At 71.3% G+C, this 83,376-nt stretch carries 75 protein-coding genes (1 of these 75 cut by a window edge); 44 read left to right on the plus strand and 31 right to left on the minus strand.

Annotation, left to right across the window (positions count from 1 at the left end; genetic code table 11):
• The 3 genes from ACWEV3_RS21990 to ACWEV3_RS22000 all read right to left on the minus strand — a co-directional run.
• Nucleotides 1-1,763: the 5' portion of a sensor histidine kinase gene (locus ACWEV3_RS21990; protein WP_452615690.1), read on the minus strand. Its footprint begins 490 nt before the window's first position; the window shows 1,763 of its 2,253 coding nt (coding positions 1-1,763); it begins with the start codon at nucleotides 1,761-1,763; its stop codon lies beyond the left edge, outside the window.
• Between the two features lie 94 nt (nucleotides 1,764-1,857).
• On the minus strand, nucleotides 1,858-2,640 hold the full coding sequence (locus ACWEV3_RS21995; RefSeq protein WP_452615691.1) for an MHYT domain-containing protein: 783 nt from the start codon (nucleotides 2,638-2,640) through the stop codon (nucleotides 1,858-1,860).
• Between the two features lie 494 nt (nucleotides 2,641-3,134).
• Entirely contained in the window at nucleotides 3,135-6,248 is a 3,114-nt protein-coding gene (locus ACWEV3_RS22000; RefSeq protein ID WP_452615692.1) for an NACHT domain-containing protein, read from the minus strand.
• A 248-nt stretch (nucleotides 6,249-6,496) separates the two neighbouring features.
• Here ACWEV3_RS22000 and ACWEV3_RS22005 point away from each other — a divergent pair, with 248 nt between their 5' ends.
• On the plus strand, nucleotides 6,497-7,723 hold the full coding sequence (locus ACWEV3_RS22005; protein ID WP_452615693.1) for a phosphodiester glycosidase family protein: 1,227 nt from the start codon (nucleotides 6,497-6,499) through the stop codon (nucleotides 7,721-7,723).
• Between the two features lie 61 nt (nucleotides 7,724-7,784).
• Here the strand turns inward: ACWEV3_RS22005 and ACWEV3_RS22010 are convergent, their stop codons facing one another.
• Nucleotides 7,785-8,783 (minus strand): DUF418 domain-containing protein, encoded by a 999-nt coding sequence (locus ACWEV3_RS22010; RefSeq protein WP_452615694.1) that lies wholly within the window; start codon nucleotides 8,781-8,783, stop codon nucleotides 7,785-7,787.
• Between the two features lie 376 nt (nucleotides 8,784-9,159).
• Between ACWEV3_RS22010 and ACWEV3_RS22015 the strand changes: the two genes are divergently transcribed.
• Nucleotides 9,160-9,624, plus strand: a complete 465-nt coding sequence (locus ACWEV3_RS22015; RefSeq protein ID WP_452615695.1) for an NUDIX hydrolase — start codon at nucleotides 9,160-9,162, stop codon at nucleotides 9,622-9,624.
• A gap of 91 nt (nucleotides 9,625-9,715) precedes the next feature.
• On the plus strand, nucleotides 9,716-10,792 hold the full coding sequence (locus ACWEV3_RS22020; protein WP_452615696.1) for a MerR family transcriptional regulator: 1,077 nt from the start codon (nucleotides 9,716-9,718) through the stop codon (nucleotides 10,790-10,792).
• A gap of 56 nt (nucleotides 10,793-10,848) precedes the next feature.
• Here ACWEV3_RS22020 and ACWEV3_RS22025 read toward each other — a convergent pair whose 3' ends face one another.
• Complete coding sequence (locus ACWEV3_RS22025; protein WP_452615697.1) at nucleotides 10,849-11,601, minus strand: SDR family NAD(P)-dependent oxidoreductase; 753 nt, start codon at nucleotides 11,599-11,601, stop codon at nucleotides 10,849-10,851.
• 293 nt (nucleotides 11,602-11,894) lie between these two features.
• Here ACWEV3_RS22025 and ACWEV3_RS22030 point away from each other — a divergent pair, with 293 nt between their 5' ends.
• Both ACWEV3_RS22030 and ACWEV3_RS22035 read left to right on the plus strand, forming a co-directional pair.
• Entirely contained in the window at nucleotides 11,895-13,082 is a 1,188-nt protein-coding gene (locus tag ACWEV3_RS22030; protein ID WP_452615698.1) for a fumarylacetoacetate hydrolase family protein, read from the plus strand.
• A 69-nt stretch (nucleotides 13,083-13,151) separates the two neighbouring features.
• Nucleotides 13,152-14,054 (plus strand): phosphotransferase enzyme family protein, encoded by a 903-nt coding sequence (locus tag ACWEV3_RS22035; protein WP_452615699.1) that lies wholly within the window; start codon nucleotides 13,152-13,154, stop codon nucleotides 14,052-14,054.
• 9 nt (nucleotides 14,055-14,063) lie between these two features.
• Here the strand turns inward: ACWEV3_RS22035 and ACWEV3_RS22040 are convergent, their stop codons facing one another.
• The 4 genes from ACWEV3_RS22040 to ACWEV3_RS22055 all read right to left on the minus strand — a co-directional run bounded on the left by ACWEV3_RS22040 (nucleotide 14,064) and on the right by ACWEV3_RS22055 (nucleotide 18,994).
• Nucleotides 14,064-14,474, minus strand: coding sequence for a cupin domain-containing protein (locus ACWEV3_RS22040; protein ID WP_452615700.1), 411 nt, complete (start codon nucleotides 14,472-14,474; stop codon nucleotides 14,064-14,066).
• Nucleotides 14,475-14,801: 327 nt separating this feature from the next.
• The gene (locus ACWEV3_RS22045) at nucleotides 14,802-16,328 is read right to left on the minus strand and encodes an amidase family protein (protein ID WP_452615701.1); all 1,527 of its coding nucleotides are present in this window, start codon (nucleotides 16,326-16,328) and stop codon (nucleotides 14,802-14,804) included.
• Between the two features lie 66 nt (nucleotides 16,329-16,394).
• Nucleotides 16,395-17,687: a DUF3100 domain-containing protein gene (locus ACWEV3_RS22050; RefSeq protein WP_452615702.1), complete on the minus strand. Its 1,293-nt coding sequence runs from the start codon at nucleotides 17,685-17,687 to the stop codon at nucleotides 16,395-16,397.
• A gap of 56 nt (nucleotides 17,688-17,743) precedes the next feature.
• A complete protein-coding gene (locus tag ACWEV3_RS22055; protein ID WP_452615703.1) occupies nucleotides 17,744-18,994 on the minus strand; it encodes an amidohydrolase in 1,251 nt (416 codons plus the stop codon).
• Between the two features lie 65 nt (nucleotides 18,995-19,059).
• Here ACWEV3_RS22055 and ACWEV3_RS22060 point away from each other — a divergent pair, with 65 nt between their 5' ends.
• Complete coding sequence (locus tag ACWEV3_RS22060; protein WP_452615704.1) at nucleotides 19,060-20,079, plus strand: Lrp/AsnC family transcriptional regulator; 1,020 nt, start codon at nucleotides 19,060-19,062, stop codon at nucleotides 20,077-20,079.
• A 4-nt stretch (nucleotides 20,080-20,083) separates the two neighbouring features.
• Here the strand turns inward: ACWEV3_RS22060 and surE are convergent, their stop codons facing one another.
• Nucleotides 20,084-20,986 (minus strand): 5'/3'-nucleotidase SurE, encoded by a 903-nt coding sequence (surE, locus tag ACWEV3_RS22065; RefSeq protein ID WP_452615705.1) that lies wholly within the window; start codon nucleotides 20,984-20,986, stop codon nucleotides 20,084-20,086.
• Between the two features lie 99 nt (nucleotides 20,987-21,085).
• Here surE and ACWEV3_RS22070 point away from each other — a divergent pair, with 99 nt between their 5' ends.
• The gene (locus ACWEV3_RS22070) at nucleotides 21,086-21,955 is read left to right on the plus strand and encodes a LysR family transcriptional regulator (protein WP_452615706.1); all 870 of its coding nucleotides are present in this window, start codon (nucleotides 21,086-21,088) and stop codon (nucleotides 21,953-21,955) included.
• On the opposite strand, the gene ACWEV3_RS22075 is transcribed toward ACWEV3_RS22070, so the two are convergent.
• Nucleotides 21,856-22,305 carry a cupin domain-containing protein gene (locus ACWEV3_RS22075; RefSeq protein WP_452615707.1) on the minus strand — a complete coding sequence of 150 codons (450 nt, stop codon included), beginning with the start codon at nucleotides 22,303-22,305 and terminating at the stop codon, nucleotides 21,856-21,858. The genes ACWEV3_RS22070 and ACWEV3_RS22075 overlap by 100 nt on opposite strands.
• Before the next feature lie 30 nt (nucleotides 22,306-22,335).
• On the opposite strand from ACWEV3_RS22075, the gene ACWEV3_RS22080 reads away from it, so the two are divergent.
• The 4 genes from ACWEV3_RS22080 to ACWEV3_RS22095 all read left to right on the plus strand — a co-directional run bounded on the left by ACWEV3_RS22080 (nucleotide 22,336) and on the right by ACWEV3_RS22095 (nucleotide 25,392).
• Nucleotides 22,336-23,184 carry an SAM-dependent methyltransferase gene (locus tag ACWEV3_RS22080; RefSeq protein ID WP_452615708.1) on the plus strand — a complete coding sequence of 283 codons (849 nt, stop codon included), beginning with the start codon at nucleotides 22,336-22,338 and terminating at the stop codon, nucleotides 23,182-23,184.
• Between the two features lie 322 nt (nucleotides 23,185-23,506).
• Nucleotides 23,507-24,181 carry a helix-turn-helix domain-containing protein gene (locus tag ACWEV3_RS22085; protein WP_452615709.1) on the plus strand — a complete coding sequence of 225 codons (675 nt, stop codon included), beginning with the start codon at nucleotides 23,507-23,509 and terminating at the stop codon, nucleotides 24,179-24,181.
• Between the two features lie 2 nt (nucleotides 24,182-24,183).
• The gene (locus tag ACWEV3_RS22090; protein ID WP_452615710.1) at nucleotides 24,184-24,846 is read left to right on the plus strand and encodes an enoyl-CoA hydratase/isomerase family protein; all 663 of its coding nucleotides are present in this window, start codon (nucleotides 24,184-24,186) and stop codon (nucleotides 24,844-24,846) included.
• Nucleotides 24,847-24,867: 21 nt separating this feature from the next.
• On the plus strand, nucleotides 24,868-25,392 hold the full coding sequence (locus ACWEV3_RS22095; RefSeq protein WP_452615711.1) for an AAA family ATPase: 525 nt from the start codon (nucleotides 24,868-24,870) through the stop codon (nucleotides 25,390-25,392).
• Between the two features lie 11 nt (nucleotides 25,393-25,403).
• Here the strand turns inward: ACWEV3_RS22095 and abc-f are convergent, their stop codons facing one another.
• Nucleotides 25,404-27,047 (minus strand): ribosomal protection-like ABC-F family protein, encoded by a 1,644-nt coding sequence (gene abc-f / locus ACWEV3_RS22100; protein WP_452615712.1) that lies wholly within the window; start codon nucleotides 27,045-27,047, stop codon nucleotides 25,404-25,406.
• 235 nt (nucleotides 27,048-27,282) lie between these two features.
• Nucleotides 27,283-27,789, minus strand: coding sequence for a DUF2505 domain-containing protein (locus ACWEV3_RS22105; RefSeq protein ID WP_452615713.1), 507 nt, complete (start codon nucleotides 27,787-27,789; stop codon nucleotides 27,283-27,285).
• 225 nt (nucleotides 27,790-28,014) lie between these two features.
• On the opposite strand from ACWEV3_RS22105, the gene ACWEV3_RS22110 reads away from it, so the two are divergent.
• Both ACWEV3_RS22110 and ACWEV3_RS22115 read left to right on the plus strand, forming a co-directional pair.
• Nucleotides 28,015-29,205 (plus strand): RtcB family protein, encoded by a 1,191-nt coding sequence (locus ACWEV3_RS22110; protein WP_452615714.1) that lies wholly within the window; start codon nucleotides 28,015-28,017, stop codon nucleotides 29,203-29,205.
• A 119-nt stretch (nucleotides 29,206-29,324) separates the two neighbouring features.
• Nucleotides 29,325-30,629, plus strand: coding sequence for an MFS transporter (locus ACWEV3_RS22115; protein ID WP_452615715.1), 1,305 nt, complete (start codon nucleotides 29,325-29,327; stop codon nucleotides 30,627-30,629).
• 12 nt (nucleotides 30,630-30,641) lie between these two features.
• On the opposite strand, the gene ACWEV3_RS22120 is transcribed toward ACWEV3_RS22115, so the two are convergent.
• The gene (locus ACWEV3_RS22120) at nucleotides 30,642-31,517 is read right to left on the minus strand and encodes an alpha/beta fold hydrolase (RefSeq protein ID WP_452615716.1); all 876 of its coding nucleotides are present in this window, start codon (nucleotides 31,515-31,517) and stop codon (nucleotides 30,642-30,644) included.
• Nucleotides 31,514-32,191 (minus strand): TetR/AcrR family transcriptional regulator, encoded by a 678-nt coding sequence (locus ACWEV3_RS22125; RefSeq protein ID WP_452615717.1) that lies wholly within the window; start codon nucleotides 32,189-32,191, stop codon nucleotides 31,514-31,516. The genes ACWEV3_RS22120 and ACWEV3_RS22125 overlap by 4 nt, the downstream gene beginning before the upstream one ends.
• 110 nt (nucleotides 32,192-32,301) lie before the next feature.
• Between ACWEV3_RS22125 and ACWEV3_RS22130 the strand changes: the two genes are divergently transcribed.
• From ACWEV3_RS22130 to ACWEV3_RS22140, 3 genes are all read left to right on the plus strand, one after another.
• Nucleotides 32,302-32,886, plus strand: coding sequence for a GNAT family N-acetyltransferase (locus ACWEV3_RS22130; RefSeq protein WP_452615718.1), 585 nt, complete (start codon nucleotides 32,302-32,304; stop codon nucleotides 32,884-32,886).
• 578 nt (nucleotides 32,887-33,464) lie between these two features.
• On the plus strand, nucleotides 33,465-33,959 hold the full coding sequence (locus ACWEV3_RS22135; protein ID WP_452615719.1) for a hypothetical protein: 495 nt from the start codon (nucleotides 33,465-33,467) through the stop codon (nucleotides 33,957-33,959).
• Nucleotides 33,960-34,060: 101 nt separating this feature from the next.
• Nucleotides 34,061-34,657 carry a class F sortase gene (locus ACWEV3_RS22140; protein WP_452615720.1) on the plus strand — a complete coding sequence of 199 codons (597 nt, stop codon included), beginning with the start codon at nucleotides 34,061-34,063 and terminating at the stop codon, nucleotides 34,655-34,657.
• Between the two features lie 18 nt (nucleotides 34,658-34,675).
• Here ACWEV3_RS22140 and ACWEV3_RS22145 read toward each other — a convergent pair whose 3' ends face one another.
• Nucleotides 34,676-35,830, minus strand: coding sequence for a cytochrome P450 (locus ACWEV3_RS22145; protein ID WP_452615721.1), 1,155 nt, complete (start codon nucleotides 35,828-35,830; stop codon nucleotides 34,676-34,678).
• 90 nt (nucleotides 35,831-35,920) lie between these two features.
• Here ACWEV3_RS22145 and ACWEV3_RS22150 point away from each other — a divergent pair, with 90 nt between their 5' ends.
• The 3 genes from ACWEV3_RS22150 (at nucleotide 35,921) to ACWEV3_RS22160 (ending at nucleotide 37,678) form a co-directional block, all read left to right on the plus strand.
• Nucleotides 35,921-36,379, plus strand: a complete 459-nt coding sequence (locus tag ACWEV3_RS22150; protein WP_452615722.1) for a MarR family winged helix-turn-helix transcriptional regulator — start codon at nucleotides 35,921-35,923, stop codon at nucleotides 36,377-36,379.
• 86 nt (nucleotides 36,380-36,465) lie between these two features.
• Nucleotides 36,466-37,131, plus strand: coding sequence for a phosphoribosyltransferase (locus ACWEV3_RS22155; RefSeq protein WP_452615723.1), 666 nt, complete (start codon nucleotides 36,466-36,468; stop codon nucleotides 37,129-37,131).
• Complete coding sequence (locus tag ACWEV3_RS22160) at nucleotides 37,121-37,678, plus strand: hypothetical protein (protein ID WP_452615724.1); 558 nt, start codon at nucleotides 37,121-37,123, stop codon at nucleotides 37,676-37,678. Before ACWEV3_RS22155 ends, ACWEV3_RS22160 begins: the two co-directional genes overlap by 11 nt.
• 275 nt (nucleotides 37,679-37,953) lie before the next feature.
• Here ACWEV3_RS22160 and ACWEV3_RS22165 read toward each other — a convergent pair whose 3' ends face one another.
• On the minus strand, nucleotides 37,954-39,234 hold the full coding sequence (locus ACWEV3_RS22165; RefSeq protein ID WP_452615767.1) for an MFS transporter: 1,281 nt from the start codon (nucleotides 39,232-39,234) through the stop codon (nucleotides 37,954-37,956).
• A 224-nt stretch (nucleotides 39,235-39,458) separates the two neighbouring features.
• On the opposite strand from ACWEV3_RS22165, the gene ACWEV3_RS22170 reads away from it, so the two are divergent.
• Nucleotides 39,459-39,722 (plus strand): GlsB/YeaQ/YmgE family stress response membrane protein, encoded by a 264-nt coding sequence (locus tag ACWEV3_RS22170; protein ID WP_452615725.1) that lies wholly within the window; start codon nucleotides 39,459-39,461, stop codon nucleotides 39,720-39,722.
• 16 nt (nucleotides 39,723-39,738) lie between these two features.
• On the opposite strand, the gene ACWEV3_RS22175 is transcribed toward ACWEV3_RS22170, so the two are convergent.
• Nucleotides 39,739-40,143, minus strand: a complete 405-nt coding sequence (locus ACWEV3_RS22175; protein WP_132479793.1) for a DUF6292 family protein — start codon at nucleotides 40,141-40,143, stop codon at nucleotides 39,739-39,741.
• Nucleotides 40,144-40,394: 251 nt separating this feature from the next.
• On the opposite strand from ACWEV3_RS22175, the gene ACWEV3_RS22180 reads away from it, so the two are divergent.
• The gene (locus tag ACWEV3_RS22180; RefSeq protein ID WP_452615726.1) at nucleotides 40,395-43,145 is read left to right on the plus strand and encodes a sensor domain-containing protein; all 2,751 of its coding nucleotides are present in this window, start codon (nucleotides 40,395-40,397) and stop codon (nucleotides 43,143-43,145) included.
• A gap of 121 nt (nucleotides 43,146-43,266) precedes the next feature.
• A complete protein-coding gene (locus ACWEV3_RS22185; RefSeq protein WP_452615727.1) occupies nucleotides 43,267-44,589 on the plus strand; it encodes an MFS transporter in 1,323 nt (440 codons plus the stop codon).
• Nucleotides 44,590-44,592: 3 nt separating this feature from the next.
• On the opposite strand, the gene ACWEV3_RS22190 is transcribed toward ACWEV3_RS22185, so the two are convergent.
• Nucleotides 44,593-45,480, minus strand: a complete 888-nt coding sequence (locus tag ACWEV3_RS22190; RefSeq protein WP_452615728.1) for a LysR family transcriptional regulator — start codon at nucleotides 45,478-45,480, stop codon at nucleotides 44,593-44,595.
• 92 nt (nucleotides 45,481-45,572) lie between these two features.
• Between ACWEV3_RS22190 and ACWEV3_RS22195 the strand changes: the two genes are divergently transcribed.
• Genes ACWEV3_RS22195 through ACWEV3_RS22205 form a run of 3 tightly spaced genes read left to right on the plus strand, consistent with a single transcriptional unit; the run spans nucleotide 45,573 to nucleotide 47,837 of the window.
• Complete coding sequence (locus tag ACWEV3_RS22195; protein WP_452615729.1) at nucleotides 45,573-46,673, plus strand: aminotransferase class V-fold PLP-dependent enzyme; 1,101 nt, start codon at nucleotides 45,573-45,575, stop codon at nucleotides 46,671-46,673.
• A 19-nt stretch (nucleotides 46,674-46,692) separates the two neighbouring features.
• Entirely contained in the window at nucleotides 46,693-47,235 is a 543-nt protein-coding gene (locus ACWEV3_RS22200; protein WP_452615730.1) for a thiamine pyrophosphate-binding protein, read from the plus strand.
• On the plus strand, nucleotides 47,232-47,837 hold the full coding sequence (locus ACWEV3_RS22205) for a thiamine pyrophosphate-dependent enzyme (protein WP_452615731.1): 606 nt from the start codon (nucleotides 47,232-47,234) through the stop codon (nucleotides 47,835-47,837). Before ACWEV3_RS22200 ends, ACWEV3_RS22205 begins: the two co-directional genes overlap by 4 nt.
• On the opposite strand, the gene ACWEV3_RS22210 is transcribed toward ACWEV3_RS22205, so the two are convergent.
• Both ACWEV3_RS22210 and ACWEV3_RS22215 read right to left on the minus strand, forming a co-directional pair.
• Complete coding sequence (locus ACWEV3_RS22210) at nucleotides 47,819-48,586, minus strand: SDR family NAD(P)-dependent oxidoreductase (protein WP_452615732.1); 768 nt, start codon at nucleotides 48,584-48,586, stop codon at nucleotides 47,819-47,821. The genes ACWEV3_RS22205 and ACWEV3_RS22210 overlap by 19 nt on opposite strands.
• A 341-nt stretch (nucleotides 48,587-48,927) precedes the next feature.
• Nucleotides 48,928-49,341 (minus strand): FHA domain-containing protein, encoded by a 414-nt coding sequence (locus ACWEV3_RS22215; protein WP_452615733.1) that lies wholly within the window; start codon nucleotides 49,339-49,341, stop codon nucleotides 48,928-48,930.
• 377 nt (nucleotides 49,342-49,718) lie between these two features.
• Here ACWEV3_RS22215 and ACWEV3_RS22220 point away from each other — a divergent pair, with 377 nt between their 5' ends.
• Nucleotides 49,719-51,821, plus strand: coding sequence for a sensor domain-containing protein (locus tag ACWEV3_RS22220; RefSeq protein ID WP_452615734.1), 2,103 nt, complete (start codon nucleotides 49,719-49,721; stop codon nucleotides 51,819-51,821).
• Between the two features lie 27 nt (nucleotides 51,822-51,848).
• Here the strand turns inward: ACWEV3_RS22220 and ACWEV3_RS22225 are convergent, their stop codons facing one another.
• Nucleotides 51,849-52,385, minus strand: coding sequence for a TIGR03086 family metal-binding protein (locus ACWEV3_RS22225; RefSeq protein ID WP_452615735.1), 537 nt, complete (start codon nucleotides 52,383-52,385; stop codon nucleotides 51,849-51,851).
• Between the two features lie 150 nt (nucleotides 52,386-52,535).
• Between ACWEV3_RS22225 and ACWEV3_RS22230 the strand changes: the two genes are divergently transcribed.
• The 3 genes from ACWEV3_RS22230 to ACWEV3_RS22240 are packed head-to-tail and all read left to right on the plus strand — an operon-like array spanning nucleotide 52,536 to nucleotide 55,667.
• The gene (locus ACWEV3_RS22230) at nucleotides 52,536-53,180 is read left to right on the plus strand and encodes a TetR/AcrR family transcriptional regulator (RefSeq protein WP_452615736.1); all 645 of its coding nucleotides are present in this window, start codon (nucleotides 52,536-52,538) and stop codon (nucleotides 53,178-53,180) included.
• Nucleotides 53,173-54,078: an ATP-binding cassette domain-containing protein gene (locus ACWEV3_RS22235; protein ID WP_452615737.1), complete on the plus strand. Its 906-nt coding sequence runs from the start codon at nucleotides 53,173-53,175 to the stop codon at nucleotides 54,076-54,078. The genes ACWEV3_RS22230 and ACWEV3_RS22235 overlap by 8 nt, the downstream gene beginning before the upstream one ends.
• Complete coding sequence (locus ACWEV3_RS22240; RefSeq protein ID WP_452615738.1) at nucleotides 54,075-55,667, plus strand: ABC transporter permease; 1,593 nt, start codon at nucleotides 54,075-54,077, stop codon at nucleotides 55,665-55,667. Before ACWEV3_RS22235 ends, ACWEV3_RS22240 begins: the two co-directional genes overlap by 4 nt.
• 105 nt (nucleotides 55,668-55,772) lie before the next feature.
• Here ACWEV3_RS22240 and ACWEV3_RS22245 read toward each other — a convergent pair whose 3' ends face one another.
• Nucleotides 55,773-57,287, minus strand: a complete 1,515-nt coding sequence (locus ACWEV3_RS22245; RefSeq protein ID WP_452615739.1) for an acetyl-CoA hydrolase/transferase family protein — start codon at nucleotides 57,285-57,287, stop codon at nucleotides 55,773-55,775.
• Nucleotides 57,288-57,648: 361 nt separating this feature from the next.
• Entirely contained in the window at nucleotides 57,649-58,470 is an 822-nt protein-coding gene (locus ACWEV3_RS22250) for an IclR family transcriptional regulator domain-containing protein (RefSeq protein WP_452615740.1), read from the minus strand.
• A 357-nt stretch (nucleotides 58,471-58,827) separates the two neighbouring features.
• On the opposite strand from ACWEV3_RS22250, the gene ACWEV3_RS22255 reads away from it, so the two are divergent.
• Nucleotides 58,828-60,054 carry an MFS transporter gene (locus tag ACWEV3_RS22255; RefSeq protein WP_452615741.1) on the plus strand — a complete coding sequence of 409 codons (1,227 nt, stop codon included), beginning with the start codon at nucleotides 58,828-58,830 and terminating at the stop codon, nucleotides 60,052-60,054.
• 18 nt (nucleotides 60,055-60,072) lie between these two features.
• Here the strand turns inward: ACWEV3_RS22255 and ACWEV3_RS22260 are convergent, their stop codons facing one another.
• Entirely contained in the window at nucleotides 60,073-61,308 is a 1,236-nt protein-coding gene (locus ACWEV3_RS22260) for an FAD-dependent oxidoreductase (RefSeq protein ID WP_452615742.1), read from the minus strand.
• A 64-nt stretch (nucleotides 61,309-61,372) separates the two neighbouring features.
• Between ACWEV3_RS22260 and ACWEV3_RS22265 the strand changes: the two genes are divergently transcribed.
• The 10 genes from ACWEV3_RS22265 to ACWEV3_RS22310 all read left to right on the plus strand — a co-directional run bounded on the left by ACWEV3_RS22265 (nucleotide 61,373) and on the right by ACWEV3_RS22310 (nucleotide 72,924).
• Complete coding sequence (locus tag ACWEV3_RS22265; RefSeq protein ID WP_452615743.1) at nucleotides 61,373-61,966, plus strand: TetR/AcrR family transcriptional regulator; 594 nt, start codon at nucleotides 61,373-61,375, stop codon at nucleotides 61,964-61,966.
• Between the two features lie 93 nt (nucleotides 61,967-62,059).
• Nucleotides 62,060-62,470 carry a DUF7144 family membrane protein gene (locus ACWEV3_RS22270; RefSeq protein WP_452615744.1) on the plus strand — a complete coding sequence of 137 codons (411 nt, stop codon included), beginning with the start codon at nucleotides 62,060-62,062 and terminating at the stop codon, nucleotides 62,468-62,470.
• A gap of 136 nt (nucleotides 62,471-62,606) precedes the next feature.
• Nucleotides 62,607-63,626, plus strand: coding sequence for a LacI family DNA-binding transcriptional regulator (locus ACWEV3_RS22275; protein WP_452615745.1), 1,020 nt, complete (start codon nucleotides 62,607-62,609; stop codon nucleotides 63,624-63,626).
• A gap of 116 nt (nucleotides 63,627-63,742) precedes the next feature.
• Nucleotides 63,743-65,056: an ABC transporter substrate-binding protein gene (locus tag ACWEV3_RS22280; protein WP_452615746.1), complete on the plus strand. Its 1,314-nt coding sequence runs from the start codon at nucleotides 63,743-63,745 to the stop codon at nucleotides 65,054-65,056.
• On the plus strand, nucleotides 65,053-65,994 hold the full coding sequence (locus ACWEV3_RS22285; RefSeq protein ID WP_452615747.1) for a carbohydrate ABC transporter permease: 942 nt from the start codon (nucleotides 65,053-65,055) through the stop codon (nucleotides 65,992-65,994). Before ACWEV3_RS22280 ends, ACWEV3_RS22285 begins: the two co-directional genes overlap by 4 nt.
• The gene (locus ACWEV3_RS22290; protein ID WP_452615748.1) at nucleotides 65,987-66,826 is read left to right on the plus strand and encodes a carbohydrate ABC transporter permease; all 840 of its coding nucleotides are present in this window, start codon (nucleotides 65,987-65,989) and stop codon (nucleotides 66,824-66,826) included. Before ACWEV3_RS22285 ends, ACWEV3_RS22290 begins: the two co-directional genes overlap by 8 nt.
• A 34-nt stretch (nucleotides 66,827-66,860) precedes the next feature.
• Nucleotides 66,861-68,807 carry a cellulase family glycosylhydrolase gene (locus tag ACWEV3_RS22295; RefSeq protein ID WP_452615749.1) on the plus strand — a complete coding sequence of 649 codons (1,947 nt, stop codon included), beginning with the start codon at nucleotides 66,861-66,863 and terminating at the stop codon, nucleotides 68,805-68,807.
• A 238-nt stretch (nucleotides 68,808-69,045) separates the two neighbouring features.
• A complete protein-coding gene (locus ACWEV3_RS22300) occupies nucleotides 69,046-70,242 on the plus strand; it encodes an FAD-dependent monooxygenase (protein ID WP_452615750.1) in 1,197 nt (398 codons plus the stop codon).
• A gap of 798 nt (nucleotides 70,243-71,040) precedes the next feature.
• Complete coding sequence (locus ACWEV3_RS22305) at nucleotides 71,041-72,015, plus strand: sporulation protein (protein ID WP_452615751.1); 975 nt, start codon at nucleotides 71,041-71,043, stop codon at nucleotides 72,013-72,015.
• Between the two features lie 123 nt (nucleotides 72,016-72,138).
• Entirely contained in the window at nucleotides 72,139-72,924 is a 786-nt protein-coding gene (locus ACWEV3_RS22310; RefSeq protein WP_452615752.1) for an ion transporter, read from the plus strand.
• Between the two features lie 6 nt (nucleotides 72,925-72,930).
• On the opposite strand, the gene ACWEV3_RS22315 is transcribed toward ACWEV3_RS22310, so the two are convergent.
• Together ACWEV3_RS22315 and ACWEV3_RS22320 are read right to left on the minus strand one after the other, a co-directional pair.
• Nucleotides 72,931-73,314: an inorganic pyrophosphatase gene (locus tag ACWEV3_RS22315; protein ID WP_452615753.1), complete on the minus strand. Its 384-nt coding sequence runs from the start codon at nucleotides 73,312-73,314 to the stop codon at nucleotides 72,931-72,933.
• 4 nt (nucleotides 73,315-73,318) lie between these two features.
• A complete protein-coding gene (locus ACWEV3_RS22320; RefSeq protein ID WP_452615754.1) occupies nucleotides 73,319-74,590 on the minus strand; it encodes an Nramp family divalent metal transporter in 1,272 nt (423 codons plus the stop codon).
• A 266-nt stretch (nucleotides 74,591-74,856) separates the two neighbouring features.
• Between ACWEV3_RS22320 and ACWEV3_RS22325 the strand changes: the two genes are divergently transcribed.
• Nucleotides 74,857-75,747, plus strand: a complete 891-nt coding sequence (locus tag ACWEV3_RS22325) for an MIP/aquaporin family protein (protein WP_452615755.1) — start codon at nucleotides 74,857-74,859, stop codon at nucleotides 75,745-75,747.
• A 104-nt stretch (nucleotides 75,748-75,851) separates the two neighbouring features.
• Nucleotides 75,852-76,145 (plus strand): hypothetical protein, encoded by a 294-nt coding sequence (locus tag ACWEV3_RS22330; protein ID WP_452615756.1) that lies wholly within the window; start codon nucleotides 75,852-75,854, stop codon nucleotides 76,143-76,145.
• Between the two features lie 22 nt (nucleotides 76,146-76,167).
• Here the strand turns inward: ACWEV3_RS22330 and ACWEV3_RS22335 are convergent, their stop codons facing one another.
• Genes ACWEV3_RS22335 through ACWEV3_RS22345 form a run of 3 tightly spaced genes read right to left on the minus strand, consistent with a single transcriptional unit; the run spans nucleotide 76,168 to nucleotide 79,117 of the window.
• Nucleotides 76,168-77,619, minus strand: coding sequence for an aromatic amino acid lyase (locus ACWEV3_RS22335; RefSeq protein ID WP_452615757.1), 1,452 nt, complete (start codon nucleotides 77,617-77,619; stop codon nucleotides 76,168-76,170).
• 32 nt (nucleotides 77,620-77,651) lie between these two features.
• Nucleotides 77,652-78,224 (minus strand): cysteine dioxygenase, encoded by a 573-nt coding sequence (locus tag ACWEV3_RS22340; protein ID WP_452615758.1) that lies wholly within the window; start codon nucleotides 78,222-78,224, stop codon nucleotides 77,652-77,654.
• Nucleotides 78,221-79,117, minus strand: a complete 897-nt coding sequence (locus ACWEV3_RS22345; protein ID WP_452615759.1) for an amidohydrolase family protein — start codon at nucleotides 79,115-79,117, stop codon at nucleotides 78,221-78,223. The genes ACWEV3_RS22340 and ACWEV3_RS22345 overlap by 4 nt, the downstream gene beginning before the upstream one ends.
• A gap of 107 nt (nucleotides 79,118-79,224) precedes the next feature.
• Between ACWEV3_RS22345 and ACWEV3_RS22350 the strand changes: the two genes are divergently transcribed.
• Nucleotides 79,225-80,229, plus strand: coding sequence for a LacI family DNA-binding transcriptional regulator (locus ACWEV3_RS22350; protein WP_452615760.1), 1,005 nt, complete (start codon nucleotides 79,225-79,227; stop codon nucleotides 80,227-80,229).
• A gap of 45 nt (nucleotides 80,230-80,274) precedes the next feature.
• Here the strand turns inward: ACWEV3_RS22350 and ACWEV3_RS22355 are convergent, their stop codons facing one another.
• On the minus strand, nucleotides 80,275-80,622 hold the full coding sequence (locus ACWEV3_RS22355) for an MmcQ/YjbR family DNA-binding protein (RefSeq protein ID WP_452615761.1): 348 nt from the start codon (nucleotides 80,620-80,622) through the stop codon (nucleotides 80,275-80,277).
• A 108-nt stretch (nucleotides 80,623-80,730) separates the two neighbouring features.
• On the opposite strand from ACWEV3_RS22355, the gene ACWEV3_RS22360 reads away from it, so the two are divergent.
• Nucleotides 80,731-83,256 carry a helix-turn-helix transcriptional regulator gene (locus ACWEV3_RS22360; protein WP_452615762.1) on the plus strand — a complete coding sequence of 842 codons (2,526 nt, stop codon included), beginning with the start codon at nucleotides 80,731-80,733 and terminating at the stop codon, nucleotides 83,254-83,256.
• Nucleotides 83,257-83,376 lie beyond the last annotated feature (120 nt).

Raw genomic sequence — 83,376 nt, forward strand, 5'->3', positions numbered from 1 at the left:
AACAGCTCCAGCCGGTGGGCCTCGGCGATCAGCCGGTTGGCCTCCGCCAGCCGCTCCGGGCTCATGCCCAGGCCGCGGTCCTCGATCTCCACCACGAACCCGGTGCCCACCGGCTCGCCGTGCACCAGCACGGTGCTGTCGGGCGGCGAGAACGTCGTGGCGTTCTCCACGAGTTCGGCGAACAGGTGCGTGACGTCGGAGACCGACGAGCCGAGCACGGACAGCCCGGGCATCCGGCGGACCTCGACGCGCGCGTAGTCCTCGACCTCGGAGACCGCCGAGCGGACCAGGTCCATCAGCGGCACCGGCTGGCGCCAGGCCCGACCGGGTGCGGCACCGGACATGATGATCAGCCCCTCGGCGTGTCGACGCATCCGCGTCGCCAGGTGGTCGACCCGGAACAGATCTTCCAGCGCGGCCGGGTCTTCCGTCCGGCGTTCCATGCCGTCCAAGATGCCGAGCTGGCGGTGCACCAGGGCCTGGTTCCGCCGGGCGAGGTTGACGAACACCCCGGACACCCCCGTGAGCAGTTCGGCCCGTTCGGCCGCGGCCTGCAGCGCCGAGCGCTGCACCGCGTTGAGCGCGTCGCCGACCTGGCCGATCTCGCCTTCGCCGCCCGCGACCACCGGGACGTCGGCATCGATGTCGATCTTCTCCCCGGCCCGCAGCCTGCGCATCGCCTGCGGGAGCCGCCGGTTCGCCAGTTCCAGAGCCGAGTCGCGCAGGCCCACCAACTCGATCACCATGCCGCGACCGATCCGGACCGACACCGCGAGCGCGAGAAGCACGGCGACCAGGCCGAGGAGCACCGTCCACACCGCCTGCATCGTCACCGATCGGCTCGCCGCTTCCGCCTCGGCGGCGCCCTCAGCGCGAGCGTTGGCCTGGCTGGTGTCCACCGCCTGCGCCAGGGTCTGCACCGCGCCACGCCACTGGTCCGGGGCGAACGTGACGGCGCCCGTTTCGAGCATGTCCTTCTGCATCGCCCAGAGGGAACGGTAATCGTCGCCATCGACGAGTCGCCGGTACGCCTCCTGGCCGGCGGCCGGGAGTTCGGGCAGCAGGCCACCGGTCAGCACGTCCTGACCGCCGAGTGCGACGGCGAAGGCCCGGTGCTGCTCGGGCGTCATCCTCGCGCCCGCCGGCACCGAGGTCACGATCGCGTCCTGCCGGGCGATCGTCTCCGCGACGCGGCTGTGCTGGAGGACGACCCGTGCGGTCGCGGCCGCCTGCCCGTCCTGCACAGTGGTCAGCACTTCCTCCACCGCGAACGCGTGCTCGATCGCGGCGGAGTACTCGACGTAGGCACTGGTCCAGTCCGCCGGCCGGGCGTTCTGGAACCGGTCGAGGTCCTGGACGAGCACGTCGATGCGCTCGTTCACGTCGGTGGCGAGGCTCGCGATGTCGGCCCTGGCGACGGTCACGCCGTCGAGCAGCGCGGTGGTGGCCTGCGCGGTGCGCGCGCGCTCGGCGGCGAAGGCCTGCTCCGCCGCCGGTTGCGGCGCGGCCAGGTACCGCACGGCCGCTGCGCGCTCGCCCTGCAGGCTGCCGACCAGGTTCCGGACCGGGCCGGCCAGCTTGTCGTTGAGCTGCTCGACCTGGTGCAGCGTCCATGCGCTCTGCACCGCCGAGACCGTGGCCATCGACCACAGCGCCATGAGCGAAACGACTGGGACCGCGAGCAGCGCAACGGTCTTCGCGCGCACCGATTTCGGTTGCAGGCGCGGGAATCCAATGCCGGAATACCGGCGTCTTTCGGGCATGAACCATCCATCCCGGATTTTCGAGAAACGGCTGTTGCGGACGCGGCGGGCGACCGATCAATTCACGCGATATGCGCGGCGGGAATTCCGTTGATCAAATTCTTCCGGCGGCGGTCTCCGCGGGATTCTCCGACGCTCCCCCGGCGTCGTCCGAATCGGGCTTCCGCGACGCGTTCGGCGAAATCGCGACGAACGCCGAGGTGAGGAACAGGTACGACCCCAGCAGGACGGTGAGCGGGAAGATGAACTGCATCGGCGAGGCGCCCGCCACGGGCGCGGCCACGTCGTGCAGGTGGACGCTCACGGCGGCCATGCCCGTGTAGTGCATCGCGCTGACCGCCACGCCCATCACCAGCGAGGCGCCGAACGCGGCCAGCGGGCCGTGGATGTTCAGCGTCGCCCACAGCGCGGCGGTCGCGGCGGCCACGGCGATGAGCACGGACAACGCGACGATCTCGGGGGCGTAGCTGACCATGCCGGAAAGCCGCATCGCCGCCATCCCGACGTAGTGCATGGCGGCCACCCCGACACCGGCGATCAGGCCGCCGACGAGCACCGCCAGCACCTTGGAACGGCTGTAGCCGACCGCGAAGACGCCGATGCCGACCACCACGATGGCGACCACCAGGCTCAGCACCGTGAGCGGAACGTCGTAGCGGACGTCGGTGCCCGTGACGTGGAAGCCGAGCATCGCGATGAAGTGCATCGTCCAGATGCCGGTGCCGATCGCGACGGCACCGTTGATCAACCAATTGCGCCGCGCGCGGCCGGTCGTCGCGAGCGCGCGCACCATGCAGCGCAAGCCGAGCGCCGCGCCGACGCAAGCCATCACGTACGACAGGACCGGTGTCAGCCAGCCGAAACCGAACTCCGTCATCGAGCCTATCTGACCCATTATTCCCTAAAGCGTGTAGGCGGCACCTGTCAAGAAGCGACCCTCATTGCCCCGACTGGCCGGTCACGTCGAATGACCATACTCAGATCACGCGCCGATCACAACCACTCTCCACAATAGATTTTCGAGTGACGGACTATGCGCGGTGCGTGATTCCCGGCCACATATAACGCAGTTAACTCTCCCTTAAGTAACGCCCCACGCGCCGCGAGAACGTCCGAATAGGACGATCATCTTCGGTCCTGCCGGAACGGCGGGCCGCCGCGTCACTCCCCGCCACCGTCGCCGCCGCCGCTGCGGCCGCCGAGGAGAGCCCGCTTCCACCACGTGGAGCAGTACCCGGACGAGTGGGTGGTCGCGCACCTGAACATCCCGCTGCCGAGCAGGTTCAGCAGCGTAGACGCCCCACCGCCGTCGGGGTTGGCTCCGGGCTGCTATCCCCGCATTGTCCGGGTCGGATCTTCGGCAAGCGTCCCTCAATTGATCCAGTGCACGCGGACACCATCACCGAGCTCGCCGAGGCCAACGTGCCGATCTCGTCTGGACAATTCGACCTGCAGCGACCTCCCGGCGAGCGGGCGCAGGTCGACGGTTTGCCTGCTCGTGCCCAGCACGACCAGCCGTTCCAGGCTCGGCATCTCGGAAGCGGGTGCCAAGTTCGTCACGACGTCGCCAACGAGGGTCAGCTCGGCGACACCGGTCAGGTGGGCCGCGATTCCCTCCAGCGCATCCGGGGCCGTGTGGTGCCCCAGTCTCAGCCTCCCGAGTTTCGGAAGCTCTGGAAGTGCGGTCAAAGCGAACCCGCGCGGCCAGCCGTCGACGCTCAAGTACTCGAGTGCTCGGAGGTGCCCGAACGGTGAGAGGTCCGTTCCCGGGCCCAGGTCACCGAGCGAGAGGCTGACGAGCTCAGGAAGATTCTCCAGGAAACCCAAGTCTGCGTGCTCCTGGCGGTGCCAAAGGTACAGTTGGACAAGCTCCGGGAGTTGCCCCAGCGCAGCGAGGTTCGTGTAGCTGTCGGCGAAGAACAGCAGTACCGACCGCAACCCTTGATGTTCCAGCAACGGAGTCACATCGATGTCCCCGCGCAGCACGGTACGGATCAGCTCGATCCTTCTGATCCCGGCGAAGACCTCCAGCGTGTCCAGCGGTTCGTGGTTCGGCAGCCAGATGTCGGCGCACGTGAGGTTGCGAAGAGCAGGCAGGTGCGGGATGAACCTCCTGGAATCCACCCAGATCGAGCCGTTCACCAACGGCGCATCGGCCAGCACGTCGTGCGCGTAGCGCTCCGGGTCGAAGTACTGCCACGCCATCGCGAGTTCCCGCTGAATCTCAGGACGCGGATCGCTCGCATAGCAGGCCAATCGCGACATCGCCTCCGGCGTGGCCGTGAGCGCGACGGTGCGAACGGTCGACTCCGCCGCCGCAACGGACAGGTCCGTCAGGTCGGTGGGCAGGTAGTGCAGCACCCGGTGCCCGATCGAGGCCAGCGACGCCGTTTCCCGGAGACTCCTCGGCGGTACCAGGCGATCGCGGATCACCTGGTCGACCCGGTCGTGCACCGCGGCATCCACATCCGTCACGGTCTCCAGGCACGCCGCCGCCAGCAGCCGCAGCCGCCGGGCCCGGGAGGGCTCGGCGTCGGCGCGGTCCAGGATTCCGGTCAGCAGCTCGCCCACCTGGTTGCGGTGGGCGTGACCGCAGGCCATCACCACGGTCTCCCACCACGAATCCAGGTGCGCGTGGGCCACCAGCGCCTCGATCTGGCCGTCCTGGATCGCTTCGGCGGCCGCGAGGTACTCCTGGAACGTCCGGTGCACGAAATCGACCTGACCGGGCACCGGTTCGCGCACCACTCCGCTGCGTTCCAGCAGGTGCGCGACGATCGCGCCGGGGTCGGCCGTGGTGTTCGGCATCGACCGCACCTTGCGCTCGACGTGCTCGCGGGCCTTCGCCGTCGACAGCTGGCTGCGGTTGCCGAGGGTGAGCCGCCACGCCAGGTCGCGGAGCAGCACGGACTTCTCCGTCAGGCTCAGCAGTCCGGTGATCTCCCGCTCGGCGTCCCGCAGTTCCAGCAGCATGCTCAGGGCGGCTTGGTAGAGCTCCATCCGGTTCTGCGGCAGTTGCGACGTCCGCCCCAGGTTGAGCGCGCACAACATGGCGCACAACAACGGGTTCGCTGCCAGCGCGCGGAGGTGCTCCCGGCTGTCGAGCTGGTTCATCAAGCGACGTTGGGCCGCCGGAAGCGCATCGACCGGGCACGGCAGCGCGTCGGCGTCGCGGGCGGCGTCGTGCCAACGGCCGAGGAACGTCTTCACGTCGGTCGGCCCCATCTGCTCCAGCAGCACCGAGGAGAAGCCCTGCTCGGTCAGCCAGCGCTCGTCCGCCGCCGCCGGGCGCGACGTGACGACCACCTTCGTCTCGGGGAAGGCCGCGTCCAGGTCGCGCAGCCATTCCCGCACCTGGTTCCGCTTCGCGGGCCGGAGCTCGTCCACGCCGTCCACCAGCACCAAGGCCTCGCCGGACCGCAGACTCCGGTGGACCCAGCCAGGCGGCATCAGGCCGACCAGCCACTTGGCGGTCTCGTCCAGGAACTGCTCCGGCGCGGGCAGCGGCGAATCGGCGTAGCGCCGCAACCGGATCGGCAGCGGGACGCACCCGTTCCACTCCCGGAGCCGGCCGGTGAACCCGCCCTGCGCGGCGGTGACCGCGAGCCAGTCCAGCAGCGTCGTCTTGCCCGAACCGGCATCGCCGCGCACCAAGGTCCGGTTCGTGAGCGCGGATTCCACGCGCGTTCGAGTCCGGCGGTGGTCGTCCTGGGCGGCGAACCACTTGTCCGCTGTGGCGGCGCCGTTTCGCGAGTCGTCGTCCGGCTCGGACACGGTCAGGCTCAGGTAGGCGACGCTCAACGACAGCCTGGGCCGATGGCGCATGCTGAGCCCGAGCAGCTCCAGCCGGTCGAGCGCGTTCGCGATGTACCGCAGGTATTCCCCGCGGAACTCCTCGTCGTTCTCCGCGCCCTGCGGGGCGTGCAGGCTCGTCCTGGGCAATCGGGCGAGAATCTCGTCCAGTTGGGCGGTTTGCGCGGTCGCCCGCCCGAGAACCTCGGCGAGCGCGCGGGGCTGGAACGCGGGCAGCTGCCGGATCACCTGCACCAGGTAGCGGCAGGCCTGGTCGAGGGCGAGGTCGTGGAGCCTGGTGGCGAGCTCGGACAGCCCGGCGTGGTTGGGCACCTGCTGGCGGATGCGCCGCGCCAGCACCTCAGGGTCGGCGTCGGCGTCGAGGATCGCCTCGTCGGACAGATCCGCGTCGTCGATCGCGTCCACCACCGCATCGAGCGCCGCACGGACCTCGTTGTCCGGCAACGCCGAGAACTTCGTCTCCAGCAACGGTTCCAGCTGGTCGCCGACCTGGTGCCCGATGCCTTCGGCGAGGTGCTCCAACCGCTTGCGCTGCCGCACCGTCGACAGCTCGGCCGCGGCGAGTTCCGCCAGCGACGCGGTCCGCTCCTTCGACTTGCGGCGCTCCTCCAGCCACGACTTCACGGCCCGCTGGGCAACGGCTTGGCCGACCTTGCCCGCGACGGTCTCCATCCCGGTGATGACGTCCCCCTCTGAACCGAATGTCAACCGGCTGGAACAGGACCGCCGAGCCTACTCGACGTGCCTCCGGAAGAACCCGGATCCTCGGGAATCCGGCCGTTCCCCTGTTGTTCCTCCGCCCTCACCGGGAACGAGGAATTCGCCCGCGCCTCACTGGCAATTCATCGCCGGAGAATCTCCTGGCCGCTGTCACGGCGCTACGCTGCCGCCGGTTCGATCTTGCGGAGAGGCGGACGGCGATGACTTCTGCGGCATTCCCACGTCGGTTGGCTGCGCTCGGTGCCGCCGTCCTCCTCGGCGCACTGCTACCACCGGCCGCGCCCGCGTCGGCCGATCAGCCGCGCCTTGCCGAGGAGCGGATCGCGCCGGGCGTGACCTACCGGTCCTTCGAGCTCTCCACCGAGCACGGGCCGGTCGTCGGATACCTGCTGACCGCGGATCTGCGCGATCCCGGCGTCGAACTCGACCTGCTGCACCCGCCCGCGGTGGCCGCCCGGGACGAGATCGACGACATGACCAATGCGCAGCGGGCGGTCGCAGGCGTCAACGGCGACTTCTTCCACCTGAGCGAGACGCACGAGGGCGTCGCCGCGACGGGCTCCTCGGTCGGGCCCGCGATCGCCGACGGCGTGGACCTGAAAGCCGCCGTTCCCAACGGGCAGCGCTTCGGCCCGGGATTGCCCGCGGGAACCTCGACGAAGGACGTGTTCGGTCTGGGCGTCGACCGGCGCGCGCGAGTCTCCAGCGTGTCGTTGACCGGCGTGGTGCGCAGCGGCGGGACGACGGCCGACCTCGCGGGCCTGAACCAGTACGCGGTGCCAGTCGGCGGAATCGGGCTCTACACCTCGGCGTGGGGCGAGGTCTCCAGGGCGCGAGCGGTGTGCGGCACCGACACCGATCGCTCCGCGCCGTGCACCACCGACACCGAAGAAGTGGTCGTCCGCAACGGCGTTGTCAGCGCCGAGCACGACGAGCCGGGCGCCGGCGCCATTCCCGGTGACACCGTCGTCCTCGTCGGGCGCGAGGAAGGCGCCATCGAGCTGGAGAAGCTCAACCTCGGCGACCGGGTCGTGGCCGAGTCCCGGCTGGAGGCGACCGAGGCACCGCCGCTGGAGTTCGCCGTCGGCGGATTCCCGATCCTCCGCGCCGGAAAGCCGTTGCCCGGCCTGGAGACCGGGCCGTTGGCGCCGCGCACCGCCGCGGGCGCCAGCTCGGACGGGCGGATCGCGTACCTGTTGACCGTGGACGGGCGCTCCGCCGCCAGCACCGGGCTGAGCGTCCGCGAGCTGGCCGATCTGATCCGGTCCTTCGGGGCCGCCGATGCCGTCAACCTCGACGGCGGCGGCTCGTCGACCTTGGCGGCACGCGACCCCGGTCAGCCCCGGGCGGTGATCAAGAACGTTCCCTCCGACGGCGTTCCCCGCGCCGTGGCGAACGGGATCGGCGTCTTCTCCACCGCCCGCTGACGAACCCGCGTTCTAGGAACACCTCGGCTCGCACCAGGACCAGATCCGAGAGACGCCGGCTTCAGACGACCTGTCCGCGCAGCGGAACCCGGTTCCACCACGTCACGCAGCGCCAGACCCACTCCAGCGGCCCGAATGCGAATCTGCTCAGCCACCAGCGCGAGAACACCCACTGCACCACCAGGATCCCGGCGGCCAGCAGCAGCATCAGGTCGTACCGGATGGAGTCCTGCCCCAGGCCGATCACCGGCGCCACCGCCAAGGTCAGCAGGGTGGCGGTGATGAAGTTCGTCAGCGCCATCCGCCCCAGCGGCGCGAACGCCGCGGAAAGCACGCCACCGGCGCGAGTCCTGCACAACAGCAGGAAACCGGACGCATAGGCGAGCCCACCGAGCAGTCCCGCCGCCGCCCAGATCACGAAGAACGACGCCGAGCCCTTGCTGTTGACCTGCAACCAGAGGGCGAAACCGGCCAGCACCGCGGAGAGCCCGAAGGTGATCGCGAGCTGCCCCGCCCGGCGGTCGAGCGTGTCGATCACGCCGTACCGGACGGTGGCCGCGCCGAGCAGGAACAGGCCGGGGACCAGGCCCACTCCGCCGCTCAGCCCGAACAACCCCACCGCGAGCAGCCCGGCGCCGCCCCAGAGCGCGACCCACCGCGGCAGCACCGACGTCGGCAACAGCACGATCAGACCGACGATCGCGTAGATCAGCAGCGGCTCGCCCGGCAGCAGGAACTGGTGCCCGATCCCGATGACCAGCAGCGCCAGCAGCCTCCGCAGCAGCAGCACCCGGGGCCGGGCCGCTCGCCCGGTCGCGCGGTCCAGGAACAGCGCGAATCCCACGCCGAACAGGAACGCGAAGATCGGGTGGAACCGCTGCTGCACGAACATGTTCAGCGCCGAGCGGACCGGATCGGCCACCCCGATCGCAGGCCCCCAGCCCATGTGCACGATGTCCGGGATGTTGACGAACAGGATCCCGCACAGCGCGAACCCGCGCAGCGAGTCGAGATCACCGATGCGCCGCCGCACCGGTCGTGCCGCCACGGCAGTCGTCATCGACCCCACCCCCGCGATCCGCACGACGCGAGCCCGTCCGCGCGCCGAACCGCTTGCCGGCGCATCAGAACCACGGTCACCGGCCAGGGCTTCATCGCCCCGGCACCGGCCGCTGAGCTTGACACGAGTTCCTCCTGACATCGCAGCCAACCCGGCCCATCGCCGAGTCCGATCACGATCAGGATCGCCGCGACCACCCCCATCGCGGATCATCCGCAAGGCCGAGTCCGGCCCGCACCGGTCAGCCGATCGGCCACCAAGAACGAGCCATTCGGCCGGGAAGGCCGGAAAGCGCCTCCTCGCACCGATCCCGTCTGCTACCGGGGAGCCCCATATCGCCCACCGGCCCCGGAATCCTGGGGCTAGGGTCGGTTCCATGGTTGATCGGTTCCAGGTCGTTCCATCCGTCTACATCGCGCTCCGCAGGTCGGCCGCCCAGGAGGAGGTGCTGCTGCAGCTGCGCCGCAACACCGGGTACATGGACGGGCATTGGGCGATGGCCGCGGCGGGCCACGTCGAATCCGGTGAGTCCGTCATCGACGCCGCGCGCCGGGAAGCCGCCGAAGAACTCGGCATCGACATCTCCGCCGAAGACCTCGTGCCGCTGTCGGTCATGCACCGAACTCAGGGCGACCACCGGGCGATCAACGAACGGGTGGACTTCTTCTTCGAATGCCGCCGCTGGACCGGCCGGCCCAGGCGGGCCGAGCCCGAGAAGACCGCAGATCTGCAGTGGTTTCCGCTGGACACGCCGCCGAGTCCGGCCGTGCCCCACGAGCAGTACATCCTCCGGCACCTGCGCGCCGGCACCCTCCCCCAGGTCACGACCTTCGGCTTCTGACCGCCCGCCGCCGACGGGAGTTTGACCTTCACCCAGGGACAACCCGCAGGGTCGGGTCACCGGGCGAGGCGCCCGGGACGAGGAGGGAGCCATGTCCAGGCTGAGCATCGGTGAGTTCGCGCAGGCGACGGGGCTGACGCCGAAGGCGTTGCGGCTCTACGACGAGCTGGGGCTGCTGCCACCGGCGGACGTCGATCCGCGTTCGGGCTACCGCTCCTACGACCGGTCCCAGCTCGAACACGCCCAGCTGGTCGCGTGGTTGCGCGGGCTCGGCATGCCGCTGGCCCGGATCAGGGTGGTCTGCGACCTTCCCCCGCTCGCCGCGGCAGCGGAGGTCGGCTCGTACTGGCGCCAGGTCGAGGCCGACACCGCGGCCCGCGGGGAGTTGGCGGCCTTCCTCGTCGATCACCTGTCGAGGAGGGAAACCGAAATGGCCGATGTACCAGCGGAATGGCAACTGCGCTCTGCTGCTCGAGATGACCGGGGGTTCGTGCGGGAGGAGAATCAAGACGCGGTGTACGAGGGCAGGAACCTGTTCGCCGTCGCCGACGGATTCGGCGCGCAGGGCATGGACCGCGCGGCGAGCATCGCGGCGGTCGACGCGCTCCGGGCTCTCGACGCCGAGGCGCCCACGGGAAACCTGCTGAAGACTCTCGGCGCGGCCGCGAACGGCGCGCGGCAGGCCGTCCACGACTTCGCAGCCGACCCGGCGAACGAGCACGTCGGTACCACCCTGACCGCGATGCTGTGGTCGGGCGCCCAGTTCGCCTTGGCGCACGTCGGGGACACCAGGGCGTACCTCCTGCGCGACGGGGAGCTCACCCAGATCACCCACGACCACACCTTCGTGCAGTCGCTGGTCGACGAGGGAAAGCTGACCCCGGAGGAGGCGGCGACGCACCCGAACCGGGCAACGCTGCTCCGCGCCCTGCAACGCGGCGGGACCGTGGAACCGGACCTCCACCTGCGCGAAGCGCACAGCGGCGACCGCTATCTGCTCTGCTCCGACGGCCTCCACGCCGTAGTGCCCGAACAGCAGCTGCGCGACACCCTGGAGGCTGCCGGCGATCCCGGGGAAGCGGTCGATCGCTTCACCGAACTCATCCGCGACGCAGGCGCACCGGACAATTTCGCCTTCGTGGTCATCGACGCGCTCGCACGCGCGTAGCCGACCGACGGCCCGTCCTCGCCAACCGGTCGAGGACGGGCCGTCCGCAGGCGATATCACCAGACGGTGTAGCCGCCGTCGACGACGAGGTCCGCGCCGGTGCAGTAGCTGCTGGCGTCGGAAGCCAGGAAGACCACGGCGGGGGCGATCTCGCGGGGTTCGGCGACCCGCTTCATCGGCGTGTCGCCCACCCAGACCCGGCGCCACTCCTCGTTGCTCATCCCGCGCTTGGTCATCTCGGTGCCGACGTAACCGGGCGAGACGGAGTTGACCCGCACGCCGCGGTCGGCCCACTCCCCGGCCAGCGACTTCGTCAGGTGGATGACGCCCGCTTTCGCCGTGTTGTAAGCAGATTGCGGTTGCGGGTGGTTGGAGATGTGGCCGCTCATGCTGCCGGTGTTGACGATGCTCCCCGAGCCCTGCTGGAGCATCCGCCGGCCCGCCGCCCGGCAGCAGTAGAAGACGCCGTCGAGGTTCACCGACATCACCCGCCGCCAGTCCTCGTCCGCGAGGTCCTCGCTGGGGTGGTTGTGCACGATCCCGGCGTTGTTGACCGCGACGTCGAGCGATCCGGCCGTCGTCGCCACGTGCTCGAACGCCGCCTCCACGCTGGCCGGGTCGGTGACGTCCGCGGCAACGAACTCGACGCCGTGCCGCTCGGCGGTCGCGTTGCCGACCTCCGGGTTGATGTCGCAGATGAACACCCGCGCCCCGGCGTCGCGCAGCCCCAGCACGATCGCCTCACCGATGCCTTGCGCGCCGCCGGTGACGACCGCGTTCTTGCCGTTGAGTGCGAAGAGATCGCTCAAGTTCCCCTCCCGGGACGTGGCCGAGGCACGAAGCCTGATCATCCCGCCCGGCGGGAACCCCATCGAGTCCACATCGGACACCGATGTGCGCGGGCGCGTGCGCCGGGCCCGGAATCCGGTTGACTTCGTATGATGTTCGGACCATAGTTCGGCCATGCAGCCGCCGCAACCATCCGCAGCCGCGGCGCGCCGGAGTTCGCGCGATCACCTGGGCCACGAACGGATCCCGGCGGGAAGCGCTGATCGCAATCCGCTTCGGATCGCTCCGGCAAGCCCCGAGGAAGGCAGGCACCGTGAACCTCTCCACCCACGCCGATCACGTCCTGCCCGATGACGCGGACCGGGCGACGCTGGTCGCCCGCGTCTTCGACCCGGACTGCGGCGGCCCGTGCGTCGCCGCGGTGCGCGGCGCGTCGGTCGTCGACCTGACCGGTGTCGAGCCGACTGCCGCCGGGCTGCTCGAACGGGCCGACGCCGGGGAGGTCGTGCGGACGCACGAGGGCGGCCGGAACTGGCGGCTCGCCGACCTCCTCCAGGCCACGCTGTCCGGCGACCGCGCCCGGCCGCACTTCCTCGCGCCGGTCGACCTGCAGGTCATCAAGGCGGCGGGCGTGACCTTCGTGCGGAGCATGCTGGAGCGGGTGATCGAGGAGCGCGCCGAGGGCGACCTCCGCCGGGCCGAGGAGATCCGCGCGAAGCTCGGCGACGTCATCGAAGGCCGGATCTCCCAGGTGCGGCCGGGTTCCGCCGAGGCGCAGCGGATCAAGGAGGTGCTCGTCAAGGAGGGCCTCTGGTCGCAGTACCTGGAGGTCGGCATCGGCCCGGACCCGGAGATCTTCACCAAGGCCCCGGTGCTGTCCGCGGTCGGCACGGGCGCGGAGATCGGGGTGCTCGAACGCTCGACGTGGAACAACCCGGAGCCCGAACTGGTCCTCGCGGTCACCTCCCGCGGCGTCCCGGTGGCGGCGACGCTGGGCAACGACGTCAACCTCCGCGACTTCGAGGGGCGCAGCGCGCTGCTGCTCACCGAGGCCAAGGACAACAACGCGTCCTGCGCGATCGGCCCGTTCCTCCGCCTCTTCGACGACCAGTTCACCCTCGACGACGCGCAGGACCTGGAGATCGGCCTGGCCATCGCCGGGACCGACGGCTACCGGCTGGACGGCGTCAACCCGGTCCGTGAGATCAGCCGCGACGTGCAGGAGCTGATCGGGCACGCCCACGGCCGCCACCACCAGTACCCGGACGGGTTCGTGCTGTTCACCGGCACGATGTTCGCCCCCACCGAGGACCGCGACGTCCCAGGCCAGGGCTTCACCCACAAGCCCGGCGACGTCGTGCGCATCTCCTCCCCCGCGCTCGGTAGCCTGATCAACGTCGTGAACACCGCGGAGGACGCGGCCGACTGGACCTTCGGCATCCGCGCGCTGATGACCAATCTCGCCGCGCGCGGCCTCCTGCAGGGCACGCGACGTGACTGAAACCGCCCACCGACCGCATCGAACGGCGGCCGTTCGCGACCAGAGCGGCCGGTGAAGGAGCCGGATTCCGTGCCGTTCGCAGACATCTCGTTCACCGAAACCGCGCGGCAGGCGCTCGATGCCCGGTGGGGTCTGCGCTTCGCGGGCGATCCCGTCCGGCTGCACGGCGGCGAGGAGTCCGCCGCGTTCGCCGTCGGCGACCACGTCGTCCGGGTGGGGCCGGAGTGGCGCAGCACGGAGGAAGCCGAGTGGTGCTACGCCATCGCCTCGCACGCTTCGACCGAGGTGCCGGAGGCGGTCGCTCCGGTCGCCACGGGCGACGGGCGCGCGGTGGTCCGGGTCGACGGCCGCCCGATGTCGGTCTGGCCGCTGGTCCCGGGCGCGTGGCCGACCCGCGAAACGCCCGGCGTCCCGGCGCAGGCCGCCTCGCTGCTCGCGCGGCTGCACCGTTCCTTGGCCGGGATGCGGCCGCCGCCGCGGCCCGTCCCGTCCGGCCTGGAACCGGGCCTGGACGGGTCCGAACCGCCGGCGGTACCGGCTCTCGCGGACCCGGAGCTCGATTCGTGGCTCGCGGAATTCCACCGCACCCACCGGGAACGCCAGGCCGTGCACGGCGACTTCTACCCGGGCAACACGCTGAGCGACGGAGGCGCCCTCACGGCCGTGGTGGACTGGGACGAGGCGTGCGTGGTCCCGCCCGCGGTCGAGGTCGCCTACGCCGCCCTGGAATGGGCCGAGGAGAAGTCCGCGATCGACACCGCGGCGATGCGCTCGTTCGTGCAGGCTTACGCCGCAGCCGACGGGCCCGCCGGACTCCTCGACGAGGAAAGCCTGGCGCAGCTCATCCGGCACCGGCTGCGCCGCGAGGTGGTGTCCTTCCACGAGCAGCAGCGGCTCGGCGTCGTGCACGACGCGGAAGACCTCGCCTACCACGCACGCCGTCTCGAGATCTTCGCCGAACTCCGCCCGTGACGGCGCAAGTCACCGGGCCGCGGTCGTGGCGCGGCCGTAGTCGTCCTCCAGGCGGACGATGTCCGCCTGCCAGCCCGGCTCCGCCGTGGACGCCTCCAGCAGGACCGCGTCGGACACCGCGGTGACCCGGTGCACGACGCCGGACGGGATGCTCGCCGTCTGACCTGGGTCGAGCTCCATCCGGACCAGCGAATCGCGGTTCGGCCCCAGGTCGAGGAGCACGATGCCGGACTGCACGGCGATCGTCTCCTCCTTCTTCTCGTGGTACTGCAGCGAAATCGACTCGCCCGCCCGGATGTGCAGCACCTTGCCGACGTATCGGCCTGCCACCACGGCGAAGATCTCCTCGTAGCCCCAGGGCTTTTCGATCCGGACCACCGTTGCGAGGCTGGACAGCGCGAACTCTGCGACATCAGTCACGACGATCCATCCTTCCCGTGCGGAGTGCCCCCTCGGCGCGCGCACCGGGTAACGGCGCAGCGCGGGTGGACGGCCGGTGAAAGCACGTCCGCGGTCCTTCCGAGATGTGGCGCACAATCCCGCATCAGTTCCCCCAAGCACGCGGTGTTCGAGCCGAACACCGCGGACCTGCGCACCATAACGCCGGGGCCGCGCGGCCGCCCAGGGCGCGCAGCGCCCCGCTACCGGATCGGACGACAGGCGGCACGCGATTCCCATGAACAGCGCGGAAATCCGCCCACCGGTGCGCTGCCGGCGGAACGATTCATCCGGCACGTGGAAGCCGCGTCAGCCGATGGGGTCGGGCCCGACCGTCGGCAGGTAGCGCGGCGCCCGCCAGGCCTTCAGCTCGCGCTCGGCGGCGGCCGCCAGCGACAGCAGCTCGGCGTCCCGCCGGTCGCCCGCCATGAGGAGCAACCCGACCGGGAGCTCACCGACGGAACCCGCGGGTACCGAGACCGACGGGTAGCCCGCCACCGCGGCCGGCGTCGAGGACGGGATCACGTCGTTGTCGCCGCGCTCGCAGTCGGTCGTCCACGCCGGCGGGTTCGTCGGCGCGGCGATGGCGTCCAGGTCGTGCGCGGCCATGGTCTCGTCGATCGAGCGCCGGGAGAGGTCCGCCAGCTCGGCGCGCATCGCCTGGTACTGCGGATCGGTCGTCGGCGGCGCGGCGAGCGCCTGTTCGAAGAGCTCCTGGCCGGTGAAGCAGGTCTGCTCGGCCGGGGTGCGGCGGTTGAACTCGATCAGCTCGGCGAGGTCGCGGGGGCCGCGCCGGGTCGCGAGGTACGCGTCGATGTCGCGGTGGAACTCGCTCAGCAGCGCCGGGAACTCCAGCTCGCCCAGCCGGTCCTGGTAGGGCGGGGTCACCTCCACCACTGCGGCACCCGCCGCGGTGAGCCGCTGCGCCGCGGCGGTCATCACGGCATCGACGTCGGGCCCGAGCGACGGCAGCCGCCACAGGCCGACCCGCTTGCCGCGCAGGTCGCCCAGCGGCGAGAACGCGCTCTCCGCACCCTGCAGCACCGCGAAGGTCAGCGCCGTGTCGATGACGTTGCGCGCCATGGGGCCCGCGGTGTCCTGCTCCGCCGAGATCGGCACGACGCCGGACTGGCTGACGAGGCCGAGGCTCGGCTTGTGGCCGACCACCCCGTTCATCCCCGCCGGGCACACGATGGAGCCGTCGGTCTCCGTGCCGATGGCCACCTGCGCCAGCGACGCGGCGAGCGCGGCGGCGGAACCCGACGACGAACCGCACGGGTTGCGGTCCAGCACGAACGGGTTGCGGGTCTGCCCGCCCACCGCCGACCACCCGGAGGTGGGCTTCGCGGCGCGGAAGTTCGCCCACTCGGACAGGTTCGTCTTCCCGAGGATGACCGCGCCCGCGTCCCGCAACCGGGTCACCAGGACGGCGTCCGAGCCGGGCGGGCTCCCGGCCAGCGCCAGCGAGCCCGCCGTCGTCGGCAGATCGCGGGTGTTCACGTTGTCCTTGAGCAGCACGGGAATTCCGTCGAGCGGGCCGAGGACGGTGCCGCGGCGGTGCCGGGCATCGCTCGCGGCCGCCTGGGCCATCGCCGCCGGATCGGTGCGCAGCACCGCGTTGATCTTCGGATCGATGGTGCGGATCCGCCCCAGGTAGGCGGCGGTCAGCTCCGACGAGGTGAGCGATCCGCGCGACATCCTGGCCTGGAGCTCGGGAATCGTCACCGTGTCGAGGTCGACGCCCAGCGCCCCGTGCCCGGTCGCCCCGGGACTGCCCAGCATCAGCGAGCCTGCGGTCAGTGCCGCGATCAGCGCGATGGCGCCAGTCCTGCGCATGAGGTCATCAGACAACCAGGAGCGGATCACCGCAAGATCTCTTCGCCGCAGCCGCCGCTCGCCCGGTCAGCCGAGGAACACCTGCGCGATCAGCGCGGAGACGAGGAACGACGCGGCGAAGGACATCAGCCCCACCGGGACGATCCGCCACCCGATCCGCTTGAGCGCGGGCAGGTCCTTGCCGATGCTGAGGCCCGCGAAGACCAGGATCGGCGTCGCCATCGCGAGGAACTCGACCGGCTTCACCAGCGACATCACCGCGTCGGCGACCGGCGAGATCGGCGAGGTGAGCAGGATGGCCAGCGCGGAGGTCCCGGCGACGGCGGGCAGCTTGGTCAGCCGCTTGATCCCCAGCCCGGCGAAGACGACGGCCGCCACCAGCGCGAAGCCGAGCAGCGCGCGGGGCTCGACACCGCCCGCGTGGACGGCGTTGGAGACGAACATGGTCACCAGCGCGATGAGGATCGCCGGCAACGGCCGGACCCGGCCCGGGCTGCCGCTTTCGAGCTCCGCCGCCGAGAGGTCCGGGGCGGCCGCGGGCTCGATCTTGCGGCCGCGGGTGAGCAGCTCGTAGAAGCGGTCGGCCAGCGGGAGCGCGACGAACATGCCGATGTAGACGCCGGCGAGGCTGGTCACGAGGTTGCTCACGGTGGCCAGGGCGACGATCTGGTTCGCCAGCTCCGGGTACTGCGCGGCGATCGCGGCCGACGAGGCGGCCATCACCGAGCCGGACCCCACGCCGGTGCCCATCGCCAGCGCCAGCGGGCTGAGGATCCCGCTGCCGGCCAGCAGGCTCGCGAGCAGCGTCACGTACAGCGCGCCGACGACGCTGCCGAAGATGTACATGCCGAGCACGCCGCGGTATTCCTCGGAGTCGGGCCCGAACCGCTCGGACACCATCGCGAACGAGCCCTCGCGGTCGATGGAGAAGCACGCGCCCACCGCGGACCGCCCCATCCGCAGGAGCACGGCCAGCGGCAGCGACAACGCGACGGTGCCGAACAGGTGGCCGATCTCCTGGAACAGCAGCGCGAAGCTCGCCTGCTTCAGCACCGGCAGCTCGTGGCCGACCACGAACGCCAGCCGCACCCCGAGCAGCAGCACGCCCATCTCCACCACGTAGGTGGCGGCGCGCTGCATGCCGACGGGCACCGGACGGAACCGCTGGATGCTCACCACGGCCCCGAGCAGCAGGCCCCAGATGATCGGGAACAGGGTGATCGCGCCGGGCCCGATGGCGACCTTGTGGCTGCCGATGGCTTCGGCGGCCGCGGCCAGGACGAGCGCGAGCAGCGCGAACGAGGCCAGCCGCCCGCGCGAACCGCGGGTCGGACGCGGCAGCTTCCGCGCAACCGTCATGCCGGACATGGCTTCCTCCGTGGTCGCCAGGAGTGGTGGGAACTGGGGCGGGGCGGTCAGACCCGCGTCGCGGCCGTGCCGCGAGTGGCCTGCTCGGCCAGGAACTTCTGCCGCAGCACCGGATCGATCGCCACGTCGACCGCGGTCAGCGCCATCGCGACGGCTCCGTCGAAGACCGCGTCGTCGGCGGCGGGGGTGGCCGCCGCAGCGGCGAAGCCGTGCGTGTGCGGCGGGTGCTCGCAGCCGATGATCGCGATGCTCGGGTGGATGCTGGGCAGCACCTTGGAGACGTTGCCCATGTCCGTCGAACCGCCCCGGGTGCCGCGGGTGTCGCGGAGCTCCCGGCCCAGCGATTCGATGTGCGCGGCGAAGAGCTCCGACATCTCCGGCTCCTGCACCAGCTCGGCGTAGTCCGGTTCGGTCGGTTCGACGGCCATCGTCGTCCCGGTCGCCAGCGCCCCGGCCTCGAAGCACGCCAGCACCCGCTGCTTCAGCGCCGCCATCTCGTCGAAGGCGAACGCGCGCACCTCGCAGTCCACGACGGACCGTTCGGGGATGATGTTGGTGACCGCGCCGCCTTCGCGCACGAACAGGCCGATCCGGCACTCCGCGGTGATCTGCTGGCGCAGCAGCCCGATCGCCACCTGGGCCACGACGGCGGCGTCGGCGGCGTTGACGCCCAGGTGCGGAGCCGCCGCGGCGTGCGAGGCCCGGCCGCCGTAGGTCACCGCGAACCGGCTCACCGCCTGGCTGGAGAAGTGGCCGGGGTGGGTGTCGTACTGGGCCGGGTGCACCATCATCGCGACCGTGACGTCGTCGAAGACGCCCCGCTCCAGCAGTAGCACCTTGCCGCCGCCGTGCTCCTCGGCCGGGGTGCCGACCACCTTCACCCGGACGCCGAGCTCGTCGGCCACGGCGGCGAGCCCGATCGCCGCGCCGACCGCGGCGGAGGCGATGATGTTGTGCCCGCACGCGTGCCCGATGTCGGGCAGGGCGTCGTACTCGGCGCAGATGCCGACGGTGAACTCGCCCGAGCCGTATTCGGCCGTGAACGCGGTGGGCACGTCCCCCGGGCCGGGCTCGACGGTGAAGCCGGCCTCGCGGAGCACGTCGGTCACCTTGGTCGCCGACCGGTGCTCTTCGAACGACAGCTCCGGCTCGGCGTGCAGGTCGTGGCTGAGCCGGAGCAGCCGCTCCCGCCACGCCTCCTGCTCGGCCCGCACCAGCCCCCGGTAGGCCGTGATGTCGCCCTCGGTGTCCTGACCGCCCACTGCGCGCTCCTCGATGTCGGCCGCCAACCTGGACACGAAGGGTGAGCGATGAGACTCTTTCATTAGCCCAAACGCAGGAACGCAGCAGAATCACGGCCCAGATGCAGGATCAAGCCACATCCCTCGACGAACTGGACCTCCAACTCGTCAACGCCTTGCAGATCGCCCCCCGCGCCGCCTGGTCGCAGGTGGGCGCCGTGCTCGGGGTCGACCCGGTCACCGCCGCGCGCCGGTGGGCGAGGCTGGAGCGGTCCGGCCTGGCCTGGATCTCCGGTTACCCGCCGATCTCCCCCACTCAGGCCAACGCGTTCGTCGAGATCGAGTGCGATCCGGGCCGCGGGCTGACCGTGGCCCGGGAGCTGGCGACCGACCCGCAGGCGATGACGGTCGACGTCACCGCCGGCGGCCGCGACGTCCTGGTCACGGTCAACACGCCCAGCCCGGAGGTCCTGTCCGGCTACCTGCTGGACCGGATGACCCGCGTCGAGCACCTGCGGCAGGTGCGCAGCCACCTGGTGGTCCGGGCGTACACGGAGGCCAGCCGGTGGCGGCTGCGCGCCCTCGACCACGACCAGGTCGCGCGGATGCTCCGGGAGGCCGACGAGGCCGGCGACCGGGCCCCGGGGCCGCTGAGCGACGCGGACTGGACGATCGCCGTGGCCCTGGCCGCCGACGGGCGGACACCGGTCGGCACCCTCGCCGACGCGGCGGCGACGAGCACCAGCACGGTGCGCCGACGGCTCGCCCGGCTGATCGCCAACCAGCAGCTCCGGCTGCGCTGCGAGCTCGCGCGGAAGCTGTCCGGCTGGCCGGTCTACGCCTGGTTCTTCGCCCGGGTGTCGCCGGCGCACCTGGAGGAGACCGCCCGCGCGCTGGCCCGGATCCCGGAGGTTCGCGCCGTCACGTCGACCGCCGGCCCGTACAACCTGATCATCGCGGTGTGGCTGCGTTCCCTGATCGACGTGCAGGAGCTCGAGACGCACATGGCGCGCCGGCTGCCGCACCTGGACATCGTCGACCGCAGCATCGTCGTCCGGCCGGTGAAGCTCGTCGGCAGGCTCCTCGACGAGCACGGCTACGCGACGGGAACCGTGTCGCTGGACACCCGGAGCTGCCCGTGACGGCTCAGCGCAAGGTACCGAGCCGTTGGCGGATCGAGGAGCGGACTCCGTCGGAAGCCGTCCAGTCGCCGTCCAGCGGGGTGATCGAGACGTAGTCGGCCGCCAGCGCGTTGTTGTCCGAGTCGGCCACCGGGTCCCGGGACAGGTCCACCTCGGGTCGGATCACGTAGCAGTTCTCGCACAGGTCGGTGGGCTCGTACTTCGGCCGGACGAACGCGTTGCGACCGGTCTTGGTGATCCGCGTGCCCTTGACCTCGGGCGCCACCGGGTAGTTGATGTTGAGGCTCACGTGCTCGGGCAGCAGCCCCGCGCCGCCGGACGTGCCCTGCAACCGATCGAGCACGCGTGCGGTGTAGTCGGCCGCGGCGGCCACGTTCCCGAGCTGCGGCGGGTTCGCGGTGAGGTCGATCTCGACGCTGATCGCGATGGCCGGGATCGACATCTCACCGGCGGTGATCGTGGCGCCGACCGTGCCGGAGTGGTTCGCCACGGCACCGGAGTTCTGGCCCGGGTTGGCGCCGGAGACCACGACGTCCGGCGGTCCCGAGGTGAAGACGTGCTGCAGCCCGAACAGCACCGCGTCGCCGGGAGATCCGCACACCGACCAGACGTCGGGCGCCAGCTGCTCGGCGGTGATGGTGTTCTCCGGCCCCGGCTCCCCGGACGCGTAGTTCGAGGACAGCTGGGTGCCGCTGCCGGACTGGTCGTCGCACGGGGCCACCACCGTGACCCGGTGCCCGGCCGCGGTCAACGCCTGCTTCAACGCCGCCAGGGTGGGCGCCGCGTGCCCGTCGTCGTCGGTCAGCAGGATGTCGAGCGGTTCCTGCTCCGGCGCGGCGGACGCCGTGGTGGTCAAGAACGCGACGGCGACCGCCGAGGCGGCCGCCGACCTGAAGATCCGTCTCATGGATTCGCCCCTTCGCTGGGAAAACCGGCTCATCCATTGGATCGACCCAACCAAGCACTTGTCCAAGTCCGGTTGGGCTTGCTTACATGCTCTATCGGCATGAACCTGCAGCAGCTCCACTACCTCGCCGCCGTCGTCGAGCACGGCACGATGACGGCTGCCGCCCGCGCGCTGCACGTCTCGCAGCCGGCGCTCGGCCGCGCGGTGCGGGCGCTGGAGCGCGAGGTGGGCACCCCGCTGCTGGCTTCCGAAGGAAAACGCCTGTACCCGACGCCGGCGGGGCTCGCGGTCTCCGCACACGCGAGAGCGATCTTCGGCCACGTCGCGGACATCCTGTCGTTGGGCGACGAGCGCGAACTCGTGCTGGCCGCGACGCCCACGCTCGGCGCCGGCGCGGCGCCGCGGCTGCTCCGGGTGCTGGCCGAGCGGTGCCCGACTGCGACGGTGCTGCTGGAACGGCTCGACGGGCCGGCCGAGGTCGCCGCCGTCGTGCGCAACGGCCAGGCGACGGCCGGGATCGTCGAAGTCCCGTCACCGCACCAGTTCTCCACCGCCGACGGGCTCGCCACGCTGTCGCTGGGGCGTCGCGAGATCGTGCTGCTGTGTCCCGACGGGATTCCGGCGGCCTCTCCCCTGCCGCACCAGGATCTGGCCCGGCTGCCGCTGATCGTGCCCGCGAGCGGATACCGGCGCAGTCAGCTCGACGCCTGGTTCAGCTCGCTCGGCCTGCGCCCGCGCGTGGTGTGCCAGACCGACGAGCGCCTCGTCTGGGAGCAGATGGCCGGATCCGGCCTGGGGTGCGCGTTCACCGACCGGTGGCACGCCGAGCGCGCGCCGGTGCCCGGCACGCGCATCGTGCAGTTCACCCCTCAGCTGCACACGAACGTCGAGCTGTTGTACCGCAAGGACAATCCCAGCCGGACGCTCCACGCCCTGCTCGCGGGGCTCGCGCAGCCGATCATGTCGTAGCACTGCCGGCGGCGGCCGGACCAGTCGCGCGGCGCGGTGCTCGGTCGGGGTGGTGCCCAGTAGTCGCTGGTGATCACGGCCTGCGGCCGGGTGCCCGGGTCGTCGGCGACCAGATGCGGCGCCGGACCGCGGATGATCGCGATGTCGCCGGGATCGATCTGCACCGGCTCGCCCTCTGCCGGGACGATCCACACCCCGTGCTGCTCCCGCGGTAGCACGCAGCACCGAACCACGGTACGAACTGGTTCTGCTCCGTTCGACGCAATTCGTGGCGGATCGAGCGAAACGCGGTCCACGATCTCCACCGAAGCACCAGGTAGGTGGAGTCGATGTTGTACTGTCGGTGACACTTCTACCGCGACGAGGATGGACGGGGCGGAGTGACTGAACCCAGGGGGCCGCTGGAACGACTGCTCGACACCGGGCAGGAGCCGCCGGAACTCGTCGACGTCAACACCGAGGAAGTCTCGATCGCACGGGTCTACGACTACTGCCTCGGCGGCAAGGACAACTTCGCGGTGGACCGCGCGGCGTGCGAGGCCATGATGGAAGTGGTCCCGGAGACGCCGCTGCTGGCGCAGGCCAACCGCTGCTTCCTCCGCCAGGCCGTCAAGTATCTGGTGGGCGAGGCGGGCATCCGGCAGATCGTGGACATCGGGTCGGGCCTGCCCACCGCGGGCAACGTGCACGAGGTCGCGCAGGAGATCGCGCCCGAGACCCGCGTGCTCTACGTCGACAACGACCCGATCGTGCTCGCCCACGGACGGGCGCTGCTGGCGAACGAAACCACCACCACGGTGATCAACGCGGACCTGCGCCGCCCGGACGCGATCTTCGATCATCCCGAGGCGGCGCGGCTGATCGACGCCACCAAGCCGTTCGCGGTGCTGCTGGGCGGAATCCTCATGCACCTCGAGGACGAGGAAGACCCGGAGGGCGTCGCGGCCAGCATCCGCGACCGGCTGCCCAGCGGCGGCTACCTGCTGGTGTCGAACACCTGCGACACCGGTGAGCCGCGCGCCCAGGAGCTGGCCCGCGTGTTCGCCGAGAGCGGCATGGGAACCCGCTGCTTCCGCACCTGGGACGAGCAGATCCGCTACTTCGACGGGCTGGAACTGATCGAGCCGGGACTCGTGCCGAACAACCAGTGGCGTCCCGGCGACGACGTCCCCGACCCGCAGAACCCGGCGCACGCGATGCACATCGGCGGCCTCGCCCGCAAACCCTGATCACCCGGCGATGGCGCGATTTCCTCGAAGTTGAGCCGTCCCGGGACCGGCGGCGGTTTCGCGCGAAATCGGCGCCCTGCACCCGAGGCGGCCACGTCCCACGCGCGCCCGCGCACCCCTGAATTTCGGCACCGTTCGAGCGTCGTCGAGCCGTCGGCACGCGCATGCACCGCGCCACGCCGTCCTGAATCACCTGCGCGCCAAGGTATTCGTGCGCGTTCGGCGATGCCCGGACATCTCCTCCTCGAACCACGCTCAGGCTCGCCGAGTGGTGCGCGTCACCATCGCAGTTTCAGAGCACGCGCTCTGTTATGTTGGCGGCGTGCCTCGCCCACGCACGCATGACCTGGACCGGCTGCTCGACACCGCGGAACGGCTCATCGCCGAAGGCGGCCCCGAGCGGCTCACGATCCGGCGGCTCGCCACCGAATCCGGGGTGTCCAACGGCGCGATCTACCACGCCTTCGGCTCGCTCGCGACGCTGCGGGGCAGGCTGTGGCTGCGTGCCGCGACCGAATTCCTCGAACTGCAGAAGGAACTCGTCGACGAGGCGTTCGGGGAGCTGCCCGGCCTCGACGCGGCGGTGAACGCGGTCGCCGCCGCCGCCGACACCCCGGCGGTCTTCGCGAACCGGCGGCCGGCCGCCGCCAGGATGCTGATGACCGTGCGCCGGGACCAGCTGCTCGGCCCGGGACTGCCGACGGAACTCGCCGACGAGCTCATCGGCCTCGACCGGCGGCTGGTGTCGCTGATGCGCCGCCTCGCGCAAGCGCTCTGGGACCGGCGCGACGGCCCTGGCGTCGACGTGATCACCACCTGCGTGGTCGACCTGCCGACCGCGCTGTTCCGCCGGGAACTGACCGCCCCCACCGCGGACGGCACCACGCAGATCAGCGCCGACGCGCGCCGCCGCCTCGATGCGGCCGTCCGCGCGGTCCTCGCCTTCCCGCCGCCCGACCGGCGTGAAAGACCACGCACATCCTCCGGAAAGGACTGACCATGCCCGAGCTCCGCGAAGAGGACGACGTCTACGTCCTCGACCTCGGCGACGACGAGAACCGCTTCTCCCCGGAGTGGCTGAAGACGGTGCACTCGCTGCTGGACACCGTCGTCGACGCCCCGTCCCCCGGCGCTCTCGTGACCACCGGGCAGGGCAAGTTCTACTCGAACGGGCTCGACCTGGACTGGCTGCAGAACAACTACGACCAGCTCGACTCCTACCGCACGGAGATCCACGAGCTGCTGGCCCGCGTGCTGACCCTGCCGGTCCCCACCGTCGCCGCGATCAACGGCCACGCCTTCGGCGGCGGGGCGATGCTGGCCCTGGCGCACGACTTCCGGGTCATGCGCGCCGACCGCGGCTACTTCTGCTTCCCCGAGGCCGACATCAACATCCCGTTCACGCCCGGGATGGCCGCGCTCATCCAGGGCAAGATCACCCCGGCCGCGGCGGTCGCGTCGATGACGACCGGCCGGCGCTTCGGCGGCGATCAGGCCCGCGACCTCGGCCTGGTCGACGAGACCGCGCCCGAGGCCGACGTCGTCCGCACCGCCGCGGAGATCGTCCGCCCTCTTGCGGGCAAGGACCGGGCGACCCTGAGCGCCATCAAGTCCACGATGTTCGCCACCGCGGTCGCCGCCCTGCGCGCGCCCGCGCAGTAGCGGGAGGTCCCCGAGGAAGCCATGACCGGATTCGACGTCGTCTTCATCAACGGAACCGTCGGCGCGGGCAAGTCCACCCTCGCCGAGGCGATCGGCGAGCTGGAGGTGCGGGCGGGCCTGCCCCACGCGCTGATCGACCTCGACCACATCCGCCAGTGCTGGCCGAGCCCCGCCGACGACCCGTTCAACCACGCGCTCGAACTGCGGAACCTGCGCGACCTGGCCGCCAACTACCGGCGGGCCGGCGCGCGGCACCTGATCGTCGCGGGCGTGATCGAGCAGCGCTCGGCCGTCGCCCGCTACCAGGCGGCGCTGGGTTCGACGGCGATCCTGCTGGTCCGGCTCGTCGTCGAACCGGCCGTCGCCCGCGACCGCCTCCGGCGGCGGCACGCCGACGACGAGCCCGGCCTGCGCTGGCACCTGGATCGCACGGCCGAACTCGCCGGGATCATCGACGCGGCCGGGCTCGACGACGTCGTCCTCGACTCCTCGCACGAGCCGCCGGCGGTCCTCGCCGAGAAGGTCCGGACCGCCGCAGGCTGGTGATTCCCCAGCGGCTAAAGGGATTCGCCGTCAGGTGCCGCCGTCTCCAGCAGCCGGCCGCCGGCGAGCCGGAGCCAGCGATCCACGCCGATCTTCGCGAGGAACCGCTCGTCGTGGCTCACCACCACGAACGCGCCCTCATACGCCGTGAGCGCGCTCTCCAGCTGCCCGATGCTCAGCAGGTCGAGGTTGTTGGTCGGCTCGTCGAGCAGCAGCAGCTGGGGCGCCGGCTCGGCGAACAGGACGCAGGCCAGGGTGGCGCGCAGGCGCTCGCCGCCGGAGAGGACACCGACCGGCAGGTGGATGCGGGAGCCCCGGAACAGGAACCGGGCGAGCAGGTGCATCCGCTGCGCCTCGGGCATTCCCGGCGCGAACGCCGCCAGGTTCTCCAGCACCGTGCGGTCGAGTTCCAGCAGGTCCAGCCGCTGGGACAGGTAGGCGACGCGCCCGTCGGCCCGCTTCGCGCTCCCCCCAGATGGCGCCAGATCACCGTTGATCACGCGCAGCAGGCTGGACTTCCCGGCGCCGTTCGGCCCGGTCAGCGCGATCCGCTCGGGCCCCCGGATCGCGAGGTCGACGCCGTCGCCGGCGAACAGGGCCCGCTCGCCGCGGTGCACCTGCAGCCGCTCGCCGAGGAAGACCGTGCGCCCGGCCGGCAGGTTGGTCCCGGGCAGTTCCAGCGTGATCCGCTGCTCGTCGCGCAGTGACCGCTCGGCATCGTCGAGCCGCGCCTTGGCATCGCTGAGCCGCGCGGCGTGCGTGTCGTTCGCCTTGCCCGCCGATTCCTGAGCGCGCCGCTTCAACCCGCCGGCGACGATCTTCGGCAGCCCGGCGCTGTCGATGTTCCGGGCGGCGTTGCTGGCCCGGCGCTGCGCTCGTTCGCGCGCCTGCTGCATCTCCCGCTTCTCGCGCTTGACCTCCTGCTCGGCGCTGCGGATGTTCTTCTCCGCGACCTCGCGCTCGGCGCGCACCGCCTCCTCGTACGACGTGAAGTTCCCGCCGTGGAAGCGGACCTCTCCCCGCTCGAGCTCGGCGATGCGGTCCATCCGGTCGAGCAGCGCCCGGTCGTGGCTGACCAGCAGCAGGCAGCCGTTCCAGTCCTCGAGCACGTCGTAGAGCTTGCGGCGCGCGTCGCGGTCGAGGTTGTTGGTCGGTTCGTCGAGCAGCAGCACGTCGGGCCGCTTCAGCAGCTGCGCGGCGAGGCCGAGGGAGATGACCTGCCCGCCGCTGAGCGTGTGCAGGCGCCGGGTGAGCGAGACGTCCCCGAGGCCCAGCCGGTCCAGCTGGGCGCGGGTGCGCTCTTCGATGTCCCAGTCGTTGCCGATCGTGGTGAAGTGCTCCTCTCCGGCGTCCCCTGACTCGATCGCGGCCAGCGCGCGGAGCACCGGGGCGATCCCGAGGACCTCGGCCACGGTCGGATCGCCGAGCAGGGGCAGGGTCTGCGGCAGGTAGCCGAGCACGCCCTCGGCGGACGCGGTCCCGGCGCTGGGCCGGTACTCGCCGGCGATCAGCTTGAGCAGCGTGCTCTTCCCCGCGCCGTTGGGCGCGACCAGCCCGGTGCGCCCGCCCCCGACGGTGAACGACAGGTCCTGGAACACCGGGGTGTCGTCGGGCCAGGAGAAGGACAGGTTGGAGCAGATGATGAATGCATCGGACATGCGAGAACCCTCGTGGTGATGCGGGCACGCCTGGGCGCCCGGCAGCTGAGAACGGGACGACAAGATCGCCACGCGGCGGCTGCGCTCCCGCGCGCCCACCGGCGGCCGTTCACGTCCGGGCATCACCCGGAGATGTCGTCGTCACCAACCACGTCTGGTCTCCCTTGCTCCGATCGGAGTCACCGTAGCAAACGGCTTCCGGCCCGATCGAACGGTTTTCCGGCGAGCCGCTACCTCAGCCGTGCTCGGCCAGCCACCCGACCGTGAACTCGTGCTCGGACTCGAGCAGGCCGCGCACCTCGCCGGCGAAGAGGCCCTCCAACTTGCCGCCGAGCAGCGGAATGGCCACCTTCACCTCGCCCTCGACGACGAACTCGCAGGCCGGACCCGCGGGCAAGGCGCGCAAGCGCTGCACCGCCGTGATCGAGCGCGGCATCACCAGGGCTCCTGCCGTCACCTCGCCCGAGAAGCTCCCGTCGGCTTCGCGCCGCCACTCCTCGGCGCGGTCGATCGCGAGATCGCCGCCGACGACGGTGCGGGCGATCGCCGGAACCGCTTCGGCGCGCACGCCCTGCCGGATCCGGAACCGCGCACCGGTCTCGGTCGCCTCGTGCTCCAGCAGTTCGTTGTCGCCGCCGAGCACGCGCAGCCGCTCGCGGAGGTAGTCGGGGTCGATCAGCACGGCGAACACCCGAGCGGCGGGCCACTCGTAGGTGCTCCGGTACTCGATGCGGCGGGTCATGCGGGGAGGTTACTGCCGATTTCGCGTCGCCGCGGTGATGATCCGGTGTCGCGCGAGCGACCAGCGCGCGTCGGCTCCGGGACGGCGTGTCCTCAGAGGACGCTGCCGGCCGGCCTTCGGCCGTCCAACGTGATCGGTTCGCGGGAGTTCGGTTAATTCGGTGGCACTGCTGGGGAAAGCCCGCGATCATTGCCGGGTCCAGTCGACCGGGAGTCAGGAAGAAAGATGTACGCGGCAGTCGAAGGCGCAAGGGTACCGATCCGGATGTGGGCAGACCCGCAGTCCGTGGAAGACGCCGCCATGCGCCAGTTGCACAACGTCGCCAACCTGCCGTGGGTGCACGGCCTCGCCGTGATGCCGGACGTGCACTACGGCAAGGGCGCCACCGTCGGCAGCGTGATCGCCATGCGCAACGCCGTGTCCCCTGCCGCGGTCGGCGTCGACATCGGCTGCGGGATGAGCGCGGTGCGCACGTCCCTGACGGCCGCCGACCTGCCCGATGACCTCGGCGTCCTGCGGCGGCGGATCGAATCGGCCGTGCCGGTCGGCTTCGCCATGCACCGCACGCCGGTGAACCCGGCGCGCGTGCCGGGCGTCGGCGGGTGGCAGGAGTTCTGGTCCGCCTTCGGCGACCTGCACCCGGGCGTGCAGAGCCTCCAGGACCGGGCGCGGGCGCAGGTCGGCAGCCTCGGCGGCGGCAACCACTTCATCGAGGTCTGCCTCGAACAGGGCGGCCCGGACGCCGACCGGGTGTGGCTGATGCTGCACTCCGGTTCCCGCGGCATCGGCAACGAGCTGGCGAAGCGGCACATCGACATCGCCCGGCGCCTCCCGCACAACGCGGACCTGCCGGACCCGGACCTCGCGGTGTTCGTCGCGGGCACCCCGGAGATGCAGGCGTACCGCCGGGACCTGTTCTGGGCGCAGGACTACGCGGCGCGCAACCGGGCCACGATGCTGGCGCTGGTGCAGCTCGCGGTGGCGGACACGGTGCCGGGCACCAGGTTCGACACGCCGATCTCCTGCCACCACAACTACGTGGCGGAGGAGCGCTACGACGGCGTCGAGCTGCTGGTCACGCGCAAGGGCGCGATCCGGGCGGGCGCGGGTGATCTCGGCATCATCCCGGGCAGCATGGGCACCGGGTCCTACATCGTGCGCGGCCTCGGCAACCAGCGGTCGTTCGAGTCGGCCTCGCACGGCGCGGGCCGGCGCATGTCGCGGACCAAGGCCCGGAAGACCTTCACCGCCGCGGACCTGGAGGCGCAGACCGCGGGGGTGGAATGCCGCAAGGACGAGGGCGTGGTGGACGAGATCCCGGCCGCCTACAAGGACATCGAGTCGGTGGTCGCCGCGCAGACCGATCTGGTGGAGGTGGTCACCCACCTGAAGCAGGTCGTGTGCGTCAAGGGGTGAACGACCGGGGGCCTCGGCGCTGCCGAGGCCCCCGGCTTCCCCGAATCCGCTGGTGAACCCGGCGGTGACGCGGATTCCGCCGAGTGGCCCGGGTGGCGGCGGGCTGGTCTGATCGCGTGATGGACGTGGCTGCGGATCCGGGCGTTGCGACCCGGTGGGACTGGCGTTCGGTGCTCTGCTGGTCGTTGTGGGGCTGGGGCTCGGCGGCGTTCAACACCGTGATCCTCACGTTCGTGTTCACCGTGTACCTGACGGGCTCGGTCGCCGACGATCCGCAAGGCGGCTCGGCGGCGCTCGGCGTCACGCTCACGATCGCCGGGGCGTGCATCGCGCTGGTCGCGCCGGTGACCGGCCTGCGAAGCGACGCCGGCGGGCGCCGCAAGAGGTGGCTGGCGGTGCACACCGCGCTCGTGGTGGCCTGCACCGCAGCGTTGTTCTTCGTCCAGGACGACTCGGTGTACCTGCTGCTCGGCCTGGTCCTGGTCGCCGCGGGCAGCGTGTTCGTGGAGTTCGCTGGCGTGAACTACAACGCGCTGCTGCTCCAGGTCTCGACGCCCGCGACGATCGGCCGCGTCTCCGGATTCGGCTGGGCGATGGGCTATTTCGGCGGGCTGATCGCGCTCGCGGTGGTGTTGTTCGGCTTCGTGCAGCCCGAAGCCGGCCTGTTCGGCGTGACCTCGCAGGACGGGCTGAACATCCGTGCCGTGGCGCTGTTCGCGGCCGCGTGGTTCGCGCTGTTCGCGCTGCCGGTGCTCCTCGTCGTCCCGGAAGCACCCGCTCTCGCGGGTCGGACGCATCGGTCGTTCCTGGGCAGTTACCGGGTGCTCGGCCGGCGGATCGCGCGGATGTGGCGCAGCGACCGGCAGACGCTCGGTTTCCTGGTCGCCAGCGCGCTCTACCGGGACGGCCTGGCCGCGATCTTCACCTTCGGCGGCGTGATCGCCGCGGGCACCTTCGGCTTCGGCCCCGGCGAGGTGGTGGTCTTCGCCATCGCGGCGAACCTCCTCGCCGGGGCCAGCGCGTTCCTGGGCGGACGCGCGGACGACCGGTTTGGCCCGAAACCCGTCATCGTCACGGCGCTGTCCGGACTCGTCGTGGTGGGATCGGCGCTGGTGGTGCTGCCCGGCAAGCCCGCTTTCTGGGTGTGCGGGCTGCTGCTGGCGGCCTTCCTGGGACCGACCGAATCGGCCAGCCGGACCTTCCTCGCGCGCATCGCCACCCCCGGCCGCGAAGGCGAAGCGTTCGGCCTCTACGCCACCACCGGTCGGGCCGTGAGCTTCCTCGGACCGCTGGCGTTCAGCGGCTTCATCGCGATCTTCGGCACGCAACGCGCGGGCATGGCCGGGATCGTCCTCATCCTGGTGCTCGGGCTCCTGGCCGTGCTGCCGGTCCGGGCACCCGAAGCCACCGCCGAGCGGTCTTGACGCCGGGACCGCTCACGACTTGTCCGCGGCCAGGAATTCGGCGATGAGCCGGTGGAATTCGCCGGGCCGGTCCAGCGGGAGCAGGTGCCCGGCTCCGGATACGGCCGCCGCCCTCCCGCCCGGCGCCGCCGCGGCCGCCTGCCGGACCTCCCGATCGCCGACGAGCGCATCGTCCGATCCGCGCAACCACAAGCTCGGCACGGCCAGCCGCCCCAGCTCCGGCAGGAAGTCCAGTCGCATGCCGAAGGGCCCGTAGGCGAGGATCTGCCAGTCGTCGAGCGCCTTTTCGCGATGGCGGGCCTTGGCCTGCGCCTCGGCGCGGGCGAGTTCGACGATGCGGTCGAAATCCTCGGTGGCCGCACCGGCGGCGAGACCGCGCACCATCGACCGGCGGATCATGGTGGCGGAGTTGGCCAGGTACCGGCTCGACGCGCTCAGCAGGCCGGGCGTCCGCAGCGCCAGCCAGGTGGCGAGTTGCGCCGGGCGCCGGGCGCCGATCCCGCCGGGTGCTGAGAAGACCGCGCGGGCAACGCGTTCCGGGTGGTGCAGGCTGAATCCGAGCGAGATGCCGCCGCCCATGGAATGCCCGACCAGGGTGACCCGTTCGATGCCCAGGTGGTCGAGGAGCCGCTCCACGATGAGCTCGCACAAATCCTGGTCGACCGTCCGCTGCCACGGCCGGCTGCCGCCGTGCTTCGGCAGGTCGATCGCGTAGACGCGGTGCGTGCGGGCCAGCGCCGGGAGGACGCGATGCCAGAGCAGCTCGACGGTGTCGAGCATCGCCCCGTGCAGCAGCAGGACCGGTTCGCGGTCCTCGGCGCCCGCGGCGTACAGCCGCACCGGGCCGCCGGCGAGTTCGAGATCGGAGACGGTGGCGAAGCCGGTCATGGCCGTCCCTCCTGGCCGGTGCCGAGCTGCTCGGTCAGGCGGCCGAGGAGCAGCAGGTGGGCGTCGGTCGCGGCGGATTCGGGCGGGCGTTCCAGGCCCCGCTCGACGAAGGTGATCACCACGTCCACCGCCGCCGCGAGCTGATCCCGGGTCAGCGGCCCGAGCATGGAGTTCGCCGACAGCAGGCCGATGGTGAACGACGAGAGCGCGAGGGAAACCGCCTCGGGCCGGGCGTCGGTCGCCAGCGATCCGGCCTCGTGGAGGGCTTCGACGTAGTCGGTGATCCAGGCGAAGCGCTGCCGGTACCGATCGCCGCCGACCGCGCGGGCGTGGGAGCCGAGAACCGCCTCGTCGTCGAGGAACGCGGCGGTCATCAGCGCATCGTCGAGCAACGCCTCCAACCCGAACCGGTAGACGGTGCTCAGACCGACCGGCGCGGGCGCCGCGACGACGCGTTGGCGCACCCGCTCGACCAGGCGACGCATGCACCGGGTGAGCAGGGCGTCCATCAGCTCGTGCTTGCCGTCGAACTCGCGGTAGATCGCGCCCTTGCCGATCCCCGCTCGGCGAGCGATCCGCTCGACGCTCACGCCGTCGAAACCGTCGCGCAGCACCAGATCCTCGGCGGCGTCGAGGATCGCGCCCACTCGGTCGGGGATCAGCGGTCGCGGCACGGGACCACCTCCGGGCTCGTAGTGACCGAGATCAGATATGTGGTCACTATAGCCCGCCCGGCGCGGTTAACGATTTGCCTTCCGGCCCGCGAACGCGAAAGGGTTGCCGCGTGGCTATCCGGTTCCCGCTGATGAGCGCCCGCCTGCAGGTCCGCCCGTTCCGGACCGAAGATCACGCCGCGATCCACGAGGTCTACGGCGATCCCGAGGTGATGCGCTACGTCGCGTACGGGAACGCGGCCTCGGCGGCGGAGAGCGCGGCGATGGTGAACGACTACATCCAGCACCAACGCTCGCACGGCTACGCGTTCTGGGCCGTGATCGAGCGCTCGACGGGCGACCTCATCGGCGACGCCGGATTCGAGGCACACGGGGACGGCGCGGAGTTCGGCTACACGCTGGCGCGCCGGCGGTGGGGACACGGCCTCGCCACCGAGGTCGGCCACCTCTGCCTCGCCGCGGCGTTCGGCCAGCTCCACCTGCCGGAGCTGACTGCGGTCGTCGACCCGCGGAACCCGGCATCGGCGCGCGTGCTCGACAAGCTCGGATTCCGGTTCCACGGCGAATGCGTCGAATACGACAGGCCGCACCACCGGTACCTGATCATCGCCGATGACCGGCGGCGCCGCGCGGCGTCCGCGCAGCACTTTTCCGGCTTTTCGGGGCACTTTGGGGAACATCCTCGCGCGAATTGATCGAAAATTGATCGAAAATTGATCGCGAATATCCGACGTCAGCGCGATCACCCCAGATCAACAGCCTCGATCATTTTCTCAAAATCATTTTTCGACAACCTCGAATAATTGATCTCCAAAGCGTTCAGATCATATTTGCCGGACGATCTGGCTAAATGGACGATCGTCGCCTCACGACGCAATCCAGCGGTGACGATCTGTGACGATTCTCCCTGGTTTCGCGGCGTCGATCGACGACCAACGGGGTGATCGGGGTGCTACATCGGTGTCGATCTCACCTTGCGTGAAGAGTATTCCCAATTGGACATATCAACAGCACCACGATCGTATGATCATGCATTGCTGCCGCTGCCAACCCGAATGACCGTGCTTACCGTTACGAATAGTCGCCTTCAGATCTAGCGAGGCGATCGGGGAAAAGATCTCGGATGCGGGATTCTCGCTCGAATGATCAAAGGGAGGCTCGAGTGTCCTCAACGCTTGTTCGCCTTGGCGGGATCGCCGCCTTTGTGTTGGGCACGTCGATCGGCCTGACTCCTGTGGGGAACGCCGAAGGGAATTTGGCGAAGCCACCGCTGGTGTCCACGACCGATGACCAGTGCGAAAACTCGGAAGACTGCCTGCAGCCGCCGGAGTGCAAACCCGAGGACTGCCTGAAGCCGCCGCCTTGCTTCGAGAACTGCCCACCGGAGGAGGTCAAGCCGCCGGTCGAGCAACCTGCCCTGCCGCCTGCACCGCCTCCGGCGCCGCCGGCACCGCCGGCCCAGCAGCCGGCAGCACCGCCGCCGGCCCAGCAACCGGTCCAGCAACCGGCGCAGCAGTCGCCTGCGGCCAGGCCGACCTCGGTCAGGCCGCAGCCGACGGCCAAGCCCGCCGTTCCGATGAAGCCGCAGCAGCGACCGCAGGTCGAGCAGCGGCCGGTGGGCGCAGTGCCAGCGGGTGGCGGAGCCACGGCACATGACGAGTCCGGTGTCGCCGGCCCGCTGCTGGCAGCCAGCGGTGCGGCGGCCGTCGCCCTAGCGGCCGGTGGCGCTTACGCGCTCCGCCGCCGGAACGCCGAGTCCCGGCGCTGACTCGAATCGGAATGGTGGTGCGCGCTTCGAGGAGCGCGCACCACCATTCCCCGCGAAGGCCCGCGATCGGCGCGGGCACCGGAAACGGCGGAGGTGGGAGCATGCGGGCCCCGGTTCTGGCCATGTGGTGCATCTTGCTGGTCACTGCGGCCGGCTCGGCGTTCTTCGGCCCGGCGGACGCAGATTCCACGCCGCCGCCGATCGCGGCCGCCGGACCGGTCCCACCCGGACCGGTGACGGCGGCCCCGGGCGATCCCCACCCGACCGGGATCGCGATCCCGGCCATCCGGGTGGCGTCGACGCTCGTCCCGCTCGGCCTGAACGGGGACGGCACGGTGCAGGTTCCCCCGATCGAGAAGCCCGGGCAGGCGGGCTGGTACGACGGCGGGCCCGGCGCGGGCGAGATCGGCCCCTTCGTCGTGCTCGGCCACGTCGACTCCTACACCGAAGCCGGCGTGTTCTACCGGCTGCGCGACCTCCGCCCCGGTGACCAGATCCAGGTCGACCGCCGGGACGGGTCGCGGGTCACCTACGTCGTCGACCGCGCCGAACGGTTCGCCAAGGACCGGTTCCCGACCGAGGCCGTGTACGGCGACGTGGCTCGCCCCGAGATCCGGTTGATCACCTGCGGCGGGAACTTCGACGAGACGCGCCGCAGCTACGAGGACAACCTGGTCGTGTTCGGCCACCTCGTCTGACCGTCGGCCGGTTCGAGCTCACCAGGTCACGGGGACGTGTTGCGGGCCAGCGTCCAGGAAGACCGCCCGCCACGGCAGTTCGTCGGCCGGAGTGGCCAGCCGAAGATCGGGGAAGCGCGAGGTGAGCGCGGAAAACGCCGTCTGGAGTTCGATCCGCGCCAGCGCCGCGCCGAGGCAGTGGTGCGGCCCGTGCCCGAAGCTCAGGTGCGGATTCGGGTGCCGGGTGATGTCGAACCGCTCCGGATCGGGGAAACGGGCGGGGTCGCGGTTGGCCGATTCCAACGAGACCACCACCTGCTCGCCGGCTTCGATGTCCACGTCGCCGAGCCGCACGTCCGCGTGTGCGATGCGCGGCACAGCCTCGGCGTTCCGCCCGGTCTGGTACCGCAGGACTTCCTCGACGGCCGGCGCGACCAGTTCCCGGTCGTGGCCCAGGGCGGCGTACTGCCCGGTGGTGAGGAGCAACGCGGTGCCGATGCCGATCGCGTTGGCGGTGGTCGCGTATCCGGCGATCAGCAACGCGATGGCCATGGTCGCCAGTTCCGGCTCGCTGAGCCGGTCGCCATCATCTTCACGGGCCGCGATCAGCGCGCTGAGCAGATCCGCGCCCGGGTGCGTGCGTTTCACGGCGACCAGGCCCAGCACGTAGTCCTGGAGTTCCGCCCACGCTTCGGCGCCGTCCGGGGTGACCGGGTTCAGGGCGACCATCGCGTCCACGCGGTCGCGGAACGGATTCCGGTCCGCTTCGGCGATTCCGAGCATTTCGCCGATCACGGTGATCGGCAGCGGGACCGCCAGCGCCTCGACCAGGTCGACCGGCCCGCCGCGCAGGGAAATCCCGTCCAGCAGCGACGCGACGACTTCGCCGACCCGGGTTCGCAGCGTCTCCACGTAGCGAGCCGTGAACGCCTTCGACACCAGGCTTCGGAGGCGGCCGTGCCCCGGCGGGTCCTGGAACAGCGAATCGTTCGCGCCCGCTCCGCCCGGCGGTTCGAGCCCGAATCGCGGGTCGCCGAGCACGGTCCGCACATCGTCGTAGCGGGTTACCAGCCAGGCCGGACCGACCCCGGCCACGTCCACCCTGGCGACCGGTGACCGCTCCCGGAACTCGGCGTACTCGACGGGCGCCCCGAACGCGTTCGGGCGGGCGAGCGGATACCGATTCGCCGACATGTCGTCTCCTCTCGCGCGGCCGTGCCACGCCCCCGGCGCACGGCTGTACCGTCATCGGGACGGTATTACATAGTGAATAGGGTACACAATATGGCCAAAGAACCATCCGTGGAGCCACTCGCCGCGCTGGGCAGGTTGTGGGATGTGGCGCTGCTGCTGGCCGACGACGTCGAGCGCGGTCTCGCCGAGCGCGGCCTCACCAGGGCGCGCGCGAACCTGCTCTGGCAGCTCTACCAACGCGGATCGTCGACCCAGCGGGACATCAGCCGCGCGCTCGGGGTGACTCCGCGCAACGTCACCGCCCTGCTCGACGCCCTCGAGGACGGCGGCTACGTCACCCGCGGAGCGCATCCGACGGATCGGCGGGCGACGTTGGTCGACCTCACCGACGAAGGACGCACCGCGGTCGCGACGATGCACGCCCAGGCCGATCAGGCGGCTGCCGACCTGTTCGGCGACGTCGCCGCGGCGGACCTCGCGACTTTCCTCCGCCTGCTCGACCACGTCGGCCTCCGGCTTCGTTCCCAAGCCAGCACGACGGGCAGCTGAACCGAGCGCCGAGTGCCGATGGGCTCTATTCCGGCTCCTCACATCTGAGCCACGCTTGGGCACGGACTGGTGAGGGGTGCTCCACCGTGCCGTTCGAGAACCGCAGGGACGCCGGCCGCCGGCTGGCTCAGCAGTTGCTGCACCTCCGCGAGGCGGACGCCATCGTGCTCGGGTTGCCGCGCGGCGGCGTGCCAGTGGCCTACGAGGTGGCCCGGGCGCTGCGGGCACCGCTGGACGTGATCGTGGTCCGCAAGCTCGGCGTCCCCACCCACCCCGAGCTCGGCATGGGCGCCATCGGGGAAGGCGAAGTGCGCATCATCAACGACGAGGTGCTGTGGAAGACCGGCGTCAGCGCGAAGCAACTCGACGAGGTGGAACGGCGCGAGCGGGTCGAGCTCGACCGGCGCGCGAGGCTGTTCCGCGTCGACCGCAGGCGCGTGGACGTGGCCGGGCGGACGGCCATCGTGGTCGACGACGGGATCGCCACCGGTTCCACCGCGCACGCCGCCTGCCGCGTCGCGCGCGAGCAGGGCGCCGCCCGCGTGGTGCTGGCCGTGCCGGTGGCGCCGCCGCACGCCCTGGAACGGTTGGAAGAGGTGACCGACGAGCAGGTCTGCCTGGAGACACCGGGCTGGTTCATGGCGATCGGCCAGTGGTACCGGGACTTCACCCAGACCTCCGACGCCGAGGTCGTCGAGCTGCTCCACGACACCGACCGACCGCGTGACGAGGAGACCGCCGATGACGGATGAGCACCTCGCATGCTCGCGGCGCGAATTCCTGGCCCTGGCCGCCGCCATCGCGGTGCCGCTGCCAGGGTGCGCGCAGCAGGGGGAGCTGGGAGGGGTGCCGCCGTGGATGCTGACCCCGGACCCGAAGACGGACCCGGATCTGGAGCGCGACGTGCGGATCATCCACGATCTCCTGGTCCACCACCAGGAGATCGCACGGACGGTGGACCACTACTCCTACGGGGTCCGGGCCACGACCACCAGCGCCAACCGGGACGTCGCCGCGAACCTCCGCACCCACGTCGAGCGGATGCGGTGGCGGCTGGCGCGCGGCGACGCGATCCGCCAGCTCGACCCGCTGTTCGCGGAGCTCTTCGAGCACCACGCGCAGATCGACCTGCAGGTCGAGCCCCTTCCCGACGGCGTGCGAGTCCTGGAGACGTCGTCGGATCCGCGGGTGGTGATGCTCCTCCGGCAGCACGCGGTGGCGGCGGTGTCGGAATTCGTCGCCACCGGAATGGATCGCGCCCTGCGCCCCACTCCCCTGCCACCCGGCTACTCGGACTAGCGACACCTTCCGCAGCCCCTCGCTGGCAGTGCCACCTGGCCCCGGTGCCGCGAAGTGTCCTATTCGGATTTTCTCAACGTTGTTGCGGGCTCGGAGGAATCGTCTGCCAGGCACTCCGCCAGGAACCTCTTCAGGCCCGACCAAGGCATGTCGAGCACGCAGAGCCCGCCGAAGCAGAAACGCCGTGGCAGACCAGCACCGTCGGCGCGGGAGCGGGTATCGCCCCGCTGGTCGGCAACGCGCCTTCGAGCGTGGCGGTGCGCCACTTGGCGGCGCTATCGCTGCCGGGACGCGCCGGGAGGTGTGTCCGCTCGCGGCGGAGCAGTCTCCGGAATCCGTTGCTCATGGGGCGAATCGCTGTTCTGGCGCGGCAGCAGGAGCGGCGTGCCGAGGATGAGCACCCCGGCGATCGCGATGGCGACGCGGGGGCCGGTGACGGCGGCGAGCAGCCCCCAGAGGAACGTCAGCGCCGAAACGGTGGCGCCGCTGCCGATAGACCACGCCGCCAAGGTCCGGGCGACGCTGCCGGAATCGATGTTCTCGAGGCGGTACGTGGCGAAAACCGGGTTGAAGACGCCCATGCTCGTGATCAAGCCGAACTCGATCCCGATGACGAGCAGCAGGCCCGGCGGGCCGGGCGGCACGAACGCCAGGCCCACCGGCCAGCACACGGCCGCCGTGCCCGCGGCGAGCATGACCCGGTGCTGCCCGAACCTCGCGACCAGGGGCCTCGCCAGCCGCGACCCGACCAGGCCGCCGATGCACGGCACGCCGAAGGCCAGGCCGTACTGCCACGGCGCGTAGCCCAGGTCGCGGAGGAGCAGGACCGCGAGCAGCGGGACGGGCGCCATGATCAGCCCCTTCACCAGGCTGTTGTTGAAGAACAGCCGCAGCAGCACGGGATGCCGGAAGATGCAGCGCCAGCCCTCGACGACGTCGCCGGCGCGGAACCGCGATCCGCACCGCTCCGGCGGTCGCTCCCGCCCGCTGATCGCGCGGATCCCGAGCGCGGAGAGCAGGTAGCTGGCGGCGTTGAGCACGACGGTCGTCACGGGGCCGAGCGCGCCGATGGCGAACCCGCCCAGCGGCGGACCGATCGCGGTCGCCGTCCACGTCGTGGACTCGAACCTGCCGTTGGCCGCCAGCAGGTCGTCGGGCCGCACCAGTGCCTTGAGGCACGCGCCGCTCGCCGCGGTGAACAGGATGTTGGCGGCCGCCACGAGCACGGACACGACGACCAGCTGTGCGAAGGTCAGCACGTCGAACGCGTAGGCGGCCGGCACGGACATCAGCACCGCGAACCGGACCAGATCCATCGCGATCATGACCGGCCGCTTCCGGTGGAACTCCACCCACGGGCCGAGCGGCACCGCGAGGACCGCACCGACCGCCAGGCCCGCGGCGGCCAGCGCGGAAACCTGCGTCGTGCTGCTGTGCAGCACCAGGACGGCGATGAGCGGGAACGCGTCGAGCGCGAGCCAAGTGCCCGCCGTGCTGACCGCGTACGCCGCCCACAACCAGCCGAAATCCCGCCCCAACGATGCACCGCGCTGCAACACCGCCGCCTCCGAAAACCGCGTGCCGACCGCATAGATCAAACCGCTCGGCAGCGGCCGCGGTGCAACCGGTACCCCGGAGCGCCACGACGGGTGGTCGGGCGTCCTCATAGGACGATCTGGCGGAGCTCGGTGGCTCGACCCGGGCACGACCGGTGCATGCGATGCCCGCGCTCGGGGAACCCCTGTGGCGGACGGTCGACCGAGCTCAGGAGGACGCCGTCATGGGTATTCTCAGCTGGATCCTGTTCGGGCTGATCGCCGGGGCGATCGCCAAGTTCATCCTCCCCGGCCGCGATCCCGGCGGGATCATCGTGACCATCGTGATCGGCATCGTCGGCGGGTTGCTCGGCGGGTGGGTCGCGACCAGTGTGACCGGTGGTGCGGGAGTCACCGGTTTCAACCTGATGAGCTTCGTCTGGGCCATCATCGGTTCGGTGGTCCTGCTGCTGATCTACCGGCTGATCTTCCACCGCACGCGCGCCTGACCGCGCCCGGCCGAGGTCAGGCGGCGAACCGGGCGAGGCGGTCTTCGAGGTCGTCACCCGCATTGGGCAGGCGGAACGACGGGGGCTGGAGCATGCCGGGGTTGCGGCCGTCGACCGCCTCCTGCAGGAAGTCCCGCACCAGCCCCGGTTCGGGCAGGATGTCCTCGCCCATGAACTCGATGGCCGTGGTGTCCCCCCAGCCGTCGGTCTCCACCCGCAGGGCCCAGCCGCTGACCTCGTCCCAGGTCAGCAGGAGTGGGCAGTCCACGAGGGTGGGCACCTTGGAGTGCACGAGGATGATCGCCGTGGCCAACCCGCTCTCGAGGTCCACGTCGACCTCGTAGACGTCGTCGCCGAGGTCGCCCGCCACCGTGCGGACGTAGTTGATCAGTCCACCTGCCGCCGGACTCGTCATGTCCATGGTTTCCCCCTGAACCAGAACAGCGCTCCGCTGTTGTCCTGGGGTAACCGGGCCGCCGGCGCCGCAGACCGCCCGATGGCATGAATTCCACCCGCGTCGATCTAGCGACGCGATGCGCAGCGGTCCATTACGCCCGCCACGCCGATGGTTTGTGGTCCGCGGTTGCGGGAACTGCTAGGTCGGGTGCGGCCACGACGGGCGCAGCCCACGCCGCGCGCGCGGGTGGGCGGGGTCTCTTCTTTGGACGGATCATGGCGATCGATCCTGGGGGCGGGCCGAGCAGTGCGGGCCTTGGCGGCGAGTTGCTGGATCTCGCGCTGTCCGCACACGGCGCGATCGGCTGGCGGTTCGACTTCGCCGACCGCAAGATCACCTGGATGCCCGGCATGGACGTGCTCCTGGGCATGCCGGGCGCGACCGACGAGGCCGTCCGCGACCGGCTGACCGAGCTCATCGAGCCGTGGGCGGCGACGGCCGACCCGTCCGCCTGGCCGCAGGAAATCGACCGGGAACAACCGATCATCACCGCCCACGGCGAGACCCGACTGCTGCAATTGCGCGCCCGCGCGTACGGTGACCGGCGCACCGGCGGCCTCATCGGCCTGATCCGCGAGGTGACCGGCCTGCACCGGGACCGGCAGGCCCTGGAGGACCTCGCCGGCCGCTACTGGCTGCTCGCCGAGCTCAGCCCCGATGCGATCTGCGTGCACCAGGACGGGATCATCAAGTACGCCAACCCGGCGATGAGCAGCATCCTCGGCGCCGAATCCTGCGAGCGACTCCTCGGGCGGCGGGTCACGGACTTCGTGGCCCCGCAGTCGGTGGTCGAAATGCGCAAGCGGCTGAAGTTGCTGACGGCCGAGGGCATGGCGACACCCCGGTCGTACGCCGACCTGCAGCGCGAGGACGGCACCTCGGTCCCGGTGGAGATGGTGGCGGTGCACACCACCTGGGAGGGGCGGCCGGCGGTGCAGGTCATCGGGCGGGACATCACCGCGCAGAAGACCGCCGAAGCGGCACTGCGCTACCAGGCGGCGCTGGTGCAGCACGTCAACAACGCCATCATCGCGACCAGTCGCGAGGGCGTGGTCACCAGCTGGAACCCGGCCGCCGAAACCGTGTACGGCGTGCCCGCCGAGCAGGCGTTGGGGCGGCACGTCGAGACGCTCGTCGGCGCGCCGCTGCGGCCCGAGGCCCTGGTCGCCGAGGGCGGGGTCACCGAGGCCGTGCACCGGCACCGGGACGGCACCTCCCTGGTGGTCCGGATCTCGGCGTCGGAGATGGATTCCGGGTTCGTGCTGGTGTGCGCCGACGAAACCGCGCACCGGCAGGCCGAACAGGACTTCGCGACCGTCGTCGCGGCGCTGGACGAGGGCGTCGTCGTGGTGGGCTCGACGGGCACCATCGAGGCGGTGAACCCGGCCGCCGAGCGCATCGCCGGCTCGACGGCGGCCGAGATGATCGGCACCGCGCCCACGTCCTGGACGCTGTTCGACGAGGCCGGGACCCCGATGCGGCCGGACGAGCACCCCGCGGTGGTGACGCGGCGAACCGGCAAGCAGCAGAACTCGCGGGTGATCCGCTTCAACCGCGCCGACGGCCGCAACACGTGGTTGGCGGTCACCGCGCGGTCGCTGAACCCGCAGGACAGCCCGCCGCACAAGGTCGTCATCTCCTTCAGCGACATCACCGAGAGCCGGGCCGCCAGGGAGCGGCTGGAGTACGAGGCCACCCACGATCCGCTGACCGGCCTGGCCAACCGGACGCTGGTGCTGCGCCACCTCGGGGCCGCGCGGCTGCGAACGCTCCCGATGGCCGTGCTGTTCATCGACCTGGACAACTTCAAGCGGATCAACGATTCCCTCGGCCACGGCGTCGGCGACGAGGTGCTGCGGATCGCCGGGAACCGGTTGGTGCGCGCGACCCCCGGGGAGGCGCTGGTCGGCCGGCTCGGCGGCGACGAGTTCGTGATCCTGGTGCACGGCGAGGGCAGCCACGCCGTGCTCCGCAGGCTCAGCGAGCGGCTGCTCGCCGCCCTCACCGAGCCCATCCAGGTGCAGGGCAGGCAGCTGCACGTCAACGGCAGCATCGGCGTGGTGCTGGCCGCGCCGGAGGACACCCGGTCCGCCCAGGACCTCCTGCGCGACGCCGACGTCGCGATGTACAAGGCCAAGGCCCACGGCGGCGGGCGCTGCGCGTTCTTCGACGTCGACCTGCGAAAGCGCGTGCAGCGGCACATGGTCCTGGAGCAGGACCTGCGCCACGCCGTGCAGCGCGGGCAGCTCTGGGTGGCCTACCAACCGGTCGTGGACCTGCGAACCGAAGGCACGGTCGCGGTGGAGGGCCTGCTCCGGTGGTGGCATCCGCTGCACGGGGCGGTTTCGCCGGGCGAGTTCATCCCGCTGGCCGAGGAGAGCGATCTGATCAACCCCATCGGCGCGCACATGCTGCGCGAGGCGACCAGCCGGGTCGCCGCGGCGCGCGAGCGCCACGACCTCGATCTGCACCTCAACGCGAACCTTTCGCCGCGCCAGCTGGAAGATCCCCGGCTGCAGGACCACGTTCAGCAGGCGCTCGCGGAATCCGGGCTGCCATCCCACGCGCTGTGCCTGGAGATCACCGAGAACGCGATCATGCAGGACCCCGAAGCCGCGACGCGCGTCCTGACGGCGCTGCGCGAACTGGGCATCGGCCTGGCGATCGACGACTTCGGCACCGGCTACTCCTCGCTGGCGCAGCTGCGCCAGCTGCCGCTGGACATCGTCAAGATCGACCGGACGTTCATCACCGACCTCGGTTCCTCCGACGAGCTGGAGATCATCGTCGCGGGCATCGTCGCGATGGCCCACGCGATCGGCCTCGGCGTGGTGGCGGAAGGCATCGAGACGGCCGCCCAGCTCGCCATCATCCGAGACCTCGGCTGCGACCAGGGGCAGGGCTACTACCTCGGCAAGCCCGCCCCGATGGACTGGCTGTTCCCGCCGACGGCCGGTCGGCGGTGAGCACCGGCGGTCCGGGGTCGACCATCCGGATGCTTTTCGGCGCGGTTGTCGCGCGGACCGGGCGACCAGCGGGTTTCGACTGGCTGCGGCCGGGGCCTGCTGGTCGAATCGTGCCGTGGGCATGACCGCGAATACCCCGCCCGCACCTCATCGGGACGTGCGCGGGGTGATCAGCTGGGCGCTGTGGGACTGGGGTTCCGCAGCGTTCAACACCGTGATCTTGACGTTCGTGTTCACGGTGTACATGACCGAGGGCGTGGCCGCCGATCCGAAGAGCGGCTCGGAGTCCCTCGGCCTCGCACTCACGATCTCGGGCGTGTGCATCGCGCTGGTGGCGCCGGTGACCGGGCAGCGCAGCGACGCCGGCGGGCGCCGCAAGCTGTGGCTGGCGGTGCACACCGCGCTCGTGGTGGCCAGCACGGCCGGGCTGTTCTTCGTCCGGGACGATCCGGCTTACCTGCTGCTGGGCCTCGTGCTGATCTCGGTGGGCAGCGTGTTCTCCGAGTTCGCCACGGTGAACTACAACGCGATGCTGCTGCAGGTCTCGACGCCCGCGACGATCGGCCGCATCTCCGGTTTCGGTTGGGGCCTGGGCTATTTCGGCGGGCTGATCGCGCTGGTGATCGTGCTGATCGGCTTCGTGCAGCCCGACGTCGGCCTGTTCGGCGTGACCTCCCAGGACGGGCTGAACATCCGCGTCGTGGCGCTGTTCGCGGCCGCGTGGTTCGCGGTGTTCGCGTTGCCGCTGTTCTTCTTCGTGCCCGAGGCGGAGTCCTCCGGCGAGCCGCTGCGCCGCGCGATCTTCAGCAGCTACATCGTGCTCGGGAAGCGGCTGGCCCGGATGTGGCGCACCGAGCGGCGGACGCTGGGTTTCCTGGTGGCCAGCGCGCTCTACCGGGACGGCCTGGCCGCGATCTTCACCTTCGGCGGCGTGATCGCCGCGGGCACCTTCGGCTTCACCGCCACCGAGGTGGTGGTCTTCGCCATCACGGCGAACCTCGTCGCCGGGCTCGGCGCGTTCCTGGGCGGTCGCGCGGACGACCGGTTCGGCCCGAAGACCGTCATCATGGCGTCGCTGATCGGGCTGGTCGTGGTGGGCGGAGCGCTGGTCGCGGTGCCCGGCAAACCGGCCTTCTGGGTGGGCGGGCTGCTGCTGGCGATCTTCCTGGGGCCGACCCAGTCGGCCAGCCGGACCTTCCTCGCGCGCATCGCCACCCCCGGCCGGGAGGGCGAGGTGTTCGGCCTCTACGCCACCACCGGTCGGGCCGTGAGCTTCCTCGGACCGCTGGCGTTCAGCGGCTTCATCGCCTTCTTCGGCACCCAGCGCGCGGGCATGGGCGGCATCGTCGTGATCCTGCTGATCGGGCTGCTGTCGATGCTGCCCGTGGCGGCCCCCGACCGCTCCGGCAACTCCGACGACCTGGCGACCACCGACGCCCCGTGACCGTCAGGCCGTCCGGCGGGCCAACGCGGGCGCCTGCTGCTCCGCGAGCGCGAGGAAGGCTTGCAGCGCCGGGCTGTGCGCTTCCTGGCTCCGCGCGGCGAGTCCGAGTCGCCGGTGGCCGGTCGGTCGCACCGGGCGGGTCACGAGCGTTCCGGGCAGCGCCGGCACCGCCAGTTCCGGCATGAGCGTCGCGCCGAGCCCGCCCTCGACCATGGCCAGAGCCGTGGAACCTTCCTGCACGGCACCGGATTCCAGCGGTTCCAGCCCGTGTTCGCGGAACGTGCTCCGGACCAGCGTCGCGCAGCCCCCGGACGACAGGATCAACGGTTCCGGCACGAGTTCGGCCAGCGGGACGACGCGGTGCCGCGCGAGGCGGTGGGTCTCGGGGACGACCAGGACGAGCTCGTCCTCGGCCAGGGCGATGACGTCGTGGCCGTCCGCCGGCAGCACGACGAACGCCACGTCGACCTCGCCGTCGGCGAGCAGGTCCCTGATCTGCAGGTCGTTGCCTTCCCGCAGCGTGACCTCGACGTCGGGGTGCTCCCGCCGGTAGGCGGCGAGGAGCCCCGGCAGCAGGCGCGTCGACGCGCTGGTGAAGCTCCCGACGCGCAGGCGTCCCGCTCGCAGTCCGCGCATCGCGAGGACTTCGTCCTCGGCCACCCGCAGCCGCGCGAGGACCGCCCGCGCGTGTTCCGCAACCCGCGCCCCTGCGTCGGTCGCGCTCGCCCCGCCGCGTCCGCGGCGCACGAGCGCCACGCCGAGCTCGCGCTCCAGCCCGTTCACCGCGTGGCTCACCGCGCCCTGCGTGACGTGCAGGGTGGCGGCGGCCTTCGTGAACGAACCGGTGTCGAGCACCGCGACTAGGCATCTCAGCTGCTGCAGCTCCACCATCAACCGCCTTCATGGAAGGCATGAAAACCATTCCGTTGACTCATGCTCCCAGCTTCCCGATCCTCGGTACAACCCCTGATCGAGGAGGCACCGTGGATCTGGCGAGATTCCGAGAGCAGTTCGCCGTCCTGGACCGCATCGCGTGGCTGTCCACCCCGAGCTGCGCGCCCGCCGCCGAGCCGGTGCTGCGTGCGCTCCGCGCGGAGCTCGCGAACTGGGATCTCGGCGACTTCTCCTGGCCGCAGCGCGATCGGGCGGCTCAGCACAGCCGGCGCCAGGTCGCCGGGCTGCTCGGCCTCGATCCCGAGCACGTCGCGCTCGTCCAGTCGGTGGCGGAGGCGGTCGCGACGGTGGCCGCGGCGCTGCCGGCCAGCAGCAGGGTCGTCGTCGGCGCCGAGGAGTTCCGCAGCAACATCTTTCCCCTGCTCGCCGCGGAACAACGCGGCGTGCACGTGGAGCAGGTGCCGATGCCGGGCGGTTGCCTGCGCAGCGAATCGCTGGTGGCGGCGATAACCGAGGACACGACTCTGGTGGCGCTGAGCGACGTGCAGTCCGCGACCGGTTGGCGCACCGATCTGGCGGCCGTCTCGGCGCGGTGCCGGGAGGTGGGTGCGCAGTTGTTCGTCGACGCGACGCAAAGCGCCGGCGTGCTCACGCTGCCCGAAGGCGTGGATCCCGACTTCATCGCGATCCACGGCTACAAGTGGCTGTTGTGCCCGCGCGGCGCCGCATGGCTCTACGTGCGTCCCGACCGGCTTGCCGCGCTCGCGCCGCTGGCGCCCAATGTCAAGACTTCGCCCGAACCACAGGGCTACTACGGCGGTCCGCTGTCCTACGCGCCCGGCGCACGCAGGCTCGACATGTCGCCGTGCTGGCCTTCCTGGGCCGGCGCTGCCGCCGCGCTCGACCTGCTGCTGGCGCTCGACGCCGCCGCGCTCGAACGGCACTGCCTGGAACTGGCCGGGATGCTCCGGGACGGCGCCCAGGAGCGGGGATTCCGCTGCTCCCCCACTGAACGGCCGAGCCACATCGTGACCATCGCCGTCCCGGACGCCGACGCCGCGGCGCACCGGCTGGCGGCCCGCGATGTGCGTGCCACGGCGCGGGCCGGTGCCCTAAGGTTCGGCCTGCACGGCTTCAACACGGCCGACGACGTCTCGCGCACCCTGTCCGCCCTCGAATCCACCGCCTGACGCCCAACGGAGCTGATCCATGGCCGGATCCAATGCGTACACCGACGCCGCGGTCGCCGGCGTCCTCGACTGGGAACCCGAACTCCTCGTCCACGTCCCGTCCTCCCACGCGGCCCCGCTGATCCGCGCCTTCGAGCAGGCCGGCACGCCGTCGGTGCTGGCGAACCGCGAGGAGGAGGCCGTCGGCATCGCGGGCGGCGCAGCGCTGGCGGGCAAGCGAGCGCTCATCGTCATGCAGGACAACGGTTTCGGCAACGCCCTGACCGCGCTCACGACGTTCGCCAAGGCCTACCACGTCGGCCTGCCGATCCTGGCGAACACCCGCGGCGGGCTCGGCGAGTACAACGCGATGATCCACGAGTTCTCCGCCGCGGTCCCGGCGTTGCTGACCGCGGCGGGCATCCACCACACGCCGCTGGGCCCGCACGTCGCGCCGGAGGCCTGGCGGGTCACCACCCGGGACCTGTGCCGCACCGCGGCGATGACCCGCCGCCCCATGGTCGCGCTGCTGGACCTTCTGCACCCCGCCGTCGAACTGCGCCCCGAGGAGGCCACCCGATGATGGACCGCCTCACCGCCCTCGCGGTCGTCGACGACGTCGTCGGCGCCGACCCGCTGGTCGTCACCTGTGGTGCCACGGCGCGGGAACTCGCCCACCACCACGGCCGCGACAGCCACCTGTACCTGCTCGATTCGATGGGCCTGTCCGCGGCGGTCGGCCTGGGCATCGCCCTGGCGGGCGCTCACCGGGTGTGGGCGATCGAAGGCGACGGGTCGCTGCTCATGGGCCTGAACGCGCTCCCGACGCTCGGCGCCAACGCGCCCGCCACGTACACGCTGATCGTGCTCGACAACCACCAGCACGCGTCGGCGGACAAGATGCCGACGCAAGCCGAACACGTCCGGCTCGCGCATCTCACGGCCGCGGCGGGGCTGAAGACCGTGGAGGCGACGGACCCCGGCGGACTCCGCGAAGCGCTGCTGAACGCCCGGTCCGCCGACTGCCCGACAGCGGTGGTGGCGCGAATAGCGGGCGGAAACGCGCCGAACACCCCCTGGCTCCTCGACGACCCGGCAACGATCGCCACCCGATTCCGCCAGAACCTCCTTCTGCGGCAACATGATCCGGCCACCGACCGCGGTGGTCACGCGGAGGTCTTGTAGACGCTCCAGCCCCCGTCGACGACGAGGCTTGCTCCCGTTATGAAGGACGCCTCGTCGCTGAGGAGGAAGGCTATCGGCGCCGCGATCTCCTCGGGGTCTCCGATCCTTCCCGCCGCGGTCTGCTCCGCCGTCCGCTTGCGGTCCGCTTCCGGGACTTCGTCCCAGGCTCGGGTCAGGATCGGTCCCGGGAGGACGCTGTTGACCCTGATGCGCGGGCCGTACTCGACCGCCAGTTGCCGGGTCAGGCCCGTCAGCCCCGCTTTCGCCGCTGCGTAGGCGGGGCGGCCCGGCAGGCCGACCAGGGCGTGCACCGACGAGGTCAGCACCGCGGCTCCCGCCGTCTCGGCCAGGTCTTCCAGGCACGCCTTGAACCCGAGGAACGCTCCCGTGAGGCTGACCGCCAGCTGGTGGTCCCACGACTCGCGGGTGGTCGCGTCGGCGGGCGCCACCTGGACCGCGTAGGCGTTGCCGACCAGCGCCGAGACCGGCCCGAACGCTTCGCGCGCGGCGTGCACCGCCGCGGTCCAGTCGGCCTGGTCGGCGACGTCGCAGCGCTGGAACAGCGCCCGCCCGCCGGCCGAGTTGATGTCGGCGGCGACCGCGCTGCCGCCTTCGGCGTCCACGTCGGCGACCAGCACACCGGCGCCCTCGGCCGCGAGCCTGCGCGCGGTGGCCGCTCCGATGCCCGATGCCGCGCCGGTCACGACGGCCGTCCGGCCCGACAACCGGCCCGATGCCACAGCAGCCATGTTCCTCCGTCCCTCGGGATTCCGGTCCATGCTGCCGCCGGCTCGGCCGATCCACCAGGGCCCGCGGGCGGAAAACCGGGAGACCCAGGGGCCGAAGGGCGCGGAAGCGGTGTTCCAGGAGCACGCGTTCCAGCGGATGGACGCTGATCTGGTCGCCGCTCAAGTGCCGGAGTGTCCACTTTCGACTTCCGCCTTCGGCGAGGTGCCGCCGACCACCTGCGCCTCCCGTGTCAACGCAGCTGCGACATCGAGCGGCACTTCGCCGGGCACCTCGGCACCGGCATAGCACCACCACGTCCGCGGCGATCGTCCGATGTGGACGATCGCCGCGGAGCGGGGTGTCAGGCCGCGCGGAAGGTGAACCGGTAGGTGCCGATCCAGAGCTCGTCGCCGTCGGACAGCTCCGCCCGGTCGACCGGGTTGCGGTTGAGGTAGGTGCCGTTCAGCGAGCCCGAATCGGTGATCGCGTACCGGTCGCCGACGCGGTGGATCCGGGCGTGCCGGAGCGAGACCGTGGGCGCGTCGAGCGTGATGTCGCAATCCCGGCCGCGTCCCACGGTCACCGCGTCGGCGACCGGGATGACGGTGCCCGCGTGGGGACCGCGGCGGACCACCAGCGCCGCGCCCCCGCCTGCGGGGTCGGCTGCGACGCGTGGTGCGGGCGTGGCGGCCCCGGCCTGCGCCGGGATCGCGGGCGGCTCGTCGCCGAAGGTTCCGACGGGCATGGCGGCCGCACCGCATCGACTCTGGTTCATGGCGTCCTCCTGACGGATTCGAGTCGCCGTCGCGCACGCGGCGGCTGCCGGCGCAGGTCGTCGGGGGAACCCGCCAGGCCCGGCACCGTTGCGACCGGGCCCGTGCAATCCAAGTTACCGGCGGAACCAGGGCGCTCCTTGAGAATTGGCTGAGAGGACACCAGGAATTCACCCGTGTCGAGCAGCGCGGGATCCGGCCATTGGACTGGTCCACAATGGATCACGGTGGACCACGAATACGAAATCAGTTCAACGTTTCGGCCGGTGCGCCGATGCCGAAGTCCCAGCGCAGTGGCCTTGCACACGTTCTCCCGAGCGCGAGCCGACCGGGAGCTGTTGTTCGGTCCCCGCAATGGCTACGCTCTACCGCGGCAACCGTGCAAGTCCGGGTGCATTCGGGGGCGATAATTCTGCAGACGAAGAACGGGCTGACCCATTCGGAACAACTCGGGTTCCCGCAAGCGCAAGAGGTCGGACTCGACCTGCTGGCCACCGCCATCAACGAGTACGCGATCTACATGCTCGACGCGAACGGGACCGTGACGAGCTGGAACCCGGGCGCCGAACGCATGAAGGGCTACCGCAGCGACGAAATCGTGGGGCGGCACTACGCCGTGTTCTACCCGCCCGAGGCCGCGGCCGAACGCCGGCCGGAGCGGGAGCTCGAACACGCCGCGCGCACCGGCTACCACCAGACCGAGGGGTGGCGCGTCCGCAAGGACGGCACCCGCTTCTGGGCCCACGTCGTCACCGCCGCGCTGCGGTCCTCCGACGGCAGCCTGCGCGGCTTCGCCAAGGTCACCAGGGACGACACCGAGTCCCGCACCCGGCTGGAGCGCTCCAGCGAGCGATTCACCAACCTGATGGGCCTGACCCCGGTGGGCATCGCCCTGTTCGACGAGTCGCACCGGCTGGCCCGGGCCAACGACGCGCTGTGCGACCTGCTCGGCTCGGAGATCTCCGAGCTGCACGGCACGCGGGCCGACGACCTGCGGCACCCCCAGGACCGGTCGGGCCCGCTCGTCATGATCTCGGATGCGCCGACCCACCGTGTGCTCAAGCGGCCTGACGGCCGGCCGGTGCACTGCGACCTCCGCTGCGCCGCCGCCGTGCAGGACGACGGGCGGCTGTTCTGGCTGGTGGCGTTCCAGGACATCACCGAACGGCACCAGCGGGCCGAGGAGCTCCGCTACCAGGCCACCCACGACTCGCTGACCGGGCTGTTCAACCGCCGCGCGGTCAAGGAGCTCCTCGACGAACTGGTGAGCGGGCCCGGCGCCGAGCGGGTCGGCGTGCTGTTCTGCGACATCGACAACTTCAAGCGGGTGAACGACTCCCTGGGCCACGACGCCGGGGACGAGCTGGTCGCGACCCTGGCCCGCAGGCTGCGCAACGGCATGCCGCCGGGATGCGTCCCGGCCCGGCTCTCCGGTGACGAGTTCGTGGTGGTCTGCCGCGACGTCGACGCCGTGGGCGGCCTGGAGGCGCTGGGCGCGATGGTGTCCGGCCTGCTCCGCACCGTGGTACGTCTGCAGGGCCAGCCGGTTCAGGTGTCGGCCGCGGTCGGCTGCGCGATGACCGACGGCACCACGACCTGCGGCGACGACCTGCTCCGCTTCGCCGACGCGGCCATGTACCGGGCGAAGCGGCGCGGGCCGGGGCGGGTGGCGCTGGCCGATCCGGGGCTGGCCCAGGCCATCAACCAGCAGCTGCGGCTGGAGTCGGAGCTGCGCGAGGCCATCGACAACGACGATCTCGTGCTCCACTACCAGCCCGTGGTGGACGCCGCGGGCAACGTGGTCTCGGCAGAGGCGCTGGTCCGGTGGCAGCACCCCGAGCACGGCCTGCTCTACCCGGACGTCTTCCTGCCCGTCGCCGAGCAGGGCGACCTGCTGCGCGACCTGGACCGATGGGTGCTGCACACCGCCCTGAGCCGGGCCGCCCGGTGGCCGACCGCCGGCGGGCGCCCGGTCGGCATCGCGGTGAACCTCGCCGGGTTGCTGCCCGACGACCCGGAGTTCACCGCCGAGGTGACCGGCGCGATCGCCGAGTCCGGCATCGAGCCGAACCGCGTCGTCCTCGAACTGGTCGAGACGGTGCTGGTCGATCTGCCGAGCGGGCCGCGACGCGCGATGCTCGAACTCGTCGACCGCGGCGTGCGGTTCGCCGTCGACGACTTCGGCACCGGCTACTCCTCGCTGGCCCGGATCAAGGACCTGCCGGCGCAGATCATCAAGGCGGACCGCAGCTTCGTCTCCGACCTCGGCGTCGGCTCCCGCGATCTGGCGGTCGCCCGCGCGGTGGCGGAGTTCGCCCGCGCGCTGAACTGCCAGACCGTGGCCGAAGGCGTCGAGACGGCGGAGCAGTTCAACCTGCTCGCCAGCGTCGGGATCGACGTGTACCAGGGCTTCCTGTTCGCCCGCCCGGTCCAGGAGGACCGGTTCACCGCCATCCTGGAGCAGGGCCTGCCGCTGCCGTGACCGGATTCCGTTGCCGGGCAACGGAATTCACGGGGTGCGGCCGGTGATGGCGACGATCCGATCGAACAGCGGGGCGTCGGCCGGCGTCTCGACGGGACTCCCCCACAGGCTCTTGACCGGGGCGTTCGGGACGAACTCCGCCACGTGGTCGAGGCAGGCCCGCAGGGTCTCCTCGGGCAGCTCGAAGGGCTGACCGGTCGCCTTCGCGAGGTCCCAGCCGTGCACGACCACCTCGGTGAGCGCGATCTTGCCCCACACCTCGTTCGACAGCTCCACTCCCGCGCCGCCGGAGCTGCCCCGCCAGGCCGCCGGGTCGTCCCACGCCTCGCCGAGCGCCCGGACGTGCTCGGCGACCTCGCGCCGCCAGTCGTCGCCGAGGTCGGCGGCTCGCTCGCCGACCTCGCCGCCGGCGAGCGCGGCGAAGCCGTGAGCGGCCTCGTCGACGTGGTCGATCAGGTCGCCGACGGTGTACTCGGCGCAGGGCGTGGGGGCGGCGAGCTGGTCGTCCGCGATGCCTGCCAGCAGGTCGTTCATCCGGCGGCAGGCCGGCTTCAGGTCGATCACTGATCCTCCTCGGGTTCCGTTCCCCGATGTAGACGGCTCGCGGAACCGGGAATCGTCGCCGCGCGGCGAATCACCACTCCCGAGCTACACACACGTGTAGTATCCTTCTCGTGTGATTAGTCAGATGCACGTGTGGATAGGTGACGGGACATGAGCTTGCCGGGACTGGATCCGGAGGACCTGACCGCCCGGGCGCGGATCCGGGACGCGGCGCTGCGGCACTTCGGCGAGCACGGCTTCGACCGGGCGACGATCCGCGGGATCGCCGGGACGGCGGGCGTGTCGTCGGGGCTGGTGCGCCACCACTTCGGCTCCAAGGAAGCGCTGCGCGACGCCTGCGACGCCTACCTCGCCAAGGTCCTGAACGGGATCAACGACGACGTCAGGGCCGACAGCGCGCCGGGCGGCGTGAACTACGTCGGCGTCGCGGGCGCGGCCTTCGGCCCGTACCAGCGGTACGTCGCGCGTGCGCTGGTCGAGGGGCGGGCTGCGCCGCTGTTCGACAAGCTCGCCGAGCTGGGCGCGCAGTGGCTGGCGGAAGCCGACCGGAAGCGTTCCGACCCGCCGGAGGTGTCCCCGGAGCAGCGCGCGACCGTCAGCGCGGCGATGGCGCTGTCCATCGCCGTCATGCACGAGCACGTGTCCCGCGGCCTCGGCGTCGACGTGTTCACCCCGCAGGGCGAGGACGTGCTGGCCCGCGTCCTGCTCGACCTCTACTCCCATCCGCTCCTCAGCCCGGAGGAAGCCGCCGCCATCCGGTCGCGGCTGCCCGCCGGAGGAGGCCTCGATGACTGACGCGATATCGATCACCGGTCTGGTCAAGGAGTTCGGCCGGACCACGGCGCTGAACGGCCTCGACCTCGCGGTGAGAACCGGTGAGGTGCACGGCTTCCTCGGCCCGAACGGCGCCGGGAAGAGCACGACGATCAGGATCCTGCTCGGGCTGTTGCGCGCCGACGCGGGCTCCGCCCGGCTGCTCGGCGGCGATCCGTGGCGGGACGCGACGAGCCTGCACCGCAGGCTCGCCTACGTGCCGGGCGACGTCACGCTCTGGCCCGGACTTTCCGGCGGAGAGGTCATCGATCTCCTCACGCAGCTGCGGGGCGGCGCCGACCACGCCAGGCGCGCGGAGCTGATCGACCGCTTCGACCTGGATCCCCGCACCAAGTCCCGCGCCTACTCCAAGGGCAACCGGCAGAAGGTGGCGCTGATCGCCGCGCTCGCCTCCGACGCCGAGCTCCTCATCCTCGACGAACCCACCTCAGGACTGGACCCGCTGATGGAGGTGGTGTTCCGCGACGTCGTCCGGGAGGAGGTGCGGAGCGGCGGCCGGACCGTGCTGCTGTCCAGCCACATCCTCGGCGAGGTCGAGGAGTTGTGCGATCGCGTCACCATCGTCCGCGACGGCCGGGCCGTCGATTCCGGTTCGCTCGCCGAACTCCGCCACCTGGCCCGCACCTCCGTGCGCGCCGAGCTCACCGGCCCCGCGGACGGGCTCGCCGAGCTCGCGGGAGTGCACGACTTCCGGACGGAGGACGGCCAGGTGTGCTTCGAAGCCGACGCCGACGCCCTAGGTCCGGCGCTGAGCCGGCTCGGCTCGATCGGCGTTCGCGGCCTCGTCAGCCGGCCGCCCACGCTCGAAGAGCTCTTCCTGCGGCACTACGGCAAAACCTCCGCGGAGGCCACCCGATGAGCACCCTCGCCGGAACCTTCAGCCTGGTGCGGCTGGCGCTGCGCCGCGAGCGGAACATCGCGCCGTGGTGGGTCCTCCTGCTCGTCACCATGTCGTTGATCATGGTCGGCTACATCAACCGGAACATGGGCACGCCGGAGCTGAAGGCGACCTACACCGCGATGATCAACCAGAACGCCTTCTTCCGGGCACTCGGCGGCGGAACCGTCGAACCGGACCTCGGCGTCCTCTCCTCTTGGCGCAGCGGCGGATTCCTGTACGTGATGAACGGTCTCGCCGCCCTGATGGCCGTCGTCCGGTACACCCGCGCAGACGAGGACGCCGGCCGCGCTGAGCTGCTGCGCGCGGGCGCGGTCAGCCGCTACGCCGCGCTGACCGCCGCCCTGGCGGTGGCGGGCGGGGTGAGCCTGGCCGGTGGCGCGCTGACCGCCGTCGTGCTGATCGCGACCGGGCTGGACCCGGTGGGGTCGATCGCCTACGGGGCGGGCATCACCGCCGCCGGTTGGGTGTTCGGCGGCGTCGCCGCGGTCGCCGCCCAGCTCGCGCAGAACGCCCGCACCGCAAGGGCTTTCGCGCTTTCCGTCCTCGGCGCCGCCTACGTCCTGCGCTACGCCGGCGACGCGAGCGGGCAGTACTGGATGACGTACGTGTCGCCGATCGGCTGGAGCCACCTGGTGGCGCCGTACCGCGACGAGCGGTGGTGGGTGCTCGCGGTGTCGATCGCCACGACCGCGGCGCTGTCGGCCATCGCCTACCGCCTGGTGGATCGCCGCGACCTCGGAGCCAGTCTGATCCCCGAGCGCACCGGGCCCGCGTCCGCGCCGCGGCTGCGCGGCCCGATCAGCCTGTCCTGGCGCCTGAACCGCGGCCTGCTGGTGAAGTGGGCCGTTGGGCTCGCGGTGTTCGCGGCCGCCGCCGGCGCGCTGAGCACCCTGGCGCACCAGCTGCTCAACGCGCCCGGCGCGGCCCGGCTGCTGGAGAACTTCGGCGGCCGGGCCGGTTCGGAGCTCCACTACTTCCTGTGGCCCATCATCCTGATCTTCGCGCACGTCATCGCCCTGTACCCGGTGCTGATGGTCCAGCGGCTGCGCGCCGAGGAGAGCAGCGGCCGGGCCGAAGCGGCGCAGGCCACGCCGATGACACGGCTGCGCTGGGCGGCCGGGCACCTGCTGGTGACCGGCCTCGGCACGGCGGCGCTGCTGGCCGTCACCGGACTCGTCTTCGGAGTGTTCTTCGCTTGGCTCGTGGGCGATTTCGCGACGGACGTGCCGCGCATCCTCCTCCAGACGATGGGAACCGTCCCGGCCGCGTGGCTGGTGGGCGCGGTCTGCGCGTTCGCCTACGGGCTCCTGCCGAAGGCGAGCGGGGCGATCTGCTGGGCGGTGTGGGTGGCGACGGCGGCGCTGGGGCAGATCGCCGGCCCGCTGTACGGGGTGTGGGGCGGGACACCGTTCGAGCCGTTCCACTACATCCCGAACACCATCGCCGGAAACCCGTTCGACCCGGGCCCGGCGCTGGCGATGATCGCGCTGTCGGCCGTCCTGCTCGGCGGCGGACTGCTGGCCCTCCGCCGCCGGGACTTCGGATAGGCGACGGGATGGCAGGACGCCGGGGCGAGGACGAAGGTGCTCCCGTCGTCTTCGGGAACCGCTACCGGGTCCGCGCGGGTGGCGGTTCGGTTCCGCCGCCGTCCGCTAGGCCGGGCGCATGGTGCCTTCGTCGAGGTAGCGCTGGTGCCAGGACAACGCCTCGCCGAGGAGGTGCGGGGTGTGGCGGCCGAACGACGATTCCAGGGCGCGGTCGTGGTAATCCCGCAGCGCCGGGCGGAAATCGGGATGCGCGCACCGCTCGATGACCAGCTCCGCGCGCCTGCGGGGCGAGAGGCCGCGCAGATCCGCCAGGCCCTGCTCGGTCACGATCACGTCGACGTCGTGCTCGGTGTGGTCCACGTGCGAGACCATCGGCACGATCGAGGACACCGCGCCGCCCTTGGCCACCGACGGCGTCACGAAGATCGACACGTAGGCGTTGCGCGCGAAGTCCCCCGAGCCGCCGATGCCGTTCTGGATCCGGCTGCCCATCAGGTGCGTCGAGTTGATGTTGCCGTAGATGTCGGCCTCCACGATGCCGTTCATCGCCAGGCAGCCGAGCCGGCGCACGACCTCCGGGTGGTTGCTGATCTCCTGCGGTCGCAGCACGATCTTGTCGCGGTAGGCGGCGGCGTCGCGGTTGAAGCGGTCCACCGCCGCCGGGCTCAGCGAGAAGGCCGTCGCGGACGCCATCAGGAGCTTGCCCGACTCGATCAGCTGCAGCATCCCGTCCTGGATCACCTCGGTGTAGGCGGTCAGCCCGTCGAACGGACCCGCTTGCAGCCCGGCGAGGACGGCGTTCGCCACGTTGCCCACCCCGGACTGCAGCGGGAGCAGGTCCCGCGGCAGCCGGCCGGACCGCACCTCCAGGTCCAGGAAGTCCAGCACGTGCCCGGCGATCCGCCCGGACGTCTCGTCCGGCGGTGTGAAAACCGTGTTGCGGTCGGGTGATTCGGTCTCGACCACCGCGATCACCTTGTCCGCCGGGCATTCCAGGTACGGCACGCCGATCCGGTCGGCGGGATGCGTGATCGGGACGGGCTTGCGCCGCGGCGGCAGCGCCGTCCCGTAGTAGATGTCGTGCATCCCTTCCAGGTGCTCGCTCTGCCACGAGTTGACCTCGAGGATGACCCGGTCGGCCCGCTCCAGCCAGGTCTTGTTGTTGCCCACCGACGACGACGGGATCAGGCGGCCGTCCTCGGTGATGCCGCTGACCTCCACGACGGCGACGTCCAGTTCGCCGAAGACGCCCTGCCACACGCGCTGCGCGACGTGCGAGAGGTGGATGTCGGTGTAGTCCATCCGGCCGGAGTTGATCTTCTCGCGGGTGACCGGGTCGGACTGGTACGGCAGCCGCAGGTCGATGCCCTCCACCTCGGCGAGCGCGCCGTCGAGCTCCGGGGCGGTGGACGCGCCGGTCCACAGGCCGACCTTCATCGGCTCCCCCTCCGCGCGGGCCGCGGCGACCCGCTTGGCCAGCGCGCCCGGCACCTCCTTCGGATACCCGGCGCCGGTGAAGCCGCTCATGCCCACGTTGTCGCCGGTCCCGATCAGCCCGGCGGCCTCCTCGGCGTCGACGATCTTCGCCGCCAGCTGCCGGTTCCGAACCCTGCGGGTCATGTCCGCCCCTCCCGCTCCATCGAGGTCGAAGGCGCCACCCGCGATTCGCCGAACGCCGCCGGGGTGGCCTGATGTGACGGGGATCCTAAGCACGGAGCGCAGCGGAAAATAGCTGTGACGCAGGGCACCACGGCCGCGAGGACTCCGCAGAGCAGCGTCGAATCCCGCGTTTTCGCTGGTGGGCAAGGCAAATCAGCGCCCCGCCGGCACGCGGGAAGTCGTCGGCGGCTCGTTCGCACGGCGACACCAGCGGTCGCCCAGCGAACGCCAGACGCGACGCCGATTTCGCGCGAAATCGGCGGTTCGCGTGCGGGCGGGGCGCTGATTTCGCGCGAAATCGCCAGTGCCGCTCGGCGTCGCATCACACTCCTGGTGGCGGCACGCGGCCGGGCGCCCCTGGACGGCTCGCCGGCGGCTTCAGCCGCAGGTCCGCTTCGATCCGGGCCGCCGTAGCCACCAGGAGCGGCACGATCTCGCGCCGCACACTGTCCTCCGTGGCACTGTGCGCGTCCAGGGAGACGTTGACCGCCGCGAACACCTTCCCGTCGGCGTCGCGGATCGGCGCGGCGACACCGCGCAGTCCCTCCTCCAGTTCGCTGTCGGAGATCACGAAGCCCTGCCTGCGGATTTTGCCGAGATCCGCGAGCAGGCCTTCGCGGGTGGTGATGGTGTGCGGCGTGAGCGCCGCCAGGTCCGTCGAGCGCAGCCGCGCCTCCAACCGCTCCGGCGGCATTCCGGCCAGCAGCACCTTGCCCATCGACGTGGCGTGCGCGGGGAAGCGGGTGCCGACCGGGATCGCCACGGACAGCAGCTTCGGGCTCGGCACTTGCGCGATGTAGCAGATCTCATCGCCTTCGAGCACGGCCACCGCCGTCATCTCCCGCAGTTCCCGGGTGAGCCGGCGCAGGTGCGGCTCGGCGATCTGCGGCAGCGACCGGCTGGACAGGTAGGCGTAGCCGAACTCCAGGACCTGCGGCGTCAGCGCGAAGTGCCGCTCGTCGTGGCGGACGTACCCGAGGTCGACCAGCGTCAGCAGGATCCGCCGGGCCCCGGCCCGGTCCAGGCCGCTGGCCTGCGCCACCTCGGTCAGCGTCAGCTCGGCCCGCCCGGGCGAGAACGCCCGCAGCACCGACAGGGTCCGCTCGACCGAGCGGACGAAGTGCCCACCACGTTCTTCCGGCACGCCGCCTCCCGTTCCTCCCGGCTGGATGTCCCGCCCGATTCTGCGCCGCGAACATCCCGGTCCACAAAGGACATCTGTCGATGCGGCCTGGCGCCAACCTCACCCTATTGAGTGACAACGCCGATCCGCCCACTACGCACCGTGTCTCGTTTCACGGCCCGCGAGGTGGACAGGACCGCCATCGGGCCCCGAGACTGGACACCGAACAACCGACGGTGACGTGGCCAGCATTGGGGCCGGACTTCTTCCCGTACTTCATCTGTATCGATACAGAAGATCCGGACCCGCCACGCCCCCGACAGCGGCCATCACGACCCGCCGCACTCCCCCGATCCCCGCTCCCCCGAGAGGACAACTGTGCCCATCGCGCTGCTCGCACTGGCCATCGGCGCCTTCGGCATCGGCACGACCGAGTTCGTCATGATGGGCGTGCTGCCCCAGGCGGCCGCCGACCTCGGCGTGTCGATCCCGACCGCAGGCAACCTGATCACGGGTTACGCGCTAGGCGTGGTGATCGGCGCCCCGGCCCTGACGATCCTGGGCGCGCGGCTGCCCCGCAAAGCCATGCTCGTCGGCACGATGGGCCTCTTCACGGTCGGCAACCTGCTCTTCGCGCTGTCCCCGAACGCGGAGATCGGCACGGTGTTCCGGTTCCTGGCCGGCCTGCCGCACGGCGCTTTCTTCGGCGCCGGCGCCGTCGTGGCGACCAGCCTCGCCGGGCCGGGCAACCGCGCCAAGGCCGTCTCGATGATGTTCATGGGCCTCACGCTGGCCAACGTCGTCGGCGTGCCGCTCGGCACGCTGCTGGGCCAGCAGTTCGGCTGGCGCGCCACGTTCGCCGTGGTCGCCGCCATCGGTCTCGTCGCCGTCGCCGCCATCGTCCGGCTGGTGCCCGCCCAGGGCCGGCCCACGCCCGCCGAGGCCTCGGTGCGCGGGCAGCTCGCCGCGTTCCGCCTGCCGCAGGTGTGGCTGGCGCTGGCGATCGTGACCTTCGGCCTCGGCGGGACGTTCGCCTGCCTGAGCTACCTGACCCCGATCCTCACCGACGTCTCCGGGTACTCGCCGACGGGCGTGACGGGCCTGCTGGTGCTGGCCGGGCTCGGCATGACGCTGGGCAACTTCCTGGGCGGCCGGGTCGCCGACAAGGCGTTGATGCCTGGCCTGTACGCCGTGCTGATCGGGCTGGCCGTGGTGCTCGGCGCGTTCACGATCACCTCCGGCGACAAGCTCGCCGCCGCGGTGACCGTCTTCGTGATCGGCGCCCTCGGCTTCATGGTCGCGCCGATCATGCAGGCCGTGGTGATGGACAAGGCCGGCGGGGCACCGGCGCTCGTGTCGGCGGCGCTGCAGTCCGCCTTCAACGTCGCGAACTCCATCGGCGCCTACGCCGGCGGCCTGGCGATCGCGCACGGCCTCGGGCTGCTGGCGCCGAACCTGGTCGGCTCGGCGCTCTCGGTGATCGGCCTCGCGCTCGCCGCGGTCTCCGGAACCCTGGAGCGCAACACCGAGCGCGCGGCGGTCACTCCGCCAGAAGCCGCAGAAGTCCCGGTCATGCGGACTGAACGCGAGCTTGTCGCAGCCTGATACTCCACTGAGGACAGGTCATGCCGCCGCCCTGCGCGCGAACGTGGGCGCGTGCTCGGGGAGGACCCCCATTCCACCGATGTACGCGGTCACACCGCGCAGGAACGGCGCGCGTTGCAGGGCGCGCAGCAGCAACGGCAGCTTGTTCTCGTCGAGCGTGCCGTCGAGCGCCGGACGCAGCAGCATCTCGTGTTCGCCGCGCTGCGACTGCTGCGCCACCGCCATCGGCAGCCACCGGCGGCGCTGGATCTTCGCGAGCGCAGCGGCGGGAACCCGGCCGCGCCGAAGCGGTTCCGCCAGCACCCGGGCCGCCGCGACGGCGTCCTGCACGGCGAGGTTGACGCCGACGCCGCCGACCGGCGACATCGTGTGCGCGGCGTCGCCGATGCACAGCACGCCGTCGCCGTACCAGCGGCGCAGGCGGTTCATCTCCACCCGCAGCAGCTTCACGTCGTCCCACGAGCGCACCGACTCCAGCCGGGCTTCCGGCCAGCCGAACAGGCCGGCCAGCCGCGCCCGGAACACCGCGATGTCCTGCGCGCGCAGGGCCTCGTTCCGGCCCTTCCCGATCAGGTAGGACGTCTGGAAGTAGTCGCCGCGGTCCATGGTGACCGAGGCCTGCCCGCCGCCGAAGTGGCCGAACACCTCGCCGTCGGCGTCGCCGTCGGCCTTGGGCACCCGGACCTGCCACACGTCCATCGGCACGTCGTAGGAGATCGGCCGCAGCCCGGCTTCCCGGCGGACCACCGACCAGCGACCGTCGCAACCGACGGTCAGCGGCGCGGCGAGTTCGCGCCGCACGCCATCGGCGTCGCGGTAGTGCACACCGGTGGTGCGACCGGCACCGTCCTTGCGCAGCCCGGTCACGGCGCTGCACATGCGCAGCGTGAACGACGGTTGCTCGGCGGCCGCGGTGGCCAGCAGGTCGAGGAAGTCCCACTGCGGCACCATCGCGATGTGCCGGTACGGCTCGCGGAGCCGCCCGAAGTCGGCCATGACAACCGTCTTCGAGCCGATCCGGATGCGCATCTTCGCCAGCTTCCCGGCCGGCAGCTCGGCGAACCGCTCGCCCAGACCGAGCTCGTCGAGAAGCCGCAGCGTGGATGGATGCACGGTGTCGCCGCGGAAATCCCGCAGGAAGTCCCGGTGCTTCTCCAGCACCGTCACCACCACGCCGGCGCGCGCGAGCAACAGGCCCAGCATCATCCCCGCCGGGCCGCCCCCGACGATGCAGCACTGCGTTCGATCCGTCATGGCGACCACGCTAGCAGAAACTTAGAGTCTCTCTAATTTTAGATCTCATGTAGAATTGGCGACCATGAGTGACCGGCCCGGGCTGCGGGAGCGGAAGAAGCGGCGCACCAAGCAGGCCCTGATCGAGGCGGCCATCCGGCTGTTCGACGAGAAGGGCTACGACAGCACCACCGTCGCCGAGATCGCGGCGGCCGCCGAGGTGTCGCCCGCGACGTTCTTCAACTACTTCTCGGCCAAGGACGAGGTCGTCTTCGGCGACGACGATCTCTACGACGACCTGCTCCAGGAGGCCTTCGCCGGTCGCGCCGCCGACGAGCAGCCGGAAGACCTGCTGCTGCGCACGATCCACCAGCTCAGCACCGCCGATGCCTGGAGCTTCCCCTTCGACCACGAGCTGACCAGGATCCGGGCCCGGCTGATCGCCACCGTCCCGGCCTTGCGCGCGGGCGCCTTGCTCCGCAACGCATCCCTGCAGCAGCGGCTCGCCCACGCCCTCCGCGAGACCTATCCCGCGGAGCTCGACGCACTGCACGCCGCGGCGCTGACCGGGGCCCTGATCGGCGCGATCGACGCGGCCATGCACTCCGGCCTCGACCGGGAACCGACCACCGACGCCGTCCTGCGGGCCGCGGAGATCGCGCTGCGCGGCCGCCGGTGAACGGCGCTGCGAGCCGGGGTCTTTGGCCTCTGGATCAGGCAGTTCCGCCTCCCGCACGGTGAGTCCCAGGCAGGGCGAGCGGAGGAGGCGGCGATGACCACGCACGGAGCACGACGCATGCACACCGGTTGGGTGGGATGGGTGTACTTCGCCGCCACCATCCTTCTGCTGACCGGCATCGTCCAGGTGATCAACGGGGCGATCGCGTTCGCCCGCTCCGGCTCGACGTACGTGACACCGGCCGGATCGGCGGTGCAGATCAGCTACGCCGGGGTCGGCTGGAGCTTCCTGATCACCGGTGTCGTGCTCGCCGCCACCGGGGTCGGGCTGTTCGGCGGTCGCACCTGGGCGCGTGCCGTGGCCATCGCCATGGCGGTGATCAGCATCCTGACCAACATCGCCTTCTTCATGGCCTATCCGCTGTGGTCGGCGGTGGTGATCGTGCTCGACGTGGTCGTGATCTACGCGCTGGCCGCCCACGGCCGGGAGGCCGGCCACCGGTAGCCGGGCGGATCCCGGCGTTCCACAGTGGATGCTGCGCGCCCATCGCGGCCGCCCGGCCAGGCGCGTCGAGTACGCTGCGCTCCGGGACGTCGCGCCGCCCCGGTCTTCTCCGGCGCGGACCGGGAAGGAGCGCCGGGTGAAGCGGCCGACGATCATCGACATCGCCCGGGAGGTCGGGGTTTCGAAGGCCGCCGTCTCCTACGCGCTCAACGGGCGCGCCGGGGTCTCGCCGCAGACCCGGGAGCGGATCCTCGACGTCGCGACGGCGATGGGCTGGCGGGCCAGCAGCGCGGCGCGCGCCCTGTCCAACGACCGGGCGGCGAACGTCGGCATCGTGCTCGCCCGCTCCCCGGAGGTGCTGCGCACCGAGCCGTTCTTCATGCAAATGCTCGCCGGCCTGGAGCAAACCCTTTCGGCGGACGGGTTTTCGCTGCAGCTCGCGCTCGCGGCGGACACCGGCACCGAGCTGGACACCTACCGGCGCTGGTGGGCGGAGCGGCGGGTCGACGGCGTGGTGCTGACCGATCTCCGGGTCTCCGACCCGCGCCCGGAGCTGCTGCGCGAACTGGGGACGCCGGCGGTGTTCTTCGGCACCGCGGGCCCGATGACGGGGATCCCGGTCCTGCGGGCCGACGAGGACGAGGCCATCCGCAGCGCGATCACGCACCTCGCGGAGCTCGGTCACCACCGGATCGGGCACGTGCAGGGGCCGCCCGATCTCCAGCACACCGTTCGGCGGGCGGACGCGCTGCGCCGAGCCGTGAGCGGAACGCCAGGCCTCTCGGTGCACCACGCGCCCGGCGATTACACCGAGGAGGGCGGGGTTCGCGCCACGCGCCGCCTGCTCGCGGCACCGAATCCCCCGACCGCGGTCATCTACGACAACGACGTGATGGCGGTCGCGGCGGTGGTGCACGCCGAGGCGCTGGGCGTGCGGGTTCCAGTCGATCTCTCGGTGCTGGCGTGGGACGACTCGATGTTGTGCCAGGTGGTTCGCCCCGCCATCACCGCGTTCGCGCACAGCGTCGTCGTGGATTCCGCCACCGCCGCCCGCATGCTGCTGGAGCTGATCGAGACCGGTTCGGCCGACGACGGTGAGCTGTCGCCGCGGACGCTGGTGCCGCGCGGGAGCACCGCGACCGCTCCCGGCAACTGACCGACCAACGGTTACGAAATGATCACGCCACCGATCGGCCCTTCTGATTAACCGGTTAAGTCCCTAGCTTGAGCCAGGGGTCCAACGACGGGCCCGACGGAGCCGAGGAGGCTTTCGTGCTCAAGCGCTCACTCCTGGCGGTGCCGCTGGTCGCGGCATTGCTCGCCGGCGCGCTGACCGGCTGCGCGGCACCGGCCGACGACGACAACACGATCACCTACTGGGCGAGCAACCAGGGCAAGAACGCCGCGCAGGACCGGGAAATCCTCGGCGAAGAGCTCGCCGAGTTCACCGCCCGGACGGGCATCGAGGTCAAGCTGGAGGTGATCGGCTGGTCCGACCTGCTCAACCGGATCCTCGGCGCGGCGACCTCCGGCGTGGGCCCGGACGTGGTGAACCTCGGCAACACCTGGGCCGCGTCCCTGCAGGCGACCGGCGCGTTCGTGCCCTTCGACGACGCGCTGATGAACCGCTTCGGCGGCCGGGACCGGTTCCTCGACAGCAGCATGAGCTCCACCGGGATGCCCGGGCAACCGCCGGCTTCGCTGCCGCTGTACGGGCTGTCCTACGGCCTGTTCTACAACAAGAAGCTGTTCGCCGAGGCCGGCATCACCGAGCCGCCGAAGGACTGGCGGGAGTTCATCGACACCGCGAAGCGGCTCACCGACCCGGCGCGCGGCCGCTGGGGGCTCACCGTCCCCGGCGCCAGCTACACCGAGAACGCGCACTTCGCGTTCATGTTCGGCCGCCAGGAGGGCACGCACCTCATCGACGAGCGCGGCAGCCCGTCGTTCGCCTCGCCGGAGGCCGTCGCCGCGGTGCAGCGCTACATCGACCTGATGGCCTCGGCCCGCGTGGTGGATCCCGACGACGCCGAGGAGGGCAATTCCTCCGGCGCGGCAGCGGATTTCGTGGACGGTGACGCCGCGATGCTGATCGCGCAGAACAGCGTCATCCCCACGCTGCACGACAACGGGATGGCCGAGGCGGACTACGGCGTCGTGCCGATGCCGGTGCCCGATCCCCTGCCGCCCGGCGGCCGGGCCGTGCGCAGCCACGTCGCGGGCTCGAACGTCGCGGTGTTCGCCGACAGCCCGCGGCGCGAGCAGGCCCTCAAGCTGGTCGAGTTCCTCACCAGCAAGGAGGTCCAGGCGTCGCTGAACGAGAAGTACGGCACGCTGCCGGTGGTCGAGGACGCCTACGCCGATCCGGCCTTCCACACGCCCAAGAACCAGGTGTTCAGCGAAGTGCTGGCCGGCGGCTCGGAAACCGTGCCGATGATCCCCAACGAGGCCCACTTCGAAACGACGGTCGGCGCGGCGATGCGCGACCTGTTCGCGGCCACCGCCACCGGACGACCACCCGGCGCGGAGGACGTGCGCGAGGCGCTGGCCGAGGCGGAGCAGAAGATGCGGGGGACCGGAGGATGACGGCCACCACACCGATTCCGGCGCGGCGTCGCGGGTGGACGCCGAGCCGGCGCGCGCTCCCCTACCTGCTGATCGCGCCCGCGCTGGCCTTCGAGCTGCTGGTGCACCTGGTGCCGATGCTCGGCGGCCTGTGGATGAGCCTGCTCGAACTGACCCAGTTCCACCTGCGGGACTGGGTGCGCGCGCCGTTCGCGGGCCTGGACAACTTCGGCTTCGCGCTGGACCTCGACGGCGCGGCGGGCGCGGAACTCCTGCGCTCCTTCGCGGTCACGCTGGCCTACGCGATCCTGACCGTCGGACTTTCCTGGACGCTCGGTCTCTTCGCGGCGACGCTGCTCCAGCGCAGCTTCCCCGGCCGCGCCGTGCTGCGCACGCTGTTCCTGGTGCCGTACGCGCTGCCGGTCTACACCGCGGTCATGATCTGGAAGTTCATGCTCGACCGCAGCGACGGCATGGTCAACACCGTGCTGGACGACCTCGGGGCCGGCGCGGGCGGCACCTTCTGGTTGCTGGGCGACAACGCCTTCGGCAGCATCGTCGTCACCTCGGTCTGGCGGCTGTGGCCGTTCGCGTTCCTCGTCCTGATGGCCGGGATGCAGTCCATCCCGGCCGACGTCTACGAACAGGCCACGGTGGACGGTGCGGGGATCTGGCAGCAGTTCCGGTCCATCACCGTGCCGATGCTGCGGCCGGTGAACCAGGTCCTGGTGCTGGTGCTGTTCCTGTGGACGTTCAACGACTTCAACGTGCCCTACATCCTGTTCGACAAGTCGGTGCCGGGCGCGGCCAACCTGCTGTCCATCCACATCTACGGAAGCTCGTTCCTCACCTGGAACTTCGGCCTGGGCTCGGCGATGTCCGCGCTGTTGCTGCTGTTCCTGCTGCTGGTGACCGCGGGCTACCTCGCCTTCACCTCGCGGAGGTTGAAAGATGTCTGAGCCGCGGTGGTTCCGCCTCCTGCGGGTGGGCGGGCTGACCTTCCTGGTGCTGTTCACCGCGCTGCCGCTGTACGTCATGGTGACCTCGGCGGTGAAGCCGCTGGGCGACGTGCAGGACCGGTTCCGGTGGCTGCCGGTGAACATCACGTTCCAGCCGTTCGTGGACATGTGGTCGACGATCTCGCTGGCCGACTACTTCGTGAACAGCACCGTGGTGGCCCTGGGCGCCGCGGCGCTGTCGGTGACCATCGCCGTGTTCGCCGCGTACGCGATCAGCCGGTTCCGCTTCCGAGGCCGCAACGCGTTCCGCATCGTCGTGCTGTCAACCCAGATGTTCCCCGGGATCCTGTTCCTGCTGCCGCTGTACCTGATCTACGCCACGATCGGCCGGCTGACCGGCATCGCCCTGCACGGCAGCCACCTCGGCCTGATCATCACCTACCTGACGTTCTCGCTGCCGTTCGCGATCTGGATGCTGGTCGGCTACTTCGACTCCATCCCGAAGGACCTCGACGAGGCGGCGCTGATCGACGGCGCGAGCCCGGTGAGCGCCCTGCTCAGGGTGGTGCTGCCCGCCGCGCGACCGGGCATCGCCGCGGTGGCGATCTACGCGTTCATGACGGCGTGGGGCGAGACCCTGTTCGCCTCGATCATGACCGACTCGGGTTCGCGCACGCTCGCGGTCGGGCTGCGCGAGTACGCGACGCAGACCTCGGTGTACTGGAACGAGGTGATGGCGGCGTCGCTGGTCGTCAGCATCCCGGTGGTCATCGGGTTCCTGCTGCTCCAGCGCTACCTGGCCCAGGGGTTGACCGCGGGCGCCGTCAAGTGACCTGTTGGATCCACCAGCCGAGAAAGGGCGATCGATGCGACGCAACTCCGCCAAGGTGACCGTGGCCGGGGAACCGGCCGTGTGGCTCGGCGCGAACTTCTGGTCGCGCACCGGCGGGCCGCTGATGTGGCGGAACTACTCGCCGCGGGTCGTGCGCGAGGAACTGCGGGTGCTCCACGAGCACGGCCTGCGGCAGACGCGTTCCTTCTTCTACTGGCCCGACTTCATGCCGACCCCGGACAGCGTCGACGCGGCGAAGGTCGAGCACTTCGCCGACTTCCTGGACGCGCACCAGGAGATCGGCATGTCGTCGATCCCGACCTTCATCGTGGGGCACATGTCCGGCGACAACTGGGATCCGGCGTGGCGGGACGGCCGCGACCTCTACGCCGACGTCTGGCTGGTGTCCCGGCAGGCGTGGTTCGTGCAGCGGATGACCGAGCGCTTCGCCGCGCACCCGGCCGTCGCGGGCTGGCTGATCAGCAACGAGATGCCGATCTACGGCCGGTTGCGGCACGAGCCGAAGGCGCCGGCCGAGCAGGTCACCAGCTGGGCGCAGCTGATGGTGCAGGCGGTGCGGGCCGGCGGCGGGCACCAGCCCGTGTCGCTGGGCGACGGCGCGTGGGGCATCGAGGTCACCGGCACGGACAACGGGTTCTCGGTCCGCGAGACCGGTGCGCTGGTGGACTTCGTCGGGCCGCACGTGTACCGGATCGACAGCGACCCGGTGCGCCAGCACCTCGGCGCGGCGTTCATCTGCGAGCTCGCCGCGGTGGGCGGCAAGCCGGTGGTGCTGGAGGAGTTCGGCCTCTCCAGCGACCAGGTGTCGCCGGAGCACGCCGCGCACTACTACCGGCAGACGCTGCACAACTCGCTGCTCGCCGGATCGACCGGCTGGGTGGCGTGGAACAACACCGACTACGACGACCTCATCGAGCAGGGCCCGTACTCGCACCACCCCTTCGAGATGCACTTCGGCATCACCGACAGCGCCGGGAACCCGAAGCCGCCGCTGCACGAGCTGGCCGCGTTCGCCGACGTTCTATCCACTGTGGACTTCGCCAGGTGCGAGCGCACCGATGCGCAGGCCGCGCTGGTGGTGACCGAGTACCTGGAGCGCGGCTACCCGTTCAGCCAGGACGACGACCGGCCGCTCGTCTTCAGCTCGCTGCAGCAGGCGTACGTGGCCGCGCGGGAGGCCGACCTGCCCGTCGGGTTCACCAGGGAACGCGACGGCATCGACCCGGACTGCTCGCTGTACCTGCTGCCGTGCACCAAGCAGATCCAGGGGCCGACCTGGCAGCGGCTGCGCGAGCGGGTGGCGCAGGGCGCGGTGCTGTACCTGTCCTACACCGCGGGCGAGGTCGGACATCACCGGCAGCCGTGGATCCCCTACCTGGACGAGACCTTCGGCGTCGCGAAGGAGATGACCTACGGCTTGGTCGACGAGGTGGCCGATGAGGTCGTCGAGTTCACCTTCGCCGAGGACTTCGGCGGCATCGCCGAAGGCGAGGTGCTGCGCTTCCGGGTCGGCGGCAACGAGCACAGCCGGGCGTACCTCCCGGTCCACCCGCGCGGAGCGACGGTGGTGGCCACCGACGCGCACGGCAGGCCGGCCTTGCTGCGCCACCGCAGCGGGCGGGGCGAGACCGTGCTGTGCACCTATCCGATCGAGCACTTCGCGGCACGGAACGCGCGCGTCAACCCGGAGGACACGCACCGGCTTTACGCGGCGCTGGCCGAGATCGCCGGAATCGAGCGGCCGATCGCGGTCGACGATCCGCGGGTGTTCGCGGACGAGCTCCGGCACGAGGACGGGCGCCGGTTCGCCTGGCTCGTCAGCCAGCACGGCCAGGAAGTCACGACAACGCCGCGGGCGGACGGTTCTTCCTTGCACGACACCAAGACCGGTGAACTCCTTTCCAAGATCACGCTCCCCGCCTACGGCGTCCGGGTCGTCGAGCTGCGCGCGGAGCGGTAACGCCAGGCCGTGGGCCTTCCGGGCTGCTGCGGCTGCCCGGAAGGCTCGCGGCAGGTGCATGTCGGGACGGAAGCCCCTTGTCCCGCAGCTCCGGAAGCGGGCAGGCGGCGGCGCGCATGCGACCGGCTTCCCACCGGTGTACAACGGGGTCGTACCGACCCATGCGGACACCGGTCGCTCGTGGCGCTCACGAGCATTCCGCGGTCACCACTCATCCCGCTGCTCGTGTGGAGACGTCATGAAGATCGTGTGCATCGGGGCCGGGCCGGCCGGCCTCTACCTGGCCATCTCGGCGAAGCTCAGGGACGCCGGGCACGACATCACCGTGATCGAACGGGACCCGCCGGGAGCCACCTACGGCTGGGGCGTCGTGTACTGGGACGACCTGCTGGACATGCTGTACCGCAACGACCGGGAGAGCGCGGAGCAGATCCGCGCCGCCTCGACGCTGTGGCGGGAGCAGGTCGTCTCGCTGCACGGCACCGAACACGCCTACATGGGCGGATACGGGTACAGCGTGAACCGCGCGCCACTGCTGGAGATACTCGCCCAGCGCGCCGCCGACCTCGACGTGGACGTCCGCTACGAGCACGCTGCGGATGACCTGTCGGAGTTCGCCGACGCCGACCTGATCGTGGTCGCCGACGGCGCGAACAGCCGCACCCGCCAACGCCACGCCGAGGAGTTCGGCACCCAGATCGACCACGGCCGCAACCCCTACATCTGGCTGGGCACGGACCGGGTCTTCGACATGTTCACCTTCGACTTCGAAGAGACACCCGAGGGCTGGATCTGGTTCCACGCCTACCCCTCCAGCGCCGGCATCAGCACCTTCATCGTCGAATGCCAGGACACCACCTGGCAACGACTGGGGTTCGACCGGCTCGGCGACGACGAGAGCATGCGGTTGCTGGAGGACATCTTCGACCAGCCGCTCGCCGGGCACTCGCTGATCAGCGCCGCCCGGGGAAAGCCGGCCTCGTGGCAGCGCTTCACCCAGGTCTACAACCAGACCTGGCGCTACGAGAACATGGTGCTGATCGGCGATGCCGCGCACACCACGCACTTCACGCTCGGTTCCGGGACCAGGCTGGCCATGACCGACGCGGTGATGCTCGCGCACAAACTGCTGGACCGCGAGCAAACGTCCATGGCGCTCAAGGAGTTCGACGAGGAGGGCCACGCCATGATGCGCATGGCGCAGGCCTCGGCGCGCACCAGCATGGCGTGGTTCGAGAACACCGACCGCTACACCGACCGCAACGCTGTGGAGTTCTGCTATGCGATGTGCAACCGGAACAGCTTGCAGCCGCCGTGGCACTACCAGCAGTACCTGCTGACGCAGCACCTGGTGGCGCGCAAGACCCAACGGCTGTTCGGCAACGGCTTGCGCTGGGCTCGGGCGCGCAAGCGCGGCGAGTCGCTGCGCCGCTGAGGCGGGCGGAAACGCCGTCGTTCTCCACTTCCCGGCTTCGTCGAGCAGGTCACGGATCGCGTGCGGCACGGCGTCGACGTGGATGTACTGGTGCTGGGCATCGTCGAGCACCCGCTACTCGCCCCGGGGAACCGATGCGGCGATCGCCGCGTGCAGGTCCCGCAGGCCGTCGTGCATCCGGCGTTCGACGTCCCCGGATGCGAACTTCGCCCAGTACAGGCCCCATGGCGGTGACCACGATCAACGGGACGTCGGGGAGTTCTCCCCCTGCCGGAGTTCGTCGTACAGCTCGCTCTCGAAGTCGGCCGTCTCCTGATGTTGTGTTGATCACGATTTTTGTGTCGTTTGTCCGGAACCCGATGATCTGTTGCGCCGTTGCTACGTGCATGGGCGATGATCCCGGAAGTACCTGCCGCGCCCCTGGCGAACCGAGGGGCGCGGACCCTGCTGGACCGCCGACGCCTCGCGTCGGCCGCCTTGCCCGCCGAGAGCCGGCGGGCCGCATCCTCCACCCGGAGTCGCAACACGACCGCAGGTCGACGCCGCCCGTGACCCGGCGCCGCGTCCGTTCAGGACCGCCTGGAGAAGTCGAGTCCGGCGCGCTTCCGCGCCGTGCAGCCGAAAGTCGTCCGACGCTCCTCCCGCAGGTGGCCATCCCTTCCCCGCACGGCACCGCGGCTCGCGGCCCCTTCGGACCGCGTCTCCGATCCGGCAGGAGGAGCCGCGCCACCCGCACCCCGTTCGACCACACGTACCGCTACTGAATCGACAGCGAGAAGAAGAGGAAGGGCCAGCAGAATGGTCTTCAAGAAGCTCCTGGGCGCCCTCGGCGTCGGCGGCCCGTCGGTGGACACCGTGCTGCACCACCAGCACGTCCGCCCGGGCGAGAACCTCGCCGGGGAAGTCCGCATCACCGGCGGGAACCAGGACGTCACCGTCGAGAACGTCGCGCTCGGCCTCGTCACGCGCGTCGAAACCGAACACGGCGGCCACGATGGGCACGCCGGCGTGGAGTTCCACCGCGCCGTGGTGGCCGGCCGGTTCGAGCTGCGCGAGGGCGAGAACAAGACCATCCCGTTCCAGTTGCCGGTGCCGTGGGAAACGCCGATCACCAGCGTCTACGGGCAGCACCTGCACGGCATGACGCTCGGCGTGCGCACCGAGCTGGCCATCGCCAAGGTCGCCGACAAGGGCGACCTCGACCCGGTGTCGGTGGAACCCCTGCCCGCGCAGGAGAAGGTGCTGGAGGCGTTCTCCCAGCTCGGTTTCCACTTCAAGAGCGCCGACCTGGAGCACGGCCGGTTGCACGGCGTCCGCCAGGAACTGCCGTTCTTCCAGGAGATCGAGTTCTACCCGCCCCAGCAGTTCGCCGGGCGGATCAACGAGGTCGAGCTGACCTTCGTCGCCGGCCCGCACGGGCTGGACGTGGTGCTGGAGGCCGACAAGCGCGGCGGGTTCTTCACCCCGAGCCAGGACGCCTTCGGCCGCTTCCACGCCTCCCACGAGGAAGCCCTCGGCACCGACTGGGCCGGGCGGATCCACGGCTGGCTGGAGCAGGTCGCCGAACGCCGCGGCGCGGGCCACCCGATGGCCGGGTACGAGCACCACGGCTACGAGCACCACGGCTACCACGACGAGCACCACCGGCGCGGATCCGGGATGGGCGGCATGGTCGCGGGTGCCGCGCTGGGCGCCGGCGCCGGGATCCTCGGCGGCATGGTCGTGGGCGAGGTGCTGGAAGAGGTCTTCGAGGGCGACGAAGAGGAGTTCTGATCCTCCGGTGGGCGCCGGGAATCCGTTCCCGGCGCCCACCGCGCGCCGGTCGGCTCAACTCCCGTCGGGGCAACCCGATAGGTTGATCAACATCGTTGCCTCCGCCGTGATCGGGAGTACTTGGTGAGCACGCGCGAACGCGTCCGCGAGCTGGTCGACGCGCCACTCACCCAGCGGGTGGTCATCGCGGTCATCCTCGTCAACGCCGTGACGCTCGGCTGCGAGACCTCCCCCGGCCTGGTCGCCAGCCACGGCTGGCTGCTCCACGCGGTGGACCGGGCGGCGCTGGCGGTGTTCGCGGTGGAGCTGGCCGCCCGCCTGTACGGCCACGGCCGGCGGTTCTTCCGCGACCCGTGGAACTGCTTCGACGCCGTCATCGTCGGCATCGCGCTGCTGCCCACCACCGGGGCCTTCGGCGTCCTGCGCGCGCTCCGCATCCTCCGCGCCCTGCGGCTGATCTCGGTGATCCCCAGCATGCGCCGCGTGGTCAGCGCGCTGCTCACCGCCGTCCCGGGGATGGCCTCCATCGCCGCCCTGCTGGTGCTGATCCTGTACGTGGGCGCGGTGATCGCCACCAAGCTGTTCAGCGCGGTCGCCCCCGACTACTTCGGCGACCTCGGCGACTCGCTGTTCACCCTGTTCCAGGTGATGACCGGGGAAGCCTGGTCCGAGGTCGCCCGCGCGGTGATGGCCGAGGAACCGCTGGCCTGGATCTTCTTCATCGGCTACATCGCCGTCACCACGTTCACCGTCCTCAACCTCTTCATCGCCGTCGCCGTGTCCGCGATGGAATCCCAGGTGGGCCGCGAACGCGAGGACGACGGTGAAACGGTCCGCGAACTGCTCACCGAGATCCGCGAACTCCGGGCCGAAGTCCGGGAACTCCGCGCCGCGCCGGCCGAATCCTGACGCCGGCTAGGGCTCGCCCGGCCGGACGAGATGACCGCCGATGCCGAGGACTCCGCTGACGAAATCCCTGGCCATCCCGACCTCCTCGGGCGAGCAGTCGATGAGCACCTTGATCTCGGCGTCCCGCTTGGCCAGGTCCGCGGTGAGCAGGACGCCCGCCACTCCCGCGCCCGCCGCCGAGCCGACGAAGACGTCGATGCCGTCGCCGTCACCGCCGGTGGTGCCCGCTAGGTAGCCGTAGTCCAGCGGGTAGACGACGTCCGGGATGCGCGGATGCGGCCGCCCCTTCGGCCGGTCGACGACGATCTCACCGTGCCGCACGAGATCGGCCAGCGCGGCGAAGAATCCCGCCGATCCGGGATGCGCCCCGTACGGCGCTTCGGTTCTCATGGGCTCAGCCCAGGAACTGGTCGTAGAGGAGGTAGGCGTTCAGGCCGATGATCAGCGTCGTGATCGCCGTCATCACGGCCGTCAGCCAGCGCGGGTTCGCGAAGGCGCCCATGACCGAGCGGTCCCTGGTCACCAGCAGCAGCGGGATCAGCGCGAACGGGATGCCGAAGCTCAGCACGACCTGGCTGAAGTTCAGGACGTCGGTGGGGTTCATGCCGAGCACGATCACCACGAGCGCGGGCGTCATCGTGATCAACCGGCGCAGCAGCAGCGGAATCCGGAAGTTGATGAACCCGGCCATCACGACCTGCCCGGCGAAGGTGCCGACGCTGGACGACGAGATCCCGGACGCGAGCAGGGCGACCGCGAACACCAGGGCGGCGGTGCCACCGGCGAAGGTGGCGAGGCCCGCGTGCGCGTCCTCGATGCTGCTGATCCCGGTGTTGCCGCTGGTGTGGAACAGCTTCGCGGCCATGACCAGCATGGACAGGTTGATCAACCCGGCGAGGCCGAGCGCGACGACCACGTCCCAGCGTTCGAAGCGCAGCACCTTCCGGCGGTCGTCGTCGGTGGAGACGGCCACCCGGCGGCTGGTGAGCGCCGAGTGGAGGTAGACCACGTGCGGCATCACGGTGGCGCCGACGATCCCCACCGCGAGGTAGGCGCTGCCGGCCGGCAGCGTCGGCACCAGCCCGGCGATGGCCTGGGCGGGCTCCACGCCGATGCGCAGCAGCTGGTAGGCGAAGCCGGCGATGATCAGCAGCAGCAACCCGGCGATCGCCCGCTCGAAGGGCCGGTAGCCGCGCGCCTGCAGGCCCAGCAGCGCGAACGCGACGACCGCGGTGATCAGCGCCGCCGGCACCATCGGGATGCCGAACAGCAGGTACAGGCCGAGGGCGGCGCCGACGAACTCGGCGAGGTCGGTCGACATGGCGACGATCTCCGCCTGCAGCCACAGGCCCCACCGCACCGGCCGGGAGTGCCGCTCCCGGCACACCTCGGGCAGCGTCTTGCCGGTGACCACGCCGATCTTCGCGGACAGGAACTGCACCGGCATCGCCATCAGGTTCGCCAGCACCACGACCCACACCAGCGCGTAGCCGAACTCCGCGCCGGCGCCGATGTTGGTCGAGAAGTTTCCGGGATCGACGTAGGCGATGGCCGCGATGAAGGCGGGCCCCAGCATCGCGAGCGCGCCCCGCATCCGCCCCCGCCCGAGCACCTGCCCCAGGTCCTCCCGGGAATCGCGTCCCGCCTCGACCTCGGTCACGCCCATCGGTCCACCCGTGCCGCTGCCTGCGCGCCGATGACGGCCTCCTGCCGGTCCGCGCGCGGCGCCCCGGTGGGCCCGCGCGAACAACGATTCGTCTTCCCGTCCACCAGATTACGGTATGCCGAAAAATTCTCTTCGCAAGCCCCCACCCGGCCGCTCGCGCCCGGCGCGTCCGGAGCGGGAGTCCTACACTCCGGTTACCGATTCCGCCGCGACAGACCGGCCGAATCGCGTGATGGGGGTAAATCAACTCGGGTATGGAGCCACCGATGGCCGAGGAGAACGCACGCCGCCGCGGCTACCGAGCAGGACTCGGCGGCGAGATGCTGGCGGAATTCCTGGGAACCTTCGTCCTGATCCTGCTGGGGTGCGCATCGGTCGCGGTGGCCGTCGCCGGACTTCCCGGCTCGGGGCGGCAATCCGACGCCTTCGGGCCCGCGAACTGGTTGATCATCGCGTGGGGCTGGGGACTCGGCGTGGTGTTCGGCGTCTACGTCGCGGGCGGCGTCAGCGGCGCGCACATCAACCCGGCGGTGACGCTGGCCTTCGCCGTGCGGCGGGCCTTCCCGTGGGTGAAGGTCGTGCCCTACGTCGTCGCCCAGGTCGTCGGCGCGTTCGTCGCCGCGGCGCTGGTGTACGCGACGTACAGCTGGGCGATCGACGCGTTCAACGCCAAGGCCGGCCTCGCCCGCCCCCAGTCCCTGGACACCTTCGCGATCTTCGCCACCTTCCCGGCCAAGTACTTCGCCGGGTCGTGGTGGGGACCGCTGCTGGACCAGATCGTCGGCACCGCGATCCTGGTGCTGCTCATCTTCGCGCTCACCGACACGCGCAACACCGCGCCGGCGGCCAACCTCGGGCCGTTCCTGATCGGCCTGGTCGTCACGGCGATCGGCCTGACCTTCGGGCCCAACGCCGGTTACGCGATCAACCCGGCGCGCGACTTCGGCCCCCGCCTGTGGACGTTCATCGCCGGCTGGGGCGACATAGCCCTGCCCGGGACCTACCAGTCGTTCAGCTGGTACTTCTGGATCCCCATCGTCGGGCCGCTCATCGGCGGCGTCATCGGCGCCGTCGTCTACGACCTGTTCATCGGCCAGGTCGTCAAGGCCCGCACAGCACCGCCGGAAACCGGTCGAGTGAGCGAGGACGCGAGCTGAGGCTGTCCGGTTAATCCGACCCGGTAGCGGCGCCGTCCGCCGGATTACGACCGGAATCGACCCGGGTACACCCATTTCGAACATCGGGATGGGTGGCGGTGGCGATGACGCAGCAATACCTCGTCGGCGAACTGTCCGTTCGGTTGGCCCAGCTCCAGGAGGCGGCCGATCCGCAGGCCGCGGACCGGTTCGCGAGCCTGCGCCGGGACGTGGAGGCCGCGCCGCCGCACGCGCTGGGCCCGGCGGTGGATCGGGCGATCCGGCTGGCCGACGAGTTCTGCTGGGACTCGGTGCGCAGGGGCGACGTCATCGCGTTCGACGGCCTGGCCGCGTGGTCGGCGGAGCTGTGCGAATTCGCCGCCTGCGCGGGCCTGCTCGATCGGGAGGCCGGCGGGTGAGCCCCAGGCGCGTCCACAGTGGTCAATCCCGGCGAACCCGCTGGACCAGCCGCGGGATCTCGTCGACGACGGCCGCCGCGGCCGCCACGTCGCCGGACAGCGGGCGCTCCCGGGTATCCGGATCCAGCGCGTCGCACGCCCGCTGGTAGACCGCGCGGATCGGTCGTCCCGGGCTGATGCCGCGCAGCCGGTTCGCGCGGACCGCGGCCACGAGTTCGCACGCCAGGACGAGCCGGTGCGCATCCGCGGCGCGCCGGGTCTGCCGGACCGCCTGCGGGGCGAAGCTCGCGTGCTCTTCGGCGCCCCTGGACAGCGCGATGTGGCCGAGCGTCGCCGGGAACGCCGCGGCGCGCAGTTCGGCGAGCGCGGAACCGGCGCCGTATTCGAGCCCCATGATCCCCGAGCTGCCCGGCGGTCCCGCCGCCAAGAACGGGCGCAGCCCGGTCATCCCGGGTTCGGTGAGCATCGCCAGCCTCGCCGCCGACAGCTGGGCCGTGGCGAGCATCGCCAGCCGCAACCGGTCCAGCGCCAGGGTCAGCTGGGCGGCGTGGAATCCGCCGTGGTGGCGGGCCGCCGCCGGTTCGTCGGTCGTGAGCAGCGGGTTCTCCGCGGCCGCGTTGAGCTCCACCACCACGACCGCGTCGGCGTCGGCCACGGCCTCCACCGCCGGGCCGTGCACCTGCGGGAAGCACCGCAGCCCGAACGGATCCTGGATCCGGCGGCCCGGAGCCACCTCGCCACCGAGCAGCGCCAGCACCTCGGCCGCGACCCGGGATGCACCTGCGTGCGGGCGGCCCGCGTGCACCTCGGGCGCGAACGGCTCGGTCGATCCGTCGACGGCGAGCGCGGTCAGCGCCGCGATCGCGGCGGTCGCCGACACCAGGCCCCGCACCGCGGCCACCGCCAGCGCCGCCTGGCCGATCGTCAGGGCGTTGCTGCTGATCAACGCCAACGCCTCGCCCTCGGTCAGGGCGACCGGGACCGGTCCGCGACCGATCCAGCGCGCCTCGCCGACGAGGGCGAGCCCGAGTTCGGCCAACGGCCCGAGATCGCCGGTCCCGACCGAACCGTGCTCGTGCACCTCCGGGTACGCCCCGGCGTTGAGCGCCGCGGCCATCGCCTCCGCGAGCCCGGGCCGCACGCCGGTGCAGCCGCGCAGCACCTGGTTCAGCCGGACGGCCAGCATCGCCCGCACGTCCCGCTCCGGCAGCAGGTTCCCGATCCCGCTGGCATGGCTGCGCAGCAGCCGCATCCCGTGCGCGGCTCCACCGGGCACCACCTCGGAGCGGTTGGCGCCCACGCCGGTGGTGCGCCCGTAGACCGGCCCGGTGGGCACCGCTGCCGCACCGAGCCGGGCCAGCGCGGCGGGCGCGACGCAGACCGCCACCCGGTCGTCGGCGATCCGCACGACATCCACAATGGACATATCAGCGCCGTCGAGGAGCACCGGGGCTCCGGCGTGCACCGCGGTCATGGCGCCTTCCCTCCCCGCGAACCCGTGCCGGGTCAGACGGGCGCGGTGTCGTCGATGGGACGCAGTTCCTCCGCGTAGGACACGGAAACGCGCCGGATCACGCCGTCGGCCACGGAGTACTGGCCCATCCGCCACAGCGGCGGCGAGTAGGCGTGGATCGAGACGCTGCGCGGCTCCTGGCCGGTGAGCCGGTGGATGTGGTCCGGCCCGCCGCCGTACGCGAAGCCCGCGGCGACGTCGGTGACCGCGCTCGGCCCGGCGACGGCCAGGTTGTGCTCGACGAGCGCGCCGCGGGCCACCGCGACCGCGAACGCGGAGATGTCGTGGTCGTGCCAGCCCGTGTCGTTCTCCGGCGTCCAGCACAGCACCCAGACGTCGACGTGCGCGTCCCGGTGCAGCGATGCGTAATGCCGCTTCTCGTCGCTGAACGCGACGTGGTGCCGCCACGCATCCGGTCGGCGCGCGAGACCCGCGACCAGTCCGAGCAGTTCGCCCTGGTCGAGGTAGCGCCCGGGCAGCGCTTCGAGGGTGAATCCGCCCGGCACGTCGCCGATCCGGCGCGCTCGCCTGGCGGGCAGGCCGGGCGCGGTGGGTTCGCCGATCACGGTGTTCCTCCTTCGAGCAAACGACGCGGGTTCGAGCAGCGGATGGCCCGGGCGGCGGCCTCCCCCAGCCCCGGATCGGCCGGTTCGGCGTAGGGCCGGTCGCTGCCGAGGACGACGGGGTCGATCCCGAGCACCCGGACCAGCGCGTCCACCCCGCGCGGCCCGTACGACGAGGTCTCGACGAAGACGCCCGGATCGACGCGGTCGAACGCGCCTCCCCTGGCCGCCAGCCGCTCGTGGTGCACCGGCGCCAGCCCGGCCCCGGCGGCGAAGCAGATCCGCAGCCGCGGGAGCAGCGCGCGGCCCGCGACGTGCCAGGACCACCACGCCGCCTGCAGCTGCGCCACGTAGTCGACGACCGGTGGCCACCAGCCGGGCACGCCGGCGGCCGGACTCGTCGCGGCGCCGGGGTGCACGAACACCGGCCGGTCCGCCTGCTCGCACACCGCGAGCAGCGCGGCGACGCGTTCCACATCGGCCGGTTGCCGCATGGCGTCGGCCGGGATCTGCAGGCCGGCGCATCCCCTGCCGAGAGCCTCGCGCACCTGCTGCTCGTCGGGCTCCAGCACGTTGGCCGCCGCCCACACCCGGAACGGATCGGGCAGTGCCGCGGCGCCGCGATGCCAGGCGTCCAGCAACGGTTCGGCCTCGTCCGGCGGCAGCCACTCGATGCCGAGCGGGCTGGACAGCGACACGAGCGCGACCGCCGTCCCCGCTTCGCGTGCGGCGCGCTCGGACGGCTCGTGATCGGCCGGGTCCACCTCGAACGGCGGTTCGCCGGCCAAGTGCAGCGTCCAGCCGCGCAGCAGCGGTGGATCCGCGCGTGCGCGCAACACGTCGACGAACTCCGCGGGCCACAGGTGCTGGTGCACGTCGATCACCGGATCGGACACGGGCACACCCTTGTGAAGCGCTTCAGTGAACGGTTTCAGTGAACCGCCTCAGCGCTCGCGCGGTCAAGGGCCGAACGTGCGCATCCGCCGCGCGCTAGGCTTTCCAGGTGCAACGCCGCAAGCGCCCCACGATCAAGGACATCGCGGCGGAGACGGGGCTCTCCCCGGCCGCCGTGTCCTACGCGCTCCGCGGCCTGCAGGTTCCCCCGGAAACCCAGCAGCGCGTGCGGGAGGTCGCCGACCGCCTCGGCTACGAGGCCGACCCGGTCGCCCGCGCGCTGGCCAGCGGCCGCACCGGCATGGTGGGCGTGCTGTGCAGTTCGCTGGACGACCTGTGGCAGCAGAACTTCGCCACCACGCTCGGCAGGCGCTTCCTCGCCGCCGACCGCAACACACTGTTCATGGACTCCGCCGCCGATCCCGCGCGCGAGGCCCTGCTCGCCAAGAACCTCCTCGACCAGCGGGTCGACGCGCTCGTCACGATCCCGGTCGATCCGAATTCCCGGCACTGGCCGGACGCCGCCGAGCGGACCATGCTCGTCGCGATCGGCGACCCGCTGCCCGGGGCGGCGACCGCCGCCGAGGTGGTGTTCGACAACGGCCTGGGCGTCACCGACGCGCTGAAAACGCTCAGCTCCGCCGGACACGACGAGATCCTGGTGCTGACGCCGGGGCCGCGGCTGCTGCGCCAGCGCCCCGCGGAGAAGGTCGTCCGCGAGGTCGCGCAGGAGCTGCGGATGAGCCTGCGCGTCGTGGCCTGCCCGAACGACCTGACCGGCGCCGCCGAGGTCGCGCGGGCCGCGCTCGCCGAGGAGCCCCGGCCCACGGCCGCGTTCTGCCTCACCGACTCGATGGCCTACGGCGTCTACGAGGCCGCGCGCGATCTCGGCCTGGCCATTCCCGCCGACCTCTCGGTCCTCGGCTACGACGACCACCCGGTGTCGCGCCTGCTGACGCCCGCGCTGTCCACCTACCGCTGGGACGTGCGAACCGTCGTCGACGCGGTCGTCGAGCGCGTGCTCAAGGCGGTCGACAAGAACCGGCGGAGCCGCCGCAAGCTCATCGCCCCGGAGCCGAAGCACCGCGACTCGGTGGCCGAACCGCGCGGCTGAACCCGGGCGTCCACAGTGGTCTGCGCCTGCGGTCGGGCCGGACCCCTACCGGACCGGCAGCGGGTTCTCCTCGACGAGGGTTTCCGGGGCGGAGAGCCGCCACGCCTCGTACACCAGCTCGGCGAGCTCGTCGGCGTCGATCTTGGCCAGGTGCACGACGACCCAGCCGTAGCCGCCCGCCGTGAACTGCACCTCGAACACCTCCGGCCGCTCGGCCACCAGCGCGAGCTGCTCGGACAGCGTCTGCTTCAGCCCCACCGTCTCGGTGCGCGGCCAGTAGTAGCCGAACCCCTTGCCGCGCACGCTGAACGACGTGTAGTTGCGCGAGTCGGCCTGCTCGACCTCGGCGAGCTCGTCGACCATCCGCAGGAACTGACCGCTCGGGACACCCATGGGGAGCATTCTCCCGCAAGCCCCTGACAGGAACCGGCCACCTGGGGTTTTCCGGGCGGAACCGCCTCTGTTCGTGATCATCCGCTTGTAGGATTCCCGCCGATAGCGATGGTGAACTTATTCGGACGAGACGAGGCGCAGCGCCTGCTCGCTGAGGCCGCAGCGGCAGCACGTGCCGGGCGCGGCGGGCTCGTCGTGCTGCGTGCCGACCCCGGTCTCGGCGTGACCGCCCTGCTGGACGCGCACCTCTCGGTGGCGCGCGATCTCGGCATGCGAACCCATCGGATTCCCGTGCTGCCGCAGAGCGGAACCACCGCGTTGTCGGCCGGTGCGCCGGACTGGACCGAGCCCGCCACGATCGTCATCGACGACCTGCACCGGGCGGACGACGCGACGCTGCTCGCGCTGCACGAACTCGCCGAAGGGCTGCCCGACCGGCCGTTGCTGGTCGTCGCAGGGCGGCATCGCGGCGTCGAGCCCGCCCGGTTCGCGGTGCTCGACCGGCTCGCGACCGCGCACGACCTCGAACCGCTGGACGACGGCGCGGTCCGCGCCGCCCTCACCGAGCTCTCCGGTGGTGAACCGCCGGAACCGCTGCTGCGGCTGGCCGACGGCGCAGGCGGCAACCCGTGGCTGCTGGCTCACCTCACCGCGGACGACCGCGCCGCGGCGGTGACGGCTTGGGCGACCGGGCTGGCGGGCGACGACGCCGCCCTGCTGCGCTTCGCCGCGATCCTGGCCGAACCCGCGTCGGTGGACGAGCTGGCCGCCGTCGCCGGAACGACACCGGTGGACGCGCTGGCCCGGATCAAGCGGCTGGCCGGGATCGGGTTGCTGGCGGAAGAAAGCGGGCTCGTCCGGTTCCGGCATCCGGTGGTGCGCCAGGACCTGGCCGCGACCTCGGCGGGTTTGCGCGGCTCCGCGGCGCGCGCGCTCGCGGCCCGCAACGCCGCGCCCCGGGCGGTCGCCGAGCAGCTCGCGCACACGCCCGTGGACGCGTGGACCGTCGACTGGCTCGACGACCACGCCGATCGGCTCGCCGCCCGGCCCACGCCCGCGGTGGTAGACCTGTTCCACCGGGCCGTTTCCGGGCTGCCGCCCGGCGACCCGCGCCTGCACCCGCTGCGCGCCGCGCTGGCCGAGGCGCTGATGTGGTCGGGCCGGACCGACGAGTCGCAGCGCATCGCCACCGCCAGCCTGGCCGCGCATCCGGACACGCCGATCCGGCACCGGTTGCGGGCCGTGCTCGCCCTGATCTGCTTCCGGGAGATGGATCCCGCCGCCGCCATCGCGGCGCTGGACCCGGAACGCGTCGACGGCAAGCTGTCCGGCCGGCTCGCCGCGATCGACGCCGCCGCCTGCCTGGCGGCCGGCGATCTGACCGGAACGGAGCACGCCGTCGAGCTCGCGGCGCCGGCCGCCGCGCACGATCCGCTCGTCGAGGTTTTCCTGCTCAACGTCGAGGCGACGGGCCTGTTCGTCTTCCGCGACCTCGACGGGGCGTTGGAGCGGCTGGACCGCGCGGACGCGCTGCTGGAGATCGCCGTCGACGACCGCGGGCTGTGGCTGATGTCGCGCCTCCTGCGCGCGGTGGTCCAGGACCTGCGCCACGACAAGGCCGCGCTGGAGACCATCGAGCAGGCGCGCCCGATCGCCCGCGAGATCGGCGCGGGCCTGCTGGTCTGGCTGCACACCATCGCCGCGTTGGCCTCGTTCAACAACGGGCTCTGGGACCGGGCGCTCGAAGAGATCGGCGCCGCCATGGCGCTGCCCGACCAGCACGGGCTGGCCGGCCCGCTGCACGGGGTGGCCTCGATGATCATGCTGCACCGCGGCGATCTGCCCGCCGCCCGCGTCCACGCCGAGCTCGCCGAGCGGTCCCCCGGCCGCGGCGTTGCCGTGTTCTACGAGCAGATCTCCGTCCTGGCCAGCGCGCACGTCGCCGACGCCGAGGGCAACTCGCAACGGGCGCTGGAGATCGTGCACACCCTCGCCGCCGGCGACGTCGGCGTGCACCACGCGCACGCGGTCGCCACGGTCGGCGCCCGGCTCGTGCGCATCGCGGTCACCGGCGGCGACCGCGACCTGGCCAACCGGCTCGTGGCGCAGATGCGGGACCTGAGCACCGGCGAATCGGCCGGCGAGCGCGGCGCGCTGATGTACTGCCAGGGGCTGGTCGACAGCGACGTCGACGTCCTGCTGGCCGCGGCCCAGGAGTTCACCGACACCGGCTCGCCGATCCTCGCCGCTCGGGCGGCGGAGGACGCGGCGAAGGTCCTGGCCTCGTCCGGCAGATCCGCGGACGCCCGGGCCGCCTACCAGACCGCGATCGACCGGTACACCGCGCTGACCGCCACCGGCGACATCGACCGGGCGGACGCCGCGCTGCGCGCGTTCGGCCTGCGGCGCGGCGCGACCGGCTCCCGGCGCAGGCCGAAGCACGGCTGGGAGAGCCTCACCGCCGCCGAGTACCGCGTCGCGGAACTCGTGGCGCAAGGCCTGACCAACCGGGAGGCAGCCGAACGGCTGATCGTGTCGGTGCGAACGGTCGATTCGCACGTGTCCCGGGTGCTCGCCAAGCTCGGCTACTCGTCGCGGATCGAGATCGCGCTCGGATTCGGGGAGCGCGAATGATGCCCGCTACCTACCCGGCTCCCGGAACATCAGCAATGTTGCGTCAGCGCTTTGACCTGCGGTTTTCCGAATTTTGGCGTTTGAAGATGAATCACGGCGTCTGGCTGCAATGTAGCAGGT

The sequence above is a fragment of the Saccharopolyspora sp. NPDC003752 genome (assembly GCF_053605825.1).

Excerpts from the sequence above, each read along its gene's own strand:
- ACWEV3_RS22180 (WP_452615726.1), top strand. The coding sequence starts at position 40,395 with ATGGCGATCGATCCTGGGGGCGGGCCGAGCAGTGCGGGCCTTGGCGGC.
- ACWEV3_RS22145 (WP_452615721.1), bottom strand. The coding sequence starts at position 35,830 with ATGTCGGCGAATCGGTATCCGCTCGCCCGCCCGAACGCGTTCGGGGCG.
- ACWEV3_RS22095 (WP_452615711.1), top strand. The coding sequence starts at position 24,868 with ATGACCGGATTCGACGTCGTCTTCATCAACGGAACCGTCGGCGCGGGC.
- ACWEV3_RS22265 (WP_452615743.1), top strand. The coding sequence starts at position 61,373 with ATGAGTGACCGGCCCGGGCTGCGGGAGCGGAAGAAGCGGCGCACCAAG.
- ACWEV3_RS22315 (WP_452615753.1), bottom strand. The coding sequence starts at position 73,314 with ATGAGAACCGAAGCGCCGTACGGGGCGCATCCCGGATCGGCGGGATTC.
- ACWEV3_RS22160 (WP_452615724.1), top strand. The coding sequence starts at position 37,121 with ATGACGGATGAGCACCTCGCATGCTCGCGGCGCGAATTCCTGGCCCTG.
- ACWEV3_RS22260 (WP_452615742.1), bottom strand. The coding sequence starts at position 61,308 with ATGACGGATCGAACGCAGTGCTGCATCGTCGGGGGCGGCCCGGCGGGG.
- ACWEV3_RS22355 (WP_452615761.1), bottom strand. The coding sequence starts at position 80,622 with ATGGGTGTCCCGAGCGGTCAGTTCCTGCGGATGGTCGACGAGCTCGCC.
- ACWEV3_RS22235 (WP_452615737.1), top strand. The coding sequence starts at position 53,173 with ATGACTGACGCGATATCGATCACCGGTCTGGTCAAGGAGTTCGGCCGG.
- ACWEV3_RS21995 (WP_452615691.1), bottom strand. The coding sequence starts at position 2,640 with ATGACGGAGTTCGGTTTCGGCTGGCTGACACCGGTCCTGTCGTACGTG.
- abc-f (WP_452615712.1), bottom strand. The coding sequence starts at position 27,047 with ATGTCCGATGCATTCATCATCTGCTCCAACCTGTCCTTCTCCTGGCCC.
- ACWEV3_RS22305 (WP_452615751.1), top strand. The coding sequence starts at position 71,041 with ATGGTCTTCAAGAAGCTCCTGGGCGCCCTCGGCGTCGGCGGCCCGTCG.
- ACWEV3_RS22110 (WP_452615714.1), top strand. The coding sequence starts at position 28,015 with ATGTACGCGGCAGTCGAAGGCGCAAGGGTACCGATCCGGATGTGGGCA.
- ACWEV3_RS22045 (WP_452615701.1), bottom strand. The coding sequence starts at position 16,328 with ATGCGCAGGACTGGCGCCATCGCGCTGATCGCGGCACTGACCGCAGGC.
- ACWEV3_RS22290 (WP_452615748.1), top strand. The coding sequence starts at position 65,987 with ATGTCTGAGCCGCGGTGGTTCCGCCTCCTGCGGGTGGGCGGGCTGACC.
- ACWEV3_RS22210 (WP_452615732.1), bottom strand. The coding sequence starts at position 48,586 with ATGGCTGCTGTGGCATCGGGCCGGTTGTCGGGCCGGACGGCCGTCGTG.
- ACWEV3_RS22105 (WP_452615713.1), bottom strand. The coding sequence starts at position 27,789 with ATGACCCGCCGCATCGAGTACCGGAGCACCTACGAGTGGCCCGCCGCT.
- ACWEV3_RS22170 (WP_452615725.1), top strand. The coding sequence starts at position 39,459 with ATGGGTATTCTCAGCTGGATCCTGTTCGGGCTGATCGCCGGGGCGATC.
- ACWEV3_RS22115 (WP_452615715.1), top strand. The coding sequence starts at position 29,325 with ATGGACGTGGCTGCGGATCCGGGCGTTGCGACCCGGTGGGACTGGCGT.
- ACWEV3_RS22205 (WP_452615731.1), top strand. The coding sequence starts at position 47,232 with ATGATGGACCGCCTCACCGCCCTCGCGGTCGTCGACGACGTCGTCGGC.
- ACWEV3_RS22325 (WP_452615755.1), top strand. The coding sequence starts at position 74,857 with ATGGCCGAGGAGAACGCACGCCGCCGCGGCTACCGAGCAGGACTCGGC.
- ACWEV3_RS22050 (WP_452615702.1), bottom strand. The coding sequence starts at position 17,687 with ATGACGGTTGCGCGGAAGCTGCCGCGTCCGACCCGCGGTTCGCGCGGG.
- ACWEV3_RS22005 (WP_452615693.1), top strand. The coding sequence starts at position 6,497 with ATGACTTCTGCGGCATTCCCACGTCGGTTGGCTGCGCTCGGTGCCGCC.
- ACWEV3_RS22175 (WP_132479793.1), bottom strand. The coding sequence starts at position 40,143 with ATGGACATGACGAGTCCGGCGGCAGGTGGACTGATCAACTACGTCCGC.
- ACWEV3_RS22245 (WP_452615739.1), bottom strand. The coding sequence starts at position 57,287 with ATGACCCGCAGGGTTCGGAACCGGCAGCTGGCGGCGAAGATCGTCGAC.
- ACWEV3_RS22230 (WP_452615736.1), top strand. The coding sequence starts at position 52,536 with ATGAGCTTGCCGGGACTGGATCCGGAGGACCTGACCGCCCGGGCGCGG.
- surE (WP_452615705.1), bottom strand. The coding sequence starts at position 20,986 with ATGAGACGGATCTTCAGGTCGGCGGCCGCCTCGGCGGTCGCCGTCGCG.
- ACWEV3_RS22120 (WP_452615716.1), bottom strand. The coding sequence starts at position 31,517 with ATGACCGGCTTCGCCACCGTCTCCGATCTCGAACTCGCCGGCGGCCCG.
- ACWEV3_RS22185 (WP_452615727.1), top strand. The coding sequence starts at position 43,267 with ATGACCGCGAATACCCCGCCCGCACCTCATCGGGACGTGCGCGGGGTG.
- ACWEV3_RS22070 (WP_452615706.1), top strand. The coding sequence starts at position 21,086 with ATGAACCTGCAGCAGCTCCACTACCTCGCCGCCGTCGTCGAGCACGGC.
- ACWEV3_RS22360 (WP_452615762.1), top strand. The coding sequence starts at position 80,731 with ATGGTGAACTTATTCGGACGAGACGAGGCGCAGCGCCTGCTCGCTGAG.
- ACWEV3_RS22335 (WP_452615757.1), bottom strand. The coding sequence starts at position 77,619 with ATGACCGCGGTGCACGCCGGAGCCCCGGTGCTCCTCGACGGCGCTGAT.
- ACWEV3_RS22060 (WP_452615704.1), top strand. The coding sequence starts at position 19,060 with ATGCAGGATCAAGCCACATCCCTCGACGAACTGGACCTCCAACTCGTC.
- ACWEV3_RS22200 (WP_452615730.1), top strand. The coding sequence starts at position 46,693 with ATGGCCGGATCCAATGCGTACACCGACGCCGCGGTCGCCGGCGTCCTC.
- ACWEV3_RS22285 (WP_452615747.1), top strand. The coding sequence starts at position 65,053 with ATGACGGCCACCACACCGATTCCGGCGCGGCGTCGCGGGTGGACGCCG.
- ACWEV3_RS22090 (WP_452615710.1), top strand. The coding sequence starts at position 24,184 with ATGCCCGAGCTCCGCGAAGAGGACGACGTCTACGTCCTCGACCTCGGC.
- ACWEV3_RS22330 (WP_452615756.1), top strand. The coding sequence starts at position 75,852 with ATGACGCAGCAATACCTCGTCGGCGAACTGTCCGTTCGGTTGGCCCAG.
- ACWEV3_RS22150 (WP_452615722.1), top strand. The coding sequence starts at position 35,921 with ATGGCCAAAGAACCATCCGTGGAGCCACTCGCCGCGCTGGGCAGGTTG.
- ACWEV3_RS22270 (WP_452615744.1), top strand. The coding sequence starts at position 62,060 with ATGACCACGCACGGAGCACGACGCATGCACACCGGTTGGGTGGGATGG.
- ACWEV3_RS22215 (WP_452615733.1), bottom strand. The coding sequence starts at position 49,341 with ATGAACCAGAGTCGATGCGGTGCGGCCGCCATGCCCGTCGGAACCTTC.
- ACWEV3_RS22015 (WP_452615695.1), top strand. The coding sequence starts at position 9,160 with ATGGTTGATCGGTTCCAGGTCGTTCCATCCGTCTACATCGCGCTCCGC.
- ACWEV3_RS22000 (WP_452615692.1), bottom strand. The coding sequence starts at position 6,248 with ATGGAGACCGTCGCGGGCAAGGTCGGCCAAGCCGTTGCCCAGCGGGCC.
- ACWEV3_RS22320 (WP_452615754.1), bottom strand. The coding sequence starts at position 74,590 with ATGGGCGTGACCGAGGTCGAGGCGGGACGCGATTCCCGGGAGGACCTG.
- ACWEV3_RS22190 (WP_452615728.1), bottom strand. The coding sequence starts at position 45,480 with ATGGTGGAGCTGCAGCAGCTGAGATGCCTAGTCGCGGTGCTCGACACC.
- ACWEV3_RS22020 (WP_452615696.1), top strand. The coding sequence starts at position 9,716 with ATGTCCAGGCTGAGCATCGGTGAGTTCGCGCAGGCGACGGGGCTGACG.
- ACWEV3_RS22295 (WP_452615749.1), top strand. The coding sequence starts at position 66,861 with ATGCGACGCAACTCCGCCAAGGTGACCGTGGCCGGGGAACCGGCCGTG.
- ACWEV3_RS22240 (WP_452615738.1), top strand. The coding sequence starts at position 54,075 with ATGAGCACCCTCGCCGGAACCTTCAGCCTGGTGCGGCTGGCGCTGCGC.
- ACWEV3_RS22140 (WP_452615720.1), top strand. The coding sequence starts at position 34,061 with ATGCGGGCCCCGGTTCTGGCCATGTGGTGCATCTTGCTGGTCACTGCG.
- ACWEV3_RS22010 (WP_452615694.1), bottom strand. The coding sequence starts at position 8,783 with ATGACGACTGCCGTGGCGGCACGACCGGTGCGGCGGCGCATCGGTGAT.
- ACWEV3_RS22300 (WP_452615750.1), top strand. The coding sequence starts at position 69,046 with ATGAAGATCGTGTGCATCGGGGCCGGGCCGGCCGGCCTCTACCTGGCC.